The following is a 113,598-nucleotide window of genomic DNA, read 5'->3' on the forward strand; positions in this document are numbered from 1 at the left end:
GGGCGGCGGGCGCCGCGGGAGCGGCGGGAGCGGCGGGCGCCGCGGGAGCGGCCGGGGCGGCGGACGGGTTGCCGGCCGGAGCGGCAGGCGCGGGGGCCGCGTGGGCGGCGGGCGCGGGCGGGGCGGGCGGCAGGACCGGCGGCGGGGCGTCGATGTAGCCGGTGTCGGCCACGGCCGGAGCGGGCTCCGGCGCAGCGGCGGGAGCCGGGGCCGCAGGGGCCGGGGCCGGCTCGGGCGCGGTCACCTTGCTGAACGCCAGCGTCGGCGTCGACCCACCGGCGGCCGGGGCGGCCGGCGTACCCGCCGCGGCGTCGGTCAGGGTGTAGTCGGCCTCGGGCGCCTCTGCGGGGGCGGGACCGGCGGACGCGGCGGACGCGGACTGCGCCGGACCGTCAGGAGCAGGACCCACCACCCCCTGGCCGCCGGAGGGCTGCTCCCCCTGCGGCCCGGTGGACCCAACCTCGCGCTCGGTGCTCACGGACGACCTCCATAGCTGACAGGACCAACAACCATAGTTTTTCGCACACTCGATTCGATTGCCGTAAGGACCCTTCTGAAGAACTCATAAGAATCCTTAGCCCGGCCCAACAGCGCCCCCGGCCGCAGCCCCGCGACGCCCCCGCGACCGGCCTCCCGACCGCCTTCGCGACACCGCCCTCGACGTCCCGCGATGCGGACCGCCAGGCGTCTGGCCTTGGCCTACACCCCTGCGCCGGTTAGCCTGTCGCTCCAAACTGACACGCGGGAGCTTGGACCCACCAGGCTGAGAGTGCGCCGGTCGACCGTACGCCACGGACTCCGTGGACGGATCGTCGAGGGGGCGCAGACCGCCGGAACCTGTCCGGGTAATGCCGGCGTAGGGAGTATCGGCCATGCCGCCTGCTTCGCCATCCTCTTCTTCGGGCGCGCCCGCGTCCAAGGGTTTCCCCGAGTCGTCCACGACCGTTCACTCGGACGCGACCGCCCCCGCCCCCGGTTCCAAGGCCGCCACCGCGGTGCTGGACCGGCCGGAGCACGAGGGCCGGGTCGAGGCGCCGCTCGTCCTGGACACCGAGCCGCCGCGCACGCTCCGCTTCCGGGACCACTTCGCGCTCTGGATGAACCTCGGCGTCAGCCTGATCGGCTTCACCACCGCCGCGACCGTGCTGGGCGCGCAGGGCAGCGAGCTGTCGCTGGCCGCCGCCGTCACCGCGATCGTGGCCGGCACCGTGGTCGGCACGGCGATGCTCGGCGTGGCCGCGCTGATCGGCGCGCGCACCGGCGCCCCGGCGATGGCTAACCTGCGCGGGCTGTTCGGTACGAGGCTCTCGTACGTCCCGACCGTGCTGAACATCGTCCAGTGCATCGGCTGGGGCGTGTACGAGCTGCTGGTCATCGCGATGGGCGCGCAGACCGTCGCGCACACCGAGGGCTACCGCTGGGTCTTCGTCGTCCTGGCCGGTGCGGTGACCACCGCGCTGACCATCTGGCCTCTGGGCGCGATCGCGGTGCTGCGCCGCTTCGTCGCCGGGGCGGTGGCGGTGGCGATGGTGTACTTCACCGTCCAGCTGGGCCGCCAGGGCGTGCCGGACCCGGGCTCCGGCAACTGGCACGGCTTCCTGAAGGCCACCGACGCGATGATCGCCGTCTCGATCTCGTTCGTGCCGCTGGCCGCCGACTACACCCGGCACTCGCGCACCCCGCGCGCCGCGTTCTGGGGGAGCTTCTCCGGCTACACCCTCGCCCAGGTCTGGTGCTACGTGCTCGGGCTGTTCGCGCTGCTGCAGTCCGACGGGGACGCCACCAAGATCTTCGACTCGTTCCTGGGCGTCTGGGCGGGCTGGTTCTTCCTGCTGGTCCTGGTGCTGCGCGAGACCGACCAGTCCTTCGCCAACGTGTACTCGACCGCGATGTCGGTCCACAACCTGCTGCCGAAGGTGGACCGCCGGGTGCTGACCGGCGGGACCGGCCTGCTGATCACCGTGCTGGCGCTGCAGATCACCGAGTTCACCGACTCCTACTACGCCTTCCTGGGCCTGATCGGCTCGGTGTTCGTGCCGATGTTCGCGGTGCTGGCGGTGGACTACTTCCTCGGCGCCGGGCGGCGCGGCTGGAACCTCTCCGACGACGCGCCGTCGCGCTGGCTGATGCTGCTGCCGTGGGCGCTCGGCTTCGCGGCGTACCAGCTGATCGCCCCGACCGCGATCGCCGGCTGGTGGACGGACTTCTGGACCTCCGCCCAGACGGCGCTGCACTTCACGCCGCAGGAGTGGACCTCGGCGTCGCTGTTCGGCTTCCTGGTGCCGGCCCTGGCCACCTGGGCGCTCACCCCGCTGACCCGGCGGTCCGCACCGGCCGCGACGCCCGCCGGCTGACCCCCGCCGACTGATCCCCGCCGCCCGACCGGCGGCGGCCCGGGCAAGGGCGACCCGGCCCGGCCCGGGCACGACCCGGACGAGGACGGCGGCCCGGAAGACACCCTGGACGAAGACGGCCCCGCAGGTTGGGGCCGTCTTCGCATGTCCGTCACCTGCGACGCCTATCGTGGACGCGTGACCAGCCCTGACCTCTCCCCGGCGGCGTCGCGCACCGCGCCGCCCGTCCAGGTGATCGCCCACCGCGGTTCCTCGCACGCGCTGCCCGAGCACACGCTCGCGGCCTACCGCCGGGCGCTCGAAGAAGGCGCGGACGCAGTCGAGTGCGACGTCCGGGTGACCGCCGACGGGCAGCTGGTCTGCGTGCACGACCGCCGGATCGGCCGGGTCTCGGACGGCCGCGGCACCGTCTCCGCGATGACGCTGGCGGAGCTGGAGGCGCACGACTTCGGCGCGTGGAAGACGGGCGTGCCGAGCGAGGACCCGGAGCTGCGCGGCGTGCTGCGGCTGGAGAGCCTGCTGGAGCTGGTCGCGGACTGCGGACGGCCGGTGGACCTGGCGATCGAGACCAAGCACCCGGTCCGCTTCCGGGGACGGGTGGAGAGCGAGCTGCTGCGGATGCTCGACCGGTTCAAGATCGGCGGGGCGCAGCAGGACGGCGGTCCCCGCGAGGACGACCGCCCGGCGGCCCGGATCATGAGCTTCTCCTCGCTGGCCCTGACCCGGGTGGCCGCCGCCGCACCGGAGTACCCGCGGGTCTTCCTCTTCGAGCGGATGCTGCCGTTGCAGGGCCGGCTCCGCCCGGGCGCGACGCTGCCGGGCCGGGCCAGGATCGCCGGGCCCGGCATCGACCTGGTGCGGGCCAGGCCCCGGCTGGTGACGCGGCTGCGCGAGCTGGGCCACCAGGTGCACGTCTGGACCGTGGACGAGCCGGCCGACGTGGACCTCTGCCTGGAGCTCGGGGTGTCGGCGATCATCACCAACCGCCCGGCGGAGGTCCTGGCCCAGCTCGGGCGGTGACCGGGCGGCGGGGCACCACCGACGGCGACCACCCGACGGTGAGGGCGCGACGGTGACCACTCGCGGGTGACGGCCGGCGGTGACCACCCGCGGGTGACGGCCGGCGGCGACCACCCGACGGGGCGCGGTTCCGCCTGCGCGATCTATTGATCGCCCTGGTAGGAACCCAAACCTTCCACGATCGTTTTTTGGCCGGAGATTATCCGTTTTCACGACGGAGGGTGAGCGTCGAATCACCTGTCGAGCACCGTGGGTCGCGGTGCGCGAAATGTCCGCGAGGGATCGCCGCGCGGTCGTTTCCGACGCATTACCAAGGGGCATCCATCCCTCGGCATACGCTGAAGGAGGTCCGGGGGTGGCGTTGATGGTGGCGCGTGAAGTGCCGACTTCATCGACCATGGCAGTGCCGCACGGCCCATCGAGTGTCGGGGTCGCACGGCGCCGACTGCGTCGAGATCTGGGTGACCGGGAGATTCCGGAACCGGTCATTGATGATGCTGTTCTGATCCTTTCCGAACTGCTGAGCAATGCCTGTCGCTACGCACGGCCGCTCGGCCCGCTGCCCGCGCTCGGCCGTAGTGCCCGCGCCGAGGTGGTGGACCAGGTACTGGTCGGCGTCCCCTCGGGGGCCGCCGGCGCACCGGGCGCCACGGCCAGGGCCGCCGCCCCGGCTCACGCCCAGGGTCACACCCAGTCACAGGCCCAGGCCGCCCAGCCGGACGACGGAGAGGACGGCGGCGGCGTGCTGGTCCGCTGGCAGATGCACGCGGACGGGGTCCTCACCCTGGAGGTGACCGACGGCGGGGCGCAGACCCGGCCGTCCCCCGCCAGCCCGTCGCTGACCTCGCGCGGCGGCCGCGGGCTGAGCATCGTCGGCCAGCTGGCCAGCGACTGGGGCGTGCGCGACGCGCCCGGCGAGGTGACGGTGTGGGCGGCGCTGCCCGCCCGGGCCCGGCACGCCCGGCGCACCGGCGGTGATGCCCGCAGCGCCTGAGGTCTGCGCGACCCCCGGGGTGTCCCCTCCCCCGCCCGGCGTCCCGGCGCGTGCCCACGTGCCGGGGGAACGTCAGTAGGCTGCCCGGAGCACAACACAACCGTCCCCGGGAGAGCCGCACCATGGGCAAGAAGGCCGCCAAGAAGGCGCCGCAGCGCAGCCAGTCCACCACCGCCGTCACGGGCGAGATCCCCGTCGTCGGGGCCCGCGAAGACTGCCCCTGCGGTTCGGGCCGCCGGTACAAGGCGTGTCACGGCCGCGAGGCCTCGCACGCCGTGCAGGAGCTGGTGCACCGCCCGTTCGAGGGCCTGCCGGGCGAGGCCGACTGGGTGGCGCTGCGTGAGCTGGTGCCGGCCGCGACGGTGCCCCTGACGCTGGCGGCCGGGGTGGCCGAGGCCGCCAACGGTGACGTCCCGTCGGTCACGCTGGCCACCGTGCTGCCGCTGGCCTGGCCGGCCCTGCGCCGCCAGGACGGTTCGATCCTGCTCGGCCTGCAGACCCAGTCCGCCTCCGGCGACCTCAGCCGCGACCTGGCCGACGCGCTGGAGCTGGCGCTGGCCACCGAGCCCGGTACGCCGGTGCCGGCCCGCCGCACCGTCCCGGGCGGCCGCCGCCTGCAGGACCTGCTGGACGCCGAGGCCGCCTTCGTGCCCGCCGTGCACACCGGCTTCGAGTTCTGGCTGGAGGACGCCGAGACCGCCACCGGCGAGGTGGCCGCCTCGCTGGAGCGCGCCAACGCCTCGGCGATCCCGACCGAGAAGCTCGACAGCGTGGACTCCGCGTACTGGTGCGGCACCCCGGACAAGAACCACCTGCGCTGGGTGATGACCGTCCCGGAGGAGCAGCTGCTGGACGCGCTGGCCCGGCTGACCGCCGCCGACCGGTCCTCGATCGGCCCGGACACCCGCCTGGTCGGCTCGTTCCGCGCGCACGGCCTGACCGTCCCGGTCTGGGACCTGCCGCTCGCCATGACGGCGGCCGACTGCGAGAAGCCGGCCGCCGAGTTCGCCGAGCGGCTCGCCGCGACGCTGTCCGACACCACGCCGCTGACCGCCGAGGAGCGGCGCGCCCGGGCGAACCTGGTGAACCGTCAGGTCACCCTGAACTAAAGGCGGCCGGGATCCGGGTGATACGCGTCACATTGGCCGTCAGGACCGCAATTTCCGGGCTGTGAAGGCCTCTTGGAAATTGGCGTGGCCGCGGATCCTTGTTACTGTCTAAAGAGTCCGGTCGCTGGTGCATCCCCCGTCGCCAGCGGCCGGATCTTTTGTTTTTTTCGGATCAAGCCGTTCGGCCGTGCCCGATCAGTCCGCCACACGGGCCCACGGCGAGCCCCGCGGAGCGTCCGCACCAGCCGCACGAAGAGGCCGCACCGGCCCCGCGAGGACCGCGCGAAGCCCGGGCGAAGACCGGCACCAAGCCCGAAACCGAGCCCGGCGCCGAGCCCGTGGATCACCGCGAAGGTCCCGGCGCGGCCGGCACCCCGACCGCGCCGCACCTCGTGCAGCGCCGCTCAGTACGCCGAACGCCCGCTGTCCAGACGGACCGTCGCCTCGACCAACTCGCCCAGCAGCGGCCCGACCTGGGGCAACCAGACCCCGCCGTCGGCCGCCGCGCGGGGCGCCCGCACCCAGCGCACCTGGCCGCCCGCCCCGCCGCCGGGTGGCAGCGGGAGGAATCCGCCCGCCCCGTGGTAGCGCAACGAGCCGGGAACCCAAGGGAGTTGGACGAGCATCTCGCCGAGCACGTCCAGCGAGTAGGGGGCGACCAGGAGCGCGTACCGGCCGGGCAGCGCGAGCACCGGGCCGAGCGGCAGCCGCAGCGCGCCGAGGTAGGCGATCGCGCGGACACCGGCCGCGGCGGGCAGGCTGACCGCCGAGACGGTCCGGCCGGTCGCGGCCAGCACCGGCGCGTCCGGGCTCTGCCGCTCCCACCACCACCGCACCATCCGGGCGTCGGTGGTGGCGGCGAGCAGCGACGGGTCGTGCGGGTGGGCGCCGGGGACGGCGCAGTCCGGGTCGCCGCAGGAACAGGCGCCGCCGACCACGAGCGTGCCGGGCACCACGGGCCAGCGGTGGTCGACGGCGGCCGCCAGGGCCTCGGCCAGCCGGGCGGCACGGGCCGCCGAACGGCTGCTCCTCGGGTTCTCACGCATGGCGCTCGTTCCTTTCCGTGACCGCTCGGTTCGCTCCGGGGCCCGCCGGCCCGCGTCGGGCTGCGCCGCACCGGCCCGGAGAAGGGGGCGGGGGGCGCGACGAGCGGCGTGGCAGCGGTGGAGCACGGTGTGGAGCACGACCTGAAAGGGCCGCGGATTAGAACAGCCCTTGGAACGAGAATCCCGTATGCGACCGGATGGACGCCGCCCGGGCGCGGTTGGTTCCACCGTACGAGTGAGTGACTTCCGGCCGGCCCGGTCCGCGGGCGGCCAACGCATACGATCCGGACGGCCACCGGAGCCGTCCCCACGGTTCTGCCCGTTCTCCGGCCGCTCCATGCCCTCGTCACCCACCGGCGCGCGCATCAACGGCTCGCGCCCCCGAGTGGGCAGCGGCGGGCGGGGAACCGGCCGCCCGCGTCGTCACGGATCTGGACATGCCCCGAATGGCCTGTGTAGAAGTGGTGGCATTGCTGTCGATCAATGACGAGTAGTAGTGAATCGAGGCGAAACGCGCCCTTTGGCCGTCCTCGCTCCAATCGGCCGTACCTGGGGGTTCCGCATGACACGTACCGCGTCAGGAGTGGCGGCATGACCGAGTCCCACCCACCGTCGACCTCCTCCGAGCCCGGCGAGCCCTGCGGCGCCAGCGGGCTCTCGGTGCTCGACCCCCCGGGCTTCCCCGGCCCCGCCGCCGGACCGGCCGTGGAACAGGCCGCCGGACCGGCCGGGGAGCTCACCGGTCCCGGCGACGGGACCGCCGCCGACGAGCCGGCCGACCCCGCCGGGGACCGCACCGCCCCCACCCCCTCGGTGCAGGACCGTTTGGCCGGACGACTGTCCGATTTCACCAGCCTGCACGAGCACACCGGGCTGCTCGCCCGCGCCCGCGGCCTCGCCGCCACCCTGGACACCGTGCTGGCCTCCGGCACCGCCCTGCTCGGCGCCCGCCGCGCCCTGCTGGTCACCGCACTGCCCGGCGGCGGGCCCAGCCAGCCCGTCGGGTACGGCCTGGACCGCGCCAGCCTCGGCTCGCTGGAGACGGTGCCGCCGGAACAGAGCCTGGTCGCCCGGCTGCTGCGCGAGCACGACCGCCCGGCCCAGCTGTCCTCCCGCGACCTCGCCACCGACCCCGCGATCGGCCCCCGGCTGCGCGAGCTCGCCGCCCACCTCGGCCTCGGCGGCTGCTACGGCCTGCCGCTCGCCACCGAGGAGGAGGGCCCGCTGGCCGCCGCCCTCTGGTTCTACGACGAGCCCGCCGGGCCCACCGAGCGCCAGCGCGAGCTGGCCCGCCGGTACTGCGAGGTGGCCGCCCCGCTGCTGGCCAAGCAGCTGGAGGCCGAGAAGGTGCGGCGCACCACCGAGGCGCTCCGCCGCGGCCTGCTGCCCGACCGCCTGCCGCAGCCCGCCGGGCTCCGCCTCGCCGCCCGGCTCGTCCCGGCCGGCCTGGACCACTCCTGCGGCAGCGACTGGTACGACGCCATCCCGCTGCCGGACGGCACCGTCGGCCTGACCGTCGGCAGCGTCTCCGGCGACGGCCCCGGCGCCGGACCGGGCTCGGCACCCGGCGCGGCCGCCGCGATGGGCCGCGTCCGGGCGGCCCTGCGGGCGTACGCGGTGCTGGAGGGCGAGGACCCGGTCTCCGTCCTCGGCGACCTGGAGCTGCTGCTCAAGACCACCGAGCCGACCCGCAGCGCCACCGCCGTCTACGCCTGGGTGGAGCCGGAGGACCGCCGGATCACCCTGGCCGGCGCCGGGCACTGCCCGCCGGTGCTGGTCACCCGGTACGGCGCCGAGTTCGTGGAGACCTCGCTCTCCGCCCCGCTCGGCATGCTCTCCTGCTGGGAGGCGCCGGGGGTCGAGCTGACCGCCGGACGCGGCGACACCCTGCTGCTCTACACCGAGGGCCTGGCCCGCCGCTGCGGCCCGACCCTGCACGCCGGGCAGGCCAACCTGCGCCGGGCCGCGGCCGACGCCCCGCGCGACGTGCGGATCGACCCGGACCGGCTCTGCGCCCACCTGCTGGCCGTCTGCCCCGATCCGGACGCCGCCCCCGCCACCGACGACCTGATGCTGCTGGCGGCCCGCTTCGCGTAGGCCCGGCGCCTCCCGCCGCACCCCGAACAGGTGGGCGGCCGTCCGTCCGTACCATGGACGGACGGCCGCCCACGCGCGTCGCGATCCGACGCGGCCGGGGCGGCACCACGCGCAAGGAGGCGACGTACGTGACCGAGGACCGCACCCCGGCAGTGGCCGAGAACCCCGAGGCCACCGGCGGCGAGGAGCAGCCGAAGCAGTTCAAGGGCCGCAAGAACGGCCTGTACTCGGAGGTCTCCGACGAGCTGGCCGCCTCGATGAAGTCCGGCTGGGCCGACACCGAGCTGCACGACCTCGCCCCGGTCGCCCAGGCCCCGTACGCCGCCGAGCGCCGCGCCCGGCTGTCCGCCGCCTACCCCGGTGAGCGCCTCGTCGTCCCGGCCGGCAACCTGCGGGTGCGTGCCAACGACACCGACTACGACTTCCGCGCCGCCAGCGAGTACGTGCACCTCACCGGGGACCAGACCGAGGACGCGGTGCTGGTCGCCGAGCCCACCGGCGACAGCGGCCACACCTTCGGCCTCTACCTGCTGCCCCGCTCCGACCGGGAGAACGGCGAGTTCTGGCTGGACGGCTACGGCGAGCTCTGGGTCGGCCGCCGCCACAGCCTCACCGAGCAGGAGCAGCTGCTCGGCCTGCCCGCCCGCGACGTCCGCAAGGCCGCCGACGAGCTGGCCGAGCGGGCCAAGGGCGACGCCGTCCCGACCCGCATCGTGCGCGGCTACGACGCCGGCCTGGAGGCCGCGCTGGCCGAGGTGCTGGACGCCGACAAGGACGCCGAGTTCAAGGAGTTCCTGAGCGGCCTGCGGCTGGTCAAGGACGAGTGGGAGATCGGCGAGCTGCGCGCCGCCTGCGCCGCGACCGTCAACGGCTTCACCGACGTGGTCCGCGAGCTGGGCCAGGCCGTCGCCACCTCCGAGCGCTGGATCGAGGGCACCTTCTGGCGTCGCGCCCGGGTCGAGGGCAACGACGTCGGCTACGGCTCCATCTGCGCCGCCGGCCCGCACGCCACCACCCTGCACTGGGTCCGCAACGACGGCGAGGTCCGTCCGGGCGAGCTGCTGCTGCTGGACGCCGGCGTGGAGACGCACACCCTCTACACCGCCGACGTCACCCGCACGCTGCCGATCGACGGCCGGTTCAACGACCTCCAGCGCAAGATCTACGACGCGGTCTACGACGCGCAGGAGGCCGGCATCGCGGCCGTGAAGCCCGGTGCCCGGTTCCGCGACTTCCACGACGCCTCGCAGCGCGTGCTCGCCGAGCGCCTGCTCGCCTGGGGCCTGCTGGACGGCACCGCGTACGACGTCGAGAAGGTCCTGGAGCTGGGCCTCCAGCGCCGCTGGACCCTGCACGGCACCGGCCACATGCTCGGCCTGGACGTCCACGACTGCGCCCACTCCCGCACCGAGGAGCACGTCGACGCGCTGCTGGTGCCCGGCATGGTTCTCACCGTCGAGCCCGGCCTGTACTTCCAGCAGGACGACCTGACGGTGCCCGAGGAGTACCGCGGCATCGGCGTCCGGATCGAGGACGACATCCTGGTCACCGCCGACGGCAACGAGAACCTCTCGGCCGGCCTTCCGCGCCGCTCCGAGGACGTCGAGGCGTGGATGGCCTCGCTCGCCTGAACCCGGTGACGTGACGACGGCGACGGCCCGGCTCCCCCCGTGAGGAGCCGGGCCGTCGCCGTCGTGGACCGGCCGTCGTGGCGAAGGGCGCCGTGACCAGGGCGAAGGCCCTGCTCACGGCACCTCCTCGGGCCGGGCGGACGAGCTACTTGACGACGCGCACCGGAACGCTGCGCTCGCCGATGACCGTCAGCTGGCCGGTGCCGTCGAACGGCAGCGTCGCCCGCGCCGTCACCGGCATGACCCCGGCCCCGTCGGTGGCGGCCAGGGACATCCGGTACTTGACCGTCCTGCTCTGGCCGGGCGCCAGCGGGAACGAGGCGTCCTTGCCCAGCATCGCGTAGTCCATGCCACCACCGGGCGAGAGCGGCAGCGGCTTCCAGACGTCACCGTCCAGCCGCTCCAGCTTGCCCTCGTTGATCTGCACGGCCCCCGCGGGCGTGCCCGCGTACTGCTCGGTGTAGACCAGCGGCTGGACCGAGGCGTAGCTGGTCTGGCCGGTGTTCTTGTACGTCACCGAGAAGGACACCGTCGTGCCGTTGGTGGTCACCTGCTGGCCCGAGGTCAGGCCGTCGACGCTGACCGCGACGTCGTTCTGGTTCGCCTTCAGCTGCGGGGCCGTCCGCCCGCTCAGGTCCATCGTGTTCAGGATCGACACCAGTCCGGACTGGTGCTCGGGCTTGAGCCCGACCGCCGCGAGGAAGACCTGGTCGGACTTGAGCGACCAGAGCTGCGCCGTGAAGCTCTCCTTGGCGTTGCAGGAGACCTGCCACTGGGTCTTGAAGACGGGACGGCCCGCCACGATGTCCCGGGTGCGCAGCGGAGCGGTGGTGTTCTTCAGCTGGTCGGACCCGCCGATCGGGTGCGGGTTGCCCCAGACCGGGCAGTAGGGCTGGGTCGTCCAGCCGTCCGCCAGGTCGCCGCTGTCCACGGTGGGCCAGGTCGCGTGGTCCACCTCCTCGGCCGTGCTGTAGACGCTCAGCTCCGCGCCGTACGGGGAGCAGTCGGTGGCCGTCGCGGCCTGCGGGGCCCCGGGGGCCAGGACGCAGAGCGTGGAGGACCCGGCCGTCCTCAGCGGAGCGACCCGCCAGCCCGCCGGCACCGTGAACTTCACACCGCGGAAGGTGTACGGCGTCGCGGGCGTGTTGGGCTGCGTGGTGGCGCTGGTGGTGGTGGCGCTCGGGGTGCCGCTGGGCGTCGGATCGGCCGCCCCGCCCGGCTCCTCGGTCGTGGTGGCGGTGGCCGAGGCGGTGGCGCTCGGGGTCGCGCTCGGCGTCGTCGTCGGCTCGGCCGTCGGGCTCGGGCTCGCCGTGACCGGGACGGTGGCGGCCGGACCCGGGTCCTCCTGCTTGGCGACGGGGCCGCCGTTGAAGGCGAGCACGCCGACCGCCACCGCGGCGGCCAGGCCGAACAGCGGCACGGCGGCGATGTACGCCGGCCGCAGCCGGCGGACCCGGCTGCTCGGCGGGGCGGACGGGCGGAGGCTGTGCGCGGTGATCTGCGTCGCACGGGCGTTCATCGCCTCGCGGAGCAACCGTTCCATCGGGGTTTCGTCCGGCCCGCCACCGTCGCCGCCGATTTGGCGGGGAAGCTTGTCGGTCATCGAACCTTCTCCAGATGCTTTTCCAAGGCGTCCAATGCCCGGCTGGCGGTGGACTTCACGGCGCCCCGGGACAGCCCCAGGGTCTCGGCTATCTGCGCCTCCGACATGTCCGACCAGTAGCGCAGCACGAGTACCTCGCGCTGGCGGGGGGTCAGCTCCTGCAGGGCGACCAGGACCCGCCGGTGCTCGTCGTTGAGCACGGCGTGGTCCTCGGCCGACGGCGCATCGGCCTCGTGCGGGGGAACGTACTCGCGGGCCGTCTTCCGGCGCCGCAGCATCGACCGGGCACCGTTGACCACCGAGGTCCGCAGGTACCCGAGGGCGTTGTCCAGGTCTTCCAGCTGCTCCCCGTGCCGCTGGTAGAGCTGGGTGAAGGCCTCCTGGACGACGTCCTCGGCCAGGTCCTGGTGGTCGACCAGGAGGACGGCCATCCGGACCAGGCCCAGACGGTGCGCGTGGTACAGATCGGTCAGGGTCGGCCGCTCCTCCTCGGCCGCCCGCTTGCGCCCCCCGCGCAGCAGCCGGAAGCCCGAACGGCGCTGTGCCGCCTCCTGGTCCGCGCTCACGTCGGCCGTCGCGTCGACGGCCTCCTGAGCGCCGAAGAGGAGAGCGACCAGCCCGGCGAAGGAGAAGCCGCGGCTCCGCCCGGGTCCCGCGATCGGCCCGATGGCCATGGACATGTACGTTCTGCTTTCCCCCAGGACGGCTTCCGGTGCGACCCGGCCCGTCAGGAACTGTGATCATGATCGTGATCTGCGGGAATCCTGCCAGTACCGTTCTTCCGGCTCCGGAACGCCCCCCATACCGATGGACGCGCGGCGAGGCCCGGGGTTGCAGTCGTTCCCGGAAAAAGTTCCGGACTGGCCGGAACAGCTACACTCACCGCCATCCCGCCACCCGTCAGCAGGGGGTCTCCCGTGGCCGATCAGCAGCCGTCCGAGCAGCGGACGACGGACCGGCGGACGACGGACCGGCGGACGGCCCAACGGGATACGACCCGACGGGAGACGAACGAAGAGCAGACGACCGAGGAGCAGACGGCAGTCCGGCGGACGGCCGGGCCGGTGGCCGTCGCGATCGGACGGCGCCCGGAGCCGGTGCACGACGTCGCGGTGTACGCCTTCGACGGCATGACGCCGTTCGAACTCGGCGTGGTGGTCGAGGTGTTCGGACTCGCCCGGCCGGAGCTCAGCGGCCTGCTGGCGGCACCCTGGTACGGGCTCAAGGTCTGCGCCGACCGGCCGGGCACGGAGCTGAACGCCGTCGGCGGCTTCTCGCTGACCGCCCGTCACGGCCTCGACGACCTCGCCGCCGCCGACACCGTCGTGATCCCCGGGGTGCCCAACGCGTTCAGCGGCGACGTCTCCCCCGGACTGGTCGCCGCGCTGCGCACGGCACACGAACGCGGCGCCCGGATCGTCTCGATCTGCTCGGGCGCCTTCGCGCTGGCCGCCGCCGGCCTGCTGGACGGCCGTGAGGCCACCACCCACTGGCGGTACGCCGAACTGCTCCAGCAGCGCCACCCGTCGGTGCGCGTCAATCCGGACGTGCTCTACGTGGACGGCGGCTCCGTGCTGACCAGCGCCGGCAGCGCCGCCGGGATCGACCTCTGCCTCCACCTGGTCCGCCGGGACCACGGCGCCAAGGTGGCCAACAGCGTCGCCCGCCGCTTCGTGGTGCCCCCGCACCGGGACGGCGGCCAGGCCCAGTTCATCGAGGCGGCCGTCCGGCCGGTCGAGGAGGAGGACGACGGCATCGCCCGCTCCATGCAGTGGGCGATGGACCACCTCGCCTCGCCGCTGACCATCTCCCTGCTGGCCCGCGCCGCCCAGATGTCCGACCGCTCCTACCTGCGCCACTTCACCGCCCGCAACGGCACCAGCCCGATGCGCTGGGTCGTCACCCAGCGCATCGCGGCCAGCCTGCCGCTGCTCGAATCCCCGGAGGGCACGGTGGAGGAGGTCGCCACCGCCGTCGGCTTCGAGAGCGCCGCGACCTTCCGCCACCACTTCGGCCGCGTGATGCACACCTCCCCCACCGCCTACCGCCGCAGCTTCGGCCGCGGGGTCGCCTGACCCCGGTCCGGGGGCGTCAGGGCGTTCCTAGGCCTGCTCGCCGGTACGGAAGGCCGCGTTGGCGAGCATGGCGTCGTGCAGCCACTGGGCGAGGCCCGGGGCGAGCTGCTCGTAGGTGGCGGTGAACCGCGGGTCGGCGACGTACATCCCGGCGATGCCGCGGTGGATCTCGAAGGTGCAGTCGTAGAAGTTCTCGCAGATGTGCTGGCGGTGGACCTCGGCGAGGTCCATGGCCGGGCCGCCGTCGGCGGGTTCGCCGGCGGTGAAGGCCTCCACCAGGCGGGCGTTGAGCGCGTCCGCCTCGGCCTTGATCCGCTCCCAGTCGGCCTTGGCGTAGCCTCCGGTGCGGCGCTGGGACTGCGCCCAGGCCTCGGTGTCGCCCCAGCGCTGCTCGGCCTCGGTCTCCCACTCCTCCTCGTAGGACTCGCCGAAGACCTCGAACTTCTCCTCCGGGGTCAGCTGGATACCCATCTTCTCTGCCTCCATGGCGTGTTCGACGGCCGCGGCCAGTACCTGGAGGTGGGCGATGCGGTCGGTCAGCAACCGGTGCTGGCGCCGCAGGTGCTCGCTCGGGCTGACCGAGTGGTCGTCCAGGATGGCCGCGATCTCTTCCAGGGGGAACCCGAGTTCGCGGTAGAACAGGATGCGCTGCAACCGGTCGAGGTCGGCGTCCTGGTACCGGCGGTAGCCGGCCGGGGTGCGGCCCCGGGGGGACAGCAGTCCGATCCCGTCGTAGTGGTGCAGGGTCCGGACGGTGACACCGGCGATCTTCGCCACTTCACCGACCGAGTGTCCTCCGGTCATCCGCGGTGCTCCCTTCCTGCTGACCACGAGCCTCCCGCCTCCCGTTGCGTGAGGGTCAAGCCCAGTATCGGCAGATCCGGCCCACCGGCCCCGCGCGCACCGGGAGCCGTCGGCACCGTGCGACCCTCCTAGCGGACCGCCCTGCCCGGGCCACGGGTTGGACGAAGCCGCCTATTGCCGGGCCGGACGGCAGCCAGCAGCATGGGCGCCATGACCACCACCTCTCCGCCCCTGGTACGACGGCTGGCCGCGGAGGCGGTCGGCACGACGGCGCTGGCCGCCGTGGTGGTCGGCTCGGGCATCCAGGCCGCCGCGCTCAGCTCCGACGGCGCCGTCCGGTTCCTGGTCAACGTCGGCGCCTCGGCGTTCGCCCTGGCCGTACTGATCGAACTGCTCGGCCCGCTCTCCGGCGGGCACTTCAACCCGCTGGTGACGGCGGGCGCATGGTGGTCCGGCCGGCGCGAGGGCAGCGGTCCGGTGCCGACGCTGCGCGAACTGGGTGCGTACGCGGCCGCGCAGACGGCCGGCGCGGTGGCCGGGACGGGCCTGGCCAACGTGATGTTCGGGCGGCCGTTCGCCGAGGCGTCCGGGCACGGCCGGGACGGCACCGCACTCTGGCTCGGCGAGGCGGTCGCCACCGGGACGCTGATGCTGGTGGTGGCCGGGCTGGCCGGCAGCGGGCGCGGGCGGCTGGTGCCGGCGGCGGTCGGCCTCTGGGTCGGGGCGGCCTGCTGGGCCACCTCCTCGGGCGGGTTCGCCAACCCGGCGGTCACCCTCGGGCGGGCCCTGACCGACAGTTACACCGGGATAGCGCCCGGCTCCGTGCCGGGCTTCGTACTGGCCCAGCTGGCCGGGGCGGCGGTCGGCGTGGCACTGACGGCGGCGCTGTTCGGCCGGTCCCGGGCGGCACGGACCACCCAGGTGCCGGACGACGCGCGCGACCTCGTCACGGGCTGACGCCGGATCGGTGCCCACGCTGCGCGGCCGGCGTCGTCGCGCACGGGCCGGCGTCGTCGCGCACGGGCCGGCGTCGTCATGCACGGGCCGGCGTCGTCGTGCACGGGCCGGTGTCGTTGCGCACTGGCCGGCGTCGTCGTGCACGGGCCGGCGTCGTCGCGAGCCGGCGTCGTCGCGGGCTGAGGCCCCCGGCTAGGAGGCCGCCCCCACCAGTGCCCGCTCGCGCCCGCCGGTCACCCCGCCGTCGGCCCGGTCGTCGCCCCCGCGGCGCGGACGGCGGGTCCGCCGGGTGGGCCAGAGCAGCACGTACCCGGCCGAGACCACCACGAAGGCGAGCCGGACGAGGCCGCGTGCCGAGTCCGACGGGATCAGCAGCGTGCCCCCGTACAGCGCGGCCAGCGCGATCCAGCTCCACCACGGGACCAGCCGCTTCTGCCCGACCGCGTCCCAGAGCAGGGTGCCGAGCAGGATCGACGCGGTGTAGTAGGTGTAGACGCTGGGGTCCAGGAGGATCCGGGCGTCCGCCCCCAGCAGGACGACGGCCGGCCAGCGGCCGCGCCAGACGGCGATGCTGCCCAGTGCCAGCCCCAGCGCGAACTGGGTGGGCCGGTCCCACCACGGGGTGGCCGGGTCGGTGACCCCGAACCAGCGCAGCGCGGAGGCCGGCTGGTTGGGGATGGTGAACTTGGCGGCGGCCACCGTGTCCAGGTTGCCCAGGTAGAACGGCAGCCAGGCAACGGCCACCAGCCCGGCGAACCAGAGCGCGGTCCGCAGCCAGGCCGGCCGGGGCAGGGCGAGGATCAGCGGGGCGAAGGCCAGCGCCCACGGCTTGGAGTCCACCGCCAGCGCCAGGTACACGGCGACCTGGATCTGCTTGCCGCGGCTCAGCGCGTGCGCGGCGAGGGTGGTGAAGAAGAGCGCCAGCACGTCGTCTAGGTGCGCGAAGCGGACCGAGACCTCGACCCACATCGGGATGAACGCCAGCCCGGCGACCAACAGCCGCTGCTGGAGCCGGCGGTGGTTGGTGCCGGTGCCGAGGTAGTACCAGGCGGCGGTACGGCCGACCAGGACCAGCATCACCAGGCCCAGCCCGGACATCGCCGCCTCGGCCAGCACCTCGCCGGTGTGCGCGGCGAACGGGTCGAAGAGCCTCGCCACGGCCAGGCTGACCGGGCCGATCTGCAGCTCGGGGTGGTGCGCGTAGAGCGAGAGCCCGCCGTCGGGCTGGCCGCTGAAGAGCAGCTCCTCGCCCTGGCGCAGGTAGTGCCAGGAGAAGCCGCCGCTGGGCTCGACCAGCAGGAACCAGAGCACCGTCCAGGCGACCAGCAGGACGTGGTGCCTGCGCAACGGCAGTCCTGCGATCCGCCCCGTGGCGGCCTCGTAGTCGGTCCTGGCCCGTGCCGAACGTGCTCCCCGCACCCCTGTACCTCTCCGCGCTGTTCCGCCCCCCTCCGGCCGGTCATCCTATGGGACCCCGGGGAAGCGGAAGCGCCCCTCGGGTGTCCGGCGGGCGGACACCCGAGGGGCGCTTCAGCGGTTCGCCTGCGCTCAGCCCTGCTGGGCGGACTTGCGGCGGCGCAGCACCAGGAGGGTGCCGGCACCGGCCGCGAGGACGGCGCCGCCGGCGATCGCGATGGCGGTGGTGTCGTCACCGCCACCGGTCTGGGCCAGCGCCTTGTCCGCGTTGTCGGCGGCGGCCTTGGCCTTGGTGACGGCGGCCGGGGTGAGCTTCGGCGCGGTGACGGTCGGGACCGCCACCGGGAAGTCGATCGGCTGCTGCACGTCGCTGCTGCTCGCGGCCGGGGCCGGGGCGGAGGCGGTGGCGGACACGCTCGGCGCGGTGGTGGCCGAGGCGGACGGCGAGGCGGTCGCGGTCGTCGTCGCGGACGGCGAGGCGGTCGCGCTGCTGGTGGCCGAGGCGGACGGCGAGGCGGTCGCGCTGGTCGACGCCGACGGCGAGGCGGTCGCGCTGCTGGTGGCCGAGGCGGACGGCGAGGCGGTCGCGCTGGTCGACGCCGACGGCGAGGTGGACGCGGACGGCGAGTGGGTGGCCGTCGGGCTCGGCTTGCCGGTCGGCTTCGCCGTGGTGGGCTTGCCGGTCGGGCTCGGCTGGCCACCGCCGGCCTTGATGGTGAAGCCCGCGCCGCGGATGCCGTCGCAGCTGAAGCGGGCCTCGCCGGACGGCTCGTGGGTCTTGTCGTCCAGCGGGGCGGAGAACACGACCGGCACCACGCCGGCCTTGCCCAGCGGGGCGTCCTTGGTGAAGGAGGCCCGGACCTTGATGACGAGGTTCTTGCCCTGGTTGACGACCTGGAGGGCGTCGTCGACGACGTTGCCGTCCTGGCCCACGCCACCGAGGACGGTGAGCACCGCGTTGTCGTCGCTGTCCCCGCCGCCGGGCGCGACCGAGCCGGGCAGCCACTGGCCGCCGGGCAGCTGGTACTCGACCTTGAGGTCGCCCGCCTTCAGGCTGCCCTCGCGGTTCTTGAACTTGAGCAGCGGGATGAGGACGAAGTCGTGCTTCGTGGAGTTGTCGATCTTGAAGGTGAACTCGCGGGCGTCGCCACCCGCGACGAAGGTGTCCGGCACCCCGCGCACGGACAGGTCGAGGCTCTGGTGGCCAGCCTTGTCGGCCTGCGGCGCGGCCGTGGCGGACGGGGACCCGGTGGTTCCGACGGCGGCGGCGCCCTGGGCACCGGCGAGCACCATCGAGGACGCGAGCGCGGCGGCGCCGGCGAGGGCAAGACTGCGACGAATGGACATGGGCAAGGAAGACCTCACGAGAGTGTCTCCGGGCGCGGCCCGGGGGCGCGGCAGGGCAGTGCTGTCCGAACAGCAGTCCCCCCGCGAAGCTGAAAGTCCGACGGAGACTACCGAAGGACCCCGCGCTCCCGGAAGGCGGGTACCACGCTTCGTACACGCCGCCGCCGACGCCCTGTCCGATTGGCCCAACTCCGTCGCCCCGTGCGGCTTTTGTGCCCGACTGTCGGGTGCCGCAGCGTGACCGGTACACGCCCGGAGGGGCCTCCCCCGGTACGGGTCAGCCGGCGAAGAACGACTCGGCCGCGGCCAGGACCGGTTCGTCCTTCAGCACGTCCCCCGGGCGGGTGCCGTTGCCTAGCAGCGCACCGCCCCAGCGCATGCCCATGTAGTCCGCGCAGAGCCGCAGGGTACCGATCAGCGGGTCCGCCTTGTCGGGCTCGGTGGCCAGCGCCGTGACGGCCCAGACGGTACCGCCGGCCATCCGGGCCCGGAAGTCCGCGCCGGGCACCCGCAACCAGGCCGACCAGTGGTCGAGGTAGAGCTTGGCGCTGGTCGGCAGCGAGTACCAGTACAGCGGCGCGACGAAGACCACGTCGGTCGCGGCCAGCGTGGCGTCCAGCAGGGTCCGCTCGTGCCCGACCGGCTCGCCGAAGCCCCCGTCGTCGGCGTGACGGCGGTCCTCGAACAACGGCAGCGGGTGCTCGCTCAGCCGCAGCCAGCGCTGCTCGGCACCGGCCGGCAGGCTCGCCCCGGCGGCGATCCTGGCGAGCTGTTCGGAGTTTCCGCCCGGCCGCGAGCTGGCGTTCAGGAAGAGGAAACTGCGCGGCGCTTCGGTACCGGCGTGCTGCTCGGACATGGGGCCCCCGTGGCTGTGACGACTCGAAAAGAGCTTCGAGTCTACGAGCCGGCGCTACGCCCCGGACGGCGGCACCTGCCGGTCCGTGTACAGGTGCAGCAGCTCGCCGAGCGTCGGGTCGCGGCGCAGACCCCGGTCGGCCAGACCGAGCCGGGCCGCGACGCGGCGGGAGCCGGCGTTGTGGGTGTGGATCCAGGCCGCCACCGGCACCTCGGGCGAGTGCCGGCGGGCGGCGCCGGCAGCGGCCCGGGACAGCTCGGTGGCGTAGCCGCGGCCCCAGTGCGCCGGGTCCAGCCGGTAGTAGAGGTTCCAGAAGCCGGAGGCGGGCTGGAAGGCGACGCCACCGACGCCGACCACCGTGCCGTCGGCCGGGAGCCGGGCCGTCCAGTAGCCCAGGCCGAACGACTCCCAGGACTTGACGGCCCGTCCGATCCAGGCCCGGGTGGTCTCCTCGTCCCGGTGCCGCCCCTCGGGGACGTGACTCCACGTCCGGGGGTCGGTGTTGATCCGGAACAGCTCGGCGAGGTCGTCGGCGCAGACCGCGCGCAGCTCCAGCCGGTCGGTGCGGACCAGCCACGGCTCGCCGGAGCGGTGTTCGTTCGTCAGCGTCACGGCGCGATCGTAGGCAGCCGCAACGGTGCCGGGCACCGGGTTTTCGCCGCCGGGAGACGGGGTTCCGAGGCCGGGACACGGGGGTCGGTGCCGCCCGCGGGGTTCCGACGCCGGGACGCGGGGGTCGGTGCCGCCCGCGGGAGTCGGTGCCTGCCCGCGGGGTTCCGACGCCGGGACGCGGGGTGGTCCGCCGGTTCGCGTCGCGCTTACGCCGGGAGCCCGGCCCGGCGGCGGGCGACGGCCGCGACGGCGGCCCAGTCCTTCTCCCCGTCCCCGTGCGCGAGCGCGTCCAGGAAGGCGTCCCGCAGGATGCTGCCGAACGGCAGCGGCACGTGGGCGTCGGCGCCCGCGGTCAGCGCGAGGTTGACGTCCTTGAGGCCGAGCGGCAGCCGGAATCCGGCCGGTTCGTAGCGGCGCTCGGCGACCATCGCGCCGTAGCCGGAGTAGACCGGCCCGGGGAAGAGCGTGCCGCTGAGCATCTCGATCAGGTCGACCGGCCGGACGCCGTTGGCCTCGGCCAGACTGCACGCCTCGGCCATCGACTCGATCGCGCAGGCCAGCAGGAAGTTGGTGCTGATCTTGGCGGTGTTGGCCTGCGGCGGGCGCTCCCCGAAGTGCCACGTCCGCCGGCCCATCGCGGCGAGCAGCGGCTCGGCGGCGGCGAGCGCCGCCGGGCTGCCCGCAGCCAGGATGTTGAGCTCTCCGGCCGCCGCCACCGGGGGCCGGCCGAGGACGGGAGCGGCGACGTAACCGAGGCCGTGCTCGGTGTGCAGGGCCTCGGCGCGCTCGGCGAGCGCCACCGAGATCGTGGCCATGTTGACGTGGACGGAGGCGGCGGCCCCGGCCAGCAGGGCCGGGTCGAGCAGCAGCCGCTCGACCGCCTCGTCGTTGGCGAGCATCGAGACCACCGCCTCGGCCGCGAACGCGCCGGCCGGACCGTCGGCGGCCTCCGCCCCCTGGGCCACCAGCGCGGCCACCGGTTCGGGCGAGCGGTTCCAGACCCGGACCCGGTGACCGGCCCGCAGCAGACTGGCGGCCATGCCCTGCCCCATCGCACCGAGTCCCACGAACCCGACCGTCATCCCGCCCACCGCACACTCCCACCCTCGCCCGGCAACGTGTCGCCGGACGCCCGGCCCGCCCGACTGTACGTCAGAACGCTCCCGCCGCAGGGTTCAAGCGCGCCCACGCCCACACTCCCGCCCCCGGATGACCGCCCGCCCGGACGCTCCCCGCTGAGGCGCTCCCCGCTCGGGGCTCCCTGCTCAGGCGACCGCCCGCTCGGGCACGACCGAGATCCGGGGCAGGCCCGCCTCCAGCTCGGCGATCACCCGGTGGCGCAGCAGCTCGTACTGGGCCTGGAGCCGGCCCGGGCGCTGCGGACGGGCGACCGGCCGCCCCGGACCGACCAGCTCGTCCGGGCCGAACTGCTCGCGGGTGAGGTCGATCTCGACGCCGGTGGCGAACCGGTTCCACCAGTGCAGGTCCGTCCGGACCCCGCCGACGTGCACCTCGCCCATCATCAGCTCGCCGCCCAACAGGTCGTGCAGCACCATCGCCGTCACCCCGCACTGGCCGCGGGCGGGATTGTCGGGACGCCAGTGGGCCAGGTCCTCGGGCGCACAGGTGTCGACACCCCAGGAGGAGCGGATCGCACGTTCGATGTCGTTGAGGGTCCACGCCGTCATACCGGGAAGCCTGCCACGCGCCACCGACAGCGGCACCCGGCTTTTCAGTCGGCCACCCCCTGTTCTGCGCCGACTTTCTCGATCTTCACTCGTACGAGCAGCTCGCCCGGAACCCCGTTGCGGGCGCCGTACTGCTCGGCGAGGTCCTCGCCCATGTAGCGGGCGGCGATCCGGGTGGCCCAGGTGCGCACCTCGGCCAGGTCGTCACTGAGGTTCGCCGTGCCCTGCACCAGGACGTAGGAGAACGGCGGGCGCTCGTCGTCCACGCAGAGCATCACCCGGCCGTCGCGGGCGAGGGTGCGGCCCTTGACGGTGTTCGCCCCGGTGTTGAAGACGATCTCGTCGCCGTCCAGCAGGAACCAGACCGGCGCGACGTGCGGGCGGCCGTCGGCCCTGGTGGTGGCGATCTTGGCGGTACGGGTGCCGGCGGCGAGGAAGGCGCGCCACTCGGCCTCGGTCATGTGTGCCATGCCGATCATCCTGGCCGCTCCGGCACGGCACCGCACCAGGTACCGGGCGGATTCCCGGCACGGGAGCCTGGGGGGCGGGGCGCCCGTGCCGGGGCGGGCGCGCCGGCCGGTTGCCCGACGGCCCGGCTACTTGGCGGGTCCGGCTACTTGGCGAGCTCGGCAACGCCCGCCTGGGCGAACTGCTCGTCGAGGTCGCCACTGGGCGCGCCCGCGACGCCGATCGCCGCGATCGGCGCGCCCTTGGCCTGGACGGGGGCGCCACCGGCCAGGAACAGCGTGCCCGGGATGTCCTTGAGGTTCGGCGCCTGGGCGAGGCGCTTGGCCAGCTCGGAGGTCGGCGCGTTCCAGGAGACGGCCGTGAACGCCTTGCGCTCGGCGGACTCCGGCGACTGCGGGCCGGCCCCGTCGCCCTTGAGCAGCACCCGGGTGATCCCGTCCCGGTCGACCACGGCGACCGAGACGTGCTGGCCGGCCTTGTTGGCCGCGTCCAGGGTGGCCTGGGCGGCCTTGGTGGCGGCCTCGATGGTCAGACCGGTGGTCTGGGTGAGGTTCTTGTTCTGGGTGTCGGCCTTCACCGCTGCGGCGACGGCCGGGGCCTCGGTGGTCTCGGCGCTGGCGGAGACGGCGCCCACGGTGGCGGCCGCGAGCGCGGCGGCGGCGACGGTACCGGTCAGCACGCGGGTGCGCACGGAGGTCTTCTTCATGGTCAGGCTCCTCGTCGGTTCGGTCGGGGCCACGGCCGGAACCAGGGGGACCGGGTCGGGCTCGGCGGCTTCGGTACCGATCCTCCGGGCGCGGACCCCTCCCCCACATCGACGGTCCGGCGGCCGCTCGCGCGCATGATGGTTGACGGGCCCGTCAACCGATCGGCTGATGCGCGCCCCGGCCGGACGGGTCACCATCGAGGGATCGACGCAGGTCAGCGCTGGTCAGCGCCGATCAGCCCGGCAGGCCCGGCAGGCCCAGTGAGCCGGTGAGCCGAACCGGTCGGCCCCGGGCAGCGCGGCAACCACCGCACCCGACGCGGAGTGAGGAGCGAGCACGTGGACCAGCCCGAGCCCGGCACCACCACCGCGCCCGGCACCACCACCGCGCGCGGCACCGCCGGGGACCCGGACGCGGGCCGGCTGGCCGTCCTGCTCGACTCCGCCTTCCTGCTGCTGCTCGCCACCTCGCTCGGCCGCTACCTCGGCCACCACCCCGGCAACCCGCGCATCCCCTGGGTGGTCGGCCTCAGCCTCGCCCTGGCGGTCTCCCAGCCGGTCGGCTCCTGGCTGGCCCACCGCCGCCCGCCCGCCCCGGGGCAGCACCGCAGGCTCTGGCCGCTGGCCCTGGTGGTCGCGCTCTGGGTGGTGCTGGTGCTGCTGGCGCCGAGCTTCGCGTGGTGCGCCGTCCCGCTGGTCTACACGGCCCTGCGGACGCTGCCCGCGCGGGCGGCGATCCCGATGGTGGCGGCGCTCACGCTCCTGGTGGTGGTCGGCGAGGTCCGGCTGGGCGGCGTGGACGCCAACCTGATCCTGCTGCCGCCCGCCGTGGCGGCACTGGCCACCGGCGTCTTCCTCTTCATGGAGCGGCAGGCCGAGCGGCAGCGCGCGCTGATCCGCGACCTGCGCCGCACCCGGCGCGAACTCGCCGCCACGGAGCGGCGGGAGGGCACCCTGGCCGAGCGCGAACGGCTGGCCATGGAGATCCACGACACCCTGGCCCAGGGCCTCTCCAGCCAGCAGATGCTGCTCCAGGCCGCCGACCGCACCTGGGACGCCGACCCGGCGACCGCCCGGACCCACGTGCGGACCGCCGCCGAGGTGGCGGCCCGCAACCTGGCCGAGGCCCGCCGTTTCGTCCACGACCTCGCACCGGCCGAACTCGCCGACGGCCGCACGCTGGACCAGGCGCTGCGTTCGCTCGCCGAGCGGGAGTCCGCCGAGAGCGGCCTGCCGGTCCGCTTCCACCTGGACGGCACCGCGGTGCCGCTGCCCGCCGCCGCCCAGTCCGCGCTGCTGCGGATCGCCCAGGGCGCGCTGGCCAACGTCCGGGAGCACGCGGGCGCTTCGGCCGCCGCGCTGACGCTCTCCTTCCTCGGCGACCAGGCCGTCCTGGACATCGCCGACAACGGCCGGGGGTTCCGGACCGACGGGACGGTTGGCAGCGGGCAGCCCGCCGTTGGCGCCCGGTCCGATGCCGGACGCGGCCACGGACTGCCCGCGATGCGGGCCCGCTTGCGCCAGCTCGGTGGCACCCTGACCGTCGAGAGCACACCCGGCGAGGGCACCGTCGTCTCCGCCGCGATCCCGCTGGAGCCACGATGAGCGAGCGAACCGCCGACGGGCGGACGGTCGACGGACGGACGATCGACGGACGGACGATCGACGGACGAACCCCGGCCGGACAGACCTCCGACGGACAGACCCCCGCCAACCGAATCCCCGCCGAACGAACGATCAAGAGGTGCGCATGAGCGCCGTCCCCTCGACACAGCCGGTCCGCCTACTGGTCTGTGACGACCACGCCGTCGTCCGGGCCGGCCTGCTGGCGCTGCTGGCCAGCGCCGGGGACATCGAGGTGGTCGGCGAGGCGAGCAACGGGGAGGAGGCGGTCGCCCTGGCCGCCCGGCTCGCGCCCCAGGTGGTGCTGATGGACCTCCAGCTCGGCGAGGGCATCGACGGTGTGGAGGCCACGCGCCGGATCACCGCCGCTCCCGGCGCTCCTCACGTCCTGGTCCTCACCACCTACGACACCGACGCCGACATCACCCGGGCGATCGGCGCGGGCGCCACCGGCTACCTGCTGAAGGCCGAGCGGCCGGAGGAACTGTTCGCCGCGGTGCACGCGGCGGCGCGCGGCCGCACCGTTCTCTCTCCGCCGGTCGCCTCCCGGGTGATGGCCCAGATGCGGGCGCCGGTCCCGCAGCTCACCGAGCGGGAGCAGGAGATCCTGGCCCAGTTGGCGCAGGGCCTGGGCAACCGGGAGATCGCCCGCGCGCTGTTCATCAGCGAGGCGACGGTGAAGACCCATCTGGGCCGGATCTACGACAAGTTGGGCGTCGACACCCGCTCCGGCGCGGTGGCCGTGGCCAAGGAGCGCAGACTGCTGCGCTGAGTGTCCGCGCGATCCCGCTCCGCAGCGAAGATGTGGATGTTTCGTGGATCCGATCATTGACAAACCAACCACTCGGTTTGTTAGCGTGGAGATCAACGACGCCTCCGGCCACCAGGGGAGCTCGCCGAGGCCTGTGCGGACCGCCCTCGTCCGAGGGCACTGCCAGGGGGGACGGCGCGGGCCGGGGAGTCCGGGGGGAGCGACGCGCGCCGAAGCCGTGCGACGAGGCGGCGCGGAGCGTGTCCGGGGGGACCCGCTCCGCGCCTCGCCTCCCCGTCCGACACCACCCCCGCACCGGATCGCGCACCGCCTCGCCCCGGCTACCCCATGGCACTCCAGAACGGGCAGCACACCTCCGGCAGTCGCGCCAAGTAGCCCGGGGATCCCGGCACTTCGCCCCAGCTGCCGGCCGGCCGCTCCGACTGTTCCGGCCGCCCTGACTGCTCCGACCACTCCGGCTGTTCCGGCCGCTCCGACCGGGCCACTCCCGGCGAGACCGCCGTCAGCCGCACCTCGCCCAGCTCGCCGAACTCCAGCGCGAGCCGGTAGCCGTCCGGCGTGATTGCCGCGAGGCCGGGCCGCTCGCATCCGGCGTTCACCGAGGTCACGGTCCAGCCGCGCCGGCGCCACTGCGTCTCGACCATGGCCGGCAGCGCCGCCCGACGGGCCGCCGAGACGATGGTGACGATGTCCCGGCTCCGGCCGACGTACCAGTGCACGGCCGCGTCGTCCGGACCCGACCCCGGCAGCGGCAGTCGCGCACCGGCCCGGGCGGCCCCGTGCCGCCAGGTGAGCGGCGGCCGGACGGCGTCCAACGAGTCCTGTAACAGGCTCTCGCAGCGCACGGCGGCCGCCGCCTGGTCCACCGGCGCGGTACGCGCGGACGGGACGGCCGGCGGCGCGGACGCCGGCAGCGTTCCGGCGGGAGTCTCGACGTTCACTTCGGCACCACCTGGCTGCACCGGGGCCTCCGTCTTCTCCCGGCGTTCAACCCGGGAAGGGATTCCGTTCCTCTGCACTCCCTGGACGGCCCGCCGCGCCGTGCCAGTTCCGCCGCCGACGTACCGGGCGCACGTTCTGCCGCTCCCGTACACATCGGCCGGACCCCTTCACTCAACCACCTCGGCCGAGCTCGGCCGCCCGGACCACGTCGGCCGCCCCTGCCGCGACGCAGGGCCGACATGCATACACTGCACCGAGTAGTGTAATCAGCCCGAAGGAGAGACCGCCCGATGACCCCAGGGACCTCAGGAACCCCGGCACCCTCCGGGGCAGCCGCACCGGCCACGGGTTCGCGCCGGATGCCGGAGAAGCGGCAGGCCATCGCCCGCGCGGCGAGCACGGTCTTCGGCCGCGAGGGCTACACCCGCGCCAGCGTGGACGCGATCGCCGCCGAGGCGGGGGTGTCCAAGCGGACCATCTACAACCACTTCGGGGACAAGGAGAAGCTGTTCCTCTCCGTCGCCCTGGAGACCGCCGGCGAGCTGACCGAGGTCATCGCCGCCCTGGCCGACCGCCACCTGCACAAGATCGTCGACCTGGAGGCCGACCTCACCGCGTTCGCCCTCGACCGCGCCCGGGCGGTCCTCACCGCGGGCGACCACTCCGCGCTCGGCCGCACGATCCGCGCCGAGGCCGGCAACATCCCGCCCGAGGTCCTCGGCGCCTGGCTGGATGCGGGCCCGCTCGCCTCCCAGCGCGACCTCGCCGCGCACTTCGGCCGCCTCGCCGACCAGGGGCTGCTGCACGTCGAGGACGCGACGCTGGCCGCGACCCAGTTCACCCTGCTGACGTTCAGCGGGGCCGCCGACGCCAGCTTCTTCGGCGCGATCCCGCTCCCCGACGCCGACCTGGAGGCGGGCGTCACCGCCGGCATCCGGGCCTTCCTGCGCCTGTACGGCTGACGCCACCCCGCCTCCGCCACGGAGAGGGCCGACCCCGGAACGAACGGGGTCGGCCCTCTCCGCACACCGGCCCTCGCCCCGCACACACCCCGGCCGCGCACGCACCCCGGCCGCACATCCGGCCGGGCCGCACACCGGCCCTCGCCACACACCCGGCCTCGCACGGCTCTTACCCAGCCCGACATTGCACTGCACGGTGTAGTTGAATCAATGCCCTGCACCGTGTAGTTTACTTTCTTGTCAGCACCTCACCCCCCTCGGAAGGGACCACCCGCCATGCCCACCATCACCGTCGACGCCGCCCGCATCCCCTACCGCGTCGTGGGCGACGGCCCCGAGACCGTGATCCTCGTCCACGGCACCGGCCCCGGCTCCGGCATGTGGGACAACCTGCTGGACGCCTTCACCGACCGCTACACCCTGCTGCTCCCCGACCTGTCGGGCAGCGAGGCCGCCGAGGACGACGGCGCCGAACTGACCATCGACGCCCTCGCCGCCCAGGTCAACGCCGTCATCGAGCACGCCGGGCGCGGCCCCGTCCACGTGGTCGGCTTTTCGCTGGGCGCCGTCATCGCCACCGCCGCGGCGGCCCGCCGCCCCGACCAGGTGCGCCGCCTGGTCGCCGCCTCGGGCTGGATCAACTCGGACGACGAGTACCTGCGCAACATGATGACCGTCTGGCTCTCCCTCGCCGGCGACCCGGCCGCCTTCGGCCGCTACGCCACCCTCACCGCCTTCAGCCGCGGGTTCCTCAACCGGATCGGCCGCGAGGGCGTCGAGGCCGCCGCCGCCTTCATGCAGCCGACCCCCGGCACCCTGCGGCACATCGCCCTCGACCTCGACCTCGACATCACCACCCTGCTCCCCCACGTCCAGGCTCCGACCCTGGTCATCGGCTGCACCCAGGACGCCACCATCCCGGTGGAGAACGCGCGCCGCCTGCACGCGGCCATCGCCGGCAGCGAGTACGCCGAGTTCGACACCGGCCACGTCGTGCTCGCCGAGCAGCCCGAGGCGTTCACCCGGACCGTCCGCGACTTCCTCGCCGCCGCCTGAGCCCCGCCGCCCGAGCCCTGCATCCAGGGACCCACGCCGCCCGGAATCCCCGCCGCCCGAGCCCCGGCAGGCAGGGACCCCCGCCACCCGGGCGGCGATGTGACCTGCGTCACATTCGCCGCCCCCGTCGTCACACTTCGGGCCTCCGATCCGCTCATAGGGTGTCGCCGCCGCACGCCACCCCTCGCAGACAGGAGGCAGCAGATGAAACTCACCATCCTCGCCGCCACCGGCGGTATCGGACGGCAGCTCCTCGCCCAGGCCCTCGCGGCGGGCCACGACGTCACCGCCGTGGTCCGCAACCCGGCCGGGCTGTCCGACACCACCGGCCGCGCACCCGCCGCACAGACCGCCCGGGCTGCCCAGACCGCCCGGGCTGCCCAGACCGCCCGGGTCGTCCAGGGCGTCCGGGTCGTCCAGGGCGTCCGGGTCGTCCAGGCCGATCTGGCCGCCGCCGAGCCGGCCGCCCTGCGCACCGCGATCGCCGACGCGGACGCCGTGCTCTCCGCCCTCGGCCCGCGCTCCGGCGCCGAGGCCGGGGTCGCCTGGCGCGGCACCCGGTCCGTGGCCGCCGCCATGCGCGAGGTCGGCGTCCAGCGCCTGATCGTGGTCAGCGCGGCCCCGATCGGCACCGTCCCCTCGCCCGCCCGCCCGGAGCCGCCCCGGCACGACCCGGGGGACGGCTTCTTCATGCGCCACCTCGGCGCACCGCTCACCCGGGCCGCGCTCCGCCGCCACTACGCCGACCTGGCGCAGATGGAGGACGTGGTCCGCGCGAGCGGGCTCGACTGGACGATCGTCCGCCCGCCCCGCCTCACCGACAAGCCGCTCACCCGCGACTACCGGACGGCGTACGGGCGCAACGTGCGCCGCGGCCTCTCGGTCGCCCGCGCCGACGTCGCCCACTGCATGCTCGGCCTGCTGGACCGCCCCGAGTCGGTCCACCGGACCGTCGGCGTCGCCAACTGACCCCCGGACGACCATGACAGACCTATCGTCAGACATCGGACAGGGGCCGGCCCGCCGCGACCCGGCGGAGCCCGACGACGGATTGCGACGGCACACGATGAACCACGACGACTCCCTGGCCCGGCAGTTCGAGCAGCAGCGCCCCCGGCTGAGGTCGGTCGCCTACCGGATGCTCGGCTCCCTGAGCGAGGCCGAGGACGCCGTCCAGGAGACCTGGTTCCGGCTCAGCCGCGCCGACGCCTCCCGGGTCGACAACCTGGCCGGCTGGCTGACCACCGTCGTCGGCCGGGTCTGCCTCGACCAGCTCCGCTCCCGCGCCGCCCGGCGCGAGGAGCCGCTGGAAACCCACGTGCCCGACCCGGTGATCGGCCGGGCCGACGAGGCCGACCCCGAACAGGCGGCGCTGCTGGCCGACTCGGTGGGCCTGGCCATGATGGTCGTCCTCGACACCCTGCCGCCGGCCGAGCGGCTCGCCTTCGTCCTGCACGACATGTTCGCCGTCCCCTTCGACGACCTCGCCCCGATCGTCGACCGCACCCCCGCCGCCACCCGGCAGCTGGCCAGCCGAGCCCGCCGCCGGGTCCGCGGGGCGGCCACCCCGGAGACCGACCTCACACGCCAGCGCGTCGTTCTGGACGCCTTCCTCGCCGCCTCCCGCACCGGCGACTTCGAGGCCCTGGTCACCCTGCTCGACCCGGACGTCACCCTCCGCGCGGACGTCGGCGCCACCCGCTTCGGCGCCCTGCCCCTCCTCGTCCACGGCGCCGCCGCCGTCGCCCAGCAGGCGCTGCTCTTCCGCGGCCTGGCCCCGCTCGCACGCCCGGCCCTGGTCAACGGCACCCTCGGCCTGGTCACGGCCCCCGACGGCCGACTGTTCTCCGTCCTCGCACTCACCGTCGTCGACGGCCGGATCACCGAGATCAACCTCCTCGCCGACCCCGACCGGCTCCGCACCCTCCCCGTCCCGCCGCTCTGACCGGTCGTACCGCCCCGCCGCCCCCGTACGCCCGAGCACACCCCGCCCCGGCCGGCAAGGCCTGCGCCAAAACGTCCGATTACCGATCCCCCCGGGAACACGAACTGACCGTCCGTCAGTTCACGGAGCGAAGAGGGCGACGGGCCCCGGCCGTGGACGGCGGACGACCCCGCGCCCCACCGACTGACGAATGACCAGGAGACATCCGTGCGCATACTCTTCACCGGCCCGGCCGCGGCCGGCCACCTCTTCCCGATGATCCCGACCGCGCAGGCCCTGCGCAGCGCCGGGCACGACGTGCTGTTCGCCGGTTCGAGGCCGCTGGAGCCGCTCCGGGCCGCCGGTTTCCCGATCACCGAGATCGGCGACGGCCGCACCGTCCGGGAGGCGTTCGAGCAGCACACCGGGGAGAAGGTCCAGTACGTCGCGGCCGACAAGACCCAGGACGAGATCCTCGACATGGCGGCCAGGGGCTTCGCCATCGCCTCCCGCTCCACCGTCGACGGCCTGCTCGCCGTCGCCGGCGACTGGGGTGCCGACCTGCTGGTCTTCGACTCCTTCCAGGCCTCCGCCCCGCTGGTCGCGGCCAAGCTCAAGATCCCCTCGGCGATCCAGAACTTCGGCGTCACCTCGGGCCACGGCATGGCCGCGCGGATCGCCGCGAACTTCACCGACGTCTACGAGGCCCACGGCCTGTCCGGCCCCGCCGCGGCCACCGCCCTGAACGTCGTCCCCGCCTCGCTCGGCGGCGACCCGGACGGTCTGCGGATGCGCTACATCCCCTACAACGGCGGCGGTCTCGTCCCCGCCGGCCTGCTCAGCCGCGGCGACCGCCCGCGCGTCGCCGTGACCCTGGGCACCGTCCTCACCGAGCTGGACGGCGTCCGCGCGATCGTCCGCCTCATCGAGGCCGCCGCCGCGGTGGACGCCGAGTTCCTGCTCGCCGTCGGCGACGCCGACCTCTCCCCGCTCGGCACCCTCCCCGCCAACGTCCGCGCGCTGCCCTGGGTCCCGCTCGCCGAACTGCTCACCACCTCCGACGCGTTGATCCACCACGGCGGCTCCGGCACCATGCTCACCGCCCTCCAGGCCGGCATCCCCCAGCTCCTGCTCCCGCAGGGCGCCGACCACTTCGCCAACGCCGACGCCCTCACCGCCACCGGCGCGGCCCTGCGCTCCGCCTCCGACGACGTCGACACCCCGCTCCTCACCCGCCTCCTCACCGACCCGGCCCTCCGCACGGCCGCCACCGCCCTCCAGGCCGAGAACGCCGCCCTCCCGTCCCCGGCCGCCCTCGTCCCCGCCCTCGAAGCCCTCGCCGCCGCCCACTGACCCACCCCGGCACCCCGGCACTCCGACATCCCTGCACCCCGGAGGCCAACGGACCCCGCCCGGCGAAAGCCGGACGGGGTCCCGTCCTTGCCGAACCCCACCACGCCGACCACGCGCCCTCCGGCGTCGCACCTGACGAGACGCACGTCACATCCGCTCCATGTCACAACCCGCCGGGCTGTCCTGTCTTAAGGGCGAGAGCGGACAACGACAAGGAGTGCACGATGGAAGCCCGTCTGAACGTCTTCACCAACCCGGTCACCGCCAAGTTCGGCAAGCACCTCGTCGCGGCGGGCAAGGTCCTCGCGGACTCGACGCTGCCGTTCGCGACGCAGGAACTGGTCAAGCTGCGCGCCAGCCAGATCAACGGCTGCGGCTTCTGCGTCGACATGCACACCAAGGACGCCGCGCACGCCGGAGAGACCGCGACGCGCCTCAACCTGGTCGCCGCCTGGCGGGAGGCCACGGTGTTCACCGACGCCGAGCGCGCCGCCCTCGAACTCGCGGAGGAGGGCACCCGCATCGCCGACGCGGCCGGCGGAGTCCCGGACGAGGTCTGGGCGAACGCCGCCAAGTACTACGACGAGGACCAGCTCGCGGCCCTGGTGTGCGGCATCGCCCTCATCAACGCCTTCAACCGCGCGAACGTCATGATCCAGCAGCCCGCCGGCGACTACCAGCCCGGGCAGTTCTCCTGAGCCACGCCCGGGCCGCCTCCGCGGCCCGGGGCCGGTTCGCCGCCCGCCCCTTCCACACCTGACCTCGAACGGCAGGCCCCGGGTTGCCGACCCGGGGCCTGCCGCCGTTGCGGCCCACCACCGTGCCGAGGCCCGGGAAACTTTCCGGGCGGGGCCCGAATCCTTCGGCACGGTCCGCGCCTCTTATACCCGTGCCGACAAACGTCGGGACAGGACCTGGAGGTTGTCGTGATCCTCGGTGTCGGTATCGCCGTCGCACTGGTGCTGCTCTGCACCTGCATGCTCGTCGTGAAGCGCAAGCGGGGCGGGCGTGGCTGACTCGGCCTGGCCCGGCGAGCAGTTGGTCGTCGCCGCACAGCGCGGTGACGTCGATTCGATCGCCGCGCTGGTGTCGGGCGCACACCCGAACGTGCAGCGGTTCGCCCGCTCCCTCTGCGCCACCCCGGAGGACGCCGAGGACGCGGCGCAGGAAGCCCTGATCATCCTGTACCGCAAGATCGGGATGCTGCGGGCCTCCGGCGCACTGGCGTCGTGGATGTTCCGCATCGTCCGCAACGAGTGCCTGCGGCGCGCACGGACGGCGATGCGGGACCTCCCACCGCTGCAGGACACCGCCGTGGCCTCGGCCGAGGAGGAGGCCCTGCAACGGCTCGATGCCGGCAGGGTGGCGGCGGCGATCGCCGCCCTGCCCGTCGACCAGCGCCGCGTGCTGATCATGCGAGACGTCCAGGGCTTCAGCGGACGGACGGTGGCCGATGCGCTGGGTCTCACCACGGCGGCGATGAAGTCGCGTCTGCACCGAGCACGCGCGGCGGTCCAACTCACGCTGCGTTCCACACCCGGCCGATCTTCTGGAGGGAACCATGACGGGAACGAAGCCTGACGGTCCCGACTTCGCGAGCGCTTCGCTGCCCCGGCACCTGACGCGCGGCGCGGTGGGGTTCGGCGCACTGGTCGGCTCCGTCGCACTCATACCGGTCGTCGGCCCGGTCGGCCTGCTGCTCCTGCCGGTCGGCCTGCTCGCGCTGCGCGGGTGTCCGATGTGCTGGGCGATCGGGCTGGCGCAGACCGTTTCGAGGGGCCGGCTGCAGCGCTCCTGCGAGAACGGCCAGTGCAGTCTGGTCGTCGCCGGCCACGACAAGCACGCCGCCAAAACGGTCACCGCCCCCACGGGCCTTCACGTGGCCACGCAGGTGGACCTGCTCACGGGCGCCGGAGCGGACCGCCCGCAGGCCGCCGCCGCCAGCCGCCGCTGAGCGGGCACCCGGCGGGCGGAATCCACCGCTCGGACGCCCCAACGGCGCCCCTCCGGCACCGATCCGGCCCGGCGGAGCGGATCGGCCCGGACAACACGAAAGCCCCAGGTCATCGACCTGGGGCTTTCCTTCGGAGCGGGCGACGAGAATCGAACTCGCGCTCTAAGCTTGGGAAGCTCATGTTCTACCATTAAACTACGCCCGCCTGACGAGCCGTCAGAGACCGCTCGATCCGTCATCACTGTACCCCATCCGTGAGGCCTGTTGCACAGGTGACGGGGGGCCGTGGCGGAGCCGTGCGGGGGCGGGGTGGGGGCGTACTGTTTGGGCCGCGTGAGAGAGCTCCGGCGGGCGGGTTTCGGGGCGGCGAGCCGCGATGTGGAATGTCCGGAAGTTCCCCTAATGTGACGCTGTCCCGGGGGGCCTGGCCGTTCGGGGCGCGATGAGTACGGGTGAGTACTGCGGTAAGGATGGGAAGGGGATCGATGGAGCAGCGCGCCGTCGTTCGTTGTGCCGAGGGGCACCTGTTCAGCACCACCACGTTCCCGATGCAGAACCTCGGGCCCGGCCGGCTGGGGCCCGGCCGGTTGATCCGCTGTCCGCAGTGTGGACGGCTGCGGAGCTCGGTGCTGGCCGACGTACGGGAGCTGTCCGAGCCGCAACTGGCCCGGGCGATGCGGCTGGAGGCCGCGGAGTTCCTGGCCTGACCGGGGCGGAACCCGCGTAGCGGCGGGACGGGAGTGACAGCTGCGGCCCCGGGCGATTCGTCCGGGGCCGCGTCGTGCACGTAACCTCGAAGCGTGCTGCTCTCTGACAAGGACATCCGGACCGAAATCGACAAGGGCCGGGTCGTGATCGACCCGTTCGACCCTGCGATGATCCAGCCCTCCAGTATCGATGTGCGACTGGACCGCTTCTTCCGGGTCTTCGAGAACCACCGTTACCCGCACATCGACCCCTCCGAGGAGCAGCCGGACCTGACCCGGCTGGTCGAGCCGGAGGGCGACGACGCGTTCATCCTGCACCCGGGCGAGTTCGTGCTGGCGTCGACCTACGAGGTCATCACGCTGCCCGACGACGTCGCCTCGCGGCTGGAGGGCAAGTCCAGCCTGGGCCGGCTCGGCCTGCTGACGCACTCCACGGCCGGCTTCATCGACCCCGGCTTCAGCGGCCACGTGACGCTGGAGCTGTCGAACGTCGCGACGCTGCCGATCAAGCTGTACCCGGGGATGAAGATCGGGCAGCTGTGCCTGTTCCGGCTCTCCTCGCCGTCCGAGCACCCGTACGGCTCGGAGCGGTACGGCTCGCGCTACCAGGGCCAGCGCGGCCCGACGCCCTCCCGCTCGTTCATGAACTTCCACCGCACGAAGGTCTGAGAAGGAGCGCGGCAGAAGGACTGGCAGGACGAGGACGGACCCAGAGGGCACGCACGGCGGGCGGCCACCCCAAGAAACAGGGGGTGGCCGCCCGCGGCGTTCACGAGGCTGCTCAGGCGCGCTTGGGGCGGGTGACGGCGACCAGCTCGCCGCCGTCCTCGGAGAGGCGCAGTTCGGTGCGGAGCTCGGCCAGCTCGCCGAGGTGGTGCAGGTGGGTGCCGCCGCAGAAGATCTGCGCGGGGCCCTCGGGCAGCTCGCAGTGCCACTGGCGGCGGGCGGTCAGCTCGGGGCCGGGGACGTCGATGCGCACGGCGGCGTCGGCGGCGACCCAGGCGGCCAGCTGCCGGTTGACGGCCTCGGTGAGGGCGGGCAGCGCGTCGGCGAGGGCCGGGAAGTCCTCGGTGGCGTCGGTGGTGAAGCCCTTCTTCCGGAGCGACTTGCCGAGCCGGTAGGTGTCGGTGCTCGCCTCGGTGTCCATCACCGAGGTGTCCATCGCGAGGCTGTCGAAGTCGGGGTTGCCGAAGGCGTCGGCGCGACCCGGGTCCTTGCGCCAGCGCGGGGCGAGGGCGGCGTTCAGGGCGAGGGCGAGCAGGTGGCAGCCGCTGTGCGAGGCGCAGAGGGCGGCGCGGCGCTCGGTGTCGACGGCGAGCGACGCGACCTTGCCGGCCAGGTCGCCCGGGTCGCCGTCGACCACGTGCAGGACCAGCCAGGACCACTCCTCGTCGCCGCGGCGGACCGGGATGTCGGCGCCGACCAGCGGTGCGCCGCCGTCCGGGCCGACCGCGCCGGTCAGGCAGTCGACGACGGCCAGCTCGGTGCCGTCGACGGTGAGGGTGCCGAGGTCGGCCGGCTGATCGGGCCAGGTGTGGTCGAGCGGGTGGAACGGGGTCGCCTCGGTGACGACCGCGTACCGGCCGCCGTCCAGCGGGTGCACCGCGAGCACCGCGGACTCGCCGGTCACCGCCCCGGCCGGGAAGCTGACGTGGGTGGTGGGGAGGGTCATGCCTGGCTCCGAGCGCGTGAGGGTGGTGGAAGCGGAACGGGCCCCGCAGGCGGGGCCCGTCGTCCATTCTCCCCCGTGGCCCCCGACAAACGGCCGGGGCGCCGGATCCGCCCGGGTACCGCGGCCGGATCGGCCGGGCACCGCGTCCGGGTCAGCCCAGGGTCGGCAGCTTGATCAGCACCAGCAGTGCGAGGAGCTGCAGCGCGGCCGCTCCGGCCGCCTTGCCCCAGGGGAGGTCGTGCAGCCGGCGGACCATGGTGGTCAGCAGCACGGCGCAGAGCACCCAGGTCGCCCAGCCGACGACCTGGACCACCATGTTGTCGGACGGCAGGACCAGGGCCAGCAGCAGCCGGGGAGCGTCGGTCATCCAGCCGATCAGCACGGCGAGGCCGACCGTCGACTTCCACGGGCCGTCCCCGCCGAACTGGCGGGCCAGTGCGTACGTCACCCCGCCGAGCACGGCGCCCGCGAGGGTGAAGCAGACCGCGGCGGCGAGGATGGCGGTCAGGGCGACGCCGAAGGTCGACTTGAAGACGTCGTCGCGGGTCAGGCCGATGCCGAGCACGGCCAGCGCGCCGTACAGCAGCGAGACGGTGAGGGCGGGGAGCCAGACCTGGTGGTCGCGGGTGCGGTCGAAGGTCGCGGTCGGGTTCCGGAAGATGCCGACCAGCAGCTCGCGCCAGGCCGGGCGCGGGCCGGAGACGTGCGGGGCGGACTGGCCGCCGGCCCGGTAGACCGCGACGTTGTCCTGGGCGTAGCCCTGCTCCTGGGCGTATCCCGGCTCCTGGCCGTAGCCGTACTGCCCGCCCTGCCCGTCGTAGCCGGCCTGCCCGTCGTAGCCACCCTGGCCGCCGTAGCCGCCCTGGCCGGCGTCCGGGTACGGCTGCCCGTACTCCTGCGGGTACCCCTGCCCCTGGTAGGGGTACGGCTCGCCCCCGTACGGGTCGCCGCCGGTCGGGAACGCCCGGGTGTGGCCGGGCTGGTCGGCGGCGTACGGGTCGTGCCCGCCCGGGCCCCCGTGCCCCTGGCCGCCCCCCGGCGCCCCCCGGTGCGGGGCCGTGAAGTACTCCGGCCCGTCCGTCTGCCCGTACCCCCCGGGCTGCCCGTAGCCCCCGGACGCCCCCGGCGGGGGCGGAGGGGCCGACCACCCACCCCGGGGTTCGGCGCCCTGACCGCTGTCGTATCGATTACCAGCCACGTTCCGAAGGTACCCGTCCGGCTGACTCCGCGTCGGCCGGGCACAGGGCCGGGGCAGGTTTGCAGCGAGCCTGTGACGGCCGGGGCCGGGGGCCCGACAGCGCCCCGGCCCTCCCGTCGTCAGCGCTGCGCGGTCACCTTCGGCGCGTGCACGACGGCCGCGGCCGTGGTCCCGGCCGGGCAGCCGCCCGGGCCGGCCGAGGTGCGGACGGCGCCGACCGGCAGCAGCGTGCCGCAGGCGACCCGGATGCCGCTCGGCAGCTCGTTGTCGGCCTGGACGATCGCGCCGTCGCCGATGACCGCGCCGTCCAGCGCGGTCCGGTCGCCGATGGTGGCGTACGCGCCCACGATCGAGTCCTTGACCAGGCAGTCCGGGCCGATCGAGGCGCCGGGCAGGATCACGCTGCCCTCGACGATCGCTCCGGCCTCGACCACCGCGCCCTCGGAGACGACGCTGCCGCCGCTCAGCACCGCACCCGGGTGGACGGTCGCGCCGGGCAGCAGCAGGGCGTCGCCGGTCGGGCCGGGGACGGCCGGGGAGTCGACCTTGCCGAGCACCAGGTCGGCCGAGCCGCGGACGAAGGCGGCCGGGGTGCCGAGGTCCAGCCAGTACGAGGTGTCCACGACGCCGCGCAGCAGCGCGCCGGTGGCCAGCAGCTCGGGGAAGGTCTCGCGCTCGACCGAGACCTCGCGGCCGGCCGGGATGCGGTCGATCACGGACCGGGTGAAGACGTAGCAGCCGGCGTTGATCTGGTCGGTGACGATCTGCTCGGGCGTCTCCGGCTTCTCCAGGAACTCCAGGACCCGCCCGTTGCCGTCGGTCGGGACGAGGCCGAAGGCGCGCGGGTCCTCGACCCGGGTGAGGTGCAGGGTGACGTCGGCCCCGGCGGCCACGTGGCCGTCGCGCAGGGCCGCGATGTCGACGCCGGACAGGATGTCGCCGTTGAAGACCAGGACCGGCTCGTCGGGGCCGCAGGTGAGCCCGGAGGCGGCGTTGCGGATGGCGCCGCCGGTGCCCAGCGGCTCGCGCTCGGTCAGGTAGACCAGCTCGATGCCGTACGGGGTGCCGTCCTGGAAGTGGTCCTCGAAGACCTCGGCCAGGTAGGACGTGGCCAGCACCACGCGGGTGACCCCGGCGGCGGCCGCGCGGGCCAGCTGGTGCGCGATGAACGGGACGCCTGCCACGGGCAGCATGGGCTTGGGGGTGTGGGTGGTCAGCGGACGCAGTCGCGTGCCCTTACCACCGACCAGCATGATCGCCTCGGTCATGGTCTGCGCTGTTCCCCTTGTGGTCTCTGCGGCCCGGCCCGGCGGGCCGATACCTCCGTCGGTGGTCAGGACACCCGCCCGGTGGGCCGGAACGGGTCGACCGGCACAGGGCCGGTCCGGCGCCTACTGTATTTCCTTCCAACCGGGACGCCTCCCGGCGGTCCGGCGGTTGGCGCCCGGGCCGGACCGCTCCGGCCTGCGGCGCGAGCCGGGAAGCCGGGCGGGACCCGGTCGGACCGGGGCGGCGGGCCCGTTGCCGGGCCCGGCGCGGCGCCCGCTCGCGGGCCCGGCGAAAAGCCCGGCCCGGCGGGCGCTCGTGGCACCCACCGGGCCGGGCAGTTGTGACAGAACTGTCGAACATCAGGACGTGCTCGCGGCCCTCCCGGGACCGTCCGCCGGCCCCGGGCGCCTCAGCGCCCGGTCCCGTCCGTCAGGTCTCAGGCGTCGACCGTCTCCGCCTCCGCCTCGGCCGGCGGGGTCGCCTTGACCGAGTCGAGCAGCAGCTGGGCGACGTCCACCACCTTCAGGTGCTCCTTCGCGGCGCCCTCGTTCTTCTTCCCGTTGACCGAGTCGGAGAGCATCACCAGGCAGAACGGGCAGGCGGTGGAGACGATGTCCGGGTTGAGGGACAGCGCCTCGTCCACGCGCTCGGTGTTGATCCGCTTGCCGATGCGCTCCTCCATCCACATCCGCGCGCCGCCGGCGCCGCAGCAGAAGCCGCGCTCCTTGTGGCGGTGCATCTCCTGCTGGCGCAGACCGGGGACCTTGTCCATGATCTCGCGCGGCGGGCTGTAGACCTTGTTGTGGCGGCCCAGGTAGCAGGGGTCGTGGTACGTGATCAGGCCCTCGACCGGGTTGACCGGGACGAGCTTGCCCTCGTCGATCAGGTGCTGGAGCAGCTGGGTGTGGTGGATGACCTCGAAGTGACCGCCCAGCTGCGGGTACTCGTTGGCGATGGTGTTGAAGCAGTGCGGGCAGGTGGCGACGATCCGCTTCTTCGGAGCGTCCTCCAGCGCCGCGTTCAGGGTCTCGACGTTCTGGGCGCCGAGCATCTGGAACAGGAACTCGTTGCCCAGGCGGCGGGCGGAGTCACCGGTGCAGGACTCCTCCTTGCCGAGGATCGCGAACTGCACGCCGGCGGTGTGCAGCAGCTCCGCGAAGGCCTTGGTGGTCTTCTTGGCGCGGTCCTCCAGGGCGCCGGCGCAGCCGACCCAGTAGAGGTACTCGACCTCGGCGGGGTCGATGTCCTCACCGATCACCGGCACCTCGATGCCGGTCTCCTTCTTCAGCTCCTTGACCCAGTCGAGGCGGGCCTTGGTGGCCATGCCCCACGGGTTGCCCTTGTTCTCCAGGTTCTTGAGCATCGTCCCGGCCTCGGTCGGGAACGAGGACTCGATCATCACCTGGTAGCGGCGCATGTCGACGATGTGGTCGATGTGCTCGATGTCCACCGGGCACTGCTCGACGCAGGCGCCGCAGGTGGTGCAGGACCAGAGGACGTCCGGGTCGATGACGCCGTTCTCCTCGGCGGTGCCGATCAGCGGGCGCTCGGCCTCGGCCAGGGCGGCCGCGGGGACGTCCTTGAGCTGCTCGGAGGTGGCCTTCTCCGTGCCCTCCATGTCCTTGCCGCCGCCGGCCAGCAGGTACGGCGCCTTGCCGAAGGCGTGCTCGCGCAGGCTCATGATCAGCAGCTTGGGCGAGAGCGGCTTGCCGGTGTTCCAGGCGGGGCACTGCGACTGGCAGCGGCCGCACTCGGTGCAGGTGGAGAAGTCGAGGATGCCCTTCCAGGAGAAGTGCTCGACCTGGGAGACGCCGAAGACGGCGTCGTCGGCCGGGTCCTCGAAGTCGATCGGCTGACCACCGCTGGTCATCGGGCGCAGGGCGCCGAGCGCGGTGCCGCCGTCCTCCTCGCGCTTGAAGTAGATGTTGAAGAACGCCAGGAACCGGTGCCAGGCCACACCCATCGACGGGTTGATGCCGATGGTGGTCGCCCACGCGAACGAGATGCAGATCTTCAGCATCGCGAAGAAGTAGATCAGGTTCTCCAGCGTGCCGTGCGACAGGCCGCTGAGCGCGGAGACCAGCGGGTACGAGAACAGGTGCTCGGGCCCGTACGAGTCGACGCCGTTGAGGGCGCCCTCCAGGGAGCGCAGCATCAGGATGCAGAGGCCGATGCCGAGGATCGTGTACTCGACGTAGAAGGCCTGCCAGGCGATCGAGCCGGCGAAGCGCGACTTGCGGCCGGACCGGGACGGCAGGCTGAGCAGCCGGATCACGATCAGGGTGATGATGCCCAGCGTGGTGAGGGTGCCGAGCAGTTCGACGAAGAGCTGCCAGAGCATCCAGTGGCCGATGACCGGCAGCGCGAAGTCGGCGTCGAAGAGCTGGCCGAAGGCGTTGACGATGGTCAGCACCAGGCTGAAGAAGCCGACCGCGACGAACCAGTGCGCGACGCCGACGACGCCCCACTTGTTCATCCGGGTGTGGCCGACGAACTCGACCGCGACGGTCTTCACCCGCTGTGCGGGCTCCCCGAACCTGGTGGGGTCGGACTGGCCGGTCCGCACCACCTTGAAGATGTACAGCGCCGCACGGGCGGCGAGCGCGGTGCCGATCACGAACGTGACCAGCGAGATGACGATCGCTGCTAGTTGCATCGGCTCTCCGTCTCCTGCGGCTTTGCTGGGTTGGCGGTATCTCCGGAGCGAGTGTACTCGTCGGTAACTTCCTGGGCCGACGGCCCGGACATTACCGTTTGTCAACTCTTCTCCAGAAGATGTTCAAGGTATGGCGGCAGTCACGTGAGTGCACACTCACCACGCCCGTCGGCCGGGCCCGTCCGGCCCCCGCCCCCGCCACGCTCCAGCGGATCCGCTCAGCAAAGTTGAGCGGCGCCGACTCATGGCTGTTGACGCTCTCCACCGAGTCGTGCATCCTTGAGCCCGTAAAGCTCAACTCTTCCGTGGAGGTACCAACGATGGCACGCGCGGTCGGCATCGACCTCGGTACGACGAACTCGGTCGTCAGCGTCCTTGAGGGTGGCGAGCCCACCGTCATCACGAACGCCGAGGGTGCGCGGACCACGCCGTCCGTCGTGGCCTTCGCAAAGAACGGCGAGGTCCTCGTCGGTGAGGTGGCCAAGCGCCAGGCCGTCACCAACGTCGACCGGACCATCCGCTCGGTCAAGCGCCACATGGGCACCGGGTGGAAGATCAACCTGGACGGCAAGGACTTCAACCCGCAGCAGATCAGCGCGTTCGTGCTGCAGAAGCTGAAGCGCGACGCCGAGGCCTACCTGGGCGAGACGGTCACCGACGCCGTCATCACCGTCCCGGCGTACTTCTCCGACTCGGAGCGCCAGGCCACCAAGGAGGCCGGTGAGATCGCGGGCCTCAACGTCCTGCGCATCGTCAACGAGCCGACCGCGGCCGCCCTGGCCTACGGCCTGGACAAGGACGACCAGACCATCCTGGTCTTCGACCTCGGCGGCGGCACCTTCGACGTCTCGCTGCTGGAGATCGGCGACGGGGTCGTCGAGGTGAAGGCCACCAACGGTGACAACCACCTCGGTGGTGACGACTGGGACCAGAAGGTCGTCGACCACCTGGTCAAGGTCTTCCAGGCCGGCCACGGCGTCGACCTGTCCAAGGACAAGATGGCCCTCCAGCGTCTGCGCGAGGCCGCCGAGAAGGCCAAGATCGAGCTGTCCTCGTCCTCCGAGACCTCGATCAACCTGCCCTACATCACGGCCTCCGCCGAGGGCCCGCTGCACCTGGACGAGAAGCTCACCCGGGCCCAGTTCCAGCAGCTGACCTCGGACCTGCTGGAGCGCTGCAAGGTCCCGTTCCACAACGTGATCAAGGACGCCGGCATCTCGCTCTCCGAGATCGACCACGTCGTCCTCGTCGGCGGCTCGACCCGCATGCCCGCCGTCGCCGAGCTCGTCCGCGAGCTGACCGGCGGCAAGGACGCCAACAAGGGCGTCAACCCGGACGAGGTCGTCGCCATCGGCGCCGCGCTCCAGGCCGGTGTCCTCAAGGGCGAGGTCAAGGACGTCCTGCTGCTCGACGTCACCCCGCTGTCCCTCGGCATCGAGACCAAGGGCGGCATCATGACCAAGCTGATCGAGCGCAACACCACGATCCCGACCAAGCGCTCCGAGATCTTCACCACGGCCGAGGACAACCAGCCGTCCGTGCAGATCCAGGTCTACCAGGGCGAGCGCGAGATCGCCGCGTACAACAAGAAGCTCGGCATGTTCGAGCTGACCGGTCTCCCGCCGGCCCCCCGCGGCCTGCCCCAGATCGAGGTCACCTTCGACATCGACGCCAACGGCATCATGCACGTCGGCGCGAAGGACCTCGGCACCGGCAAGGAGCAGAAGATGACCGTCACCGGCGGCTCCGCGCTGCCGAAGGACGACATCGAGCGCATGATGCGCGAGGCCGAGCAGTACGCGGAGGAGGACCACAAGCGCCGCGAGTCGGTCGAGACCCGCAACCAGGCCGAGCAGCTCGTCTACTCGACCGAGAAGTTCATCGCCGACAACGCCGACAAGCTCCCGGCCGACGTCAAGACCGAGGTCGAGACCGCCATCGGCGAGCTCAAGGAGGCCCTGAAGGGCGAGGACATCGCGGCCATCCGCGACGCCTCCGAGAAGGTCTCCACCACCGCCCAGAAGCTCGGCCAGGCGCTCTACGCCAACGCCGACGCCGCGGGTGCCGCCCCGGCCGGTGACGCCGCCGGTGCCAAGGACGACGACGTCGTCGACGCCGAGATCGTGGACGACGAGAAGCCCAAGGGCGGTGCGGCATGACGGAGAAGCCGCAGGGTGCTGAGCCCGGCGACGACTCCGCCGCCGAGGAGGCCGTGATCAAGGCTGCCGAGGAGGCCGCCGCGGCCGGTTCGGCCGGCGGGGACGAGCTCGCCGCCGCCAAGCGCGAGGCGGCCGAGCGGACGGCCGACCTCCAGCGTCTCCAGGCCGAGTACCAGAACTACCGCAAGCGGGTCGAGCGCGACCGTCTGACGGTCCGGGAGATCGCCGTCTCCAACATCCTGGAGTCGCTGATCCCGGTCCTGGACGACATCGGCCGGGCCCGCGAGCACGGCGAGGTGACGGGCGGGTTCAAGTCCGTCGCCGAGTCCCTGGAGACGGTCGTGGCCAAGCTGGGCCTCCAGCAGTTCGGCAAGGAGGGCGAGCCCTTCGACCCGACCATGCACGAGGCGCTGATGCACAGCTACTCCTCGGACGTCACCGAGGACACCTGTGTCCAGATCCTCCAGCCCGGCTACCGGATCGGCGAGCGGATCATCCGCCCGGCGATGGTGGCGGTCGCGGAGCCCCAGCCGGGCACCCAGACCACCGCCGCGCCCGACGCCGACAAGGCTTCGGACGCCGACAAGGCCGACGGTGGGTCGGAGAGCTGACAACCCGTGCGCTGCGGAGTCGTACGTCGTCCAGTACGACGGCCGGCTCCGCAGCGCCGTCTCCGTCGACGGCAGGACGCCCCTGCCTGTTGACAGCACATTGACTATGGATCGTGGGAGGTGGCGGCAGCCATGAGCGGGCGGAGCGAGCGAATCGCCGAAAGGTGCGCTTTGCGCGAAGCGGCTGCCGAGCGCCGCGAGGTGGGCGCATGAGCGAGCGCAGCGAGCGAATCGGTGATCGGGGCGTGTTGCGCGAAGCGGCTGCCGAGCGAAGCGAGGTGGGCGCATGAGCGGCAAGGACTACGTGGAGAAGGACTACTACAAGGTCCTCGGCGTGCCCAAGGACGCCTCCGCCACCGAGATCAAGAAGACGTACCGCAAGCTGGCCCGCGAGTTCCACCCCGACGCGAACAAGGGCGACAGCAAGGCGGAGGAGCGCTTCAAGGACATCTCCGAGGCCTACGACGTCCTCTCGGACGAGAAGCGCCGCAAGGAGTACGACGAGGCGCGCACCCTCTTCGCCAACGGCGGCTTCCGCTCCGGCGGCCCCGGCGGCGGCAACTACAGCTTCGACTTCGGTGACCTCTTCAACGGCAGCCAGGGCGGCCCCCCCGGCGGTGGCGGCGGTCTCGGCGACGTCTTCGGCGGCCTCTTCAACCGCGGCGGCCGCCAGCCCCAGCCCCGGCGCGGGGCCGACGTCGAGACCGAGGTGACGCTCTCCTTCGAGGAGGCCGTCGACGGCGCGACCGTCCCGCTCCGGATGACCAGCCAGGCCCCGTGCCGCACCTGCAGCGGCACCGGTGCGAAGGCCGGCACCACCCCCCGGGTCTGCCCGACCTGCGTCGGCGCCGGCACCGTCAGCCGCGGCCAGGGCGCCTTCGCGCTCTCCGAGCCCTGCCGGGACTGCCGCGGCCGGGGCATGATCGTCGACGACCCGTGCACCGACTGCCACGGCAGCGGCCGGGCCAGCTCCGCCCGCACCATGCAGGTCCGGATCCCGGCCGGCGTCCAGGACGCCCAGCGCATCCGGCTCAAGGGCAAGGGCGCCCAGGGCGAGCGCGGCGGCCAGGCCGGCGACCTCTACGTCACCGTGCACGTCGACGCGCACCCCGTCTTCGGGCGCAAGGCCGACAACCTCACGGTGACCGTGCCGGTCACCTTCCCCGAAGCCGCCCTCGGCGGCACCATCGAGGTGCCGACGCTCAACGGCCCCTCGGTGAAGCTCAAGCTGCCCCCGGGCAGCGCCAACGGCCTCACCCTGCGGGCCCGCGGCAAGGGCGCAACCCGCAAGGACGGCACCCGCGGCGACCTCCTGGTCACCGTGGAGGTCCTGGTGCCGCAGCACGTCACCGGCGACGCGCTGACGGCTCTGGAGCAGTACCGCGAGGCCACCGCCTCCGACGACCCGCGAGCCGCCCTGTTCAAGGCGGCGAAGGGAGCGTGACGACCAGATGATCCCCGACAGCAGCCCCCTCGGCCCGATGGGCCCCATCGGCCCCGGGGTCGGCGAGGGTCTCCCCGGCGGCGCCCCGCGCGCCCGCCGCACCGCCCCGCCGCCGCAGTACGTCCTCACCGAGGACACCCCGGTCTACGTGATCTCGGTCGCCGCCGAGCTCTCCGGCCTGCACCCCCAGACCCTGCGCCAGTACGACCGCCTCGGCCTGGTCTGCCCGGACCGCACCGCCGGCCGCGGCCGGCGCTACTCCGCCCGCGACATCCAGCAGCTGCGCGAGGTCCAGCGCCTCTCCCAGGACGAGGGCATCAACCTGGCCGGCATCAAGCGGATCATCGAGCTGGAGAACCAGGTCACCGCCCTCCAGTCCCGCATCGCCGAACTCGCCGACTCCCTCGAAGGCGCCGCCACCACGCTCCAGCAGCGCGAGGCCACCATCCACGCCTCGTACCGCCGCGACCTGGTGCCCTACCAGCCGCCGACCCAGTCCAGTGCCCTGGTCGTCTGGCGCCCGAAGCGCTGACCCGGCCACGACGGCCCCTGCCGCCGGTTCCCTCCTGAACGGGGGGTGCCGGCGGCTGGGTGTTGATGAGAGAGTGCTGCATCAGGGCGACCGCCGGACGATCCGTCCGTCCTTGTGAGCCAGGCGCCGGATCGTGCTCTGCGTTTAAGATCCCTGGGCAGCGGACTTCAGTCGCGTTGACTTGTCCGGTCGACGACAAGGAGCCGAAAGTGAGTGATCGAGAACAGCTGGTGCACAACCACAGTCGCTCACCGATCCTGTCCTCAGACGCCCGCGCGCTCTACCTGAAGGCGTTGAACGAGGACGGCCGGCTCAGCCGGGGCAGCTGCACACCGCACGAGGCCGCCGCCCTCGACGAGTTGATGGAGCTCGGCCTCCTCATATCGGACAGCGACGAGCCGGGTTCGCTGTTCGCCGCCGATCCCGCGAAACTCGCCGCCAGTCTGAGCTCGACTTGGCAGCGCCAGGCGCTCGATCTGCTGGCCCGTGCCGTGGCAATTCCCGGCGACCTGGGCGAGCTGGCGGAAGCGTTCCACAATCCCGACCAAAGCGGCGGCCCCATTGAATACGTTCAGGGCCGGGCACTCATAAATCAACGGGTTCAGCAGGCGATGGCGAGCGGAATGACCGAAGGGCTCGCAATGCAGCCCGGCGGGCCGCGCCCCTCGGAACTGCTGACCTCGTTCATCCAACGCGATCTCGACATAATCCGCCATGGCGCGTCCATGCGGACGATCTACAACGCCAGCACCCGGCACCACCAACCGACCAGGGATTACGTATCCACGCTGGCCAAAGAGGGCTGGCAGTTCAGGACCCTGGACGAGCCTTACACACGGCTCCTGATCGTCGACCGGCGCCTCGCCGTGATTCCGGTGGTGGGCGACCACGTCGCCGCTTTCGTCCACGATTCCGCGGTCATCAACTACCTCGCGGAAGAGGTGTTCGAGCGGAACTGGAGCCGGGCGCTCGACTTCGACGGCGACCGCACCATCCCGCAGCAGGTCGTCTCGCAGCTCAGGCACACGATCATCGACCTGCTGCTGGCCGGCACGAACCACCGGGTCATCGCGCGCCGGCTCGGCATCAGCGAACGCACGCTGGCCCGGCACATCGCGGAAATGCGCGAGGAGCACAACGTCGACTCGCTGTTCCAGCTCGGCTACGTCCTCGGGCAGTCCTCCGGGACGACCGCCTGAGCGCCGACGCCACTGGCGTGCAGAAGTTTCCGGACACGGGAAGAAACGATTCCTCGCCGGCTTGGCCGTGCCGCCCGCGGTCCGCACCCGCGCAGGCCCGAGCCCGGGGAGGTGCCTTCCCCGGACGGCCCCACGGCCGGACCGCCGCCCACACGGGCGGCGCCTCGTTCAAGCAGCACCAACGGCGGACGGTCGCCGCGCGACCTCGACCCGAGTCACCCCGCGAAACCGCCTAGCCCCGCACCTCTTCGGCCGGGCCGGGCAATTCGCGAGCACTCAATGCATCGTCATCTCACCAGTGGAAATCGTCGGCCAGGGCCTGAGTCGTCGACCCGGTTCCCTGACCGGGCACACTCTCGGCACCCGCATAACCCGCGCCGAGAGCGCCGACAGCGAAGATGGAAACGCCGACAACGGCGGACAGTACAGCCTTACGGACAAGTCGGTACATACGAGACACGGACCCATCCCTCCTTCTCAAGCTCCGCGAGCTGGACTTATAGCACTGGCGTCCACATGATGCCGCACGGCACGCTACGGTGTCATCTCCCCTACGGCGCAGGCAGCGTCATCTCTATGCCAGGCATCCAGATGACAGGGCGGAACGCTGGACGGAGCCGTCGGCACTGATAGACGATCAGTTCGCTCCCGATGGTCCGGCGGACGAAGCAGAGTTGCCGCTGTACCGTCAAATATCAGTCTGATGACTTCAGAATCTTTGAAGCAGCAACCAACCGCAGCGCCCACCGGCACCGCATCTTCCCCGGTCGGCCTTCCCCCGGAGTCGACAATGACCGAGCCCTACCTGCGTCACCACGACAGCCAGGCCCCTGAGGGCCGGCGTGCACGAGTCTTCCTGGCCGCGCCGCTGATGCGGTTGACCGGGCCGGCGGACAGTGTGGTGACCCTGGCCAGCCGGACGCGGCTGACGACGCTTCGCACCACGCTCCTGCGCAGCGGCGCCGCCGTGTACAGCGCGCACCACAGCGACGCCTGGACCATCGCCGGCCGGGCCCCCGAGCCGCGCGTCCCCTCCGACTTCCGCGCGCTGCAGTCCGCCGACCTGGTCTTCGCGTACGTCGGCGCGCCGCTCTCCGCCGGGGTCAGCCTGGAGCTCGGCTGGGCCTCGGCCCTGCGGAAGCCGATCGTCCTGCTGGTGGACGAGGCGATCACGCACAACCCGCTGATCGCCACCATCGAGCAGGTCGCCCCCGTGCTGCCGCTCGTCTTCGACGACACCTGGTCGCAGGAGGCCCTCCACCACACCGTGGAGACCGCCCTCGACTGGGCGGGCATGGCGCTCTCGCTGCGCGAGGGCTTCTGGACCGCCCCCGGCGAGCAGTTCACCGTCCCCCGTCAGCAGCCCCCGGCCGTCGGCCGGAGCGGCTACTGGCCGAGCAGCGCCGCCACCGGCTGATCGCGTTTCGCACCACGGCAGTTCACGCATCGGACTCCCCCGTCCGGGCTTCCCGCATCCGCCAGCCCAGCTGGAAGAGCGTCTCCGCGCCGTGACGGCGGCGGAGGCGGGCGATGTGGGCGGCGACACTGCGCTCGCTGAGGTGGAGGCGGGTGGCGATGGTGCGCTGGGTGAGGCCCTGACGGAGCAGGTGCCCGACGCGGGTGGTGGTGGGGTGCGCGGTGGTGGCGGTCACGGGGTGGTCGACCGGGGCGGCCCGGGACCAGTCGCGTTCGAAGAGGGCCACCAGGAACGCGACCGTCGCGGGATTGTGGACGAAGGCCGCCCTGGTCTCGTCGTCGGCAGCGGGGACGACCGCCACCGAGCGGTCGAAGACCAGCATCCGCTGGTACGGCTCGTCCAGCACCCGGACCTCGGCGCCGTGTCCGGCCATGGACCGCACGTGCTCCACCACCACCCGGTCGGCGACGGCCAGCGGCTGGTAGAGGGTGCGCATCGCGCAGCCGCGCTTGAGCAGCGCGACGTCCTGGGGCATCGCCATCCGCAGGGCGGCGGCCGGCCGGGGCCCTGGCTGGGCGGCGAGCAGTTCCTCCGTGCAGTCGGAGAGGAGCTCGGAGATGCGCTGCCGGATCCCGGCGGTGCCCTCGATGTGGACGGCCTCCAGCGGGACCGCCGGGCGGGGCACGGCGTCGTACGCGCGGATCAGGTCGTCCAGAGCGGCCGGGAGGCGTTCGGCGCGGACGAGCAACCGGGTTGCCTCGGTGCGGAGTTCGGCGCCCAGGCGGTCGCTGACCGAGCGCGGGTCGACGGCCGTGTACCCGGCGGCCGTGTACCCGGCGCAGGCTCGGTAGTCGGCGGCGGCCGGGACGAGCAGGCCCTGGTCCAGCAGGCCGGCCAGGGCGGGGCCGTCGGCCGGGGTGAGGGCGGCCGCGGACAGGTGGCCGCCGGCCGCGACGGCGGCCAGGTAGAGGGCCTGTTCGGCGGCGGTGGGCCCGGCGGACGCGGCGACGGCGGTTTCACCGTTCATCGGGGCCGCCCCTCATCAGCCAGCCGAGCTGGAACAGCGTCTGCGCGCCGTACCGGTCGCGCAGGCGGGAGATGTGGGCGGCGACGGTGCGTTCGCTGAGCCCCAGCCGGGTGGCGACCGCGCGCTGGGTGAGGCCGCGGGCGAGGAGCCGGCCGACCCGGTCGGGGGTGTCGCGGGTGGGGCCGTTGGCGTGGGCCGCGGTCCAGTCGGGGGCGTCGGCGCGGGCCCAGTCGCGTTCGAAGGAGTTGACCAGGAAGGCGATCGCGGCCGGGTCGGTGATGAACGCGGCGGTGCTGTGGTCCTCGTTGGTGGAGAGCACCGCGACCGAGCGGTCGAAGACGAACATCCGCTGGAACGGCTCGTCCAGGATGCGGATCAGCGCCCCGTGCCGGGTGACCTCGTCGGCGTAGGCGAGGGCTGCGGGAGCCGAGACGGCCACCGGCTGGTAGACGGTCCGCAGCGAGCAACCGCGTTGCAGGAGCTGGAGGTCCTGCATGAGGGCGATCTTCAGCGCCTCGGCGGGGCGGTGGCCGGGCTGGGCGGTGAGGACCTCGGTGCGGCAGTCGGAGACCAGCTGCGAGATGCGGTGGCGGATGTGGACGTGGCCCTCGATGTAGACGGCGCCGCCGGAGCGCTCGGGCGGCCGGGGCATGGCGTCGTAGGCGCGGGTGAGGGAGTCGAGGGCGCCGGGGAGGTTCTCGGCGCGGACGAGCAGCCGGGTGGCCTCGCTGAGCAGTTCGGCGCCGAGCCGGTCGCTGACCGAGCGCGGGCTGACGGCGGTGTAGCAGGCGTCCATGGGGTTGGGCATCAGCAGGCCGATGTCGACGAGCCGGCCCAGTGCGCCGCGGTCGCCCTCGACGACGTCGGCGGACGGGATGCGGCCGCCCGCGTCGAGGATGGCCAGGTAGAGCCGGCGGGCCTCGTCGTCGGGCTCACCGGACGACCCGGCCATGCCCGGAGCGGCCGTCGGGTCCGCCGTCACCTCGAACACTCCCTGCCGGATGGATCTCGGATACGCCTGTACTTCGCGGTCTGTGCTTCTGGGTCCGCACGCGGGGGCGCGTGCCCCGCAGTCGGTGCTTCGGGTACGCAGGTGCCGCGGCCGCCAGGTGTCCCGCCCGCTTGCCGGTCATGATCCCAGCACCGCGCGCAGCACGCGATCACGGTACTGCGAGCCGGCGGACCCCCGGGTCCCGGGTGCCGTCGCACGCCGGGAGGCCGGGGGCCGCCGGTGCCACGCCAATGTCTAGGCGCTTCCGGCGAGGCGGAGCAGCAACGCCTCGCCGACTCCGGTCCCGGGTGCCATCACCACACATGGCGTCCGGCCGGCGCTCTTCCCCCCGATATGCAGGTACGGACGTGCCGTGAGCATCCAGTTCTGAAGAGCAAGTCACCACCATCGGGCTGCGGTTGCCCGGACGACCTGGCGTGGCTCCACCCTCACAGCGTGACGGCCGGTGAACAAGTGCCGCCCGAGTGCATGTTCTCGCAATTGCAGGAACCTGCATCCGGCGCTCGGAGCGGGTTCCCGCGCGATGCGCCGCCCGTGTGCAAAACCGCTGGTCACGGGGGTCGGCCCGTGGAGTCCGACCGTCCGGTCATTCGGTACGGAAGGGCGGGCCCGATGACCGGCCCGCCCGTGGTCCGACCGTGCGCCGCCACCCGGCGCGCCGGCGGCCGTCCGCCCCCGCGGCGGCCGACGCCCGGTCAGCGCGCCAGCAGCCGCCCGCCGGCCAGCCCGGCCGCGGTGCCGGCGGCGGCCACGGCCCAGGCGGCGACCAGCAGGACGAAGAGCCCGGCGGCCAGCCCGGTGAACCCGGCGAAGCCGGTGTGCCGGGCGAGCGCGGCCGCGCCGGTGACACAGGTGCCGATCGGGAAGGTGTACGCCCACCAGGTCATCGCGAAGGCCATCCCGGCCCGGCGGGCGCGCAGGTTGGCGGCGGTGGCGACGGCGAGCCAGAGCATCGCGACGCCGAGCACGGCCACGCCGTACAGCTCGGCGAAGGCGAGGGCGGCGGGGGCGAGTTGGGGGGTGACCGGGCGGGCGGCGTCGGCGAGCTGGTGGACCGCGGTGGTGGACTGGCCGAGCGGGCCGAGCACCAGGAAGAGCGACGGCGTGAGCGCCAGGGCCGGGATCTTGCTGTGCACCAGTCCGGTGAGCACCACCGGCAGCATGGCGAGGGTGGCCAGCAGGCCGACCCCGAACAGGGCCCAGCAGCCGTACAGCATGGCCTGCTGCGGGGTGCCGGCCGGCAGGTGCGGGACGAGTGCGGGGCCGGTGGAGGCGGCGACCAGCGGGGCGACGACCGGCAGCAGCCAGGTCGGGTTGGCCTCCAGCGGGGAGACGGCGTGCCGGGTGATCATCAGGTACGGGATGCCGGCCGCGACCGCCAGCGCGTACAGGGTGCCGGCGCTCCAGAGCACCGCGTCCAGGGCGACGGCGGGGCCGGTGCCGATCACCCGTGAGCCGAGCACCAGGGTGCCGAAGCCGACCGAGAGCAGGGCCATCGGCGGACAGCCGTAGAAGACGGCGGTGGCCGGGGTGTCCAGCAGGTGGCCGCGGGCGGCGGCCCGGTGCCGGGTGAGGTGGAGCACCCGGGCGGTCCCGAGCACCACCAGCGCGGCCAGCCCGAGACCCCACATCAGCTCGCCGAACCCGGTCAGCCCGGGGAGCGCGACGGGCAGTGCGGCGGCGCCGTTGCCGACGATCGCGGTGCCCATGACCGCCGCGTACCAGTTCGGGCTCAGCTGGGCGAGGTCGGGACGGACGTGCAGGAACGGTCGGGGGCTGTCGATCACGGTGGCCATGGAATCCACCGTGCCGTCGGCGGCCGGGCTCCGGTAGCGGCCGGAGCTCTATGAGGGCATAGCCTGAACCTATGGCCCTCTCCCCCCGCGTCCCCGAACTCGGCGCCCTCGAGTTGCTGCTCGCGGTGGCCCGGCTGGGCAGTGTCGGCCGGGCCGCGGCCGAGCTGGGGGTGAGCCAGCCGACCGCCAGCGCCCGGATCAAGGGCATGGAGCAGCAGATCGGCGTCCCCCTGCTGGACCGCTCGCCCCGGGGCAGCCGGCCGACCGAGGCGGGCCGGCTGGTGGTCGAGTGGGCCCGCCAGGTGGTGGAGGCGGCGCAGGCGCTGGACGCCGGGATCGACGCGCTGCGCGAGCGGCGGGACGCCCGGCTGGTGGTGGTGGCCAGTCTGACCGTCGCCGAGTACCTGATGCCGGGCTGGCTGCTGGCGCTGCACGAGGCCAGTCCGGGGACGGCGGTGACGCTGCGGACGGCCAACTCGGCGGACGTCGCCGGGCACGTGCTGGCCGGGGACGCGGACCTCGGCTTCGTCGAGGGCCCGTCCACCCCGCAGGGGCTGGCCGGCGCGGTGGTGGCCGCCGACCGGCTGGTGGTCGTGGTCGCGCCCGGCCACCCCTGGGCGCGCCGCCGGGAGCCGCTGACCGGGGCCGAGCTGGCGGCGACGCCGCTGGTGCTGCGCGAGCCCGGTTCGGGCACCCGGGAGGTGCTGGAGATGGCGCTGGCGCCGTACGGCGGTGCGGCGCGGCCACGGCTGCAGCTGGCCTCGTCGACGGCGCTGAAGGCGGCGGCGATGACCGGTGCCGGGCCGGTCTGCCTGAGCGAGCTGGCGGTGGTGGAGGAGCTGGCGACCCGGCGGCTGGTGGCGGTGCCGCTGGCGGAGGGGCTGGACCTCCGGCGCCCGCTGCGCGCGGTCTGGCCGGCCGGGCGGCGGCCGAGCGGCCCGGCCCGGGAACTGCTGACGCTGACCCGGCGCTCGCCGGGCCGCGAACCCTACAACCGTTCATCCGGAAGTCGAACCTTGGAAAGTTGAGTGGAATAGACTCAACTTAGTGCATGCTGTAGTCAGCAGGGTTCGGGCACCGGCCAGGGCCCACGCACCAGCAGGGATCCGCGCACCGCACGCGGGATCCACGTACGAGCAAGGAGGACACCCCAGCAGTGGACGCCAGCAAGTTCACCACCAAGACGCAGGACGCCCTGTCCGCCGCAATCCGGCAGGCGGGCGCCGCGGGCAACCCGGACGTCAAGCCGGTGCACATCCTGATCGCCCTGCTGGAGCAGCCCGAGGGCATCGCCAGGCCGCTGTTGGAGGCGGTCGGCGCGGACGCCGGCCGGGTCGACGACGGCGCGCGCCGGCTGCTGGCCGCGCTGCCCAGCGCGATGGGCTCCACCGTCGCCGCCCCGCAGCTGGCCCGCGACACCCTGGCCGTGCTCACCGAGGCCGGCAAGCGCGCCGACGACCTGGACGACCAGTACGTCTCCACCGAGCACCTGATGGTCGGCCTGGCCGCCGAGGGCGGGGCCGTCGCCGACCTGCTGGTGCAGCAGGGCGCCACCCCGAAGGCGCTGCTCGCCGCCTTCAAGGACGTGCGCGGCAGCGGCCGGGTCACCTCGCCGGACCCGGAGGGCACCTACAAGGCCCTGGAGAAGTACGGCACCGACCTCACCCAGGCCGCCCGGGACGGCAAGCTCGACCCGGTGATCGGGCGGGACCAGGAGATCCGCCGGGTCGTCCAGGTGCTCTCCCGCCGCACCAAGAACAACCCGGTGCTGATCGGCGAGCCGGGCGTCGGCAAGACGGCCGTGGTCGAGGGCCTGGCCCAGCGGATCGTCGCCGGGGACGTCCCGGAGTCGCTGCGCGGCAAGCGCCTGGTCTCGCTGGACCTCAGCGCGATGGTCGCCGGCGCCAAGTACCGGGGCGAGTTCGAGGAGCGGCTGAAGGCCGTCCTGAACGACATCAAGCAGAGCGACGGCCAGGTCGTCACCTTCATCGACGAGCTGCACACCATGGTCGGCGCGGGCGCCGGCGGCGACTCCGCGATGGACGCCGGCAACATGCTCAAGCCGATGCTGGCCCGCGGCGAGCTGCGGATGGTCGGCGCCACCACGCTGGACGAGTACCGCGAGCGGATCGAGAAGGACCCCGCCCTGGAGCGCCGCTTCCAGCAGGTGCTGGTCGGCGAGCCCAGCGTGGAGGACTCGATCGCCATCCTGCGCGGCCTCAAGGGCCGGTACGAGGCGCACCACAAGGTGCAGATCTCCGACGCCGCCCTGGTCGCCGCCGCCACCCTCTCCAACCGCTACATCACCTCCCGCTTCCTGCCCGACAAGGCGATCGACCTGGTCGACGAGGCGGCCTCCCGGCTCCGGATGGAGATCGACTCCTCCCCGGTCGAGATCGACGAACTCCAGCGCTCCGTCGACCGGTTGCGAATGGAGGAGCTGGCCCTGGAGAAGGAGTCGGACCCAGCCTCGGTCGACCGGCTCGACCGGCTGCGGCGCGATCTCGCCGACAAGAACGAGCAGTTGAGCGTGCTCACCGCGCGCTGGGAGCAGGAGAAGAAGAGCCTCAACCGGGTCGGCGAGCTCAAGGAACGCCTCGACGACCTGCACGGCGCCCTCGAACGCGCCCAGCGGGACGGCGACTTCGAGCGCGCCTCCAAGCTGATGTACGCCGAGATCCCGGCCGCCGAGCACGAGCTGGCCGAGGCGCAGGAGCGCGCGGCCACGGCGAACACCGACACCGACGCCGGCTCCGCCTCCCCCGCCATGGTCAAGGAGGAGGTCGGCCCGGACGACGTCGCCGACGTGGTCGCGTCCTGGACGGGCATCCCGGCCGGCCGGCTGCTGGAGGGCGAGAGCGCCAAGCTCCTGCGCATGGAGGACGAGTTGGGCCGCCGCCTGATCGGCCAGACCGAGGCCGTCCAGGTCGTGTCGGACGCGGTGCGCCGCACCCGTTCCGGCATCGCCGACCCGGACCGGCCGACCGGCTCCTTCCTCTTCCTCGGCCCCACCGGCGTCGGCAAGACCGAACTCGCCAAGGCCCTGGCCGACTTCCTCTTCGACGACGAGCGGGCGATGGTCCGCATCGACATGAGCGAGTACGGCGAGAAGCACTCCGTCTCCCGCCTGGTCGGCGCCCCGCCCGGGTACGTCGGCTACGAGGAGGGCGGCCAGCTCACCGAGGCGGTCCGCCGCCGCCCGTACAGCGTGGTGCTGCTGGACGAGGTGGAGAAGGCCCACCCCGAGGTCTTCGACGTGCTGCTCCAGGTGCTGGACGACGGCCGGCTCACCGACGGCCAGGGCCGGACGGTGGACTTCCGCAACGCGATCCTGATCCTCACCTCCAACCTGGGCAGTCAGTTCCTGGTGGACCAGAGCACCCCGGAGGAGCGGAAGAAGGCCCTGGTACTGGACACCGTCCGGGCCGCGTTCAAGCCGGAGTTCCTCAACCGGCTGGACGACATCGTGGTCTTCGACCCGCTGGGCACCGCCGAGCTCAGCCGGATCGTCGACCTCCAGGTGGCGAAGCTCGGCGAGCGGCTGCGCGAGCGGCGGCTCACGCTCCAGGTCGGCGAGGCCGCCCGGGACTGGCTCGCGCTCACCGGCTACGACCCGGCGTACGGCGCCCGTCCGCTGCGCCGCCTGGTGCAGTCCGCGATCGGCGACCAGCTCGCCCGGGCGATCCTCTCCGGCCAGGTGCACGACGGCGACACCGTCCTGGTCGAACGGGACGAGGAGGCCGACCGCCTCACCGTCCGTGCCCGCGGGCCGCTGGAGAAGTAGCTCGCCCGTGCCCCGGCGCGCGGTGGGCCGCCCCTGCGGGAGGGGCGGCCCACCGCCGTGTTCACCCTCGGTGTCCGCCGCCCCCGGCAGGCCCTCCGGCAAGATCCTTCCCGTCCCGCCACCCCTGTGAGGCCGGGCCCGGATGAGGCAGGATGGGAGGTGGAAAGGGCGGCCTCATTGCCGGCCACCACGTGCACTGAGGAATGAGGACCCCCATGAGCATCGACCCGTCGTCCATCCCGTCGTTCGGCCTGCCGCAGGGCGGGCAGCCGGGTGGCGGCCAGGGCGGCCGACCGGCCGGCCCGCCGCCGATCATCGTCCCGGACCAGGCCCTGGTGACCCAGCTGCTGGACCAGATGCAGCTCAAGCACGTCGTGGACGAGGAGGGCGACCTCACCGCCCCCTGGGAGGGCTTCCGCGTCTACTACATGTTCCGCGGCGAGCAGAAGGAGCTCTTCGCGGTCCGCGCGTTCTACGACCGCGCCTACCCGCTGGAGAAGAAGGCCGAGATGCTCGACCTCATCGACGAGTGGAACCGTGAGACCCTCTGGCCCAAGGTCTACACCCACACCCACGAGGACGGTGTGGTCCGCCTGATCGGCGAGGCCCAGATGATCGTCGGCACCGGCGTGAACCTGGACTACTTCGTCACCACCACCGCCAACTGGACCCAGGCCGCCGTCGGCTTCGAGCAGTGGATCGTCGAGCGCCTCGGCCTGCAGAAGGAGATCGAGGGCGAGGAGGGCAACGGCGAGGCCCCCGAGGGCACCGACGAGGCCTGACCCCCCGAGCGTCAGCACACGGCACGGCCCGCCACCGGTACACCCGGCGGCGGGCCGTCCTTGTCCCCGGCCGCCGCACGAGCCGGCGCCCGGTCCACCGATCGCAGTAAGGAGCAACTGATTACTATCCGACGGTAATCATTTCTGGGCAGGGGGAACGCCGCCTACGGGCGGCGCCCAATTACGGGGGGAAACACATGTCGGATCCTGATTTGGCCTTGGAGCTCAAGGTCAATCCGGCCGAGCTGGACGGCTGCGGACAGAGCGCCCAGCACACAGGCGGTCTCATACCGGGCGAGACGTCGAAGATCACCGAGCCGTGCAACCAGGCCGCCACCGGTCTGCGGGGCTTTCTCACCGCCGTCGCCATCACGAACTGCGGCACGAACTGGAAGACGCTGCTGGACAAGCTCGGCGGCGACATGGGCGACGTCGGCACCAAGCTCGCCACAACGGCCGCCTACTACCGCCAGGTCGAGAAGGACGTCCACACGAGCATGAGGAACCCGGCCGCCCCGGTCCCGGCCGAGCCGGACCCCTTCGGCACGACCGTCGTCCCGGGCCCCGTGAAGCCCTCCAGCGCGAAGGCGGCCGAGTAACCGATGGACATCAAGACCCTTTACGACGCCGACGTCATCGGCATCATCACCGCGAAGAACGCCTTCGACACCCTCGCCACCGCCTTCGGCCAGCACAAGGACAACTGGCAGACCGAGGTCATCGACCGGCTGAACCGCTCCCAGTGGACGGGCACCGCCGCCGGCCACGCCCAGGCCCGGATCCAGCTCCTGGAGAACGAGCTCCAAGCCGCCCAGCAGGAGATCGGCCTCGTCAGCAGGGCCCTGCAGGACGCCTACGACGCCTTCGCCGCCGCCCAGTCACACCTGATCAGCGCCCTCGACGACGCCAAGACCCACAAGCTGACCGTGGCCGCCGACGGCGGGATCACCTGGGACAACGACCCGAACTCCGCGAACTTCGCCGGCACCGACGCCGAGAACCAGGCCAAGCAGATCCAGGCCAGGATCACCGCCGCGCTCAACGAGGCCGACCACGCGGACCAGACCATCAACACCCGGCTCGCCCACCTCGCCACCAACGCGAGCAGCGGCACCGGCCTCGACTCCGCCACCGTGAAGGCCGACACGGACGCCGCGAACGCGCTCCAGCAGATCCCCGCCGCCGGCACCGACCCGAACAGCGTCAAGGCCTGGTGGAACGGCCTGACCGATGCTCAGCAGCAGCGGATCATCCTCAACCACCCGGACCAGGTCGGCAACCTCGACGGCATCCCCGCCGCCGCCCGCGACCAGGCCAACCGGACCAACCTGAAGAACCTGATCCAGGACCGCCAGCGCCAGATCGCCGACCTCGGCCCCGCGCCGGCCGCCACCGTGGGTACCGGCAGGTTCATCCGCCCGAACCCCGCCTACACGGAGTGGAAGACCAAGCGCGACGCCCTGCAGGAGAAGCTCGACGGCTTCCAGTCCATTCAGAACCGGCTCGACGGCAAGGTGGACAACGGTCTTGGCGGGCCGGGCTCCAACCCGCCGCTGCTGCTGCTGGGAATCGGTGATCAGGGGCAGGGCCGCGCGATCATCTCCTGGGGCGACCCGGACAAGGCCAAGAACGTCTCGTCGCTGGTGCCCGGGCTGAACAGCACCGTGTCAGGTGTCGGAGGGGGCGACGCCAGGACGGCGAAGCGCATCTACGATTCCGCGGTGAACAGCGCGAGGGCCAACGGTGACGTGCCCCCGAGCGTCGCGTCCGTGTTCTGGCTGGGGTACGACGCCCCGCAGTTGGACGGCCCCTCCGTGCTCATGCAGGACCGGGCGGAGGAGGGCGGGGCCGCGTACAACAAGTTCCTCACCGGACTCCGGGCGACCCACGAGGGGGCGCCGGCGCACATGACCGCGCAGGGGCACAGCTACGGCTCCCTGGTGGTCGGGAAAGCCACCCAGCACCCCGGCGGCCTGCCCATCGACGACATCGTCCTGGTCGGCAGCCCGGGCGTCGGGGTGGACAAGGCGACGCAGCTCGGGATCGGTGCGGATCACGTGTACGTCGGCACGGCCAAGTACGATCCCGTCGCGGACGCGCCGGCCCCCGGGATGCTCATTCCCGGCTGGGCCGCGGTCGAGGCGATCACGAATCCCGACGGGTCGTGGCACGGCACCGACCCGGCGAGCGAGAGCTTCGGCGGGCAGCGCTTCTCGGTGGCGGACGGCTCGGTGACCGACTCCCACGACAACTACTTCGGGAAGGACGACAAGGGCGGCGACTCGCTCCCCAACATCGGGAAGATCGTGAGCGGCCACGGGAACACGATCACCAGGGAGGATCCGAGGTGAGGGCCGCGGTCTGGCGCGTGATCGTGCCGGGGGTGCTGCTGGCACTCCTGGTCGGCTGGTACGCCTGGCCGGAGCCCGGGGAACCCACCGTGCCGGTCGAGCAGGCGCAGCACCGGATCGAAGCCGAGCTCGCCGATGTCGCGGGGGCCTTCCACCCGGGGCTCCAGTGGGCCGAGGCCAGGTACGAAAGCGACCCCGAGTTGACGGGACTCTGCGGTACGTCCGGGTGCAAGAAGACGGGTCGGGCGGAGATGCTCGGCCGTCAGACGGCCCGAGTCCGGATCGCCTCCAGGCGGGAGGCCGAGCCGCTCGACATCGTTCAGGCGCTCTGGGCGGCAAAGGGGTACTCGGTCCGCCGTGAGGGGTGGTCCCTGGAGGTGAGGGGCTCGGGGTTCAAGCTCTGGTTCGTCTCGGACGTGAGCGGTTGTGCCGAGTTGCAGGTCTCCGTGTTCAACGTCACCGACATCAGCGGTGACAACGGGGAGGGCGGGTTCGGTCAGGGACCGCTGGACTACGCCGCCCAGTGCGCGACGGTCGACGACCCTTACTGGTCGAGCTGACACCGCCGAGCCCGCCCGGACCGAAGACGTCGGGCGGGCTCGGCCGCGCTGCTCACCCGTGTCCCGGTCGCCTTCGGCCCGGCTGCGGCACCAGCCGGATCGAAGGCGGCGGGGGCGCATCCTTGTCCATCGCTCGCCGACCGTCAGAGGATGGCCCTCACTACGAGCCGTGAGGAGCCACTGATGGGTACCAGGCCGCTGCTGAACCGCCGCTTGGCGGGCATGGGCACGACGATCTTCGCCGAGATGTCGGCCCTCGCGACCGCCACCGGCTCGATCAACCTCGGCCAGGGCTTCCCGGACACCGACGGGCCCGAGGAGGTCCGCGAGGCCGCCGTCCGGGCGCTGCGCGACGGCCGAGGCAACCAGTACCCGCCGGGCCCCGGCATCCCGGAGCTGCGGCAGGCCGTCGCCGGGCACCAGCAGCGCTTCTACGGCCTGACGTACGACCCCGACACCGAGGTGCTGGTCACCGCCGGCGCCACCGAGGCCATCGCCGCCGCCCTGCTCGCCCTGCTGGAGCCGGGCGACGAGGTCATCGCCTTCGAGCCGTTCTACGACTCGTACTCCGCGTGCATCGCCATGGCCGGCGCCACCCGCGTCCCGCTCACCCTGCGCGCGCCGGGTTTCCGGCCCGACCTGGACGAGCTGCGGGCGCTGATCACCCCGCGCACCCGCCTGCTGCTGATCAACACCCCGCACAACCCCACCGGACTGGTCCTCACCCCCGAAGAGCTCGCCGCGATCGCCGGGCTCGCCGTCGAACACGACCTGCTGGTCGTCACCGACGAGGTCTACGAGCACCTGGTGTTCAGCGGCGGCCACCACCCGATCGCCGCCCTGCCCGGCATGCGCGAGCGGACCGTCTCCATCTCCTCCGCCGGCAAGACCTTCTCCTTCACGGGGTGGAAGGTCGGCTGGGTGACCGCGAGCGCCCCCCTGGTCGCCGCCGTCCGCACCGCCAAGCAGTACCTGACCTACGTCAGCGCCGGGCCGTTCCAGTACGCCGTCGCCGAGGCCCTGCGCCTCCCCGACGGCTACTTCGACGGTTTCCGGGCCGACCTGCTCCGCAAGCGGGACCTGCTCGGCGACGGGCTGGCGGCCGCCGGCTTCGCCGTGTTCCAGCCGCAGGGCACCTACTTCATCACCACCGACATCACACCGCTGGGCGAGAAGGACGGCGTCGAGTTCTGCCGCTCCCTCCCCGGGCGCTGCGGCGTCGTCGCCATCCCCAACGCCGTCTTCTACGACGACGCCGAGGCCGGACGGAGCCTCGTCCGGTTCACCTTCTGCAAGCGCGACGACGTCCTCGCCGAGGCCGTCACGCGACTCCGGCGGCTCTGACCGGTCCGGCCGGGTCGCCGCCCCCGCCGGAGGAGGCGGTGCCCCGGCCCAGCCGGATCCGCCCACCCGGCGGGATCGGCGGGATGTGCTGACCATTCGTCAACTTGCCCGACGGGCGCGGCTTTTCGCTGCCTGTCGGGCATTCGGCATGCCTGTCGGGCAGGCCCGCGGGGGAGCATGGACCACCGTGCGCCGGGAGCGTGGGAGGGTGGGGCGCGCGGGGCTCGTGGGCGGCGTGCATGCAGAGCGCACGGCGCGTGGGCCGGTGCGAGGGGCGCGCGCTGTGCAGAGTCGCACACCGGGTCGATCAGAGCGGGGAAGCAGGCGCGCTCGAAACGGTGAATGCTTGACAAAGTTGGGTAAATCACCGGCGGACCCGGCGTATTCATGCTTCTCTGCTGCTGAATCTCCAGCCGGAATCCTTCCTTCCACGGTCGGCCGCGCCCTGGACCGCACAGCCACGAACAGCCTCGCCTCTGCCTGGCCCTACTCGCTGCTGCTCGGCGGGCGCGCACGGAGCTGAAACGCGGAGCCGAGCATGCTCACCACACTGCAGACCTCCTACACGGACACCCGCGCCGGTGACCTGGCCTGGTGCCTGGGCGGCGAAACCCTGCCCGCTCTCGCGGTCCGCAACCTGAGACTGGACGGTGCCGGGCGTCCCGGTCCGCCCGGCACCCTGCAGCTGCGGCTGCTCGGCGCATCGCACCAGGTGGTGATCGCCGCCGGACCGGGCGAGTGCCTGGAGACCGTCGCCTGCCTGCCCGGCCGCCGGACCCCGCTGCCGGCCCGGGTGGCCAAGCAGGTGGACGGCTGGGAGTACGAGTTCGCGGCCCGGATCGAGGCGCTGCCGCCGCACGACTTCGCCGCCCGCGCCCAGGAGTTGCTGGCCCTGGTCGAGGGACACCCGCGCGGCCTGGCCGGGGTCTTCCCGGGCGACCCGAGCGCCTTCACCGCGCTGGTCGCCCAGGGCGGCGCGGACCGGCTGCTCTGGCGCACCTGGCACGCCTACCCGCAGGAGGGGCAGCTGGTCTGCACCCGCTCCTCGCTCGTGGTGTCCCGGTGAGCACGGCAACCGCGCCAGAGGCGCTCATACGGCGGCAGACCGGCCCCCATTCGTACGCAGGAACGATCCGTCAACCCGACGTATCGCACTGTCCGTCGAATGGACGCAGCCACCCGTACCGAACGTCGCCTAGCGTTTGTTCGTGATCAACCATCCGGCCGGTCCCCCCGCACAGCCGGGACTCGACCTCGACGACGGCAGCCCACTCCGGTTCGGGCGGAGCCTGACCCCCCTGCCCGCCCGCCGTCGGTGCCGGCTGCGTGCCCGCCCCCGGCTCGCCCGGCTCACCGTCCTGCTGGCCTCGTTCGTCTGCGCGGCCTGCGGACTCGTCTACGAGCTGGAACTCGTGGCGCTCGGCAGCTACCTGCTCGGGGACTCCGTCACCCAGACGTCCGTCGTGCTCTCCGTCATGGTCTTCGCGATGGGCCTGGGCTCCCTGCTCGCCAAGCGCCTCACCCGCCGCCCGGCCACCGCCTTCGCCCTGGTCGAGTGCGCGCTCGCGCTCACCGGCGGGCTCTCCGTCCTCGCGCTGTACTCGTGCTGGGCCTGGATCGGCCGCTACCAGGCCGCGATGGTCGGGCTGACCTGCCTGATCGGCGTCCTGATCGGCGCCGAGATCCCCCTGCTGATGACGCTCATCCAGCGCATCCGGCGCGAGGACGCCGGGCGGGCCGCCGCCGACCTCTTCGCCGCCGACTACGTGGGCGCGCTGATCGGCGGGCTGGCCTTCCCGTTCCTGATCCTGCCCACGTTCGGGCCCGGCACCGGCGCCCTGGTCACCGGCGCGGTCAACGCGGTCGCCGGGGCCGCCGTGGTGCTCTGGCTGTTCCGCGAGGAGCCGGCCCCGCGGATCCGGATGCTGCTCTGGTGCTGCTGCGGGCTCGTCCTCGCCGCCCTCGCCGCGGCCGCCGCCTGGTCCGGCGCGATCGAACGGGCCGCCCGGAGCGCCCTGTACGGCCCGCAGGTCCGCTTCGCCGCCCACGGCCGGCACCAGGAGATCGTGCTCACCGGCCCGGCCGAGGGCCCGCTGCGGCTCTATCTGGACGGGCGGCTCGCGGTCTGCGGCCCCGACGAGTACCGGGGCAGCGAGGCGCTGGTCCACCCGGCGATGGCGGCCGGGCCGGACGCCCGGGTGCTGCTGCTCGGCGGCGGCGACGGGCTCGCCCTGCGCGAGGTGCTGCGGCACGGCGGGGTCCGCTCGGTCCTGGTCGTCGACGCCGACCCGGCGCTCACCCGGCTGGCCCGGACCGACCCGGGCCTGGCCGCGCTCTCCGGCCACTCGCTGGACGACCCCCGGGTCAGGACCGCCGACGCCGACCCGCTGGAGTGGCTGCGCAGCGTCCGCACGGGCGACCGCACCTTCGACGTCGTCCTCGCCGACCTGCCCGCCCCCGACGAGGCCGGCACGGTCAAGTTCCACTCGCAGGAGTTCTACGGCCTCACCACCCGGCTGCTCTCCCCCGGCGGGCGGATCGCCGTCCGGGCCGGCGACGAGCGGGTCGGCGACGAGCGGGCCGGCGACGAGCGGGTCGGCGACGAGCGGAGCGGCCTCTGGCAGGTCGAGTCCGGGCTGCGGGCGGCCGGCCTGCGGACCGTCCCGTACGCCGTCCAGGGCGGCGCCACCACGAGCTGCCGGCCCGGGCCGGAGAGCAGCGGCGACGGTGGCGGCGGCGACGGTGGCGGTCAGGCCTTCCTGCTCGCGGCCGCCGCCCAGCCCCCGCTCGGCCTCGCCCCGGACGCCCCGCCGCCCCGCGCGCTCACCCCCGACGCCCTCCGCGCCGCCGCCTCCCGGCTCACCGCCCTCCGCCCGGCCCGCCCCCCGGCCGCCCTCACCCTGCTGGGGCCGCGGTGAGACGCCGGACGGGCGGGCGACGGGCCTTGGCGGCGGGGCCCCGGGCACGGTCCGGCGGGGCGACGGGCGCCGGGCGGAAAAGTCGGCGCGACAGGTGGGGGCCGCAGCAGGGACCATCGGGGGTCCGATCGGTAGGCTCCGTGGCATGGAGCATGAGGTTGTCGTCCCGATGCCGGCCGAGCTGGTCCGGCAGGCCCTGCTGGATCCGGCTCTGCTGGCCCGTTGCGTGCCGGGGCTCAGCACCGAGCCCGCCGCCGTCGGCAGCGGCCCCGCCGAGGAGATCGGCGGACGGCTGAAGCTGCGGGTCGGCGCCTCCACCATCACCTACCGCGGCGTGCTGTCGCTGATCGAGGGCCGCGAGGGCGTGCTCACCGTGTTCGCCGAGGGCCAGGAGGCACGCGGCAGCGGCGAGGCGACCGCCACCCTCCGGGTCAGCGTCGCCGAGGGCGCCGAGGACGGCAGCGCACTGGTCCGGTTCACCGGCGACCTGAGCGCCACCGGGCGGCTGACCGAGTTCGACGAGGAGACCCTCGCCGCGACCGGCCGCCGTCTGCTGGACCGCTTCGCCGCCGCCCTCGCCTCCCCCGACGCGGAGCCGGAGGCGGACGTGGACATGGACGTGGACATGGACACGGATGCAGAGGCTGACGTGGACGCGGAGGCGGACGTGAACGCGGAGGCGGAGGCGGCCGACACCGAGGCGGACGCGAAGGCCGCCCAGGAGGCCGAGGCCGAGGAGCCCGCGGCGAGCGAGGACACGGCCCAGGACACCGAGGACTCCGCCGCCTCCGACGACGCCGAGGAGGCCGACGTCGCCGAGGAGGCCGACGTCGCCGAGGAGGCCGACGTCGCCGAGGAGGCCGAGGGCACGGAGGGCACGGAGGAGGTGGAGGGCACGGAGGGCGCCGAGGACGCCGAAGAGGCCGAAGAGGCCGAAGAGCCCACCGCCACCGTGTTCTTCCTGGACGACCACCAGAGCGAGCCCGGCGAGGACCTCGACGACGACCTCTCCGACCTGATCGCCTTCTCCGACGCCGACGCCGAGCGCTTCGGCCTGCCCACCGGCGACCCGGCCGGCCGCGAGGACGAGCACGAGGACTCCGAGGGCGCCGAGGACCCCGCCGCCGCGGAGGAGCCGCCCGCCGGACTCCCCGCCGAGCTGCCCTTCGAGTACGAGCAGGAGCCGGTGCTCAGCGGCCCCGTCCGCCGCAGCATCGTCGGCCGCTCCGCCGAGGAGGTGGACCACGCGCCGCCGCGCGGCCGCTACGCCCCCGCCCTGCCGGCCCGCAGCGCGCGGGCCCGGGCGGCGTCCCGCTGGGGCGGCGAGGCCGGCGGAATCGTGGTGCCGGGCCCGGGCGGCCGCAGTGCCGTGCCGTGGATGATCGGCGGCGGTGTCGCGCTGGTCGGCGGCGCCGTGGTGCTGGTCAGGGCGCTGCGCCGACGCTAGCCGGGCTCCCAGGGCCTAGACTGAACGCTCATGAGCAACGACCGCGACGCCCTGCTGGCACAGATCAAGGACAAGGCCGTCGTGCACGGCAAGGTCACCCTTTCCTCCGGCAAGGAGGCCGACTACTACGTCGACCTGCGCCGGATCACGCTGGACGGCCAGGCCGCCCCGCTGGTCGGCCGGGTGATGCTGGACGCGACCTCCCACCTGGAGTACGACGCCGTCGGCGGTCTGACCCTCGGTGCCGACCCGGTGGCCTCCGCCATGCTGCACGCCGCCGCGGCGCGCGGCCGGGAGCTGGACGCCTTCGTGGTCCGCAAGGCGGGCAAGGCGCACGGCCTCCAGCGCCGGATCGAGGGCCCGGAGGTCAAGGGCCGCCGGGTGCTGGCCGTCGAGGACACCTCCACCACCGGTGGCTCGGTGCTGACCGCCGTCGAGGCCCTGCGCGAGGCGGGCGCCGAGGTGGTCGGCGTCGCGGTGATCGTGGAGCGCGGCGGCGCCGCCGCGGTCGAGGCGACGGGCCTGCCGTACGTCACCGCGTACAACCTGGACGACCTGGGCCTCTGACGGCCCGAGTACGACGAAACGGCCCGGGGCCGGGTGCTGTTCCACGTGGAACAGCACCCGGCCCCGGGCCGTTTCGTCGTCGTTGCGCGGATCAGCCGCGGCGGTGGCGCCCGCCGGCCTGGACGGCCTCGGCCTCCGCGGCGGCCGGCTCGGCGCCGCCCGCCTTCTTCTTCCTGCGCTCGCGCAGGACCTCGATCAGGATCGGCGAGATCGAGAGCAGCACGATCAGCAGCACCGCCGGGATCAGGTACTTGTCGATCACCGGGGCGAGCGCGTCACCGAAGAAGTAGCCGATCAGCAGCATGGACTCGGTCCAGAGCACACCGCCGACCACGTTCCAGAGGAAGAACGTCCGGGCCGGCATCTCCAGGGTGCCCGCGACCGGGTTCAGGAAGGTACGGACGATCGGCATGAAGCGGGCCAGGACCACGGCCTTGCCGGGACCGAACTTGTTGAAGTACTCCTCGGCCTTCACCACGTACTCGCGGCGGAAGATCTTCGACTCGGGCTTGTCGAACATCTTCGGTCCGACCTTCACCCCGATCAGGTGCCCGAGCTGCGCGCCGGCGATGGCGGCGATCGGGGCCCCGATCAGCAGTGCCGCGATCGGCAGCTTCGTGCCCTCGCCGAGCACCGACGAGGCGGCGTTCGAGGCGGCCACGCCCGCGATGATGAGCAGGGAGTCCCCCGGGAAGAAGAACCCGACCAGGAGGCCGGTCTCCGCGAAGATGATCGCGATCAGCCCGATGGCACCGAGGGACGAGATCAGTGATTTGGCGTCGAGCAGGTTGACGGCCAGCTGGTTGTAGTCCACGGCCGCAGGATAGCGGGCCCGTCTTTACCAGGGCTTCGCCCCGGTGGCCGAGAGGACGGTCATCCTTTCGGAGCACCCGGTCATCCGTCCGCCCCGTGCCGCGTAGCACGTGGGAGCGGCCGTCCCGACTGGCGGGCTGCCTGCTGACCCCGGAGCGCAAGTCTGGGAAGATGGCACCGGCGTCCGGGCCGCGGTCGCGAACACCCTCATTGTCGAACCGTGGCGGCCGCCTCGAGCCCAGGTACCGGAGAGCCGCACCGCAGAGCCGCGCTCGGCTGCCGTTACCCCGGAAGTCGTAACGAAGGCGTACACAGCGTCGGACAGCACCGTCCGTACGCCGCAACCCGACAGGAGCGGATCGCATGCCCATCGCAACTCCCGAGGTCTACAACGAGATGCTGGACCGGGCCAAGGCGGGCAAGTTCGCCTACCCGGCCATCAACGTCACCTCGTCGCAGACGCTGCACGCCGCCCTGCGCGGCTTCGCCGAGGCCGAGAGCGACGGCATCATCCAGATCTCGACCGGTGGTGCGGAGTTCCTGGGCGGCCAGCACAACAAGGACATGGTGACCGGCGCCGTCGCGCTCGCCGAGTTCGCGCACATCGTGGCCGCCAAGTACGACATCACCGTCGCGCTGCACACCGACCACTGCCCGAAGGACAAGCTGGACGGCTACGTCCGCCCGCTGCTGGCGGTCTCCGCCGAGCGCGTGGCCAAGGGCCAGAACCCGCTGTTCCAGTCGCACATGTGGGACGGCTCGGCCGAGACCCTGAACGACAACCTGGCCATCGCCGAGGAGCTGCTGGCCCAGGCCGTCGCCGCCAAGATCATCCTTGAGGTCGAGATCACCCCGACCGGCGGCGAGGAGGACGGTGTCACGCACGAGATCAACGACGAGCTGTACACCACCGTCAACGACGCCGTCCGCACCGCCGAGGCCCTGGGCCTGGGCGAGAAGGGCCGCTACCTGCTGGCCGCCTCCTTCGGCAACGTGCACGGCGTCTACAAGCCGGGCAACGTCGTCCTGAAGCCGGAGCTGCTGCGCGAGCTCCAGGACGCGATCGGCAAGCAGTACGGCAAGACCGACCCGTTCGACTTCGTCTTCCACGGCGGCTCGGGCTCGACCGCGGAGGAGATCGCCACCGCGCTGGAGAACGGCGTCGTGAAGATGAACCTGGACACCGACACCCAGTACGCCTTCACCCGCCCGGTCGCGGGCCACATGTTCGCGAACTACGACGGTGTGCTGAAGGTCGACGGCGAGGTCGGCAAGAAGAACACCTACGACCCGCGCACCTGGGGCAAGCTCGCCGAGGCCGGCATGGCCGCCCGCGTCCTGGAGGCCGCCCAGCAGCTGCGCTCGGCCGGCAACCGCCTGAAGTAAGGCTCCGCCGCACGCGGGACCTGGCTCGTGCCCCCCAGTGGTTCACTGGGGGGCATGACCACAGACAGCCCCTTCGCGGGCCAGAACCTCCTCGGGGGCCCGCCCCCGACCCACCTGCCCGCCGAGCCCGCTCCGCTGGAGCTGCTGGCCGGCGGCGCCTCCCCGGCCGAGGTCGCGGCGAAGTACCCGACCTCCTCGCTGGCCTGGGCCCAGCTCGCCGACGACGCCTTCGCCGCCGGCCGCACCGTCGAGTCCTACGCGTACGCGCGCACCGGCTACCACCGCGGGCTGGACTCGCTGCGCCGGGCCGGCTGGAAGGGCCACGGCCCGGTGCCGTGGGAGCACGAGCCGAACCGCGGTTTCCTGCGGGCGCTGCACGCGCTCGGCCGGGCCGCCGCCGCGATCGAGGAGAAGGAGGAGGCCGAGCGCTGCGCGCAGTTCCTCCGGGACAGCTCGCCGACCGCCGCCGCCACCCTGGGCTGATCCGCCCGGTCCGCACGCACGGCCCGCCGTGATCCGCCGGTCCCCGCCGCCCCTCCGGGCCGCGGGGACCGGCGGATTTGCCGTGGATACCCGGTACGTGGACATTCACCTGGTCTCCATGCCAGGGTGTCCGGGCGGGGGGAACGCACACGTCAGTTCGATGGCTCCGCGACCCCACCGGTCCGACAGGAAGCCTCACCGTGCCCACAGCCCGACCCGACCAGCGCGGCTCCCGCGCGCGCAGCTCCCGTGGTGCCGGGTCCCGTGCAGGATCCCGTGCGGGAGGCTCCCGCGCCGCCGCCCCGCGGGCCCGCGGCGGGCGGGCCGGCCAGGGCCAGGCGGGCGGAGGCCGCAGGCGCCGCCAGCGCCGCAGAATCGGCCCGGGGATGGTCTCCGCCCTGGTGGCGGCCGTGCTGATACTCGGCGGCACGCTCTACGTGCTGAACCGCCCCGACGCCCTGCCCGACAGCGGGAAGACCGCCCAGGGCCGGGTCGCGCCGTCCGACCGCGGCACCCCGGCCGCACCCGCCCCGGCCACGACACCGACCGCGACGCCGACCCCCACCCCGCCGCCCGCCCCGGAGCCGAGCGCCCCCGAGCCGAGCGCCCCGGACCCGGGCCCCAGCAAGGGCGCGGGCACCTTCACCGTCGCCCCCGGCGCCGCCGCCGCGGTCGGCAAGGGCACCGTCCGCCGCTACCGGGTGGAGGTCGAGGACGGCATCGGGATCGACCCGGCCGGCGCCGCGGCCCAGGTCCAGGCCATCCTGGCCGACAAGCGGGGCTGGACCAACGACCGCAAGAACGGCTTCCAGCTGGTGGCGAACGGCGCGTACGACTTCACCGTGAAGATCGCGTCACCGGCCACCGTGGACAAGATCTGCGGCGCGGCCGGGCTGGACACCCACGGCGAGGTCAACTGCAACGTCGGCAACCAGGTGCTGGTCAACGTCAAGCGCTGGAACACCGGTTCACCGCAGTTCAGCGGCCCGATCGAGGAGTACCGGGCGCTGATCGTCAACCACGAGGTGGGGCACCGGATCGGCCACGGGCACGAGACCTGCCCGGGCAAGGGCAAGCCGGCGCCCGCGATGATGCAGCAGATCTACGGCCTCAAGGGCTGCGAGCCCAACGCCTGGCCGTACTCGGCGGACGGGACGTACCTCAGCGGCCCGGCAGTGCCCTGAGGCCGGCTGGCCGGTACGGACCTGAGACGGACGGCCGGCGGCACCCCCGTCGACGTCGAGCTGCTGGCCGTCCCGAAGGACGAGGCCGCGGTCAGCCTGGCCCTGCCGGCGATCCAGCGGGACGGTCAGATGACGGTCGCCCAGATGGAGCAGTTCTCCCGCGAGCGGCCGGCGAAGGGCGAGGCCAGGGCCACCCCCGGGGCGGGCACCGCCGCGGTGGCCCGGATCCCCGCGGCGGGCGCGGGCGACATCGTGCTGATCGTGTCGCAGGACACCGACATCACCGGCCGGGACCAGGCGCTCACCGGCGCGCCGCTCCAGCGGGCCGGGGCGGCGCTCGCCGCCCAACTGCACGGCTGAGTCCGGGGACCGCTCAGCCGAGCAGCGGCAGGTACTCCCGCAGGTCGCTCCGCTCACCGCTGGCCGCGACCGCCGCCTCGTCCACCGCGGTCGCCCAGTCGGCCCGGCCGGTGGCGAGCCGGATCCAGGTCAGCGGGTCGGTCTCGACCACGTTCGGCGGGGTGCCCCGGGTGTGCCGCGGCCCCTCGACGGCCTGCACCACGGCGTACGGCGGCACCCGCAGCTCGACCGCGCCGCCGGGCACCCGGTCGGCGAGGGCGTCGGCGAGAAGCCGGGTGACGGCGGCCAGCGCCTGCCGGTCGTGCGGGAAGGCCGGCAGACCGAGCGCGTCGGCCAGGTCGTCGGCGTGCACGACCGCCTCCACCAGCCGGGTGACCAGCATGTCGGCGAGCGTCATCGAACCCAGCCGGATCTCGAACCGCCGCTGCGGGTCGGCGACTTCGGGCCCGTCCAGGACGGCGAGCAGCGCGTCGGCGGCCCGGTCGAAGGCGGCCGCGACCGACGCCGGGTCACCGCCGAACTCCCCGGCGGCGTGCTCCCGGGCCCCGGCGTCCAGCAGCGGCGCGACGGTGCCGACGCCGGCCACCCAGCGCGCCAGGTCCAGCGTCGGACGGCCCTCCAGGGGGTCGTCCAGGTGCGCGGGCACCCAGCCGAGCTGCACCGCGAGGTGCGCGACCAGCTCGCGCACCCGCCACTGCCCCAGCCTGGTCGGCCCCGCGAGCAGCCGCTCGGCGTCGGGGGCGGCGCAGAGCGCGTGGACGGCGTCGCGCAGCGCGCCGGTCTGGGCCGCCAGCGCGGCGCGGACCTTCGTCGGCTGGTACGTACGGGACTTGGCAGGCATGGGCCCAACATACGCCGAGGGGCGGACGGTTCCTTCGAACCGTCCGCCCCTCGTCACAGCCGCATCAGGCGAGCAGGGCCTCGATGACGCCGGTGTGGGCGTCCTTCAGCTCGGCCAGCGAGACGGTGAACTGCCCCTGGACGTCCAGCGCATCGCCGTCGACCACGCCGATCCGGGTGGCCGGCAGGCCGCGTGCGGTGCACATGTCGTTGAACCGGAGCTCCTCGCTGCGCGGCACCGCGACGACCGCGCGGCCGGCCGACTCGGAGAACAGGAACACGAACGGGTCCTGGCCCTCGGGCACGATGATCCGCGCGCCGTTGCCGCCCTTGAGGCAGCTCTCCACCAGGGCCTGGCCCAGGCCGCCGTCGGAGAGGTCGTGCGCGGCGTCGATCATGCCGTCGCGCGAGGCGGCGATCAGGATCTCGCCGAGCAGCTTCTCGCGGCCCAGGTCGACCTTGGGCGGCAGACCGCCGAGGTGGTCGTGGACCACCTGCGACCAGGCCGAGCCGCCGAGCTCGTCCTCGGTGTCACCGAGCAGGTAGAGCAGCTGGCCCTCCTCGGCGAAGGCGAGGGGGGTGCGCCGGGTGACGTCGTCGATGACGCCGAGCACCGCGACCACGGGGGTCGGGTGGATGGCGACCTCGCCGGTCTGGTTGTAGAGCGAGACGTTGCCGCCGGTGACCGGGGTGCCGAGCTCCAGGCAGGCGTCGGCCAGGCCGCGGGTCGCCTCCGCGAACTGCCACATGACGTCCGGGTCCTCGGGGGAGCCGAAGTTGAGGCAGTCGGAGATGGCGAGCGGCTTGGCACCGCCGGCCGCGACGTTGCGGTACGCCTCGGCGAGGGCCAGCTGGGCGCCGGTGTACGGGTCCAGCTTGGTGTAGCGGCCGTTGCCGTCGGTGGCGACCGAGACGCCGAGGTTGGTCTCCTCGTCGATCCGGATCATGCCCGAGTCCTCGCCGACCGAGAGCACGGTGTTGCCGAGCACGTAGCGGTCGTACTGGTCGGTGATCCAGGACTTGGAGGCCTGGTTCGGGTGGCCGGCGACCTTCAGCAGGTCGGCCTTGAGGCCCTCGCCGGTGGTCGGGCGGGCCAGCCGCGCGGCGTCCGGGACGTCGGCCTGCAGCGCGTCCTGCCAGCTCGGGCGGGCGAACGGGCGCTGGTAGGTCGGGCCCTCGTGGGCGACGGTGCGCGGCGGCACGTCCACGACGAGCTCGCCGTGCCAGAAGATCTCCAGGCGCTCGCCGTCGGTCACCTCACCGATGACGGTGGCGATGACGTCCCACTTCTCGCAGATCTCCAGGAAGCGGTCGACCTTGCCGGGCTCGACGATGGCGCACATGCGCTCCTGCGACTCGCTCATGAGGATCTCCTCCGGCGAGAGCGTGTTGTCGCGCAGCGGTACGGTGTCCAGCTCGATCCGCATGCCGCCGGAGCCGGCCGAGGCCAGCTCGGAGGTGGCGCAGGAGAGGCCGGCGCCGCCGAGGTCCTGGATGCCCTTGACGAGCTTCTCGCCGAAGATCTCCAGGGTGCACTCGATGAGGAGCTTCTCCTGGAACGGGTCGCCGACCTGGACGGCCGGGCGCTTGGCCGGGCCGGTGGCGTCGAAGGTCTCGGAGGCGAGCACCGAGACACCGCCGATGCCGTCGCCGCCGGTGCGGGCCCCGTACAGGATGACCTTGTTGCCGGCGCCGGAGGCCTGCGCGAGGTGGATGTCCTCGTGCTTCATCACGCCCACGCAGAGCGCGTTGACCAGCGGGTTGCCCTGGTAGCAGGAGTCGAAGACGACCTCGCCGCCGATGTTCGGCAGGCCCAGGCAGTTGCCGTAGCCGCCGATGCCCGCGACGATCCCGGGCAGCACGCGCCGGGTGTCCGGGTGGTCGGCCGCACCGAACCGCAGCGGGTCCATCACGGCGACCGGGCGGGCGCCCATCGCCAGGATGTCGCGGACGATGCCGCCGATGCCGGTGGCCGCGCCCTGGTAGGGCTCGATGTACGACGGGTGGTTGTGCGACTCGACCTTGAAGGTGACCGCGTAGCCCTGGCCGACGTCGACCACACCGGCGTTCTCGCCGATGCCGACGAGCATCGCGTCGTTCTTCGGGGCCTTCTCGCCGAACTGCTTCAGGTGGACCTTGGAGCTCTTGTACGAACAGTGCTCCGACCACATGACGGAGTACATCGCGAGCTCGGCACCGGTCGGGCGGCGGCCGAGGATCTCCCGGATCCGCGCGTACTCGTCCTGCTTGAGGCCGAGCTCGGCCCACGGCTGGGCGGCGTCCGGGGTCTGCTCTGCGTTCTTGACGGTGTCGAGGCTCATCAGGCGTTCACCAGCTGCTTCAGGACGGAAGTGAAGAAGCCCAGGCCCTCGGTGGTCGGACCGGTGAGCGGCTCCACGGCGTGCTCCGGGTGCGGCATCAGGCCGACGACATTGCCCGCGGCGTTGGTGATGCCGGCGATGTCGCGGTACGAACCGTTGGGGTTCACATCCAGGTAACGGGCCACGATGCGGCCCTCCGCCTCCAGCGCGTCGAGGACGTGCTCGTCGGCGACGAAGCGGCCCTCGCCGTTCTTCAGCGGGACGACGATTTCCTGGCCGGCCGAGTAATCCCGGGTCCAGGCGGTGCCGTTGTTCTCGATGCGCAGCTTCTGGTCGCGGCAGATGAAGTGCAGCGAGTCGTTGCGGGTGAGCGCGCCGGGCAGCAGGTGCGATTCGCAGAGCACCTGGAAGCCGTTGCAGATACCGAGAACCGGCATTCCCAGCTTCGCCTGCTCGATGATGGTCTCCATCACCGGGGAGAAGCGGGAGATGGCACCGCAGCGCAGATAGTCGCCGTAACTGAATCCGCCCGGCAGGACGACGGCGTCGACCTGGTGGAGATCCTTGTCACGGTGCCAGAGGGCGACCGGCTCGGCGCCGGCCAGGCGGACCGCGCGCTGGGCGTCGCGGTCATCGAGCGAGCCGGGGAAAGTGACGACGCCGACGCGGGTGGTCACTTGCCCTCCTCCTCGATGCGGACGGTGAAGTCCTCGATCACGGTGTTGGCGAGAAAGGTCTCGGCGGCTTCGCGGATACGGGCGAGCGCGGCGTCGTCGACCGGGCCCTCCAGCTCCAGCTCGAAGCGCTTGCCCTGGCGGACGTCGGCGATCCCGGTGAATCCGAGACGGGGCAGTGCGCGCTGCACCGCCTGTCCCTGGGGGTCGAGGATCTCCGGCTTGAGCATGACGTCGACTACGACGCGTGCCACTGGCACTCCCGGTGGTGTCTTCGTGAGGCGGGGGAACTCCAGACTACCGGGGGTTTCGGGTGGGATTGCTGGCCGGGGAGGGCGACGCGCGTAGACCCGAGACCCTTACGCCGCAAGGGTTCCGGGCCCGCGCCCCACCCCGGCGGCCACCCCATTTCTGCGGATTCGGCTCGGCGAACGAGAACGGCCGAAGAGCACCCGAATACCGGCACTCCGGGACAGATCGGCCAGCCGAGTGCGCCGCTATCCGGTACTCCGGCGAAGAGACGTGAATATCCGGAAAAGAAAGCCGGACTCTTCGATTTCGACCCGCTTCGGGTGCAGAATAGGGCCACCTGCCGCGGCAAGTGCTGCGTATCCGGCACGCCATCAGGCCTGCCCGTATGCCCTTGCGCGTGTGGTGCACATCAGGCCACGGGAGCGCACCCCGCGCCCTTCGGCCGAATTGCCCGAGAGGATTGACACCCATGGCTCAGCGTGTAGTCGTCACGCTCTCCGACGACCTGGACGGCGGCGCCGCCGCGGAAACCGTCCACTTCGGCGTCGACGGGAAGTCCTACGAGATCGACCTGTCCCTGGACAACGCGGAAAAGCTGCGGGAGGCCCTCGCTCCGTTCGTCGCGGCCGGCCGCCGCCAGAGCCGCACCGGAAAGTCCTTCCGCCGCACCGCGCTCACCCCGGACCCGTCCGCCGTGCGCGCCTGGGCACAGTCGCACGGCATGGAGCTGCCCGCCCGCGGCCGCATCCCCAAGGCGGTGTACGAGGCGTTCGCCGAGGCGAACTGACCCCACCGGGACCCGGTCGTCCCACCTGCCCGAAAGGGTGGGGCGACCACCCCGAACGATGCTGTAGAGTATTCCTCGTCGCCGCAACGGAGAGATCCGAAGAGGCGGCCGGTGCCCCACAAGGCACCGTGCGGACGTGGCTCAGTTGGTAGAGCATCACCTTGCCAAGGTGAGGGTCGCGAGTTCGAATCTCGTCGTCCGCTCGCAGTGCGCGAGCACAGCACAACTCAATAGTTTGACCTGCGGACGTGGCTCAGTTGGTAGAGCATCACCTTGCCAAGGTGAGGGTCGCGAGTTCGAATCTCGTCGTCCGCTCCAGTACGAAGGGCCCCCTCGATCGAGGGGGCCCTTCGGCGTTCCCGGTACGAGGCTTCCCCGCGCGGTATTCCGCGCCGGGCCATTCCCGGCCGGGCCGCCCTCGCCGGGGCGATGACATTTGTCATCGCCGGCCCGGGTAACCGCACCCCGTTCTCATGACGGCGCGCACTGCCCGCGGGGCCCGGGCGGCGGAAGGCTTGAGGCATGGAAACGAGCCAGCCCCCCGCCCTGAGCGAGCCCGTGATCGAGGTCACCGGCCTCCACCGCCACTACGGCTCCGGCGCCACCGGCTACCACGCGGTTCGCGGCGTCGACCTCACCGTCGGCCGCGGCGAGCTGTTCGCACTGCTCGGCACCAACGGGGCCGGTAAGACCTCCACCATGGAGCTGATCGAGGGCCTCGCCGCCCCGACCGGCGGCCAGGTCCGGGTGCTCGGCCACGACCCGCACCGCGAGCGGGCCACCGTCCGCCCCCGGATCGGCATCATGCTCCAGGAGGGCGGCTTCCCCGGCGAGCTCACCGTCGCCGAGACCGGCCGCAGCTGGGCCGGGATGACCAGCCGCAGCCGCCCGGTGGACGAGGCGCTGGAGCTGGTCGGCCTGGCCGGCCGCCGCAACGTCCGGGTCAAGCAGCTCTCGGGCGGCGAGCGCCGCCGGCTCGACCTGGCGATGGCCCTGCTCGGCCGGCCCGAGGTGCTCTTCCTGGACGAGCCCAGCACCGGCCTCGACCCGGAGGCCCGCGCCGCCGTCTGGCGCCTGGTCCGCGACCTCCGGGCCGAGGGCACCACCGTGCTGCTCACCACGCACTACCTGGAGGAGGCCGAGGAGCTGGCCGACCGGCTGGCCATCATGCACGGCGGCCGGGTCGTCACCACCGGCACCGTGGCCGAGGTGATCGCCGGCCGCCCCGCCCGGATCACCTTCGAACTCCCCGAGTACTCCGGTGTCTCCCTCCCGCCGCTGACCGGGGCCGAGGTCCTCGTCACCGGCCGCCGGGTCACCGTGCACACCCCGCGGCTCCAGGCCACCCTCACCGCGCTGCTCGGCTGGGCCGACCTGCACGGCGTCGCGCTCGGCGCCCTCGACGCCCGCAGCGCCTCGCTGGAGGAGGCCTTCCTCGCCATCGCCTCCGAGGCCGCCCACCAACCCCCGGCCGACGCCCCCACCGCCCCCACCGCCCGCCGCCGCCTGATCGGACTCGCCCGATGACCACCGCCGTCTCCACCGCCGCCGCCGGCCCGCAGAGCACCACCGTCCGCCGGCTGCTCGCCCTCGGCCGGGCCGAGGCCACCCTGCTCGTGCGCAACCGGACCGCGCTGTTCACCGCCCTGCTGCTGCCGGTGCTGCTGATCGGCGGGCTGAAGAACGTGCTCGACGAGCAGGCCAAGAGCAACCCCGGACTCGACGTCGACTCGCTGCTGGTCAACGGAGCGGTCGGGATGGTGCTGGCCTTCGTCGTCTACTACAACCTGACCGCCGCGTACGTGGCCCGCCGCGGCGAGCTGGTGCTCAAGCGGCTGCGCACCGGCGAGGCCCGGGACGCCGAGATCCTGGCCGGCACCGCGGTGCCCTCGGTCGGCCTCGCCCTGCTGATGTGCACCGTCATCGGGGTGGTCGGCGCCGGCGCCCTGCACCTCGCGATGCCGGTCAACCCGCTGCTGCTGGCCGCCGGGCTGGTGCTGGTCGTCGGCACCCTGATGGCGCTGGCCGCGATCTCCAGCGCCTTCACCAGGACCGTCGAGAGCGCGGGCATCACCACCATGCCGGTCCTGCTGCTCACCCAGTTCGGCTCCGGCCTGTTCTTCCCGCTGGAGGTCATGCCGGACCGCCTCGCCGACGTCTGCCGCCTGCTGCCCACCACCCCGGCCTTCCAGCTGATCCGCGTCGGCTGGTTCGGCACCGACGGCTCCGGGGCCGCCACCGGCTTCGCCGGCACCTGGGCCACCGCCGCCCCGCACCTGGTCACCGGCACCGTCTGGCTGGGCCTCGCGGCCTGGGGCGCCGTCCGCTACTTCCGCTGGGAGCCGCGCCGCTAGGACCCCTCCGCACCTGGTAGGAAGAGCAGGACACGATCTTGGCCGGACGGGGGACGAAGCAGATGGCCGTACGCGGGCCGATACGCATCTGGAAGGGCTACGGCAAGCCGCAACGCTCCGAGCTCTACCTCCGCTGGTCGCTCTACCTGATGCCGCTGATCCTGCTCATGCTGGTGCTGCTCGCAGCCGGATCCTCCGTCGGCCAGGAGGCCTACCGGAGCACCGCCCAGGTCAGCCTGGTCATCGGCCTGGCCACCACCCTGCTCAGCCTGCGGGCCTACCGCACCTCGCTCGACCACTACCTGAAGCGGCCCACCACCCACCTGCGCTGGCTCGTTCTCACCGGCGCGACGGCGTTGGCCGGCTGCTGGGCCGTGCTGCTGCTCGGCCGTACCGCGGGCCCGGAGAACCCGGCCGGCCCGCCGTTCACCGTCGTGGTCGTCTCCTCCCTGGTGGCCTCGGCCTTCGGCCCGGCGTGCGTGGGCCTCTCCATGCGGCAGGCGTGCCTCGTCGGGATCGCCGGCCGGCTGCTGGTCGTCCCCGCCACGCTGCTGGCCGGGATCGACCTCGCGACGGCGGCCGGGATGGTGGTCGGCGACCTGGTCATGATGGCCGTCATCGGCCTCAGCTGCCGCGGCTGCGCCTGGCTCCAGGGCGTCGTCTGGGAGCTCGACGCGGCCCGCGAGGCACAGGCCCAGCTGGCCGTCGCCGAGGAGCGGCTGAGGTTCTCCCGCGACCTGCACGACGTGATGGGCCGCAACCTCACCACCATCGCGCTGAAGAGCGAGCTGGCCGTCCAGCTGGCCCGGCGCGGCCGCCCGGAGGCCGCCGACCAGATGGCCGAGGTGCAGCGGATCGCCCAGGAGTCCCAGCGCGAGGTGCGGGACGTGGTCCGCGGCTACCGCACCGCGGACCTGCACGCGGAGGCGATCGGCGCCCGGGCGGTCCTGCGCGCGGCCGACGTGGCCTGCGAGATCGACCTCGGCGACGACGCCGACGGGCTGCCGCAGCCGGTCCAGTCGGTGCTCGGCTGGGTGATCCGCGAGGCGACCACCAACGTGCTGCGGCACAGCGAGGCGGGCAACTGCGTGATCCGGCTGCGCCGGGAGCACGGCCGGGCGGTGCTGGAGCTGGAGAATGACGGGGTGCCGGCGGTGCCGATCCCGTCCCAGGGCGGCGGCACCGGGCTGCGGGGGCTGCGCGAGCGGCTGGCCGCGCACGACGGTGAACTGAGCGTCCCGGCCACCGGGCCGGGCCGGTTCCGGGTGCTCGCCACCGTGCCGCTCTGAGCCGCCGTCCCGCCGCGTCACCCCGTAAGCCCGCCACCGCAGGAAGGCCCGCCCGATGACCGACACCGCCCCCGTGCGCGTCCTGCTCGCCGACGACGAGCACCTGATCCGCGGGGCGATGGCCGCGCTGCTCTCCCTGGAGGAGGACATCACCGTGGTCGCCCAGGCCGCCTCCGGCCCGGAGGCGGTGGCGATGGCGCAGGCGCACCGCCCCGACGTCGCGGTGCTGGACCTCCAGATGCCCGGCCTGGACGGCATCCAGGTGGCCACCGAGCTGCGCCGGCTGCTGCCGGACTGCCGCACGATGATCGTCACCGGACACGGGCGCCCGGGCTACCTGAAGCGGGCACTGGAGGTCGGGGTGCGCGGCTTCCTGCCGAAGACCGTCTCGGCGGCGGACCTCGCCGGGATCATCCGCACCGTGCTGGCGGGCGCCCGGTACGTCGACCCGGAGCTGGCGGCGGACGCGATCAGTGCCGGCGAGACGCCGCTGACCCCGCGCGAGACGGACGTGCTGGAGCTGGCCGCCGACGGCACCTCGATCGCCGAGATCGCCGAGCGCGCGGCCCTCTCCCAGGGGACCGTCCGCAACTACCTCTCGTCGGCGGCGGGCAAGCTGGGCGCCGAGAACCGCCACGCGGCGGTGCGGATCGCCCGCGAGCACGGCTGGATCTGAGACCCGGCCGCGCCCGCGGGAGGACGCGCTACACCCAGGGGGTGCCGGTGAGCAGCTGGTAGACCTCGGCGTACTTGGCGCGGGTCTGCTCGACCACCTCGGCCGGCAGCTCCGGCGGCGGCAGCTCGCTGTGGCGGTCCCAGCCGGAGGCCGGGGAGACCAGCCAGTCGCGGATGAGCTGCTTGTCGAAGGACGGCTGCGAGCGGCCGGGCTGCCACTGGTCGGCGGGCCAGAAGCGGGAGGAGTCCGGGGTGAGCACCTCGTCGCCGATCACCAGCTCGCCGTCGAGCAGGCCGAACTCGAACTTGGTGTCAGCCAGGATGATGCCGCGCTCGCGGGCGATGTCCCGGGCCCGGGCGTAGACGTCGAGGGTGGTGCGGCGCAGCTGGTTGGCGAGCTCGGCGCCGACCCGGCGGGCGGTCTCCTCGTAGGAGACGTTCTCGTCGTGCTCGCCGACCTCGGCCTTGAGGGCGGGGGTGTAGATCGGGGCGGGCAGCTCGGAGCTGTTCACCAGGCCCTCGGGCAGCGCGATGCCGCAGACCGTGCGGTCGGCGTCGTACTCGGTCAGGCCGGAGCCGGCCAGGTAACCGCGGGCCACGCACTCGACCGGGATCATCTCCAGGCTGCGGCAGACCAGCGTGCGGCCCTTCCAGTCGGCCGGGGCCCCGGCCGGGGCCTCGGTGGAGATCACGTGGTTGGGCACGATGTCGGCGATCCGCTCGAACCACCACAGCGAGAGCTGGGTGAGGATGCGGCCCTTGTCGGGGATCTCGTTGGGCAGCACCCAGTCGTGGGCCGACATGCGGTCGCTGGCGACCATCACGAGGTCGCCCGACTCGGCGCGGTAGAGGTCGCGCACCTTGCCGGTGTGCAGGTGGACCAGGCCGGGCACCTGGACCGGCTCGGGCTTGGTGACAAATCCGCTCAAGGTCGTCTCAGTCCTCAGGGGTCGTTCGCGGGCGTGGGGCGCGAAAGGGGAGGTCACTGCCCCCGAGTCTGTCATGGACGCCCGCCCGGGCCCCGACGGCCTCGGGCTCAGCCGTTCTTGCAGAGGCGGTCCAGCAGGTTGGCGGTGGCCCGCTGGATCCGCTCGTCGGTGAGGCCGGGCCGGTCCAGCGCGGGCGACCAGGCGAAGGTGCCGGAGGCGAAGACGTACGCGCCGCTCGGCGCCCGGTAGAGCGAGGTCTCCTGGTAGCGGGTGCGGCCGCCGAGGTCCCGGTACGGGGAGTGCGCGAGCAGGACCCGCTCGGTGTGCTCGGGCAGCGCCACCTTGGGGTAGTAGCGGTCGGCCTCGCCCGCCACCAGGCCGGGCAGCTCGTCGCCCTCCTGGACGCCGGTGCCGTCCCAGAGCCAGTGCGCGGTGTGCCGGGCTACCAGCGGGACGGGGGCGGCGACCCGGCCGGAGTACTGGAGGCCGAGCAGGTGCTGCTCGGCCTCGCCGGCGTCCCGCCAGAGCGCGCTGGCGGCTCCGGGGGCGCCGACGGCCGGGCTGCCGGGCTGGACCTTCTGCCGTTTGCGGCAGTTGAGCAGCCGGTTGGGCTCGCCGGAGGGCGCCGGGCTCAGCTCGACCCGCCAGTACATGGTGTTGGCGGAGAGGAAGACCAGCGAGGTGCCGCCGTCCCGGGCCCGTTCGGCGGCCCGGCGCATCGGCTCGGACCAGTACTCGTCGTGGCCGGGGAAGATCAGCGCCCTGTGCCGGGACGGGTCGACCAGGCCGGCGTGCAGGTCGGTGGCGGTGGCGTAGGAGAGGTCGTAGCCGTACCGCTCGGCCCAGCGGATGAAGTCGTAGGCGTGACCGACGTGCAGCGGCAGCCCGGCGGTGGCGTGCGGGCGGTCGAAGGAGACGGTGACGGCCGCCTCCGGCTCGCCGACCAGCCGGCCCTGGTCGTCCCAGGCGTGGTAGAGGCTGGCCCCGCTGCGGCCGTCCTCGGGGAAGAGGTTGTACGCCTGCCAGGTCACGTCCGGGAGCACCAGGAGCAGCTCGGCGGCGTGCGCCTCGTCCTCGAAGTCCCGCACGGTGAAGGGGATGTGGCTGCGGTGCAGCATGTCACCGGTGGTCAGCACCGCGACATAGGCGCCGGGCTGCCAGTGGGCGGGGATCTGCAACCGCCAGGAGTGCCACCAGTGGTGGCAGGAGACCGTCCGGCCGACCACCAGCGGGGCGGGCTGGGCCAGCCCGGCGATCAGCGGGCTGGACGTCATGTGGTGGGCGCCGTCGCCGCCGTAGTGGCCGATCCGGTAAACGTCGACGGTGAACTCGCGGGGCGGGTTGACGGTGACCCGGAAGTCCACCGAGCCGCCGGGGCGGACGACGCCGACCGAGGCGAAGCCCTTGATCTGCTGCACCACGTCGTTGGCGCCCTGCGGGGTGCCGACCGGCGGCTTGGGCCTGGCGCCCCCCGCCAGCGGCTGCTGGCCCGGCGCGTCCACCGAGACGTACCAGGGGACGGCGCCCTCGGCGCCCGCCAGGTACTGGTCCGGACTGCGCAGCCAGGGCAGCGGGCCCTGGCCGAAGGGGTCGGAGACGCTGTACGCGTGCGTTCCGGACTCCCAGCGGCGGTTGAGTTCCGTCCCCACGCGCCCCTCCCACGGATGCACCTCGCCGGATGGCATGTGCCCACCGGATGTGCGTGCGGTCTAATACACCACAGAGTGCTGGCGCTGCGTCACCCCACGGTAGCAACTAGTGGCGATGAATCTTCCGCGCTGCCCCGGAGAGGGCTCCGGCCTGCGAAGACCCGCCGGCCCCGGCTGCCCCGGGGGCGCGAGCGCGGGACCCGAGCGCCCTCCCCCCGCCCGGGGCCGGACGGACCCGGACGGACTCAGAGCCGCACCGGCTTCTCCAGCCGGACGTCGGCGGCGTCCAGCCAGGCGCGCAGCGGGCCGTCCTGGCCCTGTTCGACGGCCTGTGCCACCGGGGCGGCCAGGTCGGTACGGCGGACCCCTCCGATCAGCAGCACCGGGCCGTCCAGCCAGTCCAGGCCGGGGGTGGCCCCGGCGGTGTCGACCGCGGCGCAGCAGACCATCGCGGTGACGTGGTCGACCAGGAGGTCCCGCCCGGTGCGGACGGGCTCCAGCAGCGGCGCGGGGGCCGTGGTGCGGGCCAGCTGGGCGGTGAGCGCGGCGGCCAGCTGCTCGCCATCGCCCTCGGCGAGCCGGACCAGCAGCCGGGTGAGGGTCGGGGAGCCGGGGCGGGCCTGCGGGGCCGGGCGGTCCAGGGCGGACTGCAGGGCCGCGGCGCGGGCCCGCCAGCCGGCGTCCACCACCTCGGCCGGGTAGTCGGCCCAGTCCAGCTCCCGCCAGCCGCCGGAGGCGGGCCGGCCGAAGAACAGCTCCGCGGCGAGCAGCGAGACGGCCTCGTCCACCGTGCCGGGCTCCTCCAGCAGGTCGCAGGCGGGCCGGTCGCCGAGGCGGGTGCCGTAGCCGTCGGCCAGGCGGTCGCGCCGGGACAGCTCGGTGAGCGCGGCGACCACGCCGGCGTTGAGGTGCGCGGGGTGACGGCCGAGCCGCCAGGCGGGCAGCGCGACCCGGGTGAGCAGCCGGTCCCAGCCCGCGTACGCCAGGCCGACCTGCTCCTGCGCGGCGATCCGCAGGCCGTAGTCGACCGCTCGGGCCTGCTCGGAGGCCCAGCCGGCGACGGCCCGCTCCAGCTCGGCGGAGTGCGCGCGGCAGGCGCCGAGCAGCCGGCGGGTGATCCGGTCGGTCAGTGCGGCCGGGCCGCGGCGGCCCGTGGTCGGGGCTGCGGGGGCGGCGGCTCCGGCCGGCCCGGGGGCGGCCTCGTCCAGGCTGGCGTCCAGGCTGCGCAGGAAGCGGCGGGCGGCGGCGATGTCCGGGTCGGCGGAGGCCGCGGTGCCGGCCACCACGGGGGCGAGCAGGGCGCGCAGCTCGCCGGCCCGCATCCACCAGAGGAACGGCGAGCCGATCACCAGCACCGGCGCGGGCGGCTCGTCGGTGCGGCGCGTCGCCCGGAGGCCGGCCCGGCGGTCCGCGGGGACGTCCTCCAGCCAGCTGTCGCAGTCCGGGGTGAGCGCGATCGCGGAGGGCGCGGGGACCTCCAGCCGGTCGGCCAGCTCGTCGATCAGCCGGTACAGCTCGGGGGCCTGGGCCCGCTCCAGCGGGACGGCCGGGGTCCGCGGCGGGACGGCCCTGCGGTAGGCCCGGCCGGCCAGTCCGGCCACCAGCAGGGTGGCGGCGGCCACCGCGCAGACCACCCAGCGCACGGCGTCCCAGGCGGCGGCGTCGGAGGAGCCGGGCGCGCCGAGCCGGCCGGTGAACCGGCCCGCGAGCAGCACCACCGCGACGGCGGCGGGCAGCGCGGCGGCTGCCAGGGCAAGGCCACGGACCCGCAGGACCGCGTGGGCGTGAGCGCGCGCGGTGTCGAAAGCGGCCATACGGTGCGGCACCCCCTTCGGAGCCCTCGGGCGCCCGGCGACGGGCCCTGAGCCGACTCGAAACGATCGGTTCCGACCGGGGAGGCGGCGGCTCCGGTCCCCGGTAGTACATGCTGCGTGGCGCTTCTGACATTTTTGACGCCCGTGCCCGGGTGGGTGTTCCGGATCTCCCCGGTTTCCACTCGTCCCGGTGACGGTGCCCGGATTCCGGACGACCGTGCCGGGGCGTCGTGCGAAGCGGCCCGGGCGTGCCCGCCCGGCCGGACGCCGTCCAGCATCCCCCCGCGCGACCGCCGCTACCCGGCGGCGGCCGCGAGCGGCACGGCCCGGGGCGCTGCGGACCAGCGCACCATAAGGCCGGGCAGCCGGTTACGTCAGCCGGATGCGGTTGCTGTCACTCGATGGGCTGGATTCCGGCCGCCGAACGGTGCGGCGGCCACCAAAAGCGCTCCGATCCCCCCGGACCCGCAAACGCCGCAGGGCGCTGCGTCCATGGGGGTTGTTTCCCCTCGAACACAGCGCCCTGCGGCACGCCGAAACCGCCTGCTACTGCGCGGCCTTGAGCGCGATGTCGGTGCGGTGCTGACCGCCCTTGAGGCTGATCCGGCCCACCGCGTCGTACGCGCGGCCCCGCGCCTCGGCCAGGTCGGCGCCGGTGGCGGTGACCGAGAGGACGCGGCCGCCGGCGCTGAGCACCCGGCCGTCCTCGTCGGCCCGGGTGCCCGCGTGCAGCACGTAGGCGGTGCCGTCGGCGGCCTCGGCCTCGGCCAGGCCCTCGATCGGGTCGCCGGTGCGCGGCGCGGCCGGGTAGCCCTCGGAGGCGATCACCACGGTGACGGCGGCGCCGTCGTCCCAGCGCAGCGGCTCCAGCTGGTCGAGCGTGCCGGTGGCGCAGGCGTGCAGGACGCCGGCCAGCGGGGTGCGCAGCCGGGCCAGCACGACCTGGGTCTCCGGGTCGCCGAAGCGGGCGTTGAACTCGATCACCCGGGTGCCGCGCGAGGTCAGCGCCAGGCCCGCGTAGAGCAGGCCGGAGAACTCGGTGCCCCGGCGGCGCAGCTCGTCCACGGTCGGCTGCAGGACGGTCTCCAGGACCTCCTCGACCAGGCCCTCGGGCGCCCACGGCAGCGGCGAGTAGGCGCCCATGCCGCCGGTGTTCGGGCCCTCGTCGCCGTCCAGCGCGCGCTTGAAGTCCTGCGCGGGCTGGAGCGGGAGGACGGTGGTGCCGTCGGTGACGGCGAAGAGCGAGACCTCGGGGCCGTCGAGGTACTCCTCGATGACGACGCGCTCGCAGGAGGCGGCGTGGGCCAGCGCGGCCTCGCGGTCGGAGGTGACCACGACGCCCTTGCCGGCGGCCAGGCCGTCGTCCTTGACCACGTAGGGGGCGCCGAAGGCGTCCAGCGCCTCGGCGGCCTCGGCGGGGGTGGTGCAGACGTAGGAGCGGGCGGTGGGCACGCCGGCCCCAGCCATCACGTCCTTGGCGAAGGCCTTCGAGCCCTCCAGCTGGGCGGCCGGGCCGGACGGGCCGAAGACCGGGATGCCGGCCGCGCGCACGGCGTCGGAGACGCCCGCGACCAGCGGGGCCTCCGGGCCGACCACGACCAGGTCGGCGTCGAGCCGCCGGGCGAGCGCCGCGACCTGCGCGCCGTCCAGCTGGTCGACCGGGTGGACCGTCGCCACCTGCGCGATCCCGGCGTTGCCCGGGGCGCAGTGCAGCTCGGTGACGGCGGGATCTTGGGACAGAGAGCGGCACAGGGCGTGTTCGCGGGCGCCGCCGCCGATGACGAGGACCTTCACGGTTGGCAAGGGTAGTCGGTGGCCGGTTCCGGCTGTCCCCCGGTCCCGTCGGAACCTCCAACGGAAGCCGTCCGTACGCTGCCCGCCCAGGAGGAACCTCCAAGGCCGGGGCCTGCCCGTACGCCCCGGGTGGCCGGGTCAGGACAGCGGGTCACCGGGGCCTCGCTCGGACGGGTGAAATCTCGCCGCCCGCCGCAACCCGCTCACCTCGGGTTCCGGTGCCCGATTCCGGTAACGATCATTGGCGAAGCGCCCCCACGGTCAGCCATTTGGCGGTAAGAAGTGCTGTTGGACCACCACCGGCCGCCGGCCGGTGCGCCGTCCCCGGCGACCACACGCATCCGGGGGCGACGCGCGTCCGATGCGTCACCCGGCGTTCCGCGGCCAGCCAGGCCGACGGCACGTCAGGGAGTCGCGCCGTCAGACCCAGCAGTCCGCCCGCCACAGGGAGCCCCACAGGTGAGCCAGCCGGAAATGCAGCCCGAGGAGAGTGCCTGGGGCAAGGAGATCGGCGAGGAGGACCAGCCCGTCGCCGCGGTCGCGCGCCCGGCTTCCACCCGCCGCCGGGCCGATCTGAGCACCCGACAGTTCCCCCTGGGGGACTGGGGTGAGCCCGCCGAGCGGCTGGAGGAGCTCTACCGCTGGTCCGAGGAGCGGGCCGTGGAGGCGATCGACTGGTACCGCCGGGACCGGATCTGGAAGCGCCGCTGGGCCCGCCTGCTGCGGTTCGGCTCGGCCGGCTTCGCGGTCGGCGGCGTGACCGCCCCGCTGGTGGACCTGACCGGCACCGTCGCGAACGCCACCAGCTGGGGCTACGTCGGCCTGGCGCTCTCCGCCGCCTGCTACGGCGCGGACCGGATGTTCGGCCTGACCTCCGGCTGGATGCGCGACGTCTCCACCGCGCAGGCGCTCCAGCGCCGCCTGGAGGCCTTCCAGTTCGACTGGGCGTCGGAGTGCGTGCGCGAGGTGCTCGGCCCCACCGAGGGCACCGCCGGCGAGGCGGCCGAGCGCTGTCTCGGGGTGCTGCGGCGGTTCTGCGAGGACGTCTCGGACATGGTCCGCACCGAGACCTCGGAGTGGATGCTGGAGTTCCGTGCGGGCATGACCCAGCTGCCCACCCAGGTCGCCGGCAGCTGGGGCGGCCGGAGCGAGACCGGCGGGGGCGCCCAGGTGCGGGTCCTGCCGCCGCCGGGCACCCGGCCCACGATGCCGCGCCAGCGGCCGCCGGAGGGCCCGCTGCGCTGAGCCGGACGGGCCCGCGCAGCGGCCGCTCTCAGGCGAAGACGATCATCGAGCCCTGGGTGAGGCTCCGGGTGGCCGCCGCGTACAGGCCCGCCCAGGCGTGCCGCTCGCGGGCGAAGGGGTGCAGGTCGTCCAGCGGGGGGCCGAAGGGCTGCTCCAGGCCGGTGGGACCGAGCGGCCGGGTCGGGTCCGGCGGGTTGAGCGGGTCGATGCCCAGCGCCGGTGCGACGGCCTGCAGTTCGCGCAGCAGCCCGTGGCTGGAGCCCAGCGGGCCGCCCGCGGCGAGCAGCGCGTCGTCCACCAGCGGCACCGCGAACTCGATCGGCACGTACGCCCCAGCGTGGTCGAAGTGCCAGACCAGGTGCGACTGTTCCGCGCTGCTCTCGAACATCTCCAGCAGCTGCTCGTAGTCGCCGCCGAGGGCGTCCACCGGCGTGATGTCCAGGCCGGTCAGCCCCAGCAGGTAGGCGCGGCGCAGGAAGTGCAGCGAGTCGTAGTCGAAGGCGGCTATCGGCTCCACCGCCCCGCTGATGCCCGGCACGTACTGGTAGACCGGCACCTCGGGCAGCCCGTGCGTGGTCAACACGGCGTTGTAGAGCGCCAGATCGTCCCGGAACGGGTTGTCGGGGCTGTGGCTCAGGACGTCCACGAGCGGGACGAGCCAGAGGTCGCAGGCCATGGGCCGGCTCTTCCTCTCGGGGCGGCGGGGGCCGTTCGCTGGGCGAACGACGGGCGGACGGGTCGGCTCCCGGACCGTCGGTACAGGTACCGCGCCCGGGACGACGACCGCCCACCCTACCGGCCCGGCGCGCGGTGCGGGCCGGGGCGGCCCTCGGGCAGTTGGCCGGACGACGGGTCGGGCAGCCGGCGGCCGAAGCGCCCGTACGGCACCGAGCGCGGCTGCGGCACCAGTCCCAGGCCCAGCCCCAGCTCACGGCCGAGCTCCCGGCCCAGCTCGCGTTCCCGGCCGTGGCCGCGGCCGGCCGCTCCCGCCTGGGCCGTAGCCGCCTGGGACGCCTCCCCGGGGCCGCTTCCGGCGCCGCTCCCGGGGTGCTCCCCGGGGCCCTCCTCCTGGCCCGCCCCGGAACCCGCCCCAGGACCCGTCGGGTCGGTCCACGCCCCCGCCGCGGGCCCCGCCTCCTCCGCCGGGCCGAGCGCGTCCGTCAGCAGGGGCAGGACGCCCACCGACTCCACCGGCTGCCCGACCAGCCGGGCCAGCAGCCGCACGGTGAACAGGTTGTACTCGCAGACGATCCGGTGCGCACCCGCCCGGTCCCCGGCCTCGACCGCGTCGACCAGTTCGACGTGCCGGTCCCAGCAGACCCCGGCCAGCTTCGGCATCGCCCGCAGGTAGGGCGCGGCGAACATCCAGGACTGCACCCTCAGCCAGTCCAGGTAGTCGCCGATCCGCCGGTTGCCGAACAGCCCGGCCGCCTCCTGCCAGAACCGGCGGTCGCAGCCCACCATCACGTCCAGGTTCCCGGCCCGGGCCGCCCGGACCGCCGCGTCCGCCCGGCGGCGCAGCGAGGGCAGCCGGCCGCCGGTGTCCGGCACTCCGGGGAGGGCGCCGAGCCGGCGGAAGTAACTGTCGGTGAGCAGCACCCGGGACTCGAAGATCTCCAGGAAGTCGTCCCAGCCGAATTCGGGCACCGTGAAGCCGCGATGGTGCTCGGCCCGGAGCAGTCCCTGCGCGCCGAGGTCGACCAGCGCCTCGCGGGCCGGGGTCGCCGAGACCCCGTACAGGTCGGCGATCTCCTTGACGGTGAAGTTGCGCCCCGCCGCGAGCCGGCCGGCCATCATCTCCTCGCGCAGCGCACCGGCGATCTGCTCGCGGAGGCTGTTGCGTTGGATCACCGGGCGGGTGTCGCCCGAGCCGGTGCCGAACATGCGCGCGACCTCCTCGGGCGGGCTGGAAGGCCTGCCCCGGGACAGGCCTGTAGACGAACGACTGGAACACGACGAAGGCTCATCTTCTCAAAGATGCCGCCGCCGTGCGGCCGGGCGCCCCACTGCGGTGCCGTCGGCCCCGGCGCGGACCACCGGCGGGCGTCCCTGCGGGCGTCCCGGGCGACCCCCACTGACCCTCCGGACCCCCGCAGACCCCCGGGCGGGGTCTCCCGGGCTCAGCGCTGGACGGGAGCCGGAATGCCCAGCAGCCGGTCCCGGTGCACCGGGAAGTCGGCGCGGGCCTTGGCCACCTCGGCCGGGTCGAACTCCACCGTCAGCACCTCCTCGCCGTGGCCCGCCTCGGCCAGCACCCGGCCCCACGGGTCCACCACGATGCTGTGCCCGGCCTGCTCGACCCCGCCGTGCGTCCCGGCCGTGTTGCAGGCCAGGACGAAGGCCTGCTCCTCGACCGCGCGGGCCCGGCTGAGCAGCGTCCAGTGCTCGCGCCGCCGCTCCGGCCAGGCCGCCGGGATCACCAGCAGCTGCGCGCCCGCGTCCAGCAGCGCCCGGAAGAGCTCCGGGAACCGCAGGTCGTAGCAGGTGGCCAGGCCCAGCGTGCCGAAGTCGGTGGGGGCGGTGACGATCTCCTGCCCGGCGCCCATCACCACCGCCTCACCGCTGTCGAAGCCGAAGCGGTGCACCTTGCGGTACGTGTGCACCAGTTCGCCGTCGGGGGCGAAGAGCAGCGAGGTGTTGTAGATCGGCCCGTCCGGGTCGCGCTCGACGATCGACCCGGCGTGCAGCCAGACCCCGGCGGCCTCGGCGGCGGCGGCCATCGCGTCGGAGGTGGGCCCGTCCAGGGCCTCGGCGCCGTCCGACCAGAGGTCGTACGCGAAGCCGCCCAGGGGCCAGAGCTCCGGCAGGACGACCAGGTCGGCGCCCTGCTGGGCCCGGACCAGGGCGGCCGCCCGGGCCCGCCGCTCGGCGGGCGGCTCCGAGTCGGAGACCGCGAGTTGGATCAATGAAGCGCGCACAGTACCACCGTCCACGGCAAGAGTCCTACGATCGTCACCCGAAAGCACTGCCCTGCTCTCACCCGGCAGCGTAACGTGCGGTTAGTGTGTGCGCCCGGAAGCCGGACGAACCCGGCGGACCCCAGACCAGGGCGCGCGCGGCAAGGCAGCTGACGGAGGGCCGGAGATTCCCGTGACGGACAACCAGACCGTGCAGGCTTACACCGAGGCGTGGACGCAGTCCATCGAATCGATATCGGAGCTGGTGACCCCCCTCCCGGAGGGCTCCTGGAACCGGGCCACCGAGTGCCCCGGCTGGTCGGTACGGGACCTCGTCTCGCACGTCATCGCCATCGAGTCCGAGCTGCTCGGCGACCCGCGCCCGATCCACTCGCTCCCCCGCGACCTGCGGCACGTCACGAGCGAGTTCGCCCGCTACATCGAGCTGCCGGTCGACAAGCGCCGCTGCCACACCGCGCTGGAGATGACCAGCGAGCTGGAGTACACGATCATCCGCCGCTCGCGCGCGCTGCGGAACGCCAAGCAGACCCCGACCGAGCCGGTCCGCTGGCCGGCCGGGCCGCACAGCCGCGACCTGCCGTACCACGAGGTGCTGCGCCGCCGGGTGTTCGACGTCTGGGTGCACGAGCAGGACCTCCGGCGGGCCCTCGACGCGCCCGGCAACCTGGACTCCCCCGCCGCCCTCGTCTCCCGGGACGTCCTGCTGGAGCTGCTGCCCAAGGCCGTCGCCCACCAGGCCGGTGCCCCGGCCGGGACGGCGCTGGTGCTCGACGTCACCGGCCCGGTGGAGTTCCTGCGCACCGTCCGGGTCGACGCCGGCGGCCGCGGCACGGTCGACGAGTCGATCAGCCTGGCGCCCGACGTCCAGCTCACCATGGACTGGGAGACGTACGTCCGGCTCGCCTGCGGCCGCGGCCGCCCCGGCCCGGTCACCGTCGAGGGCGACGAGGAGCTGGCCTCCCGCCTCCTGGCCAACTTCGCCGTCACGCTGTAGCCCCGCGGATTCACCCACCCGGCGTACACACACCACTGCGCGCCGGGTGGCCCGCTTCGCGCTCCCGTACGTCAGCTTGGCACCAGCACCTCACCCGTTCGACCTCGTTGTTCCGGGCAGTTGAGCCATCACCCGGAAGAAGGAGGGGCGTCCGGATGGACGACGAACAGGAACGGCACGAAGAGATGGTGCTGGTGCGGTCGAGCTTCCCGGTCACGGGACAGCCGGTCCGCGTCGTGATGATCCACGGGGTGCCGTGGTTCGTCACGGCGGACGTGTGCCGGGTGCTGGGCCGGATCAACCCGAGCCGGGTCCGTGACGTGGTCGGCCGTGACCACACACGGCTCGTCAACTCACGGTCGATTAACCTTCCTCCGAGGAAGGTTAATCACGTTTCCGCAGGTCAAAAACCCTACGAGCGCGGCAACCCCATGCTCAACGTGCTCGACGAAGCGGGTCTGTACAAGCTGATCATGCGGTCGGACAAGCCCAACGCCGGCCCCTTCCAGGAGTGGGTCACCCGCGAGCTCCTCCCCTCCGTCCGCCGTGGGGACACCGACGTCCCCACCCAGCAGCGGCGGATGGCGCAGACCCTGGCCGAGGCGGTCGGGCAGCGGGTCGAGGTCGTGGCGGAGATCGGTCACGAGGACGGGCCCGGGGTGTCCGTCCACTCCGACGGGACGGTGCACTGCCGGCACGGGGAGATGCTCTTCCACGTGCCGACCCGCGAGGAGGACAGCGGGCCGCCGTTCGGCGCGTACTTCTCCTGCCCGGCCGTGGAACGGGTCGGGATCCGCGGCAGCCGGGTGCTCCCGGGCTGTCCGAAGCTCAAGCTGGTCGACCTGGTCCGGCTGCGGCAGGCGGCACACCCCGGACCCGGGCCTGAACCCGAACCCGCGCCCGAACCCGGGCCCGACCGCAGCCCCGTGTACGTGGAGCTGCACGGCGCCCGGATCTACGGGACTCCCCCGCAGATCGCCGAGCTGATGCGCGAGTACGGGCGCTGATCCGACCGCAGAGCGCCGTACGCCTCGCCTGGAGCGAGGCCTACGGCGTTTCCGCAGGCCGGAGGCCCGACAACTGGCCCACGCCTGTGCCCACGCCCGTGCCTACGCCTCCGTCGCCGCGACCTTCTTCCGCAGCCGCAGGATCATCGCCGTCCCCACCGCCAGCGGCACGTACTGCCAGCAGAACGCCCAGCGGTACGCCTCCGCCGAGTAGCCGCCGCCGTTGCCGGGGCTCAGGGCGTCGAGGAGGACGCCGATGCCGAAGAGCGTGATCATCGTGCCGATGAAGCCGCCCATGTTGACGACGCCGGAGGCGGTGCCGAGCCGCTCGACGGGGTTGCGGGCGCGGGCGTAGTCCAGGCCGACCAGGGAGGCCGGGCCGTTGCTGCCCATCACCAGGATGATCCCGGCCAGCAGCCAGAGCGGCGGGTGCCCGCCCGGCCAGGCCAGGACGAGCGCCCAGCCGGCCGCCGTGGTGGCGATGACGGTGAGCACGATCGGCATCCGGGCCCTGGCGGTCCGGGAGAGCACCCGGCCGAAGACGAAGCCGAAGGTCATGTTGGCGAGCACCAGCAGGGTCAGCAGCCCGCCGGCCTCGCCGCGTGACATGCCCTGGGCCTCCACCAGGTAGGGCAGGCCCCAGAGCAGGCCGAAGGCGTTGCCGGGGAACTGGGTGGTGAAGTGCACCCAGAGCCCGAGCCGGGTGCCGGGCTCGCGCCAGACCTCCCGGACCTGCCGGCCCACCGGGACCCTGGGGGCGGCCGCGAGCGGGGCGACGGCCGGGCCCGCCGGGGCCTCCCGGAGGAAGAGCGCGACCAGCGCGAAGACGGCGGTGCCGAGCAGCGCGGTCCCGGTGAACGTCCGCGTCCACCCCTCGCTGTGCAGCGCCCGGGCGAGGACGACGGTGGTGACCAGGTTGCCGCCCATCCCGGCGAGGCCGGTCAGCTGGGCGACGAACGGGTTCTTCGCGGCCGGGAACCAGCGCGCGGCGATCCGCAGCACGCTGATGAACGTCATCGCGTCGCCGCAGCCCAGTACCGCCCGGGAGGCCAGCGCGGGGGTGAAGGAGGAGGAGAAGGCGAAGGCCAGCTGGCCGGCGCTGAGCAGCAGGATGCCGAGCAGCAGCACCCGGCGCGGGCCGAAGCGGTCGACCAGCAGGCCGACCGGTATCTGCATGGCCGCGTAGACCAGCACCTGGAGGATGGAGAAGGTGGAGAGCGCGGAGGCACCGATGCCGAAGCGGTCGGCGGCGTCCAGCCCGGCCACACCGAGGCTGGTGCGGTGGATGACGGCGAGGACGTAGACGCTGACGCCGATCGACCACGCCAGCCAGGCGGCGCGCCCGCCGGGCGGCGGCGGGACGGTGGTGGCCGGGGGTGCGGGCTCGGCGGTGGAACGGGGAGCGGGGACGGACAGGGGGCGGGCTGAACTGGCGGGCTCCACGGGCATAGTGCACCCAGATTAGTCATCCCATCATTGGACGCCCAGACCGGGGGGCCGGGAGGTCGGACACGAACCACCTCAGCCGGTCACCGTCCAGGAGACCGACCTGGTCATGTACCGGTCGCGGAAGGCCTCGTCCCGGACCCAGTCGGTGGTGTCCCGGACGGTGGCCGTCACGGTGGCGCTCCGCCCGGGGGCGAGGTCCAGCCGGGCGGTGTCGAGCCAGCTGCGGTCCGGTGCCTGCGGATCCACCGGGACCCCGTCCACCTTCCAGTCGACCTGGAGCTGCCGGGCACCGGCCAGCGGCAGCGGGCGGACCTCCAGGCGGGGGCGGCCGGTGACCTCGCCGGGGGCCGGCGCGGGCGTGTCGGTCGGCCTGATCCGGCGGTAGACCTCCTCGATGATGGCCTCCCGCGAGGGCAGGTTGTACGTGCCGCCGAGGGTGCGCATCACCGAGTCCGGGGTGGGGCGGTAGATCCCGTTGGCGCTCCGGTACGCCCCGACCGTCCCGGCGCCGTCCGGGGACTCCGCACCCAGCCAGCGCCACCACTTGGTCTGCTTGCGGCGCATCTCGTCGGCGTTGTCGGTGGAGAGGTTGGGGTAGTCGGCGTCGTCCGGCGCGCTGTCGTACTCGTCGCCGAGGTCGCCCACGGTGTGCCCTATCTCGTGCTGGATGATCCGCCCCGCGTCCGGGCTGCCGCCGGCCAGGGTGGTCACCCCGGTGCCGCCGGCGCCGCCGTACTCGCCGGAGTTGGCCAGCGCGATCAGGTACTGCGGGCCGTCCCCGTCCCCGGCGTAGCGGGCGGTGGCGCTCTCGTCCGCGCAGAGCAGCCGGGCGGTGCCCTCGCACCAGAAGTGCATGCCCAGCGGGGTGCCGGGGTTGCGGCCGCGGTTCTCGGTCTCGGCGATGCCGGAGACCGGGGAGACCACCTCGACCCTCCTTATGTTGAAGAAGCCCTGGTAGGTGCGGAACGGCTCGATCTCCATCAGCGCCCGCCAGGCCCGGTCGGCCTGCTGGCGGAACACGTCCTGTTCGTCGGCGGTGTAGCCGTCGCCGAGCAGCACCAGGGTGATCCGGTTGGCCGGGTCACCGGTCCGCCTTATGTCGACGGTCGGGGCGGTGCCGGCCGCGCGCAGGTCGGCGTGCCGCACGGCGTGCGGCGGCACCGCCCGGTCGGCCGGGGCACCGGGCCCGATCACGCCGAACGGTGAGGGGCCGGCCAGCTCAAGGGCGGCCGGTAGTACGGCGGTGGACACCAGCACGAGCGCGGCCAGACTCCGGACGAGACGGCCAGGGTTGCCAGGCGGCATACGGGTGCGTCCTCGGGGATCCGGTCACCCGGCGTCGCCCGGGTGGTGGACGCGAAGACGTACCCGACCGGGCGTGTCCCTCCTCCGGTCCGGCGAAAAAGTCACCGACCTGGCCGAACGATCCGGATCACACCGGTCATACCTATGAGTCCGACCAGGTGGATGATCCTCACTGACCGTGACCTCTGCGGCCCCGCCCGGCACCCGCCCGCCCGGGTGGTCCCGCCCCTGCTCCGTGGTCCAGCCGCTTGCCTCCCCGGCCCGCGCTTCCCCGGCCGCCGGCGGCCGGGCCGGCCCGGACTCAGCCGGCTCGGACTCAGCCGGCCCGGACTCAGCCGCGCCGCACGTCGAGGACCAGGTGGGTGGCCAGGCCGAACAGCAGGCCCCAGAACGCCGAGCCGATGCCGAACAGGCTCATCCCGGAGGCGGTGGCCAGGAAGGTCACCACCGCCGCGTCCCGGCCGCGCTCCTCCGCGACCGCCGCGGCCAGGCTGCCCTGCAACGAGGCCAGCAGCGCGACCCCGGCGATCACCGCGATCAGCTCCTTCGGCAACCCGGTGAACAGGCTCACCAGCACCCCGCCGAAGCTCCCCACCAACAGGTAGAGCACGCCCGCCGACATCCCCGCGACATAACGACGGCGCGGGTCCGGATGGCTCTCGGGACCGGCGCAGATGGCGGCGGTGATCGCCGCCAGGTTGACGCCCGGCGAGCCGAACGGCGCCAGCAGGACGGAGAGCCCGCCGGTCGCCCCGATCAGCAGCCGGTCGTCCGGCCGGTAGCCGAAGGCCCGCATCACCCCGAGGCCGGGGGCGTTCTGCGAGGCCAGGGCGACGATCGTGAGCGGCAGTGCCAGACCCACCATCGCCGGCCAGGAGAAGGCCGGCACGGTCAGCACCGGCCGGGTGGGTCCGCCCCCGCCCAGGTGCAGCGGCAGCCCGACGGTGACCGCCGCCAGCACCCCGCCGGCCAGCAGCGCGGCCGGGACGGCGTACCGCGGCGCCAGCCGCTTGGCCAGCAGGAAGGCCGCGAAGCTGCCCAGCACCAGGGCGGGCGCACCCTTCACCGCGCCGAAGATCCCGGCGCCGAAGGAGAACAGGATGCCGGCCAGCATCGCGTTGACGATCCCTGCCGGGACGGCCGCGATCAGCCGCCCGAACAGCCCGGTCACGCCGAACAGCGCCACCACCGCCCCGCTCACCAGGAAGGCGCCGACCGCCTCCCGGTACGGGTACGCGCCGAGGCTGGTCACCAGCAGCGCGGCGCCCGGGGTGGACCAGGCGGTGATCACCGGCGTCCTGGTCCACCAGCTGAGCAGCAGGCAGGTCAGCCCGCTGCCGACGGCCACCGCCCAGATCCAGGACGCGGTCTGCGCCTGGTCCAGCCGACCCGCGGAGGCCGCCGCGAGCACGACCACCAAGGGCCCGGAGAACGACACCACGATGCACACCAGCCCGGCCAGCAACGCCGGGACGGAGGCGTCCCGGCGCAGCGATCGGGGCTCCCCGGGGTGGTCGGTGCGACTGTCCGCCGAACGGGTAATCAGCTCCTCTGCCATCCCGGAAGTATCGCGGAGAGACCCCCACGACGGGCCGCTCGAAGATTCCGAAAAAACCTTTGAACTCACCTGCAACCCCCAGTGGGGATGCACGTCTGTACGGATGAAGGGCACGGAGAGCGAGACCGGCGGAGCCGGGGGGCGCTACCGCTCGACAGAAGCGGGCAGCCGGTCACCTTCAACACACCATCAGCACCATGACCCTGGGGAGACACGTCATGCGCAAGTCCGTTATCACCGCATCTGCGAAGAACATCCGCTCGTTCTCCGGCCGACGCCGCCTCGCCACCATCGCCGCCACCGCCGTCCTCGCGGGCGGCGTCCAGCTGATGACCGCCGACTCCTCCTGGGCTTGCGGGGGCGACACCCGCCTCGGCGGCCCGCTCCCCGCCTCGGTCGGCGAGCACGTCGCACCGGACGCCGCCTTCACCTCCGCCAAGGCCACCGCCACCACGGACGGCAGCTGGAACGAGATCACCGTCAAGGTCACCAACAGGACCGGCCGGCGGGCCGACGGCGCGGAGGCACAGCTCGGCTTCGCCTTCCTCGGCAACGGGATGCCGCGCGCCCAGGACCTCCGCGTCGAGATGAAGGACTACACCGGCACCTGGAAGCGTCTCGAACTCCAGAAGGGCTGCTACCAGGGCTTCGACATCAACAGCACCCAGCGCCAGCGCATCGTGGACGGACAGTCGATGACCTACACCTTCCGCTACGCCCTGGCCCCCAGCACCCCGAGCGACGTGACCGAGATCCAGCTGGTGACCGACGCCTGGTCCGCGGGCTCCGAGCACTACGGCGCGACCGACCTCCGCACGGTCAAGATCAGCCACCCCGCCGCCCCGAAGCCCACCACCACCCCGAAGCCCACCACCGCGAAGCCGACCGCGACGGCCAAGCCCACCGCCAAGCCGGCCGCCGACGAGACCCCGGCAGCCCCGGCGCCGAAGGCCACTCCCACCGCCACGAAGTCCACGCCGGCCACCACCGCGCCGGCCGGCACCCCCGAGCTCGCCCAGACCGGCTCCAGCTCCGCCAACGGCTTCCTCGCCGCCTCCGCCGCCGCCTTCGTCGCCCTCGGCGCCGGCGTCCTGATCGCCGTGCGCCGGATGCGTCCCCAGCGCTGACCGCGACGCACGGAAACCCGAAGGGGCCCTCCTCCGCACGGCGGTGCGGAGAAGGGCCCCTTCAACGTGTCCGGGTCGTCAGCCCCAGGTGATCAGACGCTTGGGCCGCTCCAGCAGCGCGGCCACGTCGGCCAGCACCTTGGAGCCCAGCTCCCCGTCCACCAGACGGTGGTCGAAGGAGAGCGCCAGCGTGGTGACCTGACGCGGGACCACCTTGCCCTTGTGCACCCACGGCAGCTCCCGGACCGCGCCGAAGGCGAGGATCGCGGCCTCGCCCGGGTTGAGGATCGGGGTACCGGTGTCGACGCCGAAGACGCCGACGTTGGTGATGGTGACGGTGCCGCCCTGCATGTCGCCCGGGGAGGTCTTGCCCTGGCGGGCGGTGTCGATCAGCTCGCCGAGCGCGGAGGCCAGCCCCGAGAGGGTCTTGCCGCCCGCGTCCTTGATGTTCGGGACGATCAGGCCGCGCGGGGTGGCCGCGGCGATGCCGAGGTTCACCTGGCCGCGGATGACGATCTCCTGGGCCGCCTCGTCCCACTGCGCGTTGATCTCGGGGTGCCGCTTGATGGCGGTGAGCAGCGCCTTGGCGACCAGCAGCAGCGGGCTGACCCGGACGTCCCGGCCCAGCTCGCCGGTCTCCTTGAGCCGCCGGACGAACTTCATCGTGCGGGTGACGTCGACCTGGACGAACTCGGTGACGTGCGGGGCGGTGAAGGCCGAGGCCACCATCGCCTGCGCGGTCGCCTTGCGGACTCCCTTGATCGGCACCCGGACGTCGCCCGAGACCACGGACGGCACGGCCGCCGCAACGGCGACGGGCGCCTCGGCCGGCTCCGCCACGGGGGCGGCGGGGGCCACCGCGGCGGCGGCCGCGGCAGCGGCGTGCGCGTGCACGTCCTCGCGGGTGACCACGCCGTCCGGGCCGGTCGGGGTGACGGCGCGCAGGTCGACGCCGAGGTCCTTGGCCAGCTTGCGCACCGGCGGCTTGGCCAGCGGCCGCTCGCCGGACGGCTGCTCGGGGACGACCGGCACGACCGGGGCGGGCGCGGGGGCCGGCGCGGCCGGGGCCGCGGGGGCGACGGGCGCGGTGGCGACCACGGTGGTGGTCGTCCGGCGGGCCCGGCGCTGGGTGCCGCCGGTCCGCGGTCCGTAGCCGACCAGCACGGCGCGGCGCTCCGGCTCGGCCGGCTCGGCCTTCGCGGGGACGGGAGCCGGGACGGACGCCGGCGCTGCGGCGACCGGGGCGGCCGCCGCGGCGGGCGCCTCCCCCGCGACCGCGACCGAGATGATCACGGTGCCGACGTCGACCGTCGCGCCCTCCGGGAAGAACAGCTGCTCGACGACCCCGTTGAACGGGATCGGCAGCTCCACGGCGGCCTTGGCGGTCTCCACCTCACAGACGACCTGGCCGTCCGTCACGGTGTCGCCGGGCTTGACGTACCAGCTGAGGATCTCGGCCTCGGTGAGGCCCTCGCCCACGTCGGGCATCTTGAACTCGCGGAGCGAGCGAACTTCGGTGGTCATCTTCGCTCCCCGGTTCAGTACGCGAGCGCGCGGTCGACGGCGTCGAGCACGCGGTCCAGGTCGGGCAGGAAGGCTTCCTCGACCCGGGACGGCGGGTACGGCGCGTGGTAGCCGCCGACCCGCAGGACCGGCGCCTCCAGGTGGTAGAAGCACCGCTCGGTGAGCCGGGCGGCCAGCTCGGCGCCCATGCCCATGAAGACCGACGCCTCGTGCACCACGATGCCGCGGCCGGTCCGCTTGACCGACTCCTCCAGGGTGGCGAAGTCCACCGGGGAGAGCGAACGCAGGTCGACGACCTCCAGCCGGCGGCCGTCCTCCTCGGCGGCCTTGGCGGCCTCCAGGCAGACCTTGACCATCGGCCCGTAGGCCATCAGCGTGGCGTCCGCGCCGGGGTGGACGATCCGGGCGTCGTGCATGCCCAGGTCCGGGGCGGCGCCGACCTCGCCCTTGTCCCAGTAGCGGCGCTTGGGCTCCAGGAAGATCACCGGGTCGTCCGACTCGATGGACTGGCGGAGCATCCAGTGAGCGTCGTGGGCGTTGGAGGGGGTGACCACCCGCAGGCCGGCGGTGTGCGCGAAGTACGCCTCGTGCGACTCGCTGTGGTGCTCCACCGCGCCGATGCCGCCGCCGTACGGGATGCGGACGGTGATCGGCAGCTTCACGTGGCCGAGCGCACGGGCGTGCATCTTGGCCAGCTGGGTGACGATCTGGTCGAAGGCCGGGTAGACGAAGCCGTCGAACTGGATCTCGACCACCGGGCGGTAGCCGCGCAGCGCGAGGCCGATCGCGGTGCCCATGATGCCGGACTCGGCGAGCGGGGTGTCGATCACCCGGCTGTCCCCGAAGTCCTTCTGCAGGCCGTCGGTGATCCGGAAGACGCCGCCGAGCTTGCCGATGTCCTCACCCATCAGCAGGGTCTTCGGATCGTTCTCCAGCGACTTGCGCAGGGCGTCGTTGAGCGCCTTGGCGATGCTGAGCTGACCGGCCATCAGAGGTTCTCCCCCGCCTCGAAGGAGGCCGCGTACTCGACGTACTCGGCCCGTTCCTCATCGACCAGCGCGTGCGGCTCCGCGTAGACGTGGTCGAAGATCAGGGTCGGGTCCGGGTCCGGCATGCTGCGCACGCCCTCGCGCACCCGCAGACCCAGCTGCTCGCTCTCGGCGTCGACCGCGGCGAAGAACTCCTCGTCGGCCAGGCCCTCCTTCTCCAGGTGGGCCTTGAGCCGGGCGATCGGGTCCTTGGCCTTCCAGGCCTCGGTCTCCGCCGCCTGCCGGTAGCGGGTGGGGTCGTCGGAGGTGGTGTGCGCGCCCATCCGGTAGGTGAACGCCTCGATCAGCACCGGGCCGTTGCCGCTGCGGGCGTGGTCGAGGGCCCAGCGGGTGACGGCCAGGCAGGCCAGTACGTCGTTGCCGTCGACCCGGACGCCCGGGAAGCCGAAGCCGGAGGCGCGGCGGTACAGCGGGATCTTGGTCTGGTTGGTGGTGGGCTCGGAGATCGCCCACTGGTTGTTCTGGCAGAAGAAGACCACCGGGGCGTTGTAGACCGAGGCGAAGGTGAAGGCCTCGTTGACGTCGCCCTGGCTGGAGGCGCCGTCGCCGAAGTAGGCGATCACCGCGTCGTCCGCGCCGTCCTTGGTGATGCCCATCGCGTAGCCGGTGGCGTGCAGCGTCTGCGAACCGATCACGATGGTGTAGAGGTGGAAGTTCTTCTCGTTCGGGTCCCAGCCGCCGTGGTTCACGCCGCGGAACATGCCGAGCAGGTTCAGCGGGTCGACGTCGCGGCACCAGGCCACGCCGTGCTCGCGGTAGGTGGGGAAGGCGTAGTCGCCGGTGCGCATGGCCCGGCCGGAGCCGACCTGGGCGGCCTCCTGGCCGAGCAGCGAGGCCCAGAGGCCCAGCTCGCCCTGGCGCTGCAGCGAGGTCGCCTCGGCGTCGAACCGGCGCACCAGCACCAGGTCGCGGTAGAGGGCAAGCAGCTCGTCCGGAGTGGTGGTGAGCGGGTAGTCCGGGTGCTCGATCCGCTCGCCTTCCGGGGTGAGCAGCTGTACGAGCTCCGGCTGGGCGTCCGTACCCGTGGCGCGGAGGGTGTCAGGGACGCCGGGGGCCGCCTTCTTGCGAGCCCTCGCCGTGCTTTTGACGGTCACGTTCACTCCTCGGTCTGTCCGGCCGCCCGGGGTCGCCGGTGACCGGTCCGGTCACCGCCTCGCGGGGCGCGCGTGGGTGTGCGCACCGACTGCGAGGCAGGTGGTGATCCTTTTCCGACGGCGTCCCTCACGAGAACGTTACCCAGCGGCGGCTTCAATCGCGCTTGCGCTAGGACGTCCTAGTTGTTGAGCTCTGACAACTGCGGGTGTGGCGCAGCTCTCAAAATCGGTCGCCTTCAGGACACCTGCGCACGTTATCCGGGTGGAGGCCCGTACGTAAGGGGGTTACCGGCATCGGTTTCCGCCGCGGTGGCCGGATAACGACCCCGGGGAGGGGCGGGCGATAGGTCTTTCGTAGGGTGATATGGGAGGCTTTGTGCGTGACTGATAACGGACAAATCAGGGTATTCCTGCTCGACGATCACGAGGTGGTCCGGCGGGGCGTCCACGATCTCCTCTCGGTCGAGGACGACATCGAGGTGGTCGGCGAGGCCGGCACCGCCGCCGAGGCGATCACGAGGATCCCCGCCGTCCACCCCGACGTCGCGGTGCTCGACGTCCGGCTCCCGGACGGCAACGGCGTCGAGGTCTGCCGGGAGATCCGCTCCCGGCTGCCGGAGATCAAGTGCCTCATGCTGACCTCGTTCTCGGACGACGAGGCGCTGTTCGACTCGATCATGGCGGGCGCCTCCGGGTACGTCCTGAAGGCGATCCGCGGCACCGACCTGATCACCGCGGTCCGGGACGTCGCGGCCGGCAAGTCGCTGCTCGACCCGGTCGCCACCAGCCGGGTACTGGCCCGGCTGCGCAACGGCGGCGAGAAGGAGGACGAGCGGCTGGCCCAGCTCACCAAGCAGGAACGGCGCATCCTCGACCTGATCGGCGAGGGGATGACCAACCGCCAGATCGGCAACGAACTGCACCTGGCCGAGAAGACGGTGAAGAACTACGTCTCCAGCCTGCTCGCCAAGATGGGCATGGAGCGGCGCACCCAGGCCGCCGCCTTCGTCGCCCGGCGCCAGGCCGACCAGCACTACTGACCGGCCGTCCGCAGCCGGTCTCCCCTGTCGCATACAGACAACTGACGGTTTGTCAAGGACCCCCGCCAGGGGGCCCTAACCTCGGGCTGTGACTTTCAGCCAGACCCTCGCCTGCGCCCCGGCCCGCCCCGACCTCTCCGCTCCCCCGATAGGGACCCTCAGCCCGCCCGTCCCGCACGCGGCCCTGGCCGAAGTCCTGCGCCGTTACCGGGTCGGACGTCTGCTGACCGCCGAGCCGGTCGCCGAGGGCCTGCTGAACCGGGGCTACCGCGTGACCACCGAGGCCGGGGCGTACTTCCTGAAGTGCTACGTCGACGCCGCCACCGCCGACCGCCGCTCGATCGCCGAGCACCACCGCGCGATGGCCGCGCTGCACGCCCTCGGACTGCCGGTCGCGCCCCCGCTGGGCTGTGCCGAACGGGCCGGCACGGTGGCCGCGTTCGGCGGCCGGCTGTTCGCGCTCTTCCCCTGGGTGGATGGCCGACACCGGCACGGTACCGACCTCTCCCTGTCGCAGTGCGACGCGCTCGGCGCGCTGCTCGGCCGCCTGCACGGCGCGCTCGACGACGTCTGCGCCCCGGTCGCACAACCCGCCGGCTACCGCACCGCCGACCCGCTGGACAGCGCCGCACTCGCCCGCGACCTCCGGCGGCGCGCCCGCGAGCACCGCCCGCACGGCGAACTGGACGGGCTGGTCGAGCGACGCCTCACCGAGCGGCTGGACCTGCTCGCCGAGTACGCCCACCGTCGTCCGGCCCCGCAGGCCGCCCCGCCCACCGGCTGGACGCACGGCGACTTCCACGGGCTCAACCTGCTGCACCTGGACGAGCGGGTCTCGGCGGTCCTGGACTGGGACAAGCTGGGGCCGCAGCCGCGCGCCGAGGAGGCCGTCCGCGCCGCCACCCTGGTCTTCAACGACCGGACGACGGGGGCGCTCGACCTCGTCCGGGTCCGGCACTACTCGCAGGCCTACCGGGCCACCGGGGCCGCCACGGCGGAGCACCTGGCGGCCGCCGTGCACCGGGTCTGGTGGGAACGGCTCAACGACTTCTGGATGCTCCAGTGGCGCTACCAGCGGGCGGACCACCGGGCCGACCCGCTCTACCCCGCCTCGGCGGGCCAGTTGGCGTGGTGGTGCCAGGAGTACGAGCAGGTCCTGGACGCCTTCGCCAACTGACCCGGACGCCTCCGCCGACCGACCCGGCAGCCCGGGCCGACGACCGGCCGGGCGGCCGACGGGTCCGGGCCGACGACCGGCCCGGACCCGTATCCGTACCCGCTGCGGGCCGTCAGCCGGCCCGCGTGGTCAGTTCCCGCCGCCGATCGGAGGGGTCGCCCCACCCGTGGGGATCCCCGGCTTCGTCGGCGGCGCCTGGGTTCCGGTCGCCCCGCCCCCGCCCCCGGTGCCGGTCGTCGGGGTGCTGCTCGCCCCGCCGCCGCTCGTCGGGGTGCTGCTCGCACCGCCGGTGGGCGTGCCGGTCGCCGACATGGTGGACGTCGGCGTCCTGGTGCCGGTGGCCGGCATGGTCGGGGTCGTCGTGTGCTTGCCGGTGGGCTGGCTGGCCGGCGGGCTCTGGTTGTTGCCGTTGTCCGTCGGCTGCTGCGGCCGCCGGCTGCTGCTCTGCGCGGTCGGCGCCGTGGTCGAGGTCGAACCGGTGGTGGGCGTGATGGCCTCCGGCGAGGTGACCACCGAGACCGGCGCGCTGGGCGTCGGGGTCGGGTTGTGACCGCCTCCGCCTCCGTCGCCGCTGAGCGCGAGCGCGATCCCGACGCCCGACGCGACCAGCACCGCCGCGGCACCGGCCAGCCAGGCCCACGGTCCGCGCCGCCGGCCGTGGCCGTCACCGTCGCCGCCGTCGCCCGGGCCCTCGCCGCCACCGCCGTACGGCCCGCCGGCGCCCGGGTAGGGCGAGGCCGGCGTGTGCGGGCCGCCGGGCGGCTGGTACGGCAGCATCGTGGTCTGGTCGCCCGGTACGGCGGACCCGGCCCCGAGGACGGCCGTCTCGTCCGTGCCGATGACCGGGGTGGCACCGCTGTGGCCCTGGCCGGCCGCCGCCAGCCCGGCCGCCGCGGCACCGGCCGCCCAGGCCCCGCTGGCGCCGTGCATCTCGCGCAGCGCGTGCTGGAGGTGGGCGCGGAACTCGTCGGCGTCCTGGAAGCGGTCGTCCGGGTTCTTCGCCAGCGAGCGCAGCACCAGCGGGTCGAGCCCGGCCGGCACCCGCGGGTTGGCCTGCGACGGCGGCACCGGCATGTCCTGCACGTGCTGGTAGACCACCGAGAGCGGGGTGTCGCCGGTGAACGGCGGGCGCAGCGTCAGCAGCTCGTAGAGCATGCAGCCGGCCGCGTACAGGTCGGAGCGGTGGTCGACCGGCTTGCCGAGCGCCTGCTCGGGCGAGAGGTACTGCGGGGTGCCCATGACCATGCCGGTCTGGGTCATGGTGCTGGCGGTGCCGGTCAGCGCGCGGGCGATGCCGAAGTCCATCACCTTGACCGCGCCGGTGGTGGTGATGATGACGTTGGCCGGCTTGATGTCGCGGTGCACGATGCCGTGCCGGTGGCTGTAGGCGAGCGCCTCCAGCACCCCGGCGATGATGATCAGCGCCTGGTCGACGGGCGGCGCCTCCTCGTCCACCAGCAGCTCGCGGACGGTCCGGCCCTCGACCAGCTCCATCACGATGTACGGCGTGGACTCGTCCCCGACGTACTCCTCGCCGGTGTCGTAGACCGCGACGATCGAGTGGTGGTTGAGCGCCGCGACGGCGTGCGCCTCGCGCGTGAAGCGCAGCCGGGCGATGTCGTCCTGGGCGAGTTCGCCGCGGAGCAGCTTGACGGCGACGGTCCGGCCCAGCCGGATGTCCTGGGCCGCGAACACCTCGGCCATGCCGCCGCGGCCGAGCCGGTGGGTCAGCCGGTAGCGGCCGTCGCCGACCGTGCCGAGCGGTGCCGCGGTGCCGCGACCGGGCGTCTGCGGGCCGCCGACGTACGGCGGGAGTGCAGTGGTGGCGGCGCCGTCGCTACCGGCACCGGGCGCGTACGGGGCCTCGCCGGCCGGACCGGACGCCCGGGCACCCTCGTCGTCCGGTTGCTGCGTCTGTGCCATCGCTCCTCGCCCCGGGCCTTCGCTCGGATCGCGGTGCCCTGTCGCCTCGTGTCCCCGAACGCTACCGCCTCCGGCCGTCACCCGTAGCACGCCCGATCCGGGCGTACCGCGTCAGAGCAGGCCATTCCGGTCGGCCGGGATGTCCAGGTGGAGAACGGCGGCCGTCCCGCGCGGGCTCTTCGTGGTACCGGTGCTCTTCTCCGACTTGGTCACCACGATGGCGATGATGATGATCGCCAGCACGATCACGCCGATGATGATGCCGACGATCACCAGCGCCGTGGAGCAGCCGCCGCTGTTCGACGCGGGGGCCGGCTGGAACGGCGGCATCGGCTGCGGCGGCGGGGTGTGCGCCTGCTGCGGGAAGGGCTGCGGGGTCTGGAAGGCCGGCGGCGGCGTCTGGAACTGCTGCGGGAAGGGCTGCGGCGTCTGCTGGATGTGCGGCGGCGGGGTCTGGAAGGCCGGCGGCGGCGTCTGGAACGGCTGCTGGAACGGCTGCGGGGTCTGCGGCGCCTGCGGTGCGGCGTGCACCGAGCGCGGGCCGTCGGTGATCAGCAGCGGGGTGCTGGCGGCGAGGGAGTTGCCGTTGGCGCCGCCCTTCTCCGCCGCGATCAGCCGCTCCGCCTCGTCGCGCATCGCCGCCGCGCTCGGGAACCGGTGCGCCGGGTCCTTGCGCAGCGCCTGCGCGACGAAGGCGTCCACCGCCGGGCCGACCGCCCGGTTGTACGCGGACGGCGCGGACGGCTCCTCCTGGACGTGCTTGTAGGCGATCGAGAACGCCGAGTCGCCGTCGAAGACCAGTCGGCCGGTGAGCATCTCGAAGAGCATCACGCCGACCGAGTAGAGGTCGGAGCGGGCGTCCACCGGCTTGCCGAGCGCCTGCTCGGGCGAGAGGTACTGCGGCGTGCCGACGACCATGCCGGTCTGGGTCATCGACGTGACGCCGCTGTCCAGCGCGCGGGCGATGCCGAAGTCCATCACCTTGACGGTGCCCTTGCGGTCGAACATGACGTTGCCGGGCTTGATGTCACGGTGCACCAGGCCCTGGTCGTGCGAGGCCTCCAGCGCGTTCAGCACGCCGACGGTGATCCGCAGCGCCTCCTCCACGGGCATCGCGCCGTACTGCGCGACCGCCTCGTTGATCGCGTCGCGCAGGCCCTTGCCGTCGACCAGCTGCATCACGATGAACGGGGTGCTGGAACCGTCCGGGGCGATGTCCTCGCCGCTGTCGTAGACGGTGACGATGTTGGTGTGCTCCAGCCGGGCCACCGACTGCGCCTCGCGGCGGAACCGCTCCTTGAAGGTGTCGTCCCGGCCCAGCTCGGCGTGCATGCTCTTCAGCGCGACCTGGCGGTCCAGCACGTTGTCGTAGGCGAGGTGCACCGAGGCCATGCCGCCCTCGCCGAGCACCCTCTGCAGCACGTACCTGCCGTTGCCCAGGGAGTGGCCCTCGACCGCCGCGTTGCCGTGCTCGCTCATGGTCCTCTGCTCCCCCTCGGCGCGGCCGTGGCGCCGCAACCGTGACGTTCGGTCTCGTCCGTGCGTACTGCGGGGCCGGCCCGTCGGCCTGCCCGCCCCTGTCGCGGCGGCTCACCCGGCCTGCGACAGGGGCCAAGGGTATCGGCTCGCGGCGACGGTGATCGGCGCAGGGCCGACACTGTGTCCGAGCCGCGATCCGGCACCGGTGGTCCGGCGTGCGCCGGTCCGTCCGGCAGCGGGTGGTGGCGGTACGTCCCACCGCCCGGTCCGCCCCCGGCCGGGCCCCGCACCGGCGGGAAGGGCCTACAGGTACGGGCCGGAACGGATGCCGCGGCCCTCGCCGGGCTCCTCGCCCTCCTGCTCGCCGCCGTGCAGACCGGGCGGCAGCGCCCGGCGCATCTGCTCCAGCTGCGCCCGCGCCGCCATCTGCTGGGCGAACAGCGCGGTCTGGATGCCGTGGAAGAGCCCCTCCAGCCAGCCCACCAGCTGGGCCTGCGCGATCCGCAGCTCGGCCTCGGTGGGGATGGAGTCCTCGGTGAACGGCAGCGACAACCGCTCCAGCTCGGCGACCAGTTCGGGCGCCAGGCCGAGTTCGAGCTCCTTGATGGAGCTGGCGTGGATGTCCTTCAGCCGCGCCCGGCTGGCCTCGTCGAGGGGGGCCGCCCGGACCTCCTCCAGCAACTGCTTGATCATGCTGCCGATCCGCATGACCTTGGCGGGCTGTTCCACCATCTCGGTCACCGGGAGTTCGCGCGGCCCGTCACCGTCGTCGTCCCCCGCCGAGCCCGCGAAACCGTGGCCCACCGGCAGCCCGTCCGGTCCGACGATCAGCACCTTCTGGCCGTCCTGCGACTGCCCGCCCATGGCCTGGTACAGCTCCTGCGGCGAGCGCTCGTTCATCGGATTCGTCATGAACAACATTCTCCCTCACTGGGGTTGCCCGGACGGAAGCCCCCGGCCGCCCCGTCTCCGGCCGTTCCGCCCGTCACCGGGCACGACCGTACGCCCCCGCGCGGCGTCCCGGCATCCGTACGGATACTCAGTTCGCGCGCGGGGGCGTCGGGCCCCGCCCGGGGTCAGCCCTTGCGCAGGCGCAGGCCGATCAGTCCCAGCCCGCAGCCGATCAGCCCGAGCCCGGCACCGAGCGGCAGCTGGACCGTGGAGGCGTCGCCCCACCGGGCGGGGATCACGGCGGGGCCGGTCGCGGCGGCCTGCTGGGCGGCCGGGCCGGCCGCCAGGGCCGCGCTGTCGGGTGCGGCGTCCCCGTCCGCAGCGGTGGCGTCGGGTCCGGCCGCCGCCTGGTTCTGACCGGCCTCGGCGGGCTGGGCGGGGGCCTGCTCCGACAACCGGTCGGGAGCCTGCGCGGGGGCCCGGTCCCAGGTCCGGTCCGGGGCGGCGTCGGCACGCTCGGGCGCCGATGCCGGCCGGTGCCGGTGCCCGGCCGCGTCCGCCCAGGGCCCGTCGGCCCCCGTCCCCGGACGGGGGCGGACGCCCTGGTGCCGCGGTGGTGCGTCGGCCGGTCCGGAGACGTCCGACGAGGGCTCCGCCGCCGGGGCCGCGGCGGGCACGGGCGGGCCGGACGGCGACGGCGACGCGCTCGCCTCGTCCGTCGGCACGGCGCTCGGCGCGGCCCCGGAGGACGGCCAGGCCGGGGGCGCGGGGTCGGTCACCGCCCCCGCGGACGGCGAGCCGGACCGCCCCGGGCCGGTGGCCGGCGCACTGACGGGCCCGGACGGCCCGGCCGACGTCGAGGGCCCCGCCGACGTCGAGGGCCCCGCCGACGTCGACGGCCCGGCCGACGTCGAAGGCTCTGCTGACGCCGGGGGCTCCGCGGACGCCGAGGGTTCCGCCGGATCGGCCACGACGGACGGACCGGCCGCCACGGACGGGTCGGCCACCACGGACGGGTCGGCCGGGACGCCGGTCCCGAAGGCCGCCCCCGCCCCGGACTGTTGTTCCGAGGGAGCCGCAGTCGCCGCGACCGCCACCGGAGCGATGCCCAGCGGAACGGCGACTCCGAGCGCCGCCACCGCCAGCAGCAGCCGCAGCCGGCGGCCGGCCCGGCGACGGCCGGCGTCCCTGCGGGTGGGTCGGCCGCGGCCCCGGGTACAGCGGCGGCACGGCGCGGCGGGCAGCAGCCCGGGGAACGTCTTCGAAGGTGCGGCCACGGTCGAGGTCCTTCCGACGGCCGACCGCGCACGGGGGCGGGGTCGGCGGCGGGACAGCTCCCGACCAGATTCACACAATCCGGCATTCCGGGCATTTCGAACGGCTGTGCACCAACCGCCCCGCCGCCCCCGCGCCCGCGGCGGCCGCCGTCAGGCCCGCAGCACCACCTTGCCGACCTGCTCGCCGGCGGCCAGCACCCGGTGCGCCTCGGCGGCATCGGTCAGCGGCAGCACCCGGTCGATCACCGGCCTGACCACCCCGGACTCGACCAGCGGCCAGACGTGCTCGCGCACCGCCGCCACGATCGCGGCCTTCTCCGCCAGCGGCCGCCCGCGCAGGTTGGTGGCGATCACCGCACCGCGCTTGCGCAGCAGCGTGTTGAGGTCGAGCTCGCCCTGCACGCCGCCCTGCAGCCCGATGATCACCAGCCGGCCGTTGACCGCCAGTGCGTCCACGTTCCGCTGGAGGTACTTGGCGCCCATGATGTCCAGGATCACGTCCGCACCCGCGCCGCCGGTGGCCTCCCGGAGCACCTCGACGAAGTCCTGCTCGCGGTAGTTGATCGTGATGTCCGCGCCCAGCTCGGCGCACCGCGCCAGCTTCTCCGCGCTGCCCGCCGTCACCGCCACCCGGGCGCCGACCGCCTTGGCCAGCTGGATCGCCATCGTCCCGATGCCGCTGGCGCCGCCGTGCAGCAGCACCGTCTCGCCCGGTCGCAGGTGGGCGGTGAGGAAGACGTTGGACCAGACCGTCGAGACCACCTCGGGCAGCGCCGCGGCCTCCTCGACGGTGAGGCCCTTCGGCACCGGCAGCAGCTGCCCGGACGGCACCGCCACCAGCTGCGCGTAGCCGCCGCCGGCCAGCAGCGCGCAGACCTCGTCGCCGACCGCCCAGCCGGCCACCCCGGGCCCGAGCGCGACGATCCGGCCCGCGCACTCCAGTCCGGGGTAGGACGGGCTGCCGGGCGGGGGGTTGTAGAAGCCCTGCCGCTGGAGCAGGTCGGCGCGGTTGACCGCGGTGGCCGCCACCTCGACCAGGACCTCGCCCTCGCCGGGCACCGGGTCCGCCACCTCGGCCCAGACCAGTGCCTCGGGCCCGCCGGGTTCAGGAATCGTCATCGCGTACATGCCCCGAAGCTACTGCGTACCGGCCACCACGCGGAGGCGCCTCGCGCGGCCCGGGTCGGCGGCCGGCCACAACGGCCGCGACCGGCCGCAACCGGCTTCCGCCGCCGAACGGGGCCGTGGTTTCCGGGCCGTGACACCTGCTCCGCCCGGCCGCGCCGCCCCGGCACCGACACGCCCGGGCAGCCACCCCGGTCCCACGCCGCCCGGCGGCCACGCCATCCTGGACGGGTGACCAACGGTGAGCAGCCCTCCGAGCCGGACGAGACCGGCGTCCGGCACCGCCTGCCGGGGCGCCGCACCGGCCGTGCGGAGTCCGACGTGGAGGCGGGCGACCGGGTCATCATGCCCGCGCGCAAACCCCGGGCACCTCTGCGCCAGGTGTCCGGGCGGCTGCTGCTGGCACTCGGCGTGCTGGTGGCCACCACCGTGATCGTCTGGCTGGACCGCGCCGGCTACAACGACAACGCGGGCGGGGGCGTGGACCTCCTCGACGCGGCCTACTACGCCACCGTGACGCTCTCCACCACCGGGTACGGCGACATCACCCCGTTCAGCGACAGCGCCCGGCTCACCAACATCTTCGTGATCACACCGCTGCGCGTGCTCTTCCTGATCATCCTGGTCGGCACCACGCTCGAAGTGCTCACCGAACGCACCCGCCTGCAGTGGCGGATCGGACGCTGGAGGTCCGCAGTGAGGGAACACACCGTCGTGATCGGCTACGGCACCAAGGGCCGCAGCGCCGTCGACACCCTGCTCGGCCAGGGCGTCCGCCGGGACGAGATCGTGGTCGTCGACCCGCAGCGCAAGGTCATCGAGCAGGCCACCCTGGACGGACTGGTCGGTGTGGTCGGCGACGCGACCCGCACCGACACCCTGCTGCGCGCCGAACTCCCCCGCGCCTCCCGCGTCGTCGTCGCCCCCGAACGCGACGACACCGCCGTCCTGATCACCCTGACCGCCCGTCAGCTCAACAAGGCCGCCACCGTGGTCGCCGCCGTCCGGGAGGACGAGAACGCCCCGCTGCTCCGCCAGAGCGGCGCCGACGTCGTGGTCACCAGCTCCAGCTCGGCCGGCCGGCTGCTCGGCATGTCGATGCTCAGCCCGCACGCCGGCGCGGTGATGGAGGACCTGCTCACCTACGGCACCGGCCTCGACATCTACGAGCGCCCGGTCACCCGGGCCGAGGCCGGGCACAGCCCGCGCGAGTGCGCGGACCTCGTCGTCGCGGTGGTGCGCGGCCGGCGGGTGCTCAACTTCAACGACCCGGAGGCCGCCACCCTCCACCTCACCGACCGGGTCATCACCATCCGGCCGGCCGTCTCGCCCGCCGGCTGAGGCCCGGAACGGCCCGGAATCGGGACGGCTCGGAATCGGAACGGCTCGGAATCGGAACGGCCGGGCCGGCCCGGAAGCCGGCCGGTCAGGGGGTGTCCAGCAACTCCACCGCCTCGCCGGCCGCCACCCCGCCGGGCGGCACCACCGCGAGCGCCTCGGCCCGGGCCAGGCCGCGCAGCATCGCCGGCCCGTCGAAGGCCAGCGGGACGGCGCCGCGCAGGGTCCGGCGGACCGGCAGCAGCCGGGTGTCCGCCGGGTGGCCGGGCAGCTCGACGGCGGCGGGCGCGAGCACCGGCTCACCGGCCGACCGGCCGCCGCGGGCGTGCAGCAGCGGCAGGGCCAGCGTGACGGTGCCGGCCACCGCGGCCAGCGGATTGCCGGGCAGGCCCACCAGGTGGCGGCCGCCCGGGAGCTCGGCGAGCAGCATCGGATGACCGGGGCGGACGGCCACCCCGTCCACCAGCAGCCGGCCGCCGGCCTCGGCGAGCGCCCGGTGCAGGAAGTCGACCGGCCCGGCGGCCGTTCCCCCGGTGGTGACCACCACGTCCGCGGCGGAGTGCCGCACGGCGTCCCGGAGCAGCCCGAAGTCGTCCCGGACGGCGCGCACCGCGCCCACCTCGGCGCCGGCCGCGCGCAGCCACGGCGGCAGCAGCGGGCCGAGCGCGTCCCGGACGAGGCCGGGGCGCGGCAGCCCGGAGCCGAGCAGTTCGTCACCCAGGACGAGGAGTTCGACCACCGGACGGCGGCGGACGGCCAGCCGGTCGTGGCCGCTGGCCGCGGCCAGGCCCAGCGCGGCCGGGCCGACCCGCGTACCGGCCGCGAGCAGCACCTCGCCCCGGCGGCACTCCTGGCCGCGCGGGCGGACGTCCTGACCGGTGGTCAGCGAGCCCGGGGTCCGGTCGTGCAGCAGCACCCCGTCCTGCGCGCCGTGCTCGCGCCGGAGCACGGCCGTGGCGCCGGGCGGCAGCTGGGCACCGGTGGCGATCTCGACGGCCGCGCCGTCGGCCAGCGGCGCCCCGGCCGGCTCACCGGCCAGCAGCCGCCCGGCGACCCGCCAGGGGCCCGGCCCGGAGACGGCCCAGCCGTCCATCGCCGAGGTGTCGAAGGCGGGCAGGTCGGTGAGCGCGGTGAGCGGCTCGGCCAGGGTGCGGCCGAGCGCCCCGGCCAGGTCGAGCAGCTCGGGCGGCAGCGGGCGCGACCCGGCGCGGCGGGCGGTCTCCCGGGCCTGCCCCCAGGTGAGGGCCGGCGGTCCGGCGGGCTTCAGGCCGAGCACGGGGGCCTCCTCGGCCGTGCTCACGGCTGTTCCGGCCCGGCCGCCGCCACCCAGCGCGCGGCCAGCTCGGCCGTGCGCCGGGACGCCGCGGCGACCGCCTCCGGGCCGCCGCCCTGCTGCGCCGCCGCGTAGCCGACCAGGAAGGCGGTCAGCGGCGCGGCGGGCCGGGCCACCCCGTGTGCGACCACCCGGGCAAGGTCGAGCAGTCCGTGGACGTCGACGTCCAGGTCGATCCCCAGCTCTTCCGCGACCTCGGCGATCCAGTCATCCAGCGTGCGCTCCATGGGCCCCATGCTGCCTGATCACCGGTTTCGCGGGGGTGTTTGCCCGGTGAGCGGCGCGCGTCGTTTCCCTCACACGGGTACGGGGGCAGCGTGAGGCCCCTCGTACCGGGCCACCCGGGACGTGTCCGACCGGGACGTGCCCGACCGGGGCGCGCGCCCGGTGGGGCACGTCGGCCCCGGACTACCCCCGCTCCCGCTCACGGGCACGCTCCAGGTCCTCCCAGGTGTCGCAGTCGTAGGTGACGTCGTCGGTGTCGGCCAGCCGCAGCGTCCGCAGGCCGCCGGTCAGGCGGCGCAGCGGGAGGCCGGCCGGTTCGCCGAGGGCGGCCAGGGCCGTGCGCAGGGCGGCGGTGCGGTAGGCGGCGGCGAGCGGCTGGTCGCGGCCGGCGGCGTCGACCATGACGACGGCCTCGGTCTCCCGGTCCGCCCCGGCGAGCGCGGCGGCGAGCCGGCGGACGGTCCGCTCGTCCAGGAACGGCAGGTCGGCGGCGAACAGCAGCACCGCGTCGGCCGTGACCTCGGCCAGGCCGGCCGCGACGGCCGCCACCGGCCCGCCACCCGGTGGCCGCTCACGGGTCCAGCGCACGCCGGTGCGGGTGGTGGGCCGGGCCGGGCCGACCACCACGGTCGTCCGGGCTCCGGCGCAGGCGGTGAGCACCCGGTCGAGCAGGGTCGTCTCGCCGACGGTGAGGCCGGGCTTGTCCACTCCCCCGAGCCTGCGGGCGGCGCCACCGGCCGGCACGATCACGTCGAACGGCGTCATGCGGCCAGTATCCGCCCCGGGCCGGCCGGGCCCGGTTCAGTCCTCGGGTTCGTCCTCGACGATCTCGGCGTCGACGATCCCGTCGTCCTCCTCCGGCTGCCGGTGGCGGGCGGTGTTGGCGGCGGCGCTCAGCTCCAGGATGGCCGGCAGGGTCAGCTCCCCGTACCGCTCGTTCATCGCGGTGGCCAGCTCCTCCGGGTCGTCCGGGTGCTCGGCGAGCAGCCGGTCGAAGTCCTGCAGGTACTCGCCGGTGAAGGCGAGCACCCGGCCGGCGTCGTCGCCCTGGCCGGGCGCCCGGTGGCCGGCGATCACCCGCTCGGCGCCGAGTTC

At 73.6% G+C, this 113,598-nt stretch carries 97 protein-coding genes, 3 tRNA genes, 4 pseudogenes and 1 riboswitch (1 of these 105 only partly in view); of the genes and pseudogenes, 55 read left to right on the forward strand and 49 right to left on the reverse strand.

Annotation, left to right across the window (positions count from 1 at the left end; all coding sequences use genetic code 11):
* A pseudogene (locus J5Y04_RS43310) lies at window positions 1–478 on the reverse strand (2-oxoglutarate dehydrogenase, E2 component, dihydrolipoamide succinyltransferase); the annotation flags it as partial.
* Window positions 479–731: 253 nt separating this feature from the next.
* Window positions 732–880: riboswitch (TPP riboswitch) on the forward strand.
* Here J5Y04_RS43310 and J5Y04_RS30250 point away from each other — a divergent pair.
* The 4 genes from J5Y04_RS30250 to J5Y04_RS30265 all read left to right on the forward strand — a co-directional run bounded on the left by J5Y04_RS30250 (window position 873) and on the right by J5Y04_RS30265 (window position 5,477).
* Complete coding sequence (locus tag J5Y04_RS30250; protein ID WP_209415589.1) at window positions 873–2,354, forward strand: cytosine permease; 1,482 nt, start codon at window positions 873–875, stop codon at window positions 2,352–2,354. Its footprint overlaps the riboswitch before it by 8 nt.
* A 177-nt stretch (window positions 2,355–2,531) precedes the next feature.
* On the forward strand, window positions 2,532–3,374 hold the full coding sequence (locus J5Y04_RS30255) for a glycerophosphodiester phosphodiesterase family protein (protein WP_307853377.1): 843 nt from the start codon (window positions 2,532–2,534) through the stop codon (window positions 3,372–3,374).
* 364 nt (window positions 3,375–3,738) lie between these two features.
* Window positions 3,739–4,368, forward strand: coding sequence for an ATP-binding protein (locus J5Y04_RS44035; protein WP_209415687.1), 630 nt, complete (start codon window positions 3,739–3,741; stop codon window positions 4,366–4,368).
* Window positions 4,369–4,490: 122 nt separating this feature from the next.
* Window positions 4,491–5,477, forward strand: coding sequence for a DUF5926 family protein (locus J5Y04_RS30265; protein WP_209415591.1), 987 nt, complete (start codon window positions 4,491–4,493; stop codon window positions 5,475–5,477).
* 404 nt (window positions 5,478–5,881) lie between these two features.
* On the opposite strand, the gene J5Y04_RS30270 is transcribed toward J5Y04_RS30265, so the two are convergent.
* A complete protein-coding gene (locus tag J5Y04_RS30270) occupies window positions 5,882–6,523 on the reverse strand; it encodes a bifunctional DNA primase/polymerase (protein WP_209415592.1) in 642 nt (213 codons plus the stop codon).
* 591 nt (window positions 6,524–7,114) lie between these two features.
* On the opposite strand from J5Y04_RS30270, the gene J5Y04_RS30275 reads away from it, so the two are divergent.
* Window positions 7,115–8,620, forward strand: coding sequence for a PP2C family protein-serine/threonine phosphatase (locus tag J5Y04_RS30275; protein WP_209415593.1), 1,506 nt, complete (start codon window positions 7,115–7,117; stop codon window positions 8,618–8,620).
* Window positions 8,621–8,748: 128 nt separating this feature from the next.
* The gene (locus J5Y04_RS30280) at window positions 8,749–10,251 is read left to right on the forward strand and encodes an aminopeptidase P family protein (protein ID WP_307853379.1); all 1,503 of its coding nucleotides are present in this window, start codon (window positions 8,749–8,751) and stop codon (window positions 10,249–10,251) included.
* Window positions 10,252–10,396: 145 nt separating this feature from the next.
* On the opposite strand, the gene J5Y04_RS30285 is transcribed toward J5Y04_RS30280, so the two are convergent.
* Window positions 10,397–11,854: a hypothetical protein gene (locus J5Y04_RS30285; protein WP_209415595.1), complete on the reverse strand. Its 1,458-nt coding sequence runs from the start codon at window positions 11,852–11,854 to the stop codon at window positions 10,397–10,399.
* Window positions 11,851–12,528: a SigE family RNA polymerase sigma factor gene (locus J5Y04_RS30290; RefSeq protein WP_209415688.1), complete on the reverse strand. Its 678-nt coding sequence runs from the start codon at window positions 12,526–12,528 to the stop codon at window positions 11,851–11,853. The genes J5Y04_RS30285 and J5Y04_RS30290 overlap by 4 nt, the downstream gene beginning before the upstream one ends.
* 243 nt (window positions 12,529–12,771) lie before the next feature.
* On the opposite strand from J5Y04_RS30290, the gene J5Y04_RS30295 reads away from it, so the two are divergent.
* Entirely contained in the window at window positions 12,772–13,929 is a 1,158-nt protein-coding gene (locus tag J5Y04_RS30295) for a helix-turn-helix domain-containing protein (protein ID WP_307853380.1), read from the forward strand.
* A gap of 27 nt (window positions 13,930–13,956) precedes the next feature.
* On the opposite strand, the gene J5Y04_RS30300 is transcribed toward J5Y04_RS30295, so the two are convergent.
* Window positions 13,957–14,733 carry a MerR family transcriptional regulator gene (locus J5Y04_RS30300; protein WP_209415596.1) on the reverse strand — a complete coding sequence of 259 codons (777 nt, stop codon included), beginning with the start codon at window positions 14,731–14,733 and terminating at the stop codon, window positions 13,957–13,959.
* 210 nt (window positions 14,734–14,943) lie between these two features.
* On the opposite strand from J5Y04_RS30300, the gene J5Y04_RS30305 reads away from it, so the two are divergent.
* Window positions 14,944–15,690: an aquaporin gene (locus J5Y04_RS30305; RefSeq protein WP_209415597.1), complete on the forward strand. Its 747-nt coding sequence runs from the start codon at window positions 14,944–14,946 to the stop codon at window positions 15,688–15,690.
* Between the two features lie 192 nt (window positions 15,691–15,882).
* Here the strand turns inward: J5Y04_RS30305 and J5Y04_RS30310 are convergent, their stop codons facing one another.
* The 8 genes from J5Y04_RS30310 to J5Y04_RS30345 form a co-directional block, all read right to left on the reverse strand.
* Entirely contained in the window at window positions 15,883–17,109 is a 1,227-nt protein-coding gene (locus J5Y04_RS30310; RefSeq protein ID WP_374106143.1) for a hypothetical protein, read from the reverse strand.
* A gap of 129 nt (window positions 17,110–17,238) precedes the next feature.
* On the reverse strand, window positions 17,239–18,453 hold the full coding sequence (locus tag J5Y04_RS30315; RefSeq protein ID WP_209415598.1) for an LPXTG cell wall anchor domain-containing protein: 1,215 nt from the start codon (window positions 18,451–18,453) through the stop codon (window positions 17,239–17,241).
* Window positions 18,454–18,730: 277 nt separating this feature from the next.
* On the reverse strand, window positions 18,731–19,309 hold the full coding sequence (locus tag J5Y04_RS30320; RefSeq protein WP_209415599.1) for a flavodoxin family protein: 579 nt from the start codon (window positions 19,307–19,309) through the stop codon (window positions 18,731–18,733).
* 54 nt (window positions 19,310–19,363) lie between these two features.
* Complete coding sequence (locus J5Y04_RS30325) at window positions 19,364–19,921, reverse strand: GNAT family N-acetyltransferase (protein WP_209415600.1); 558 nt, start codon at window positions 19,919–19,921, stop codon at window positions 19,364–19,366.
* Window positions 19,922–20,127: 206 nt separating this feature from the next.
* Window positions 20,128–21,003: an NAD(P)-dependent oxidoreductase gene (locus J5Y04_RS30330; protein ID WP_209415601.1), complete on the reverse strand. Its 876-nt coding sequence runs from the start codon at window positions 21,001–21,003 to the stop codon at window positions 20,128–20,130.
* A gap of 183 nt (window positions 21,004–21,186) precedes the next feature.
* On the reverse strand, window positions 21,187–21,609 hold the full coding sequence (locus tag J5Y04_RS30335) for a hypothetical protein (protein WP_209415602.1): 423 nt from the start codon (window positions 21,607–21,609) through the stop codon (window positions 21,187–21,189).
* 44 nt (window positions 21,610–21,653) lie between these two features.
* On the reverse strand, window positions 21,654–22,070 hold the full coding sequence (locus tag J5Y04_RS30340; protein WP_209415690.1) for a PPOX class F420-dependent oxidoreductase: 417 nt from the start codon (window positions 22,068–22,070) through the stop codon (window positions 21,654–21,656).
* Window positions 22,071–22,222: 152 nt separating this feature from the next.
* Window positions 22,223–22,783, reverse strand: a complete 561-nt coding sequence (locus J5Y04_RS30345) for a heme-binding protein (protein WP_209415603.1) — start codon at window positions 22,781–22,783, stop codon at window positions 22,223–22,225.
* Window positions 22,784–23,122: 339 nt separating this feature from the next.
* Between J5Y04_RS30345 and J5Y04_RS30350 the strand changes: the two genes are divergently transcribed.
* Both J5Y04_RS30350 and J5Y04_RS30355 read left to right on the forward strand, forming a co-directional pair.
* Complete coding sequence (locus J5Y04_RS30350; RefSeq protein ID WP_374106144.1) at window positions 23,123–24,388, forward strand: sensor histidine kinase; 1,266 nt, start codon at window positions 23,123–23,125, stop codon at window positions 24,386–24,388.
* A 145-nt stretch (window positions 24,389–24,533) separates the two neighbouring features.
* Window positions 24,534–25,178, forward strand: coding sequence for a response regulator transcription factor (locus J5Y04_RS30355; protein ID WP_209415605.1), 645 nt, complete (start codon window positions 24,534–24,536; stop codon window positions 25,176–25,178).
* Between the two features lie 320 nt (window positions 25,179–25,498).
* On the opposite strand, the gene J5Y04_RS30360 is transcribed toward J5Y04_RS30355, so the two are convergent.
* Window positions 25,499–26,119 (reverse strand): hypothetical protein, encoded by a 621-nt coding sequence (locus J5Y04_RS30360; RefSeq protein ID WP_209415606.1) that lies wholly within the window; start codon window positions 26,117–26,119, stop codon window positions 25,499–25,501.
* Window positions 26,120–26,479: 360 nt separating this feature from the next.
* Here J5Y04_RS30360 and J5Y04_RS30365 point away from each other — a divergent pair, with 360 nt between their 5' ends.
* The 8 genes from J5Y04_RS30365 (at window position 26,480) to J5Y04_RS30400 (ending at window position 33,369) form a co-directional block, all read left to right on the forward strand.
* Window positions 26,480–27,082 carry a TetR/AcrR family transcriptional regulator gene (locus J5Y04_RS30365; protein WP_209415607.1) on the forward strand — a complete coding sequence of 201 codons (603 nt, stop codon included), beginning with the start codon at window positions 26,480–26,482 and terminating at the stop codon, window positions 27,080–27,082.
* A 276-nt stretch (window positions 27,083–27,358) separates the two neighbouring features.
* Complete coding sequence (locus J5Y04_RS30370) at window positions 27,359–28,138, forward strand: alpha/beta fold hydrolase (protein WP_209415608.1); 780 nt, start codon at window positions 27,359–27,361, stop codon at window positions 28,136–28,138.
* Window positions 28,139–28,342: 204 nt separating this feature from the next.
* A complete protein-coding gene (locus tag J5Y04_RS30375) occupies window positions 28,343–29,107 on the forward strand; it encodes an NAD(P)-dependent oxidoreductase (RefSeq protein WP_209415609.1) in 765 nt (254 codons plus the stop codon).
* Window positions 29,108–29,204: 97 nt separating this feature from the next.
* Window positions 29,205–30,083 carry an RNA polymerase sigma factor SigJ gene (gene sigJ, locus J5Y04_RS30380; protein WP_209415610.1) on the forward strand — a complete coding sequence of 293 codons (879 nt, stop codon included), beginning with the start codon at window positions 29,205–29,207 and terminating at the stop codon, window positions 30,081–30,083.
* A 207-nt stretch (window positions 30,084–30,290) separates the two neighbouring features.
* Window positions 30,291–31,415: a nucleotide disphospho-sugar-binding domain-containing protein gene (locus tag J5Y04_RS43695; RefSeq protein ID WP_209415611.1), complete on the forward strand. Its 1,125-nt coding sequence runs from the start codon at window positions 30,291–30,293 to the stop codon at window positions 31,413–31,415.
* Between the two features lie 224 nt (window positions 31,416–31,639).
* Window positions 31,640–32,113 carry a carboxymuconolactone decarboxylase family protein gene (locus J5Y04_RS30390; RefSeq protein WP_209415612.1) on the forward strand — a complete coding sequence of 158 codons (474 nt, stop codon included), beginning with the start codon at window positions 31,640–31,642 and terminating at the stop codon, window positions 32,111–32,113.
* 310 nt (window positions 32,114–32,423) lie between these two features.
* On the forward strand, window positions 32,424–32,996 hold the full coding sequence (locus tag J5Y04_RS30395) for an RNA polymerase sigma factor (protein ID WP_209415613.1): 573 nt from the start codon (window positions 32,424–32,426) through the stop codon (window positions 32,994–32,996).
* Entirely contained in the window at window positions 32,977–33,369 is a 393-nt protein-coding gene (locus J5Y04_RS30400; RefSeq protein ID WP_245205744.1) for a hypothetical protein, read from the forward strand. The genes J5Y04_RS30395 and J5Y04_RS30400 overlap by 20 nt, the downstream gene beginning before the upstream one ends.
* Window positions 33,370–33,503: 134 nt before the next feature.
* Here J5Y04_RS30400 and J5Y04_RS30405 read toward each other — a convergent pair.
* Window positions 33,504–33,574 (reverse strand) — tRNA-Gly (locus J5Y04_RS30405).
* A 265-nt stretch (window positions 33,575–33,839) separates the two neighbouring features.
* Here J5Y04_RS30405 and J5Y04_RS30410 point away from each other — a divergent pair.
* Both J5Y04_RS30410 and dcd read left to right on the forward strand, forming a co-directional pair.
* The gene (locus tag J5Y04_RS30410) at window positions 33,840–34,076 is read left to right on the forward strand and encodes a hypothetical protein (protein WP_148643912.1); all 237 of its coding nucleotides are present in this window, start codon (window positions 33,840–33,842) and stop codon (window positions 34,074–34,076) included.
* 93 nt (window positions 34,077–34,169) lie between these two features.
* Window positions 34,170–34,745, forward strand: coding sequence for a dCTP deaminase (gene dcd / locus J5Y04_RS30415; RefSeq protein WP_209415614.1), 576 nt, complete (start codon window positions 34,170–34,172; stop codon window positions 34,743–34,745).
* 112 nt (window positions 34,746–34,857) lie between these two features.
* Here dcd and J5Y04_RS30420 read toward each other — a convergent pair whose 3' ends face one another.
* The 4 genes and pseudogenes from J5Y04_RS30420 to J5Y04_RS30435 form a co-directional block, all read right to left on the reverse strand.
* A complete protein-coding gene (locus J5Y04_RS30420) occupies window positions 34,858–35,748 on the reverse strand; it encodes a metal-dependent hydrolase (protein WP_209415615.1) in 891 nt (296 codons plus the stop codon).
* Between the two features lie 151 nt (window positions 35,749–35,899).
* Entirely contained in the window at window positions 35,900–36,946 is a 1,047-nt protein-coding gene (locus tag J5Y04_RS43700) for a Yip1 family protein (RefSeq protein WP_209415616.1), read from the reverse strand.
* Window positions 36,947–37,140: 194 nt separating this feature from the next.
* Window positions 37,141–38,214 (reverse strand): annotated as a pseudogene (locus J5Y04_RS30430) (sugar phosphate nucleotidyltransferase); the annotation flags it as partial.
* 437 nt (window positions 38,215–38,651) lie between these two features.
* Complete coding sequence (locus J5Y04_RS30435) at window positions 38,652–40,871, reverse strand: (Fe-S)-binding protein (RefSeq protein ID WP_209415618.1); 2,220 nt, start codon at window positions 40,869–40,871, stop codon at window positions 38,652–38,654.
* A gap of 320 nt (window positions 40,872–41,191) precedes the next feature.
* Here J5Y04_RS30435 and dnaK point away from each other — a divergent pair, with 320 nt between their 5' ends.
* The 6 genes from dnaK to J5Y04_RS30465 all read left to right on the forward strand — a co-directional run bounded on the left by dnaK (window position 41,192) and on the right by J5Y04_RS30465 (window position 48,233).
* Complete coding sequence (dnaK, locus tag J5Y04_RS30440) at window positions 41,192–43,030, forward strand: molecular chaperone DnaK (RefSeq protein ID WP_209415619.1); 1,839 nt, start codon at window positions 41,192–41,194, stop codon at window positions 43,028–43,030.
* Window positions 43,027–43,641 (forward strand): nucleotide exchange factor GrpE, encoded by a 615-nt coding sequence (gene grpE, locus J5Y04_RS30445; protein WP_209415620.1) that lies wholly within the window; start codon window positions 43,027–43,029, stop codon window positions 43,639–43,641. Before dnaK ends, grpE begins: the two co-directional genes overlap by 4 nt.
* Before the next feature lie 286 nt (window positions 43,642–43,927).
* A complete protein-coding gene (dnaJ, locus tag J5Y04_RS30450; protein ID WP_209415621.1) occupies window positions 43,928–45,085 on the forward strand; it encodes a molecular chaperone DnaJ in 1,158 nt (385 codons plus the stop codon).
* Window positions 45,086–45,092: 7 nt separating this feature from the next.
* On the forward strand, window positions 45,093–45,617 hold the full coding sequence (locus J5Y04_RS30455; RefSeq protein WP_241002674.1) for a heat shock protein transcriptional repressor HspR: 525 nt from the start codon (window positions 45,093–45,095) through the stop codon (window positions 45,615–45,617).
* Between the two features lie 209 nt (window positions 45,618–45,826).
* Window positions 45,827–46,816, forward strand: a complete 990-nt coding sequence (locus J5Y04_RS30460; protein ID WP_209415622.1) for a helix-turn-helix domain-containing protein — start codon at window positions 45,827–45,829, stop codon at window positions 46,814–46,816.
* A 790-nt stretch (window positions 46,817–47,606) separates the two neighbouring features.
* Complete coding sequence (locus tag J5Y04_RS30465) at window positions 47,607–48,233, forward strand: hypothetical protein (protein WP_148643904.1); 627 nt, start codon at window positions 47,607–47,609, stop codon at window positions 48,231–48,233.
* 22 nt (window positions 48,234–48,255) lie between these two features.
* On the opposite strand, the gene J5Y04_RS30470 is transcribed toward J5Y04_RS30465, so the two are convergent.
* From J5Y04_RS30470 to J5Y04_RS30480, 3 genes are all read right to left on the reverse strand, one after another.
* Entirely contained in the window at window positions 48,256–49,260 is a 1,005-nt protein-coding gene (locus J5Y04_RS30470) for a LuxR family transcriptional regulator (protein ID WP_209415623.1), read from the reverse strand.
* Window positions 49,250–50,242 (reverse strand): LuxR family transcriptional regulator, encoded by a 993-nt coding sequence (locus J5Y04_RS43705; RefSeq protein ID WP_209415624.1) that lies wholly within the window; start codon window positions 50,240–50,242, stop codon window positions 49,250–49,252. The genes J5Y04_RS30470 and J5Y04_RS43705 overlap by 11 nt, the downstream gene beginning before the upstream one ends.
* A gap of 725 nt (window positions 50,243–50,967) precedes the next feature.
* Window positions 50,968–52,068, reverse strand: a complete 1,101-nt coding sequence (locus J5Y04_RS30480) for a TDT family transporter (protein WP_209415625.1) — start codon at window positions 52,066–52,068, stop codon at window positions 50,968–50,970.
* 71 nt (window positions 52,069–52,139) lie between these two features.
* On the opposite strand from J5Y04_RS30480, the gene J5Y04_RS30485 reads away from it, so the two are divergent.
* From J5Y04_RS30485 to pyrE, 11 genes are all read left to right on the forward strand, one after another.
* A complete protein-coding gene (locus J5Y04_RS30485) occupies window positions 52,140–53,096 on the forward strand; it encodes a LysR family transcriptional regulator (protein ID WP_209415626.1) in 957 nt (318 codons plus the stop codon).
* A 128-nt stretch (window positions 53,097–53,224) separates the two neighbouring features.
* Entirely contained in the window at window positions 53,225–55,852 is a 2,628-nt protein-coding gene (gene clpB, locus J5Y04_RS30490) for an ATP-dependent chaperone ClpB (RefSeq protein WP_209415627.1), read from the forward strand.
* 215 nt (window positions 55,853–56,067) lie between these two features.
* Window positions 56,068–56,634: a YbjN domain-containing protein gene (locus tag J5Y04_RS30495; RefSeq protein ID WP_209415628.1), complete on the forward strand. Its 567-nt coding sequence runs from the start codon at window positions 56,068–56,070 to the stop codon at window positions 56,632–56,634.
* A 197-nt stretch (window positions 56,635–56,831) separates the two neighbouring features.
* The gene (locus tag J5Y04_RS30500) at window positions 56,832–57,233 is read left to right on the forward strand and encodes a hypothetical protein (protein ID WP_209415629.1); all 402 of its coding nucleotides are present in this window, start codon (window positions 56,832–56,834) and stop codon (window positions 57,231–57,233) included.
* 3 nt (window positions 57,234–57,236) lie between these two features.
* Window positions 57,237–58,985 (forward strand): alpha/beta hydrolase, encoded by a 1,749-nt coding sequence (locus tag J5Y04_RS30505; RefSeq protein WP_209415630.1) that lies wholly within the window; start codon window positions 57,237–57,239, stop codon window positions 58,983–58,985.
* Entirely contained in the window at window positions 58,982–59,545 is a 564-nt protein-coding gene (locus J5Y04_RS30510; RefSeq protein WP_209415631.1) for a hypothetical protein, read from the forward strand. The genes J5Y04_RS30505 and J5Y04_RS30510 overlap by 4 nt, the downstream gene beginning before the upstream one ends.
* Window positions 59,546–59,728: 183 nt before the next feature.
* Window positions 59,729–60,889 (forward strand): pyridoxal phosphate-dependent aminotransferase, encoded by a 1,161-nt coding sequence (locus J5Y04_RS30515; protein WP_209415632.1) that lies wholly within the window; start codon window positions 59,729–59,731, stop codon window positions 60,887–60,889.
* A 538-nt stretch (window positions 60,890–61,427) separates the two neighbouring features.
* Window positions 61,428–61,955 carry a DUF2617 family protein gene (locus J5Y04_RS30520; RefSeq protein ID WP_209415633.1) on the forward strand — a complete coding sequence of 176 codons (528 nt, stop codon included), beginning with the start codon at window positions 61,428–61,430 and terminating at the stop codon, window positions 61,953–61,955.
* A 142-nt stretch (window positions 61,956–62,097) separates the two neighbouring features.
* Window positions 62,098–63,807, forward strand: a complete 1,710-nt coding sequence (locus tag J5Y04_RS30525) for a polyamine aminopropyltransferase (protein WP_307853381.1) — start codon at window positions 62,098–62,100, stop codon at window positions 63,805–63,807.
* 145 nt (window positions 63,808–63,952) lie between these two features.
* The gene (locus J5Y04_RS30530; protein ID WP_209415634.1) at window positions 63,953–65,254 is read left to right on the forward strand and encodes a hypothetical protein; all 1,302 of its coding nucleotides are present in this window, start codon (window positions 63,953–63,955) and stop codon (window positions 65,252–65,254) included.
* Window positions 65,255–65,284: 30 nt separating this feature from the next.
* Window positions 65,285–65,821, forward strand: a complete 537-nt coding sequence (gene pyrE / locus J5Y04_RS30535; protein WP_209415635.1) for an orotate phosphoribosyltransferase — start codon at window positions 65,285–65,287, stop codon at window positions 65,819–65,821.
* Between the two features lie 91 nt (window positions 65,822–65,912).
* Here the strand turns inward: pyrE and J5Y04_RS30540 are convergent, their stop codons facing one another.
* Entirely contained in the window at window positions 65,913–66,635 is a 723-nt protein-coding gene (locus J5Y04_RS30540) for a DedA family protein (protein ID WP_209415636.1), read from the reverse strand.
* 362 nt (window positions 66,636–66,997) lie between these two features.
* Between J5Y04_RS30540 and fbaA the strand changes: the two genes are divergently transcribed.
* The 4 genes from fbaA to J5Y04_RS30560 all read left to right on the forward strand — a co-directional run bounded on the left by fbaA (window position 66,998) and on the right by J5Y04_RS30560 (window position 70,047).
* A complete protein-coding gene (gene fbaA / locus J5Y04_RS30545; protein WP_148643890.1) occupies window positions 66,998–68,020 on the forward strand; it encodes a class II fructose-bisphosphate aldolase in 1,023 nt (340 codons plus the stop codon).
* 54 nt (window positions 68,021–68,074) lie between these two features.
* A complete protein-coding gene (locus J5Y04_RS30550; RefSeq protein ID WP_148643889.1) occupies window positions 68,075–68,503 on the forward strand; it encodes a DUF3151 domain-containing protein in 429 nt (142 codons plus the stop codon).
* A gap of 386 nt (window positions 68,504–68,889) precedes the next feature.
* Entirely contained in the window at window positions 68,890–69,687 is a 798-nt protein-coding gene (locus tag J5Y04_RS30555; protein ID WP_209415637.1) for a DUF3152 domain-containing protein, read from the forward strand.
* Between the two features lie 129 nt (window positions 69,688–69,816).
* Window positions 69,817–70,047: a hypothetical protein gene (locus J5Y04_RS30560; protein WP_209415638.1), complete on the forward strand. Its 231-nt coding sequence runs from the start codon at window positions 69,817–69,819 to the stop codon at window positions 70,045–70,047.
* 13 nt (window positions 70,048–70,060) lie between these two features.
* Here J5Y04_RS30560 and J5Y04_RS30565 read toward each other — a convergent pair whose 3' ends face one another.
* The 4 genes from J5Y04_RS30565 to purS all read right to left on the reverse strand — a co-directional run bounded on the left by J5Y04_RS30565 (window position 70,061) and on the right by purS (window position 74,136).
* Window positions 70,061–70,888: a sterol carrier family protein gene (locus tag J5Y04_RS30565; RefSeq protein ID WP_209415639.1), complete on the reverse strand. Its 828-nt coding sequence runs from the start codon at window positions 70,886–70,888 to the stop codon at window positions 70,061–70,063.
* 64 nt (window positions 70,889–70,952) lie between these two features.
* Window positions 70,953–73,208, reverse strand: a complete 2,256-nt coding sequence (purL, locus tag J5Y04_RS30570) for a phosphoribosylformylglycinamidine synthase subunit PurL (protein ID WP_209415640.1) — start codon at window positions 73,206–73,208, stop codon at window positions 70,953–70,955.
* A complete protein-coding gene (gene purQ / locus J5Y04_RS30575; RefSeq protein WP_148643886.1) occupies window positions 73,208–73,885 on the reverse strand; it encodes a phosphoribosylformylglycinamidine synthase subunit PurQ in 678 nt (225 codons plus the stop codon). The genes purL and purQ overlap by 1 nt, the downstream gene beginning before the upstream one ends.
* Window positions 73,882–74,136, reverse strand: coding sequence for a phosphoribosylformylglycinamidine synthase subunit PurS (gene purS, locus J5Y04_RS30580; RefSeq protein ID WP_209415641.1), 255 nt, complete (start codon window positions 74,134–74,136; stop codon window positions 73,882–73,884). The genes purQ and purS overlap by 4 nt, the downstream gene beginning before the upstream one ends.
* A 467-nt stretch (window positions 74,137–74,603) precedes the next feature.
* Between purS and J5Y04_RS30585 the strand changes: the two genes are divergently transcribed.
* The 7 genes from J5Y04_RS30585 to J5Y04_RS30615 all read left to right on the forward strand — a co-directional run bounded on the left by J5Y04_RS30585 (window position 74,604) and on the right by J5Y04_RS30615 (window position 79,240).
* Complete coding sequence (locus tag J5Y04_RS30585) at window positions 74,604–74,921, forward strand: Lsr2 family protein (protein ID WP_148643884.1); 318 nt, start codon at window positions 74,604–74,606, stop codon at window positions 74,919–74,921.
* A 130-nt stretch (window positions 74,922–75,051) separates the two neighbouring features.
* A tRNA-Gly gene (locus J5Y04_RS30590) sits at window positions 75,052–75,124 on the forward strand.
* A 39-nt stretch (window positions 75,125–75,163) separates the two neighbouring features.
* Window positions 75,164–75,239 (forward strand) — tRNA-Gly (locus J5Y04_RS30595).
* Window positions 75,240–75,443: 204 nt separating this feature from the next.
* Window positions 75,444–76,448, forward strand: coding sequence for an ABC transporter ATP-binding protein (locus J5Y04_RS30600; RefSeq protein WP_209415642.1), 1,005 nt, complete (start codon window positions 75,444–75,446; stop codon window positions 76,446–76,448).
* The gene (locus J5Y04_RS30605) at window positions 76,445–77,275 is read left to right on the forward strand and encodes an ABC transporter permease (protein ID WP_209415643.1); all 831 of its coding nucleotides are present in this window, start codon (window positions 76,445–76,447) and stop codon (window positions 77,273–77,275) included. Before J5Y04_RS30600 ends, J5Y04_RS30605 begins: the two co-directional genes overlap by 4 nt.
* A 62-nt stretch (window positions 77,276–77,337) precedes the next feature.
* A complete protein-coding gene (locus J5Y04_RS30610; RefSeq protein ID WP_245205745.1) occupies window positions 77,338–78,564 on the forward strand; it encodes a sensor histidine kinase in 1,227 nt (408 codons plus the stop codon).
* A 55-nt stretch (window positions 78,565–78,619) separates the two neighbouring features.
* Window positions 78,620–79,240: a response regulator transcription factor gene (locus tag J5Y04_RS30615; protein WP_148643880.1), complete on the forward strand. Its 621-nt coding sequence runs from the start codon at window positions 78,620–78,622 to the stop codon at window positions 79,238–79,240.
* A 28-nt stretch (window positions 79,241–79,268) separates the two neighbouring features.
* On the opposite strand, the gene J5Y04_RS30620 is transcribed toward J5Y04_RS30615, so the two are convergent.
* The 4 genes from J5Y04_RS30620 to purD all read right to left on the reverse strand — a co-directional run bounded on the left by J5Y04_RS30620 (window position 79,269) and on the right by purD (window position 85,425).
* Window positions 79,269–80,168, reverse strand: coding sequence for a phosphoribosylaminoimidazolesuccinocarboxamide synthase (locus J5Y04_RS30620; RefSeq protein ID WP_209415644.1), 900 nt, complete (start codon window positions 80,166–80,168; stop codon window positions 79,269–79,271).
* A gap of 107 nt (window positions 80,169–80,275) precedes the next feature.
* Window positions 80,276–81,817, reverse strand: a complete 1,542-nt coding sequence (locus tag J5Y04_RS30625) for a N,N-dimethylformamidase beta subunit family domain-containing protein (protein WP_209415645.1) — start codon at window positions 81,815–81,817, stop codon at window positions 80,276–80,278.
* A gap of 245 nt (window positions 81,818–82,062) precedes the next feature.
* Entirely contained in the window at window positions 82,063–83,631 is a 1,569-nt protein-coding gene (locus tag J5Y04_RS30630; RefSeq protein ID WP_209415646.1) for a hypothetical protein, read from the reverse strand.
* Window positions 83,632–84,177: 546 nt separating this feature from the next.
* Window positions 84,178–85,425 (reverse strand): phosphoribosylamine--glycine ligase, encoded by a 1,248-nt coding sequence (gene purD, locus J5Y04_RS30635; RefSeq protein WP_209415647.1) that lies wholly within the window; start codon window positions 85,423–85,425, stop codon window positions 84,178–84,180.
* A 459-nt stretch (window positions 85,426–85,884) separates the two neighbouring features.
* Between purD and J5Y04_RS30640 the strand changes: the two genes are divergently transcribed.
* Window positions 85,885–86,670, forward strand: coding sequence for an SLATT domain-containing protein (locus J5Y04_RS30640; RefSeq protein WP_307853382.1), 786 nt, complete (start codon window positions 85,885–85,887; stop codon window positions 86,668–86,670).
* A 28-nt stretch (window positions 86,671–86,698) separates the two neighbouring features.
* On the opposite strand, the gene J5Y04_RS30645 is transcribed toward J5Y04_RS30640, so the two are convergent.
* From J5Y04_RS30645 to J5Y04_RS30655, 3 genes are all read right to left on the reverse strand, one after another.
* Window positions 86,699–87,346, reverse strand: a complete 648-nt coding sequence (locus J5Y04_RS30645; RefSeq protein WP_209415648.1) for a hypothetical protein — start codon at window positions 87,344–87,346, stop codon at window positions 86,699–86,701.
* 116 nt (window positions 87,347–87,462) lie between these two features.
* Entirely contained in the window at window positions 87,463–88,554 is a 1,092-nt protein-coding gene (locus J5Y04_RS43710) for a GntR family transcriptional regulator (protein ID WP_209415649.1), read from the reverse strand.
* Window positions 88,555–88,790: 236 nt separating this feature from the next.
* Window positions 88,791–89,588: a carbon-nitrogen family hydrolase gene (locus J5Y04_RS30655; protein WP_209415650.1), complete on the reverse strand. Its 798-nt coding sequence runs from the start codon at window positions 89,586–89,588 to the stop codon at window positions 88,791–88,793.
* Window positions 89,589–89,760: 172 nt separating this feature from the next.
* Here J5Y04_RS30655 and J5Y04_RS30660 point away from each other — a divergent pair, with 172 nt between their 5' ends.
* Window positions 89,761–90,582 (forward strand): maleylpyruvate isomerase family mycothiol-dependent enzyme, encoded by an 822-nt coding sequence (locus tag J5Y04_RS30660; RefSeq protein ID WP_209415651.1) that lies wholly within the window; start codon window positions 89,761–89,763, stop codon window positions 90,580–90,582.
* A gap of 155 nt (window positions 90,583–90,737) precedes the next feature.
* Window positions 90,738–91,589: a Bro-N domain-containing protein gene (locus J5Y04_RS30665; protein ID WP_209415652.1), complete on the forward strand. Its 852-nt coding sequence runs from the start codon at window positions 90,738–90,740 to the stop codon at window positions 91,587–91,589.
* 102 nt (window positions 91,590–91,691) lie between these two features.
* Here the strand turns inward: J5Y04_RS30665 and J5Y04_RS30670 are convergent, their stop codons facing one another.
* The 3 genes from J5Y04_RS30670 to J5Y04_RS30680 form a co-directional block, all read right to left on the reverse strand.
* A complete protein-coding gene (locus tag J5Y04_RS30670; protein WP_209415653.1) occupies window positions 91,692–93,038 on the reverse strand; it encodes an MFS transporter in 1,347 nt (448 codons plus the stop codon).
* A 72-nt stretch (window positions 93,039–93,110) separates the two neighbouring features.
* On the reverse strand, window positions 93,111–94,343 hold the full coding sequence (locus J5Y04_RS30675) for a M64 family metallopeptidase (RefSeq protein ID WP_209415654.1): 1,233 nt from the start codon (window positions 94,341–94,343) through the stop codon (window positions 93,111–93,113).
* A gap of 331 nt (window positions 94,344–94,674) precedes the next feature.
* Window positions 94,675–95,901 (reverse strand): benzoate/H(+) symporter BenE family transporter, encoded by a 1,227-nt coding sequence (locus J5Y04_RS30680; RefSeq protein ID WP_209415655.1) that lies wholly within the window; start codon window positions 95,899–95,901, stop codon window positions 94,675–94,677.
* A gap of 218 nt (window positions 95,902–96,119) precedes the next feature.
* Between J5Y04_RS30680 and J5Y04_RS30685 the strand changes: the two genes are divergently transcribed.
* A complete protein-coding gene (locus J5Y04_RS30685) occupies window positions 96,120–97,028 on the forward strand; it encodes an LAETG motif-containing sortase-dependent surface protein (RefSeq protein WP_209415656.1) in 909 nt (302 codons plus the stop codon).
* A 78-nt stretch (window positions 97,029–97,106) separates the two neighbouring features.
* Here the strand turns inward: J5Y04_RS30685 and J5Y04_RS30690 are convergent, their stop codons facing one another.
* Genes J5Y04_RS30690 through pdhA form a run of 3 tightly spaced genes read right to left on the reverse strand, consistent with a single transcriptional unit; the run spans window position 97,107 to window position 100,695 of the window.
* Window positions 97,107–98,552 carry a dihydrolipoamide acetyltransferase family protein gene (locus J5Y04_RS30690; protein ID WP_209415657.1) on the reverse strand — a complete coding sequence of 482 codons (1,446 nt, stop codon included), beginning with the start codon at window positions 98,550–98,552 and terminating at the stop codon, window positions 97,107–97,109.
* 14 nt (window positions 98,553–98,566) lie between these two features.
* Complete coding sequence (locus J5Y04_RS30695; RefSeq protein WP_374106145.1) at window positions 98,567–99,541, reverse strand: alpha-ketoacid dehydrogenase subunit beta; 975 nt, start codon at window positions 99,539–99,541, stop codon at window positions 98,567–98,569.
* Window positions 99,541–100,695 (reverse strand): pyruvate dehydrogenase (acetyl-transferring) E1 component subunit alpha, encoded by a 1,155-nt coding sequence (pdhA, locus tag J5Y04_RS30700; RefSeq protein ID WP_374106146.1) that lies wholly within the window; start codon window positions 100,693–100,695, stop codon window positions 99,541–99,543. The genes J5Y04_RS30695 and pdhA overlap by 1 nt, the downstream gene beginning before the upstream one ends.
* 380 nt (window positions 100,696–101,075) lie before the next feature.
* Here pdhA and J5Y04_RS30705 point away from each other — a divergent pair, with 380 nt between their 5' ends.
* Entirely contained in the window at window positions 101,076–101,735 is a 660-nt protein-coding gene (locus tag J5Y04_RS30705; protein WP_209415659.1) for a response regulator transcription factor, read from the forward strand.
* Window positions 101,736–101,823: 88 nt separating this feature from the next.
* Window positions 101,824–102,912 carry a phosphotransferase enzyme family protein gene (locus J5Y04_RS30710; RefSeq protein ID WP_209415660.1) on the forward strand — a complete coding sequence of 363 codons (1,089 nt, stop codon included), beginning with the start codon at window positions 101,824–101,826 and terminating at the stop codon, window positions 102,910–102,912.
* Window positions 102,913–103,041: 129 nt separating this feature from the next.
* Here J5Y04_RS30710 and J5Y04_RS30715 read toward each other — a convergent pair whose 3' ends face one another.
* The 5 genes from J5Y04_RS30715 to J5Y04_RS30735 form a co-directional block, all read right to left on the reverse strand.
* On the reverse strand, window positions 103,042–104,835 hold the full coding sequence (locus tag J5Y04_RS30715; protein ID WP_209415661.1) for a protein kinase: 1,794 nt from the start codon (window positions 104,833–104,835) through the stop codon (window positions 103,042–103,044).
* A gap of 111 nt (window positions 104,836–104,946) precedes the next feature.
* Window positions 104,947–106,314: a protein kinase gene (locus J5Y04_RS30720; protein WP_209415662.1), complete on the reverse strand. Its 1,368-nt coding sequence runs from the start codon at window positions 106,312–106,314 to the stop codon at window positions 104,947–104,949.
* Between the two features lie 303 nt (window positions 106,315–106,617).
* A complete protein-coding gene (locus J5Y04_RS30725) occupies window positions 106,618–107,226 on the reverse strand; it encodes a bacterial proteasome activator family protein (protein WP_374106147.1) in 609 nt (202 codons plus the stop codon).
* A gap of 164 nt (window positions 107,227–107,390) precedes the next feature.
* Complete coding sequence (locus J5Y04_RS30730) at window positions 107,391–108,482, reverse strand: hypothetical protein (RefSeq protein WP_209415663.1); 1,092 nt, start codon at window positions 108,480–108,482, stop codon at window positions 107,391–107,393.
* Window positions 108,483–108,632: 150 nt separating this feature from the next.
* Window positions 108,633–109,610, reverse strand: a complete 978-nt coding sequence (locus J5Y04_RS30735; RefSeq protein ID WP_209415664.1) for an NAD(P)H-quinone oxidoreductase — start codon at window positions 109,608–109,610, stop codon at window positions 108,633–108,635.
* 342 nt (window positions 109,611–109,952) lie between these two features.
* On the opposite strand from J5Y04_RS30735, the gene J5Y04_RS30740 reads away from it, so the two are divergent.
* Window positions 109,953–110,948 (forward strand): TrkA family potassium uptake protein, encoded by a 996-nt coding sequence (locus J5Y04_RS30740; protein WP_209415696.1) that lies wholly within the window; start codon window positions 109,953–109,955, stop codon window positions 110,946–110,948.
* Window positions 110,949–111,033: 85 nt separating this feature from the next.
* Here the strand turns inward: J5Y04_RS30740 and J5Y04_RS30745 are convergent, their stop codons facing one another.
* From J5Y04_RS30745 to J5Y04_RS30760, 4 genes and pseudogenes are all read right to left on the reverse strand, one after another.
* Entirely contained in the window at window positions 111,034–112,245 is a 1,212-nt protein-coding gene (locus J5Y04_RS30745; protein WP_307853383.1) for a molybdopterin molybdotransferase MoeA, read from the reverse strand.
* Window positions 112,242–112,524: pseudogene (locus J5Y04_RS30750) on the reverse strand (DUF6457 domain-containing protein); the annotation flags it as partial. The pseudogene J5Y04_RS30750 and the gene J5Y04_RS30745, both read right to left, overlap by 4 nt.
* A gap of 174 nt (window positions 112,525–112,698) precedes the next feature.
* Window positions 112,699–113,268, reverse strand: a pseudogene (locus J5Y04_RS30755) (molybdenum cofactor guanylyltransferase); the annotation flags it as partial.
* Between the two features lie 36 nt (window positions 113,269–113,304).
* Window positions 113,305–113,598 carry the 3' end of an MBL fold metallo-hydrolase gene (locus tag J5Y04_RS30760; protein WP_209415666.1) on the reverse strand. Its footprint extends 678 nt past the window's final position, so the window shows 294 of its 972 coding nt (coding positions 679–972); its start codon lies beyond the right edge, outside the window; it ends in the stop codon at window positions 113,305–113,307.

This window comes from Kitasatospora sp. RG8, assembly GCF_017813315.1.
Taxonomy (GTDB): Bacteria; Actinomycetota; Actinomycetes; order Streptomycetales; family Streptomycetaceae; genus Kitasatospora.

Coding starts and splice junctions, on each gene's coding strand:
- J5Y04_RS30250 (WP_209415589.1), top strand. CDS start 873: ATGCCGCCTGCTTCGCCATCCTCTTCTTCGGGCGCGCCCGCGTCCAAG.
- J5Y04_RS44035 (WP_209415687.1), top strand. CDS start 3,739: ATGGTGGCGCGTGAAGTGCCGACTTCATCGACCATGGCAGTGCCGCAC.
- J5Y04_RS30265 (WP_209415591.1), top strand. CDS start 4,491: ATGGGCAAGAAGGCCGCCAAGAAGGCGCCGCAGCGCAGCCAGTCCACC.
- J5Y04_RS30270 (WP_209415592.1), bottom strand. CDS start 6,523: ATGCGTGAGAACCCGAGGAGCAGCCGTTCGGCGGCCCGTGCCGCCCGG.
- J5Y04_RS30275 (WP_209415593.1), top strand. CDS start 7,115: ATGACCGAGTCCCACCCACCGTCGACCTCCTCCGAGCCCGGCGAGCCC.
- J5Y04_RS30285 (WP_209415595.1), bottom strand. CDS start 11,854: ATGACCGACAAGCTTCCCCGCCAAATCGGCGGCGACGGTGGCGGGCCG.
- J5Y04_RS30290 (WP_209415688.1), bottom strand. CDS start 12,528: ATGGCCATCGGGCCGATCGCGGGACCCGGGCGGAGCCGCGGCTTCTCC.
- J5Y04_RS30300 (WP_209415596.1), bottom strand. CDS start 14,733: ATGACCGGAGGACACTCGGTCGGTGAAGTGGCGAAGATCGCCGGTGTC.
- J5Y04_RS30305 (WP_209415597.1), top strand. CDS start 14,944: ATGACCACCACCTCTCCGCCCCTGGTACGACGGCTGGCCGCGGAGGCG.
- J5Y04_RS30315 (WP_209415598.1), bottom strand. CDS start 18,453: ATGTCCATTCGTCGCAGTCTTGCCCTCGCCGGCGCCGCCGCGCTCGCG.
- J5Y04_RS30320 (WP_209415599.1), bottom strand. CDS start 19,309: ATGTCCGAGCAGCACGCCGGTACCGAAGCGCCGCGCAGTTTCCTCTTC.
- J5Y04_RS30330 (WP_209415601.1), bottom strand. CDS start 21,003: ATGACGGTCGGGTTCGTGGGACTCGGTGCGATGGGGCAGGGCATGGCC.
- J5Y04_RS30335 (WP_209415602.1), bottom strand. CDS start 21,609: ATGACGGCGTGGACCCTCAACGACATCGAACGTGCGATCCGCTCCTCC.
- J5Y04_RS30340 (WP_209415690.1), bottom strand. CDS start 22,070: ATGACCGAGGCCGAGTGGCGCGCCTTCCTCGCCGCCGGCACCCGTACC.
- J5Y04_RS30345 (WP_209415603.1), bottom strand. CDS start 22,783: ATGAAGAAGACCTCCGTGCGCACCCGCGTGCTGACCGGTACCGTCGCC.
- J5Y04_RS30355 (WP_209415605.1), top strand. CDS start 24,534: ATGAGCGCCGTCCCCTCGACACAGCCGGTCCGCCTACTGGTCTGTGAC.
- J5Y04_RS30365 (WP_209415607.1), top strand. CDS start 26,480: ATGCCGGAGAAGCGGCAGGCCATCGCCCGCGCGGCGAGCACGGTCTTC.
- J5Y04_RS30370 (WP_209415608.1), top strand. CDS start 27,359: ATGCCCACCATCACCGTCGACGCCGCCCGCATCCCCTACCGCGTCGTG.
- J5Y04_RS30375 (WP_209415609.1), top strand. CDS start 28,343: ATGAAACTCACCATCCTCGCCGCCACCGGCGGTATCGGACGGCAGCTC.
- sigJ (WP_209415610.1), top strand. CDS start 29,205: ATGAACCACGACGACTCCCTGGCCCGGCAGTTCGAGCAGCAGCGCCCC.
- J5Y04_RS30390 (WP_209415612.1), top strand. CDS start 31,640: ATGGAAGCCCGTCTGAACGTCTTCACCAACCCGGTCACCGCCAAGTTC.
- J5Y04_RS30400 (WP_245205744.1), top strand. CDS start 32,977: ATGACGGGAACGAAGCCTGACGGTCCCGACTTCGCGAGCGCTTCGCTG.
- J5Y04_RS30410 (WP_148643912.1), top strand. CDS start 33,840: ATGGGAAGGGGATCGATGGAGCAGCGCGCCGTCGTTCGTTGTGCCGAG.
- J5Y04_RS30420 (WP_209415615.1), bottom strand. CDS start 35,748: ATGACCCTCCCCACCACCCACGTCAGCTTCCCGGCCGGGGCGGTGACC.
- J5Y04_RS30435 (WP_209415618.1), bottom strand. CDS start 40,871: ATGCAACTAGCAGCGATCGTCATCTCGCTGGTCACGTTCGTGATCGGC.
- dnaK (WP_209415619.1), top strand. CDS start 41,192: ATGGCACGCGCGGTCGGCATCGACCTCGGTACGACGAACTCGGTCGTC.
- grpE (WP_209415620.1), top strand. CDS start 43,027: ATGACGGAGAAGCCGCAGGGTGCTGAGCCCGGCGACGACTCCGCCGCC.
- dnaJ (WP_209415621.1), top strand. CDS start 43,928: ATGAGCGGCAAGGACTACGTGGAGAAGGACTACTACAAGGTCCTCGGC.
- J5Y04_RS30455 (WP_241002674.1), top strand. CDS start 45,093: ATGATCCCCGACAGCAGCCCCCTCGGCCCGATGGGCCCCATCGGCCCC.
- J5Y04_RS30465 (WP_148643904.1), top strand. CDS start 47,607: ATGACCGAGCCCTACCTGCGTCACCACGACAGCCAGGCCCCTGAGGGC.
- J5Y04_RS30470 (WP_209415623.1), bottom strand. CDS start 49,260: ATGAACGGTGAAACCGCCGTCGCCGCGTCCGCCGGGCCCACCGCCGCC.
- J5Y04_RS30480 (WP_209415625.1), bottom strand. CDS start 52,068: ATGGCCACCGTGATCGACAGCCCCCGACCGTTCCTGCACGTCCGTCCC.
- J5Y04_RS30485 (WP_209415626.1), top strand. CDS start 52,140: ATGGCCCTCTCCCCCCGCGTCCCCGAACTCGGCGCCCTCGAGTTGCTG.
- J5Y04_RS30495 (WP_209415628.1), top strand. CDS start 56,068: ATGAGCATCGACCCGTCGTCCATCCCGTCGTTCGGCCTGCCGCAGGGC.
- J5Y04_RS30500 (WP_209415629.1), top strand. CDS start 56,832: ATGTCGGATCCTGATTTGGCCTTGGAGCTCAAGGTCAATCCGGCCGAG.
- J5Y04_RS30505 (WP_209415630.1), top strand. CDS start 57,237: ATGGACATCAAGACCCTTTACGACGCCGACGTCATCGGCATCATCACC.
- J5Y04_RS30515 (WP_209415632.1), top strand. CDS start 59,729: ATGGGTACCAGGCCGCTGCTGAACCGCCGCTTGGCGGGCATGGGCACG.
- J5Y04_RS30520 (WP_209415633.1), top strand. CDS start 61,428: ATGCTCACCACACTGCAGACCTCCTACACGGACACCCGCGCCGGTGAC.
- J5Y04_RS30530 (WP_209415634.1), top strand. CDS start 63,953: ATGGAGCATGAGGTTGTCGTCCCGATGCCGGCCGAGCTGGTCCGGCAG.
- pyrE (WP_209415635.1), top strand. CDS start 65,285: ATGAGCAACGACCGCGACGCCCTGCTGGCACAGATCAAGGACAAGGCC.
- fbaA (WP_148643890.1), top strand. CDS start 66,998: ATGCCCATCGCAACTCCCGAGGTCTACAACGAGATGCTGGACCGGGCC.
- J5Y04_RS30550 (WP_148643889.1), top strand. CDS start 68,075: ATGACCACAGACAGCCCCTTCGCGGGCCAGAACCTCCTCGGGGGCCCG.
- J5Y04_RS30555 (WP_209415637.1), top strand. CDS start 68,890: ATGGTCTCCGCCCTGGTGGCGGCCGTGCTGATACTCGGCGGCACGCTC.
- J5Y04_RS30560 (WP_209415638.1), top strand. CDS start 69,817: ATGACGGTCGCCCAGATGGAGCAGTTCTCCCGCGAGCGGCCGGCGAAG.
- J5Y04_RS30565 (WP_209415639.1), bottom strand. CDS start 70,888: ATGCCTGCCAAGTCCCGTACGTACCAGCCGACGAAGGTCCGCGCCGCG.
- purL (WP_209415640.1), bottom strand. CDS start 73,208: ATGAGCCTCGACACCGTCAAGAACGCAGAGCAGACCCCGGACGCCGCC.
- J5Y04_RS30585 (WP_148643884.1), top strand. CDS start 74,604: ATGGCTCAGCGTGTAGTCGTCACGCTCTCCGACGACCTGGACGGCGGC.
- J5Y04_RS30600 (WP_209415642.1), top strand. CDS start 75,444: ATGGAAACGAGCCAGCCCCCCGCCCTGAGCGAGCCCGTGATCGAGGTC.
- J5Y04_RS30605 (WP_209415643.1), top strand. CDS start 76,445: ATGACCACCGCCGTCTCCACCGCCGCCGCCGGCCCGCAGAGCACCACC.
- J5Y04_RS30610 (WP_245205745.1), top strand. CDS start 77,338: ATGGCCGTACGCGGGCCGATACGCATCTGGAAGGGCTACGGCAAGCCG.
- J5Y04_RS30615 (WP_148643880.1), top strand. CDS start 78,620: ATGACCGACACCGCCCCCGTGCGCGTCCTGCTCGCCGACGACGAGCAC.
- J5Y04_RS30630 (WP_209415646.1), bottom strand. CDS start 83,631: ATGGCCGCTTTCGACACCGCGCGCGCTCACGCCCACGCGGTCCTGCGG.
- J5Y04_RS30645 (WP_209415648.1), bottom strand. CDS start 87,346: ATGGCCTGCGACCTCTGGCTCGTCCCGCTCGTGGACGTCCTGAGCCAC.
- J5Y04_RS43710 (WP_209415649.1), bottom strand. CDS start 88,554: ATGTTCGGCACCGGCTCGGGCGACACCCGCCCGGTGATCCAACGCAAC.
- J5Y04_RS30665 (WP_209415652.1), top strand. CDS start 90,738: ATGGACGACGAACAGGAACGGCACGAAGAGATGGTGCTGGTGCGGTCG.
- J5Y04_RS30670 (WP_209415653.1), bottom strand. CDS start 93,038: ATGCCCGTGGAGCCCGCCAGTTCAGCCCGCCCCCTGTCCGTCCCCGCT.
- J5Y04_RS30675 (WP_209415654.1), bottom strand. CDS start 94,343: ATGCCGCCTGGCAACCCTGGCCGTCTCGTCCGGAGTCTGGCCGCGCTC.
- J5Y04_RS30680 (WP_209415655.1), bottom strand. CDS start 95,901: ATGGCAGAGGAGCTGATTACCCGTTCGGCGGACAGTCGCACCGACCAC.
- J5Y04_RS30685 (WP_209415656.1), top strand. CDS start 96,120: ATGCGCAAGTCCGTTATCACCGCATCTGCGAAGAACATCCGCTCGTTC.
- J5Y04_RS30690 (WP_209415657.1), bottom strand. CDS start 98,552: ATGACCACCGAAGTTCGCTCGCTCCGCGAGTTCAAGATGCCCGACGTG.
- J5Y04_RS30695 (WP_374106145.1), bottom strand. CDS start 99,541: ATGGCCGGTCAGCTCAGCATCGCCAAGGCGCTCAACGACGCCCTGCGC.
- J5Y04_RS30715 (WP_209415661.1), bottom strand. CDS start 104,835: ATGGCACAGACGCAGCAACCGGACGACGAGGGTGCCCGGGCGTCCGGT.
- J5Y04_RS30720 (WP_209415662.1), bottom strand. CDS start 106,314: ATGAGCGAGCACGGCAACGCGGCGGTCGAGGGCCACTCCCTGGGCAAC.
- J5Y04_RS30725 (WP_374106147.1), bottom strand. CDS start 107,226: ATGACGAATCCGATGAACGAGCGCTCGCCGCAGGAGCTGTACCAGGCC.
- J5Y04_RS30735 (WP_209415664.1), bottom strand. CDS start 109,610: ATGTACGCGATGACGATTCCTGAACCCGGCGGGCCCGAGGCACTGGTC.
- J5Y04_RS30740 (WP_209415696.1), top strand. CDS start 109,953: ATGCCCGCGCGCAAACCCCGGGCACCTCTGCGCCAGGTGTCCGGGCGG.